Genomic DNA, 115343 nt, shown 5'->3' with positions numbered 1-115343 from the left:
GTTGGTATGGAAAGTCCGATTCAAAACGTAATGGATTTTCTAGCGGGCGAATACTATAGTCTATTGTTTATTATCATTTTAACAATTTTTTGCGTAACAGTTGCGACACATTTAATTGCTCGTCATGTAGATAAAGGAGCAATGGCATACTTGCTAGCAACACCTGTATCTAGAGTGCAAATTGCTATTACACAAGCTACTGTTCTCATATTGGGACTACTAATCATTGTATCTGTTACGTATGTAGCTGGGTTAGTAGGTGCAGAATGGTTTTTACAAGATAATAACTTAAATAAAGAATTATTTTTGAAGATAAATGTAGTCGGAGGGCTCATATTTTTAGTCGTTAGTGCTTATTCATTTTTCTTTTCTTGTATATGTAATGACGAAAGAAAGGCACTAAGTTATTCAGCAAGTTTAACTATTTTATTCTTCGTACTGGATATGGTAGGTAAATTAAGTGATAAGTTAGAGTGGATGAGAAATATATCATTATTTACGCTATTTCGTCCGAAAGAAATTGCTGAAGGAACGTATAATATATGGCCTGTAAGTATAGGTTTAACTGCTGGAGCACTTTGTATTTTCATAGTAGCAATTGTAGTGTTTAAGAAGAGGGATTTACCGTTGTAAAGTAGAAAGTCCACTGAAAAAGTGGGCTTTTTTGATTTGTAAATTTAAACTAGTATGTTTAGCGCATAACACTTATAAAGGATATTTATCTTTTTAATTAAGAAAATATTCAAAAAAATGAACCTTTTTCTAGGTTCATACGTCTAATACATGTAAAGTTAAATTGGAAGTGATGAAGTGAGGATGAAACAGGAGGAGCAATTGTGAAAGTAATCCCTTTATATAAAATGATTATAAAAGAAGAAACGGATGTTTCTTTAGCGAAAAAAGGTAATCATGAAGCCTTTATAGCGCTTATGCATACAGAAAAAGTGAAGATGTATCGAATAGCAAAGGCGATGTTACGTGATGAGACAAATATAGAGGATGCGATACAGACAACAATTTTAAAGGCCTATGAAAATATAAAAAAATTAAAAAAAGAAGAATTTTTTCAAACTTGGTTAATTCGAATACTAATAAATGAGTGTAACAATATTATTAGAGCGTATAAAAATGTAATTGTGACAGAAGAGAATGATTACAATATGAGTGCGTGTGATCAGTATGAAGATATAGATTTGTGTAATGCGATTCAATCGTTACATGAAGAATTAAGAGCTGTTACGGTGCTTTATTATTATGAAGATATGAATCAAGAGAGTATAGCAAAGCTGTTAGAAATACCGAAAGGAACAGTGAAATCAAGATTGTCACGCGCGAGGGAACAACTACAAAAACGATTAAAGATGGAATAGGGGGTGTAAAGGATGGATAATGAAAAATTATTTGATGAGAAATTAAAAAAGAGAATAAAAGATGAAAATGTTATAGTACCTCCAGAGTTAAATGAAAAAATTAATGGCACGCTACATAATCTTAAGGTAAAAAAGAAGAGTTACAAAATTCATATGATGATAATTAGTGCAGCGGTTTGTATACTTTCAGTGGTATCTATGTCTGAGTTTTCTATACAAAGTTTTGCGCAAAATGGTGGAGTATTTGAATATGTAAAGAAAAAAGCGTTTTCTGATTTTGAAAATGAAGAAGAAATAAAATCGAATGTACATTATCCAGATAAAGAAAAGATTCATCAAAAAATGCTAGATTCTATTGATTATTTTAAAAATATTTCAGGACAATTTGAGGAATATTCTAGCTCATCAAGAATTGCTACAACATATAAGTATGCGATTGATACGGAGAAACAAAGAGGTATCTCTTCGAAAGAAGATAAACTAGCCAAAAAACGAACAATTATATATAACGAGGGGAAGAAAAAAGAGTTTGATGATGAGAAGTATACCTATAAAGAGACAAAATGGAACCCGAAAGAAAGAAACAATGAACTATTAAAATTAAATCCTACGGAAAGGTTAGTGAGAAAATCAGATGAGAAAAAGAGATATGATGATGAATATGTAGGGCTAGCTAAATATAGTATTCAATCAGAATTCGCAGATTTATTAATTCGATATAAAGATTGGAATTATAAAGAAACGAAATATCTTGGATTAGATTGTTACAAAATTGAAGGAGTCATCAACATAGAGATGCCTGTTAGCACCTCTGAAGATTTAAGAGGGAAATTCGAAATGGTTGTGGAGAAAAATACAGGGATTATGTTGAAATTTCTTAGTTTTCAAGAAGGCTTGATTCAATATTCAGTTACGACTGAATGGATACAAATAGATAAGGGATTGAAAGAAAGTATGTTTCAAAAGGATAGCGCTAAATATGAAAGAATGAAAAACATATTGGATGAATAGAAACAGGAGGAGAGTAAATGGAGAATCATTCATCTTTAAGAGAAGAGAAAAATAAGCAAAAATATAAAAAGAAAACGATAATAAGTTTACTACTGGCGGTATTACTATTTGGTGGAATTGGCTATGGAGCCTATGTATATATGAAAACTTCTAGTCTCGTACAAAAATCTAATTTGAATTTAGCACGAGGTGAAAAATCCAATTTACGTGAGAAATCTGTAAAGCCAATTGCAAATCATGTTTCACTTTTAATTATGGGAATTGATGAAAATCAAGAACGACAAAAGGAATATAATGGTGCATTTCATACAGATGCATTATTGTTAGCGACTTTTAATAAAGACGATAAAACAGTGAAATTAACGAGCATACCGCGTGATACATATACATATGTTCCAGTTGAAAAGAAAAAAGATAAAATAACCCATGCATATGGAAGTGGTTTCGTTAAAAATGGTACAGATGGAGGACCGCAAGCTTCTGTGGAAGCGGTAGAAAAATTGTTACAGGTGCCCGTTGATTATTTTGTGAAATTTAATTTTGGTTCCTTTACTAAAATTGTTGATGGGTTAGATGGTATTGAAGTGGATGTCCCGGTTGAATTTACGGAGCAAAATAGTAAAGATGAACCTGATGCGATTCATTTGAAAAAAGGATTACAAAAATTAAATGGCGAAGAAGCACTTGCACTAGCAAGAACGCGCCATATTGATAGTGATGCAATGAGAGGACAGCGCCAACAACTTGTTATTGAAGCGATTTTAAGTAAATTAAAAAGTGTAGGATCGATTACGAAGCTAGAAAAAATAGTTGAGGCGGTTGATAGTGATTTTAAAACAAATTTAGTAATGGATGATATTTTATCTTTTTATAAATACGGTTTAAACGGTTCAGTTGAAAAAATACAATTAGCTGGTGATGATTTATACTTACCTAATGGCCCAAACGGGCAACGTGTATATTATTATAATCCTAATAAAAAAGATCTACAGAGTTTGAGTAATACTCTTAGAACACATCTAGGGTTAAGTGAAAAGCAAATTGAGGAGAATTAAAGCAGACGAAATGTCTGCTTTTTTATTTTTGTAGAAAAGAGGTTTGTTACGATATACATTATTTATTAACAATAATTTACAAGTTATTTTATAGTGAAGGGATATAAAGACTATTAAATCAATACATAGAATTCCATGAGGTATAGTGTTTCGAAAGGTTAAGTAATTTTTATGAATATTACTGTAAAAAAATAATTTTTTAAAAATTTTCAATAATAACACTTTACAAAACTCAAAAAATTAGTAGAATAATAGTTAATAAGAATCTTCTGATAAATATATAAAGAAAAACAGAATTATCAGAAAATTCTTAAATGAGAGCGTTAAGAATTAGGGAGGGTACAGAAAGTGAAAAAGAAAAAAATGAAAAAACTAACAGCGGTTGTAGTACCAGTTTTAGCAATGAGTATGGCATTAACAGCATGTTCTACATCAGGTGGAGATAAGAAGACAAGCACAAATTCTAGCTCTGGTGGAGATAGTAAATCAGAAGGAAAATTAGCAGCAAAACAAGTACTAAATCGTACTGAAACAAATGAGATTCCAACAATGGATACTTCTAAAAATACAGATACATTAGGTTCTCAAATTTTAGGGAACACAATGGAAGGTTTATATCGATTAGATAAAGATAACAAACCAATCCCAGCTGCTGCAGAATCAAGCACGAAGAGTGAGGATGGTAAAAAATATACATTTAAACTACGTAAAGATGCAAAATGGTCAAATGGTGATCCTGTAACAGCGAAAGATTTTGCATATGCATGGCAACGCTTATTAGATCCAAAAACAGCTGCTGAGTATGCATTTATCGCATTTCCAATTAAAAATGCGGAAGCGGTGAATAAAGGTGAAAAACCTGTAGCAGAGCTAGGAGTAAAAGCGGTAGATGACTATACGCTTGAAGTTGAGTTAGAACAAGCAGTACCATACTTCTTAAACTTAGTAGCGTTCCCATCGTACTATCCATTAAATGAGAAGTTTGTAAAAGAAAAAGGGGATAAATACGGTTTAGAGTCTGATACAACAGTATATAACGGACCGTTCGTTCTTACTGATTGGAAGCATGAGCAAGGTTGGAAATTAAAGAAAAACGACCAATATTGGGATAAAAAGACTGTAAAACTAGATGAAATTAACTATAGTGTAGTAAAAGAAGTAGCTACAAGAGTAAATTTATATGATACAAATGCAATTGATTTTGCACTTCTATCAGGTGAATTCGTTGATAAGTATAGAAATAATAAAGAAGAGTTTGGCACATATTCACAAGTAAGCACATACTTCTTGCGTCTGAACCAAAAACGTGGTGGACAAGATACACCGTTAAAGAGCCAAAAATTACGTGAAGCAATCGCGCTTTCTATTGATAAGAAAAATCTATCAAATGTAATTTTAAATGATGGATCTAAACCTGCGGACTTCTTAGTACCAAAAGGATTAGCAACCGGACCGGATGGTAAAGATTTCCAAGAAACATTTAAAAATGGTATTAAGCCAGATGCGAAAAAAGCAGCAGCTGCATGGAATGAAGCGAAAAAAGAACTTGGAAAAGACCAAGTTACAATTGAGCTATTAAACTATGATACTGGTAATGCGAAAAAAGTTGGAGAATATGTAAAAGACCAGATCGAGAAAAACTTAAAAGGTGTAACAGTTAACATTAAACTTCAGCCATTCAAACAAAAGTTAAAATTAGAAACAGAGCAAGATTATGATTTATCATTTGCTGGTTGGGGACCTGACTACGCTGACCCAATGACATTCTTAGATATGTTCCAGTCTAATCATTCTCATAACCAAATGAGCTTCGCTGATTCGAAGTATGATGATATGATCAAAAAAGCTGGCGGAGAATTAATGGGTGACGCGAAGAAACGTTGGGAAGAGCTAGGAAAAGCTGAGAAATTACTTCTTGAGCAAGATGTAGCGCTTGTACCTTTATACCAACGTGGTGATGCATATGTTCAAAAACCAAATGCAAAAGGTATCGTTCACCATAACATCAGTCCAGAGTATAGCTTCAAGTGGGCATATATGACTGAAAAAGATGGAAAATAATTTTTAAACAGTAATGTTATCTTTAAGTGGATGTATACAAGTTTCTTAGCTTATTTTGTAGTGAGAAACTCGTACAATAGAAAGATAAATGATAGAGCATTCCAAAAGTAGACTATTTACTTTTGGAATGCTCTTTTTATTATGAGATTACATGTAAATAAATGGATAGATGTAAGGAAGAATTTGTATCATGACAATTGTAAAAAATACGTTTTACTATAATAAAAAAATAATTTTTAGAATATTTTAAAAATAACTTTACAAAAGCGGAAAAATTAGTAGAATATTAATTAATAAGAATTTTCTGATAACTAGTTATTAGAAAGTCTATCAAAAATGGTTTCGTACATATAATTGGGGAGGGTACAAAAATGAAGAAAAAGATGAAAAAGTTCACGGCGGTTGTAGCGCCAGTTTTAGCAATGAGTATGGCGTTGACAGCGTGTTCTGGATCTGGTGGGGAGAAGAAATCAACTACGACGTCTAGTGGTGGTGGGGAAGAGAAAAAAGCTGAAATTAAATATGCAGCGAAACAAGTATTAAATCGTACAGAAAATCAAGAAATTCCGACGATGGATGTTTCAAAATCTACTGATACATTAGGTTCTCAAATTTTAGGGAACACAATGGAAGGTTTATATCGATTAGATAAAGATAATAAGCCAATCCCAGCTGTGGCAGAATCTAGTACGAAAAGCGAGGATGGCAAAAAATATACATTTAAATTACGAAAAGATGCAAAATGGTCAAACGGTGATCCTGTAACAGCGAAAGATTTCGTATACGGATGGCAGCGCTTACTCGATAAAAATACAGCTGCAGAATATGCGTTTATCGCTTTCTATATTAAAAATGCAGAAGCAATTAATAAAGGTGAAAAACCTCTAACAGATTTAGGAGCAAAAGCGGTAGATGATTATACACTAGAAGTAGAATTAGAAAAGCCAGTACCGTATTTCTTGAATTTAATGGCATTCCCATCGTACTATCCTTTAAATGAAAAGTTCGTAAAAGAAAAAGGAGATAAGTTCGGTTTAGAAGCAGATACAACGTTGTATAACGGACCGTTCGTTATGGCGTCATGGAAACATGAACAAGGATGGCAATTAAAGAAAAATGATCAGTATTGGGATAAAAAGACTGTGAAATTAGAAGAAATTAACTATAGTGTAGTAAAAGAAGTTGCGACGAAAGTAAACTTATATGATACAGGATCAATTGATTTTACACTATTATCAGGAGAATTTGTTGATAAATATAAATCGAACAAAGAGGAGTACGGTGAGTATTCAGAAGCAAGTACATTCTTCTTACGTTTAAATCAAAAGCGTAACGGACAAGATACACCGTTAAAGAGCAAAAAACTACGTGAAGCAATTGCATTATCAATTGATAAAAAAGGCCTAGCGAACGTTATTTTAAATAACGGTTCAAAAGCAACAGATCAATTAGTACCAAAAGGGCTTGCGACAGGGCCTGACGGTAAAGATTACCAAGATACATTTAAAAATGGTCTAAAATATGATCCGAAAAAAGGTGCAGCAGCTTGGGAAGCAGCGAAAAAAGAACTTGGAAAAGATCAAGTGACAATTGAACTACTAAGCTATGATGATGGAACTGCGAAAAAAATTGCTGACTATTTTAAAGATCAAATTGAGAAAAACTTAAAAGGTGTAACGGTTAACACGAAAATTCAGCCGTTCAAACAAAAACTGAAATTAGAGTCAGCGCAAGATTATGAAGTTTCATTTGCAGGTTGGAGCCCAGATTATTCGGATCCAATGACGTTTATTGATATGTTTGAATCGAAGAGCCCATATAACCAAATGAGTTATTCGAATCCAAAATACGATGAAATGGTAGCGAAAGCAGGTAATGAATTATTGTCTGATCCGAAGAAGCGTTGGGAAACGTTAGGAAAAGCAGAGAAATTGTTCCTTGAAGAAGATGCAGGATTAATTCCTTTATATCAAACAGGTAGAGCGTATGTAATGAAACCGAATGTTAAAGGAATTGTGAAACATAACATCAGTCCAGAATATAGCTTTAAGTGGGCTTATGTAACGGAAGGGAAATAATAAAAAAGAGCGTTTTAAAGGTAGATAATGAAGTGACCCCTAAAAGTTAGACACGGTTATTTCATTAGGCAGCTTGATAAAAGTGAGTCCGGTATTGTACCGGGCTCATTTTTAATTTTGCCTTAATCCGTTTCGTATTATAATAATCTATATATTTTTCTAATTCTATTTTAAAGTGCTCTACATTTTCAAATTCTTTTATGTAGAGGAACTCCGACTTCATAATCCCAAAGAAATTTTCTATTACTGCGTTGTCGTAACAGTTGCCTTTTCGAGACATACTCTGGACGATAGCTCTTGATTCAAGTGTCCGGACGTACTGTCTCATTTGATAATGCCATCCTTGATCCGAATGCATCAGTAGCTGGTGGGTTTCAGGTAAACGTTCCAATGCTTTCTCTAACATGTCTGAAACAAGCGAATACGTCGGTCTAGAACCAATTGTATAGGTAATAATTTCACCATTATACAAATCTAATACAGGTGATACATACAGTTTTTCTCCAAACAATTTAAACTCTGTGATGTCTGTTACCCACTTTTGATTCGGTGCATCTGTATGAAAATTACGCTCTAAAATATTAGGTGCAATTCTACCGACTTTTCCTTTATAGGATTTATATTTCTTCATACGCACAACACACTTTAACCCAAGCTCTTTCATAATGCGCTGAACCTTCTTGTGGTTCACTTTCTGGCCACGATTCGTTAATTCATCACGAATGCGACGGTAACCATAACGACCTTCATTTTCCTCATAAATCGCTTTAATCTCAACTTTCAAATCGGCATCTACATCTGGACGATTCATTTTCTTTACTAAATCATAATACGTGCTTCGAGGAATAGTAGCTAGCTCCACGAGTGCCTTCACCGAATATTTATGCCTTAATTCATAGACTACTTGCGCTTTGTCTTGTTTTGTGATTTTTCCTTGTTTTGAACTAAGGCATTTAACATTTTTAAGTACTCATTTTCCATCTCAAGCTGTTTAATGCGTGCTTCAAGTGCTTCGACTGACCCTTCAGCTAAAGGTTGTTTTAATTGTTTATTTGAATCTTTTTTCATGGATGGACGCCCCTTTTTCTTAGATTGAAGGGCATCAATTCCTTGTGTTTCGAGCTGTTTTTTCCAAACAGAAATCGTTGAAGGGGCAGGAATATTAAAGATAGCTGCCGTCTCAAATAAGGACATACCGTTTTCAATCATAAAGTTTAGTACGTCTAGTTTAAATTGTTGTGTGTAATTTGTACATCGTTTTAGAAAAGCTTCCAGACCATTCTGTTTATATTGGTTTACCCAATTCAAAATGATTGTGTCATTTATACCGAGCGATCTACCTATTTCTCGATAACTTTCATTTCCGTTCAAATAACGTAGAACGATTTGTATTTTTTCATTAGCTGTAAATTTAGCCATAGAAAAACTGCACCCCCAATTGTTAGACTGTGTCTAACAATTGGGGTGCAGTTCATAAATGACTTTTAGAACGCTCTTTTACTATTAAATTAAATAGAGAAGAATAAGAAAAGTGGTACTTACATATAGTAGATGTGGGAGAATTCGTATAGTAGTAATAGATTGTTATTGAATTAAATAAATTAATTATTATGAATATTTTTAAAAATACTTTACAATCCGAGGAAAATTAGTAGAATAATAATTAGTAATAATTTTCTGATAATTCAAATTAGAAATCTCTCAAAGTTAGTTTCGTACATATAATTGGGGAGGGTACAAAAATGAAGAACAAGATGAAAAAGTTTACGGCGGTTGTAGCGCCAGTATTAGCAATGAGTGTGGCGTTAACAGCATGTTCTGGATCTTCTGGTGGGGAGAAGAAAACGACTACGACGTCTAATAGTGGCGGGGAAGAGAAAAAATCCGATATTAAATATGCGGCACAGCAAGTAATGAATCGTACAGAAACGAATGAAATTCCGACGATGGATACTTCTAAAAATACAGATACGTTAGGTTCTCAAATTTTAGGAAACACGATGGAAGGGTTATATCGTCTAGATAAAGATAACAAGCCAATTCCAGCGGCGGCAGAATCTAGTACGAAAAGCGAGGATGGCAAAAAATATACATTCAAATTACGAAAAGATGCAAAATGGTCAAACGGTGATCCTGTAACAGCGAAAGATTTCGTATTTGCATGGCAACGTCTAGTAGATCCAAAAACAGCTGCTGAGTATGCGTTTATTGCTTACTATCTTAAAAATGCAGAGGCAATAAATCAAGGGAAAGCAGAAGTTTCTACATTAGGTGTAAAAGCGGTAGATGATTATACGCTGGAAGTTGAACTAGAGAGACCAGTACCATATTTCTTAAATTTAATGGCATTCGCGTCATACTATCCATTAAATGAAAAGTTCGTAAAAGAAAAAGGAGATAAATACGGTTTAGAGTCTGATACGACAGTTTATAATGGACCGTTTGTACTTACTGATTGGAAGCATGAACAAGGTTGGAAATTAAAGAAAAATGATCAGTATTGGGATAAAAAGACTGTAAAACTAGAAGAAATCAACTATAGTGTAGTAAAAGAACCAGCTACAAGAGTAAATTTATATGATACAGGTGCGATTGATTTTACACTTTTATCTGGTGAATTTGTTGATAAGTATAGAAATAATAAAGAAGAGTTTGGTGCATATTCAGAAACAAGTACGTTTTACTTGCGTCTAAATCAAAAACGTGGTGGGCAAGATACACCGTTAAAGAGTAAAAAACTACGTGAAGCAATTGCATTATCAATCGATAAGAAAGCTTTAACGAATGTCATTTTAAATGATGGTTCAAAACCAGTGGATTATTTAGTACCAAAAGGTTTAGCAGCTGGACCAGATGGTAAAGATTTCGCAGAAACGTTTAAAAATGGTTTAAAACAAGACTCTAAAAAGGCAGCAGCAGCCTGGGAAGCTGCGAAAAAAGAACTTGGAAAAGATCAAGTGACAATAGAGCTATTAAATTATGATACTGGTAATGCGAAAAAGGTTGGGGAGTATGTAAAAGATCAAATTGAAAAGAATTTAAAGGGTGTAACAGTAAATATTAAACTGCAACCATTTAAGCAAAAACTAAAATTAGAATCAGACCAAGATTATGATTTCTCATATGGCGGCTGGAATCCAGATTATGCGGATCCAATGACATATCTTGATATGTTTGAAACGAAAAATTCACAGAATCAGATGAGCTATTCAAATTCAAAATATGATGACATTATTAATAAAAGTAAGACGGAATGGATGGCTGATGCAAAAAAACGTTGGACAGAGCTAGGGAAAGCAGAAAAACTGTTACTTGAAGAAGATGTAGCGCTCGTACCTTTATATCAAAGTGGTAGATCGTATGTTATGAAACCAAATGTAAAGGGAATTGTAAAACATAATATTAGTCCGGAATATAGTTTCAAATGGGCGTATGTAGAAGAGAAATAGTAAAAGAAAAAAGCGTTTTCAAGTTGCAACATTGCACTTGAAAATGCTTTTTTTCTGTGCACTATTTTTTTGAGGATGAATATATGTATTATAGAAAACTTGAAGGAGAGTCCTATGAAGCGAAACACATACATCGATTTCCTAGCTTATTACGGAATAGGAAGTGCTCATCCTGGTGGTTTTACGTTAACAAAACAATTGTTAGCACAACTGCCTTTTAAATATGGAGCGAATGTCCTTGAAATAGGTTGCGGTACGGGAAAAACAGCGGCATATATGACAAGGGAATTTGGTTATAAAGTAACAACTGTTGAAAAGAATGAAATTATGATTCAAAAGGCAAAAGATAGATGGTTGTTTGAAGGGTTAGATATACAATTAATTGAAGGAAGTGTAGAGCAATTACCTTGTTTGAATAACTCATTTGAGTTCGTACTTGGAGAATCAATCATCGCTTTTACAGAGAAAGAAAGGGTTATCTCGGAGTGTTATCGTGTATTACAGCAGGACGGTAAGCTTGTTGTCATTGAAATGATTATTGATAGGCACATTGATAAGGGTGAGGAAGAAAAAATCGCCCAATTATATGGCATGAAAGAACTATTAACTGAGAATGAGTGGGTACAATTATTTCAGAAAGCAAATTTTAAAAGAATTACAATTGCTGGCGGTGGCACGATTGCAGAAACGATCTCTGGCTATGTAGAAGAGCCAGAGTGGAATGTATCCTCACATATTCCGAATGAGTTATATGAGGCGTGGGTACAGCATGAAAATGTACGGCTTATGTACCAACACATTTTAGGGCATCGTATTTTTATATGTGAAAAATAAAGAAAAAGAGTTGGCTAAAGGTAGCCAACTCTTTACTATGTTAAATGAAAAATAATGCAGCTAATGTAATTCCGAAGATGAAACCAAATCCGAGTTCAACACCCCAGCCGCCGCCACCCCAGCCGCCACCACCACAACTACCGCAACCACGGCCACCACATCCGCAACTGCTGAATCCACCACCGCATCCAAATCCGCAACTATCACATCTGCTAAGGCCGCCGCAAAGGTCACAACCACCGTTTGCATAAGCATCATAGTATCCGAATCCTGAATCAAAAGATGAGCGCTGTTGCACCGGTTCGATCCATACAGAGTTTTGTGTCAAATCGATTATTTTACCTAAATGTATACGGCCATCACGGTCTTCAATCCGAACAACTTTTCCAAAATAACGTCGGCATGTATCATAACATTTTTGTCTATGCATGTTCTTTCCTCCTTCCGCATTACAGTAATACGATATGTAAGGGGGACAAGTGCGGCTTGTACGAATGTCCTATCTATCATAATTGTTATAGGAAAGGGGAAATATAAGAAGAGGATATATAAGGAGGAAAAGGCATGAAATCTACAGATCAGTTTCAGACATACGAAGTACCGTGGGAAGAATTTATTGAAGCGTTGCGAGAGGAAATGAAGAAGCAAGTAGGGGCAGATATTATTGATACAGTAGTTTGCAATTTAGAAGATGGTTTTGAAGTGTATACATATGTGCAGGGGGATTTAGATTTTGAATATAAGGAAGGGCTTGAGAGAAAATATGGAAGTGATGCGAAGATACCTAATGTGTTAACGATAATGTTATTAGCTAGTATTTATAATACAAGTGAAGCGAATATACGCTTGCATGCGGATAATAAAGAGAATCCGATTGTTGAAGTGTATGTAAAGCAATGAAACACGCTGTGAAAAGCGTGTTTTTTATTTGTATGATAAAATGTTAGAAAATTGAGAAATGAGGTGGGGGATTGGGAATTAAACATCTTAATTTAACAGTTACAGATGTAACAGCATCTAGAGCGTTTTTAGAGAGGTATTTTGGTTTGATTTGTAGTGGAACAAGGGGGAATGCTTTTGCAGTTATGCGTGATAATGATGGATTTATACTAACTTTAATGAAAGGAAAAGAAGTTCAGTATCCAAAAACATTTCATGTAGGATTTCCACAAGAAAGTGAAGAACAAGTAGATAAGATAAATCAAAGATTGAAGGAAGATGGATTTTTGGTGGAGCCTCCCAAGCATGTCCATGCGTATACGTTTTACGTTGAAGCACCTGGTGGATTTACAATAGAAGTGATGTGTTAAGTTAAAAATCAAACTTTTTGTTATGTGTTTTTAAAATAAAAAGTAGGAAAAGTCTGTTTTAAGCGTGGAGCTTAAACAGGCTTTTTTACTTATATAATTGGATAGAGAATGCTAGAAGGAATATTACCAAGTGTATAATCTGTTTACATAATAAAGTTATGGTGGGTTAGTTGTCCTAAAATACAAGTCATATATCTTGTTTCCTCTCATAAATTTAAACATAGGAATTTGTCTACAAAGGTGGCGAAGCCTCATCATGAAAATCCGAATTTGTGCCACGTTCATGTTGTTTCTATTTATATGTTTACCTTTATCAGCTTTTGCAAAAGGAGAGGAGGCAAAGGAAAGGGTCGTTTCACTTGTATATGACGATTCGGGCAGCATGAGAAATAACGATCGCTGGAAATATGCCAATTATGCTTTGCAAAGTTTAGTTGCGCTATTAGATGAAAAAGATAAATTTTCTTACGTTCCAATGAGTAAGCCGAATGATCCATTAAACATTTCGTTAACGAAGGATAAAAGGCAAACAGAAATTGAAGGAATTGGAGCGTGGAAAACGTATTTAAATACTCCATTTAGCGCGGTAGAAACGGCGATGCAATCTATAAAAAAGGAAGCAGATATAGATGGAAAACGTGAATTTTGGCTTATTGTATTAACTGACGGGGCATTTAATGATTTAGAGAAAGATAAGGTTGGCGGAAAAGAACAAATTTTGCAGAAATTAGCCCAGTTTAAGAAAGAAATGGATGCAAAAAAGATATCGTTACACCCAGTCTTAATTACGATGGAAGAAGATTTGGGACAACAAGAAAAAGAACAATTAAACACGTTTAAAGAAATATGGAAGAAAGAGATAAATGGTGTTACGATGCCGTCAAGCGGAGAAGATGGCATTGTAAAAAGTGTAAATCAGGTGGCAGCATTAGTTGCAAATCGTGATCCATTCTCCTCTGTTGAATCGATTGTAAAAACGAAAGTAGTGGGGAAAAGAGTAGAGATTACAACACCGTTTCCATTAAAGCGTATGACGCTTGTACGACAATCGCCTTCTCTGCCCGATTATCAGGTCACACAAATTTCTAAACCGTTACAATTACAATCTTCTTTTTCCATACATGCACCAGGAGAAGCAAAATTGTTCGGAAATATAGTTCATATAAGTACGGAAAATCAGGAAGTTATTAAACCAGGAACTTATACGATAGAAGTGGACCAGGACATTGAGAAAGAAGGACTACAAGTACTAGTTGAACCAGCGCTTAATTATACGGTTTCTACTTATGACAAAGATGATAGTAGTCAAAAAAATGTAGAGGAAATGTACGAAGGTGTTACTGCTGTTATTGAAGCAAAGCCTACGGAGTTGCCAGTTCAGTCTTCTTACTTTCAGGCAGAAGTAGAAATAGACGGAAAACAATATCCGATGAAGTGGGACGATAAGAGGCATGTGTTTTATTACGAAACTAAGCTTGGTAAAGGGTTAGTACGCGGGAAAGTTCATATGAATATAAAGGGGTTTTATAGACAGACGAAAGAATTTAAAATTGAAACAGCTGAGAAACCAAAATTATCACTTCAAACTGTTACAAAAGATTATGAAGAAAAAGTGACAAATTTAGAGAATAGTAAACCATTTGTTTTGCAGCCACAGTTAGATGGTAAGCCGATGACAGAAGAAGCTGTAAAAAAACTATTAAAATCTACTGGTATCACATCTAAACAATCAATCAATTATGAAATAAAGCAACATGGAAATCAGATCTATGTTTATCCTCGTCCCTATTACTCCGACACATTTAATTTTACAGATACCGGCACCGTAGAAGCTACCATCGTAATGCAGGATTCAAAATTACAAGAAGTAAAGAAAAACATAACATTCCATATTCAAGATGCTCCGTTTTATGAAAAATATGCGCTTATTTTTAAGTTTGTCATTCCTATCACTTTATTACTACTAGTAGTAGGAATCATTGTTTTAGGATGGATTGTTCGGCCAAGATTTCACCGGAAAGCACTACTGTATTATGAATGGGATCAAGAGGTAGCGAAAGATTGGCTATATCAATCTGAACCAGAATTACTTCGAAATAAATGGTGGAACCATTATTTTGGTATCCCATTTAGAGCAGAAAGAAAAACAGTGCAATCCGTTACGTTTATAGCGAAGAAAGGTTCGAAATCTGTCTTTGTAGCGAAAGAATCACAAGTAGTTGGAATGATTATTGATGGGATGTTTATAACAGAGGATGAAGTAGGAATGGAACATAAGACACTATATCCAAATGAACTTTTACTAATTGATAGAGGATATGGTAAGGAGATTTACAAGTACGAATGTGAATAGTAGATAGGGAAAAGAAGGGGATGGAGTATTGATTCTCTTTCCCTTTTTTCAAACAAGCAAGAATAGGAAGGTGGTTCACATGACATTACAAGTTCCAACAATATTAATTGGTTTAGGTGGAATCGGTAGTACTGTGACGCATCAAATATATGAAAAATTGCCTGAAGAGCGCCGGAAAAAGGTAGCAATGCACGTATTTGATACAGATGTGAATACATTAAGTAAATTTGATCATATTCGAAAGTTTAAGACACAAACAAGTTCTAGTAAAACGCCTAGGGAGTATATTGCGGGAGATCCAACGATCCCAGAGTGGTTTCCGATGGATCCGACTATACTTGATAAGCCATTAACAGAAGGAGCAGGACAGTTACGCGTCATTTCACGTTTAGCGTTACGTGCTGCGATGAAAGAAGATAAATTAACGTCCTTTTGGCAAGAAATTGAGAAAATTTTTCCGGTTACAAGTGATCAAACGGAATATGGTGTGCGTGTCATTATAGTAACATCACTAGCAGGCGGAACAGGTTCGGGGATGTTTCTGCAAATTGCATTATATTTACGTGAAATGCTTCGGAAGAAATTGCAGCATCATAACATTTTAATACGCGGTGCGTTTTTAATGCCGGATGTTTTAGTAAAGACGAGAACAGTTAGTGCGAAAGAGTTTGAAACGGTGCAAGCGAACGGCTATGCATCGTTAAAAGAATTACATGCTATTACACTCGGTTCTACTGGAGAATTATCAAAACGCGGCGGTGTAACAATTGAATTAGAGTATCGCCCTGATCAAGTAGATGAAGACGGAAGAACAAATCATACAATTAAACAACATCATTTACCGTACAATTATTGTTTCTTATACGATTATGAAAACCTACATGGACACCATTTACACAATTTATCAGATTATATGGAACAGATGGCAAATACAATTTATTTACAGTTATTTAGCCCGATGTCCACAAGTCATTTTGCACAAGAAGACAATCAAATTCAGCAATTAGCAGAATCAAGCGGAAAAGGACGATATTGCGGGGCAGGAACGGCAAAACTCATTTATCCGTATGAGCATGTGTTAAAATATTGTGCTTTAAAATGGGCTGTGCAAGGTTTAGATGAATCGTGGCTTCATTTAGATCAACTGTTTCAAGAGAAGAAGCAAAGATATGACCAAGATGTAAAACGTGGGATGCAGCGCGAAAAGCCGGAGAGAGGTAAAAGTTATTTAGAGGACTTGGAACATCTTGCTACCCGTCCAGAGCAAGCTCATATTTTCTATAGACAAATGTACAATGAAACACGTGAAGGAGCAGAGGGTGGTAAGCTCGGAGTTGCGAAATCAAAACTGTTTTTAGAAGCTGTAGAAAGTTATGTACAACGCACGGTGCAAAAAGATGAGGAATTAAATCGTCTGCAACATGAGTGTAAAATTTCAGCTGCGAAACTGAAAATGATGGAACAAATGAAAGGTGAAGTAGCAAGAGTGGATCACGCGGTTCGCTTATATGCATATGCGATTCCGAGCCGTGTACATGAACATGTAACGACACTTTTATATGACATGATTGAATCAGACCGCTTTTCACCAAGTGGTTCTGAAGGGCAGTCCTATCAATTAAATACATGGTTTTTAAAGAAAACAGATCCAGTTCACCCAGTAGCAGCACGTTTTATGTTATATGAAATTCGAAAACAGTTAGTAGAAAAAATGAATCGACTACATGAAAATAATGAACAAAAGCGTAATGTAATTCAAAACTACGATAAAAAATTTAATGTAGGTAATATCGATGGCACGGTAACGGCTGTACGCCGAGTAGAAATTGCTCAACAACAAGGCTGGTTCGGAAAAATGATTAATAATCAGCAACGTTTATTCAAAAGAGAATTTGAAGACATCGTAACGCAATATGTACACAAATTAAATGAATATCGAAAAGAAATGCTATTAGAACTTGTGTATCAATCGCTATATCAGGCAGTTAATAAAATGATTCAATATTGGGAAAGATTTTTTGATAATTTACATGAAACACGTGAAAATTTATTGTTTGAAATCCAAAAGCGCAGTAAGGAATTTGAAGGGAAAACAAACCCGACGAATGTTTATGTATTAGCAGAGGAACAGCTGCAAGAAAAGATATGGCAAGATATGCAGCAACATTTAAATTTAGGTGTACTACCGAAAGATATATCAGCGGAAATTTATATGAGTTTGTATGGGGAATATTGTCGTGATGCGAAAACAGAAGAGATTCAGTCGAAAAAGGTAGAGGATTTCTATCGCGAACATATACTGAGCTATTGTTATGACGAACTGCAAGTACGCTATCGTGATAAATTAGAATTGAATATTATTGAAGCGTTGCGAAAAGAAGCAGATTATAAGAAACGTGATCGCGATGAATACGTGCGTGAAAAAATTGAAGACCTGTTCCATTTAGCAAGTCCATTCATTCCGAAAGTTGCTCATCATAGGGAATTACAATATTGGGGTATACATCCTTCTTTAAAGAAAGAGCTACAAGAGGAATTGATTCAAGAAATGTTTAAAGAAAAAGATACAGTACACGAAGCCTTTTCGCCATTTGAAGTGATCTGTTATCGAGCACATTATGGCTTATCGCTGCAAGATTTTCCTAAATTATCATCAGGACATATTTCAAACGGATTTATGAATGATAAAGGGGACTATTTCCAATCGTATTATCGCCGTGTAAACAAATTAAATAGTAAAAAATCTAGTTTAACGCCGCATTTAGATAAGTATTGGCACTTACCAGCCTTTATGCCAGATTTGAATGCGACTCAAACAAAATTAGATTATGATAAATGTAATCGTGCCTTACTATACGCATATATGTATCGCTGGATTAGTTTAGTTGCTGTTGATGGACAGTTTGTGTATCAATATAACGGTGTGGGACGTAGCTTTTTAATTCAGTCGATGGGGAAAAATATTTCAAGCGAAAGTTATAAATTACACAGAGCATTGCTTCATAATCCGTTTATTTATGAAAACATCTTGTCACGATTTGAAGAAGAGCAAGAAAAGGCGATGATACAAGGTGGACATTTATATACACATCCGTTCGTATTAGGAGCCCAAGATGTAAGATGGCTTAGAAAAGAACATGTCCACAATCTTTTAGACATGATTTTAATGTATGACCGTGAAGCGAAGTATGATCCGACGTTAGAAGAAACATCAGATGAATTATTAAGACTATTCCTTGATGAAATCGAGTTGTATTTCCAGAACTATTACGGTACAGGTGCTGATATGGTTGCAAAGAAAGAGAAAGAAATGTTTATTAAACAATTGTGGGATCGCTCGCATGCGAAAGGATATGTAGATCCAAATAGCGCTCCGTATAAAAAATGGCAAAATTTATTAAGTATTCAAGATGAAGAAGAAACGCCAAAAACGAATGTATAATGAATGAAAAGGGAATCCTTAAAAGTGGCAATACAACTTTAGAAAAGAGGGATTCTGATGCCGTTTTTAGGAAGTGTATATCAAATATTTGGGTTATATCCGGAACTTTATTATGGGATGATTTCAGCAGAGTTGCAAGAGGAAGCTCAGAAGGAGCATCTTGAAAATAGTAGTGCAGAAGCTGAAGTGGAAGAATAAAAAAAGTGCAGATGAAAATCTGCACTTTTTTGTTAGTATTAAAATGGTGAAATAACCTCAAATGAATTATTATTTTTAAATAATAATTCATTTTCATTACATACAATTTTCATTACATTGTATGTAATGAAAATTGTATGTAAATCAATGTAATAAAATACATATGAATATTAAGGTGGAAAACAACAATGTTTTTAAGAAAATAATTATGTATAAAAATAACATTTGATACATAATCAACCGATTATTTTTGAGTGATTTATTATTGACAATATAATTAATTGTATGATAAATTCAATCAGCATTCTTAATGGTTTTTTGGTATGATTAATATTTTGAAAATTCAATACGGTATAAGGAGATTGAATTTTCTGTTTTTATGAGTTGGGTTACTAAGTCTATAGGGGAAGTGAACTATGTATATTTTTATTTTTAAAATAGAACAGTAATAAAGAATGTAACAAGTAAGAGATAAACTTGAAAAAGAGGTTTCAAAGAATGAGTCTTTTCATAAAGAAAGCAATGGATGAAGAAAAGAAAAAAGTATTGAATCAAACTTTAGGAGCGATTGATTTAACTCTTTTAGGTATTGGAGCAATTATTGGTACAGGTATTTTCGTATTAACTGGTATTGTAGCAGCGAAACATGCTGGTCCAGCGATTGTATTATCTTTTGTATTAGCGGCAATTATATGTGCATGTGTAGCTTTCTGTTATGCTGAATTTGCATCTACAGTTCCAGTTTCGGGAAGTGTATATTCATATACATATATGACACTAGGTGAGATTTTTGCATTTATAGTTGGCTGGTGTGTTATGCTGGAGTATTTATTAGCGACTTCTGCGGTTGCAGCAGGCTGGTCAGCATATTTTCAGTCATTGCTACTAGGTTTTAATATTCACATTCCTACGGTTTTTGCTTCGGCACCAGGAATGGGGAAGGGTGGAATCATTGATTTACCAGCAGTTCTTATTATTTTAGTTGTTACATTTTTATTAAGCCGTGGTGCAAAAGAAAGTGCACGAATTAATAATATAATGGTTATTATTAAACTGGCTGTTATTGTAGGATTTATTGTTGTAGGGACACAATATGTAAGACCAGAGAATTGGCAACCATTTCTACCGTTTGGTTTTCACGGTGTGGTAGGGGGCGCTGCTACTGTATTTTTTGCTTTTTTAGGATTTGATGCAGTTGCAACAGCCGCAGAGGAAGTGAAGCGTCCACAACGTAACGTGCCAATTGGGCTACTTGTTTCCTTGTTCATTTGTACCGTTCTATATGTAGGTGTTTCATTCGTGCTAACTGGAATGGTTCCGTTTACGGAATTAAATGTTGCTGATCCGGTTGCATATGCGTTGCGCACTGTAGGAGAAGATAGAATTGCTGGGTTGTTATCGGTGGGAGCGATAGCGGGGCTAACAACAGTTCTGTTAGTAGCTATGTTTGCATTTGTTCGTGTATCTTACTCGATGAGTCGAGATGGACTGTTACCAAAAAGACTTTCAAGTGTCCATAAACGTTTACAAACTCCATTTTTTAATACGTGGATTACAGGTATACTAGCAGCTTTATTAGCGGGATTAGTGGATTTGAATTTATTAGCTAATTTAGTGAATATGGGAACGATAACAGCATTTGTGTTTGTATCTATAGCTGTCATTGTATTAAGAAAGACGCATCCTGATATGAAGAGGCCATTCCGTGCCCCTCTAGTACCTTTTTTACCTATCGTTTCAATAGTAAGTTGTATATATTTGGCTTTGAACCTTTCTAAGCTTACTTTAATTAGTTTTGTGGCATGGATTATAATAGGCGTTTTCATATATTTTGTATATGCTAAAAAACATAGTAATGTTAGAAATGGAAATAGAGTATAGTCCATTGAAATAATACTTGTAATGGAAATGAAAACACGCTACTTATTCATATAAGAACAAGTAGCGTGTTTTTTCTATTTAATAATCCCATTTTCTAAAATTTTAATAGTTGGTGCCACTTTCACATTAGCTTTTGAAAAGGAACTTGGCCAATCATCTTCAACTTGTTTCCATTCTTTATATTGAAACGCTCTCGCATAATCACCAAATCCGAATGGATCAAGCTGCTGTTTTTGAATTTTGTGGATTAAATCGTTTAAATCATTGTTTAGTTGTTTTGTAATAAGAGAAGTTAATTTTTTTCTATCATTTTCTATATCCATGTTGAATGTAAGTTCAGATACGGCAATTTTTAAATCCATTTTAATATTAAATTTGAAGCGGTTATCGCTATAGTCTGTACCGATATCATGATTCATACTAAGAACATTTATTGTTATAAAATCGTCGCCTTTTGTATCTTTTAGATGGCTATTACTTTCAACTAAATTAGAGGGGATTTTCATTGTAAGTGAAACGGGTATATTAGCTTTCTTTTGCACCATAAGAAGAAGGGCACTTTCGTAGCGATTTAAAGACATCTTATAAGTTCCACGAGAGGTTAATAGTGCCGAACCGGTAACAATAACATCTTTCTTCCCTTTTTTTATTTCTGAAATAGCAGGAGTTACGCCTTTATTAAAAGTTTGTCTATGAAATTCATGGAATGTCGTAAACACGGTCCGATTGTATAGTTTGTTCGTATTAATTAAATCTGTTAAATATTCAGGAAGAGCAGGCTTATCTTTGAAATTATTATATATAACAGAAGAAATGGGGCCATCTACTGCAACCATGCGCATATTCCCTGTATTTTTAGGGTCGCGATACCAAACATCCAGATAAGGCATAGCTCCTTCTTGTTTTAAAAAATTCGTGCTAAACAATATAAGCTGTAACTTTTCTGTGGACACTAAACCGCTGCTTGAACTGTTAAACGTATCTTTTGCTTCTCGGGGTGTATGTACTTTCGCTTCATGAATTTCGTACTTTTTCTCTACATCTTCATTGAAAATAGGATTTACGTGATACACAATTAATTTTCCTTTTGCTTTTGCGTCAAAACCGTAAATTAATGAGATGGATTGTTTTTCTAAATCAAGCCGATCTTCACAGCCTGCTAAAAAAATTATGAGAAAACAAAATATAATAAAATGAATAAAGCGTCTCATTTAAACTTTTCTCCTTTTCCAATGCTGATAAAGTGTCATGTATAAGAGAAATACAACTGGGAATAGAAAAACGATAAAATAACTAGCAGTTCCCCAAAATTCCCGCAACGAACTTATCTGATAAGAAGAAGGGATATAAAAGAATAAGATGAAAATACACCCGAATAATAAAAAATAAATAGGTAATGAACTGCCTTTTTTGTTAAGTAATTGATTAATACCATCTGAAGCAGTAAAAATATAAGGAATACAGGAATCAAAAATAATAAAGAGATAAAATGACAAAAAGATAATTTCAAACCGCTCAAGAAATGAGAAATGAAACGGTGTAACAAGAGAAAGAGTTGGCCATAAAAACTTTGTTATACCATCTGGACTAAAATAAATAAAAGAAACGAACGTGATTTGAAGATAAATAAATAACGTAATCAAATTTGCAATAACAATTCCTTTTTTTGCAGATGCTTTGTTAGTTAAATAAGGATAAAGGACAAACGCAAACTCGAATCCGAGAAACGCAATGATAGTTGATTTTACGGTGTTTATAATTGGTAGCCATCCTTCCTTGATGAGAGGAAGAAGATATATAAAATGCCCATCTTTAAGAGGAATAAATAATAATAATGGCATCCAAAGTGTAAAGATGACAGTGAAAACAGCAAAACGACTAATAATAAGTGCTCCTTTACATGCAAGCATAAGCATTGGAATAGATAGCAAAATCATAATTAAAGACATAGGAGATCTAGGTAAAATCCAAATATGAATAACGTATAAGAGGGAAAAAATTAAGGAAACAGCTGCGAGTACAGCATATAAAATCCAAAAAATCATTACTACTCTTCCTAGCCATTTTCCAAGATAGCGTATCAGCACATCAAGTAAAGTATATCCTGGATGTTTTTCCATGATTTTTACAATACATAGACTGACTAAAGTAGTAATGACACATCCGATAATAATAGACATCCAGCCATCTGTATTCGCTCCTTGTGCAACTTCACGCGGAAGTGTAAGTACGCCGAATCCGACTTGAACACCACTAATCGTTAAAATGTATTGAAATAAAGTAATCTCCCTCTTTGCACGTTTTGTCACTAATTCTCCTCCTTTTCTTCAACATCTCTTTGCCGGTTATCTTGTTTTAATTGTAGAGATAGTGGCCGTTTCTTCATAATTTTCCATGGGAAACGTATAAGGGTATCTTTTAAATCCGAAGCATATGACGGAGAAAAAGGACTACCATATGGTACACCAAGTGATTCCATAGAAAGAATATGGATGATAATGATTGCCATTCCAACCATAATTCCAATGACGCCAAATAAAGAGGCGGCTATCATCATTGGGAATCGAAGAAGCCGAATTCCTGCTGACATTTCTAAGTTAGGAATAATGAAGGAGGCAACCGCAGTAATTGATACGACGATAACCATAACGTTACTCACAATCCCAGCTTGAACCGCAGCTTGTCCAATTACAATTCCTCCTACGACGCCGATTGTTTGTCCAACAGGCCCAGGAAGCCGAATCGCTGCTTCTCGGAGCATTTCGAGAACTAATTCCATTAATAAAGCTTCTAATATGGGAGGAAAAGGAATTTTGGCTCGGGATTCTCCAATCGTTAACAACAATTTGAGCGGAATCACTTCATAATGGAAGGAAATCATAGCAATATAAAGAGCAGGAGCAAATATTGCAATAAATAGCCCAGTGAAACGAAGGAGTCGTATAAAAGATGGAATCATAGGTCTGAAGCTGTAATCATCTATCGTCTGAAAGAAGGATGAAAAGGTCATAGGTCCTATTAATACGCCTGGTGAGCGATCTACAACAACAGCAATTCGCCCATTTAAAATATGATGTGCCGTTGTGTCAGGACGTTCAGTGATAGACAATTGTGGGAAGAGAGTATAGGAATTATCTTCAACAAATCCTTCTAATTCACCTGTAGTAAGAATAGCATCTACTTTGATTGATTCAATGCGGCATGCCATATCTTGTACAACATCTTCGTTTGTAACATCTGCAAGATAAAGTAAAAAAACTTTAGAGGTTGCTCGTTCGCCAACAGTGAATTCTTTCACTTTTAATTCGCGATTTGGAATATAGCGACGAATAAGTGCGATACTATCACTTGCCACTTCATTAAATCCTTCGTGTGAGCTTTTTATGGAAGTCTCTGTTGTAGGTTCTTCAATACTCCTTTTTGGCGCCGCTTGCGTATCTAGTTCTAAAGCTGATAATTGCCCGTTTATAAATAAAATACTTTTGCCATGTAAGAGAGATTGCTCAATGTCTATCCACTTCTGAACTTTTTTAATATTCCCTATAGAAACAGAAGATTCCCAAAAATCATCTTCATTCCATTCTTTAAATAAGAGAGGACGAAGAATATCTACATTAATAACAGTTTTATCTACAAGTCCTTCCATATATATAAGAGCAGCTTCTTTTCCGTTTTTTAACGGGAAAGTGCGTGTAATTAATTGTGGAATACCACTAAATAATTTGGATAAGTGTTTAAGATTAAGCGGCATGGAGGAAGAAATTTCTTTATTTAATACAGTTTCAGATTGCTCATGTGTAGAGAAAGATTTTTCGCCCCTTATCCATTTTCGAAAAGATCCCATATATTCACCTTATTCCTCGTTGAACTTTATATGGGTTATTATGGATAGTTACATACAGACATATGCGCAGTTTAAAATTTATATTGTATATTTGTACATTTAACGCTATAATTATAGTGTTAAAGATGGAATCGTGATATGACCTGTTATGAATCTATCGTTTTATTTATGAATAAATGGATTGGTATTTTAGCAAGATGTGCTAATAAACTACTCCACCATGATGATAGCGTGCCCAAAATGTGGTGCGTATATTTTCGTGGTGGAGTTTTTTTTATTCTCAAAAAGGGGGAAAGACCATGAATGACAACATGGTTCATATTACAATTGACGGAAAAAAGTATACAGCGGAGCCTGGTTCAACGATATTGGGTGTTATTAATGAGAACGGGATTGAACATCCGCAAATTTGTTACGTGCCGGAAGTAGATCCTATTCAAACATGTGACACTTGTATTGTAGAAGTTGACGGAAAGTTAATGCGTTCTTGTTCGACGATAGCAACGGAAGGTATGAACGTTGAGCGTGCTTCTGTTCGCGCAAAAGAAGCACAAACAGAGGCGATGGATCGGTTACTAGAAAATCATTTATTATACTGTACAGTATGTGACAACAACAATGGGAACTGTAAACTGCATAATACAGCAGAATTAATGGAAATTGAACATCAAAAATATCCTTATGAACCGAAAGTAGATGTAAGTGAAGTTGATATGACGCATCCGTTTTATCGCTATGACCCTAATCAATGTATTGCATGCGGTCAATGCGTTGAGGTGTGTCAAAACTTACAAGTAAATGAAACGTTATCGATAGACTGGGAAGCGGAACGCCCACGAGTTATTTGGGATGAAGGAGTAAATATTAATGATTCTTCATGCGTTAGCTGTGGTCAATGTGTAACGATTTGCCCTTGTAACGCTTTAATGGAGAAAACGATGCTCGGTGAAGCTGGATTTATGACGGGATTAAAACCAGATATTCTTGAACCGATGGTAGATTTAATTAAAGAAGTTGAGCCTGGATATAGCGGTATTTTTGCGGTATCAGAAGTGGAAGCGGCCATGCGTGATACTCGTACGAAGAAAACGAAAACAGTATGTACATTTTGTGGTGTAGGTTGTTCGTTTGAAGTGTGGACGAAGGGGCGTAAAATCCTTAAAGTACAGCCATCTTCAGATGCACCAGTCAACGCAATTTCCACTTGTGTAAAAGGGAAATTTGGTTGGGATTTCGTAAATTCTAAAGAACGAATTACAAAACCTTTAATTCGTAAAAATGGAACGTTTGTTGAATCTACATGGGAAGAAGCACTGAATGTAGTTGCAAATAAATTAGGTACTATTAAAGAAGAGTATGGTAAAGGTTCTATCGGATTTATTTCTTCCTCTAAAATTACAAATGAAGATAATTATGTAATTCAAAAATTAGCTCGACAAGTATTTGGAACGAATAATATTGATAACTGCTCACGTTATTGCCAATCACCAGCAACGGATGGTTTGTTCCGTACAATTGGTATGGGCGGTGATGCAGGAACGATTAAAGATATTGCGCAATCTGGTCTTGTTATTATTGTAGGATGTAATCCGACAGAAGGTCATCCTGTTTTAGCTACACGTATTAAACGTGCACATAAATTACACGGACAAAAGTTAATTGTAGCTGATCTTCGTAAAACAGAAATGGCAGAGCGATCAGATGTCTTTATTAGTCCAAAACAAGGAACAGATCAAGTTTGGTTAATGGCTGTTACAAAATATATGATTGATCGAGGTTGGCATGATCAGGAATTTATTAATGAGAATGTAAACTTCTTTGAAGATTTCAAAGAAAGTCTAGAAGAATATACACTTGCATATGCAGAAGAAGTAACAGGTATTTCAAAAGAAACACTTATTCAAATGGCTGAAATGATTCGTGATGCAGATGGTACATGTATCCTTTGGGGTATGGGGGTAACGCAAAATACAGGTGGTTCTGATACTTCCGCTGCAATTTCAAACTTACTTCTTGCAACAGGGAACTATCGTCGTCCAGGAGCAGGTGCATACCCACTTCGAGGTCACAATAACGTACAAGGTGCTTGTGATATGGGTACTTTACCAGGATGGCTTCCAGGATATCAGCACGTTACTAACGAAATGGAACGTGCGAAATTTGAAACTGCTTACGGAGTGAAAATTGATAGTGAACCAGGTCTTAATAATATTGAAATGCTTCACGCAATTGACGAAGGAAAAATGAAAGCAATGTATCTTGTCGGAGAAGATATGGCTCTTGTAGATTCTAATGCAAATCATGTACATGAAGTGTTGTCGAGCCTTGATTTCTTCGTTGTGCAAGATGTTTTCCTTTCTAAAACTGCTCAATATGCAGATGTTGTATTACCGGCAGCGCCATCTCTTGAGAAAGAAGGTACTTTCACAAATACAGAGCGCCGTGTCCAAAGATTATATCAAGTTCTTCCTACGCTAGGAGATGCGAAACCAGACTGGTGGATCGTCCAGGAGGTTGCGAATAAACTAGGGGCAAACTGGAATTATAGCCACCCAAGTGAAATCTTTGCTGAAATGGCAAGTTTATCACCATTATTCTCGCAAGCGAACTATGAAGTGCTTGAAGGATGGAACAGTTTCCATTGGGGAAGTTTTGATGGAACAAATACACCACTTCTGTTCCAAGATGGATTTAACTTCCCAGATAAAAAAGCTCGTTTTGCGATTGCTGACTGGGTACGTCCAGCTGAATTTCCAGCGGAGTTCGACCTTCACATTAACAACGGTCGTATGCTTGAGCATTTCCATGAAGGGAATATGACAAATAAATCAACAGGTATTCAAACGAAAGTACCTGGTGTTTTCGTTGAAGTCTCTCCAGACCTTGCAAAAGAACGTGGCGTAAAAACAGGTTCGTTAGTTCGTCTTGTCTCTCCTTTTGGAGCATTAAAATTACGTGCACTCGTTACAGATCGTGTAAAAGCGAATGAGTTATATTTACCGATGAACTCTACAGATAACGAAACGGCAATTAATTTCTTAACAGGTCCTGCTGTGGATGTACGTACGAATACACCTGCGTATAAACAAACGAAAGTGCGTATGGAAGTGTTAGAAGTTGATGGCGAAAATCCGATGCCAAAAGCGAACCCACGCAATAAAAAACGTCACCCTCAAGCTGGAATTGAGGTACATCGTAAGTGGGCACGTCCAGGGTATGTGCATTTAACGGATAAGTAGGAGGAGAAAACTATGGCTGCACCTATAAAAATGATTCAAAAACAAGAATTAACTGAAGAAGAAATAAAACAGCAAAAATTAGATGATTTAAAGGAGCTTTTAACAAATAATGAAGAAGCTCTAAATCAGATGTTTAATATAGTAGGGGAATTAAATGACATTGGAATGCTAGAAGCTGCAAATTCTATGCTGAAAGCGAAAGAACCAATTGCAAAGATTGTTCTAGGTCAAGTAACTCGTGAGCCTGTTACAAATTTAATTAATAATATGATGGGTGCTGCAGGTGCGTTAACTGAACTTGACCCAGAACTTACGAAAAAGCTTATAGGTAGTTTATTAGTCGGGCTAGAAGAAGGTAATGAACATCTAGAAAGTAATAAAAAAGTAGGGGTATTCGATCTTATGAAAGTATTGAAAGACCCAGATATTAACCGCGCTATCGGGTTTGGGCTTCATTTCTTAAAAGGAATGGGGAAAGGGTTAAAAGACGAATAAACTTCATGAAGTGAACCTTTCCGCCCAAATATTTGTAGGAAATAGTTTGGGCGGAAGGCTCATTTTGGTAAAATATATAATAAAGTAAAATGAGGCTTTTGGGAGGTATAATTGTATGTCAAAAAAAGTACATGAATTTAATGATATGATCCGAAAACTTCGAAAGGAACTTTTCGGAAAAGGACCAGAACGAATTCATACTGTTTTTGCGGAAAATATGGCTATAGCGACTCTTTATGGAAACTTAACACCTACTGAAAAATTTATTTCAAGTACGATGGACGGTGCGGAAATGGTTCATATGGCTAGAACGAAAATGATTCAAGAAGTGTATGCTGCGAATTCCCGTGAACATTTGGAGGAACTTGTTGGAGCGAAATTAGTGAATTTGTTTTCAGATATGAAAGTAGAAGAAGATATTGCAGTTTCTGTATTTGTTTTTGATAAAAATATAACGTGAGAGAAGGATACTGATCGTGAAACCGATACAGGTAGAAAGAGAAATCTTTCGTTATGAACAAGGAGCGTTTAAGCATATAGAGGACAGCATTGTAACAGAGTTTCCTGTCACCATTAAAATGAACGGGCAGGAGTTTGTTACAATGGTTAGTACTCCAGAATATATAGAAGATATGGTAATAGGCTTCTTAGCGTCTGAAGGAATCATTCGGAAGTATGAAGATATTGATAGCATATGGATGCAGGAGAAAGAAGGCTTTGTGCATGTAACAACGACAAAAGTAAATCCGTATTATGAACAAATGCAAAATAAACGCTATATTACGTCTTGTTGTGGTATGAGTAGGCAAGGGTTTGTTTTTGCAAATGATGCACTAAGTGCAAAAAAAATGAAGGGTGTCCATGTACAGGTTACGGCAGAGGATTGTTTTCGGTTAATGAAAGAAATGCAGCAATCTGCGGATACGTTTCATCATACTGGTGGGGTTCATAATGCAGCTTTATGTGATGTGAATGGTATTATTTTAAGCCGAATGGATATTGGTAGGCATAATGCACTAGACAAAATTTACGGTTATTGTTTAAGAAACAATATTTCTATAAAAGATAAAATCATTGTTTTTAGTGGTCGTATTTCTTCGGAAATATTATTGAAAGTTGCAAAAATCGGTTGTGAAATTATACTATCAAAATCAGCTCCAACTGAGTTAGCTTTGCAACTAGCGGAAGATTTAGGTATTACGACAATAGGATTTATTCGTAATCACTCCTTAAATGTATATACCCATCCAGAACGAGTTTTAAATATAAAATAAAAGTGAGGCAATGAAGATGAAATCAGTTACATTAGACAAGTTGCAACGTCCGTTAAAGGATTTACGTATTTCAGTTACTGATCGCTGTAATTTTCGCTGCCGATATTGTATGCCAGAAGAAATATTTGGTCCTGATTACTCGTTTTTGTCTAATGAGAAAATTTTATCTTTTGATGAAATTGAAAGGATAACACGTATTTTCGTTTCTTTAGGTGTGAGAAAATTACGGATTACAGGCGGAGAACCGTTACTTCGAAGAGGGCTTCCAAAGCTTATTGAGCGCCTTAATAAAATTGATGGTGTAGAAGATATCGGTTTAACAACCAATGGATCGTTACTTAAAAAGTTTGCTCCTAATTTATATAAGGCGGGACTATCACGTGTAACAGTTAGCTTAGATTCCTTAGAAGAAGAGCGGTTTTTCTATTTAAATGGTAATAGGAGCAAAGTGCAAAGGGTTCTGGAAGGAATACAGGCTGCAGCTGAAGTTGGAATGAAAATTAAAATAAACATGGTCGTTCAAAAGGGAAAAAACGAACAGGACATTTTGCAGATGGCGCAATATTTTAAGGAAAATAAGCATATTCTTCGTTTTATTGAGTATATGGATGTTGGAAATTATAATGGTTGGGATTTAAAAGAGGTCGTCTCTAAACAAGAAATAGTAGATACGATTCATCAAGTTATGCCGTTAGAACGGATAGAAGCAAATTATTCTGGTGAAGTGGCTACTAGGTATCGTTATATAGGAAGCGATGAGGAAATAGGTATTATTTCATCAGTAACAGATTCTTTTTGCTCATCATGTACGAGAGCTCGTATTTCTGCAGAAGGAAAATTATATACTTGCTTATTTGCTTCTAAAGGAAATGATTTAAGAGAATTGCTTCGTTCTGAACATACAGATGAGGACATTACAGATGTAGTACGCGATATATGGAATAATAGGGAAGATCGTTATTCAGATGAACGCTTAAATCATACAAATAAGAAAACAATACCTAAAATTGAAATGTCACATATCGGTGGTTAATATATAAAGCTAGCTTCATAGTGAAAAATGGAAAATTTACAAGAGTTGTGGATTTTCTATTTTATAGTAAAAGTGATGATTGATATCTCTGTAAAAGATGTGCAGAGAAATTAAGCAGCATTCAAAAACCTTTATTTGAGGAGGTTTTTTGAAGCTGCTTTTTTATTTGGAGAAAATGGAGGAATGGGTAATGGCATTTCATAAGCCGGAACAAATTGCTGAACTTGTCATTGAGGCCGGTGTTCAAAAAGTAAGACAGACATTGCCAGCGATGCTTATTCTCGGTTTTTTAGGAGGAGCGTTTATTGCGATAGGTTTTTTACTTAACATTCGAGTTTTAGGGAATTTACCTGAGCGCTGGGGAAGTCTAGTGAATGTTTTAGGAGGAGCAGTATTTCCTGTTGGACTCATGCTCGTAGTATTAGCAGGAGGAGAATTAATTACGGGAAATATGATGTCACTGTCTATGGCGCTTTATGCAAAGAAAATTACATTGATAAGTGTACTGAATAACTGGGTTTGGATTACTCTCATGAATTTTATTGGGGCAATTTTCGTTGCGTATTGCTTTGGGCATCTTGGCGGATTAACAGAGGGAGAGTATTTAAATAAAACGGTAGCGATAGCGGAAGGGAAGTTACATGAATCATTTGGGAGAACTTTAATTTTAGCAATTGGTTGTAATTGGCTCGTTTGTCTTGCTCTTTGGCTCGCTTACGGGACGAGTGATTTTGTCGGAAAAATCATCGGAATTTGGATTCCAATTATGGCATTTGTAGTGATTGGATTTCAGCAAGTAGTAGCAAATATGTTTGTCATTTCCGCTGTTATTTTTGCTGGTCATCTAACGTGGATGGATTTGGCTAAAAATTTTGTTCCTGTTTTTATCGGAAATGTAATTGGAGGAGCTGGGTTTGTTGGTTTTGCTTACTTTGCTTGTTATCAGAAACAACATTCTAATATGAAATAGAGTTCTTGAGAGGAAGGGTATGTAATGGCTGATCGGTATTCACGACAACAGTTGTTCAAACCAATTGGGAGTAAAGGACAAGAAAAAATTCGAAATAAACATGTGTTAATTGTAGGGGCAGGCGCATTAGGAAGTGCAAGTGCCGAAAGTTTCGTACGTGCAGGTGTTGGCAAGTTGACGATTATTGATCGTGACTACGTTGAATGGAGTAATTTACAAAGGCAACAATTGTACTCTGAACAAGATGCGAGAGAGAAAATGCCGAAAGCAATTGCTGCAAAAAATCGGTTAGAACAAATTAATTCGGAAGTACAAATACATGCTTTCGTAATGGATGCAACTTCAGAAAATATGGAAGGTCTATTAAAAAATGTAGATGTAATCATTGATGCAACAGATAATTTTGATATTCGATTTGTAATAAATGATTTATCACAAAAACATAATATTCCTTGGGTATATGGTTCTTGCGTTGGATCGTATGGTATGAGTTATACAATTATTCCGCAAGAGACACCGTGTTTACATTGTATGCTGAAAAATATTCCTGTTACAGGTGTGACATGTGATACCGCTGGAATTATTAGCCCGACTGTTCAAATCGTCGCAGCATATCAAGTGGCAGAAGCACTCAAAATTTTAGTGGAAGATTTCTCAGCAATTAGAAAAACATTTTTCATGTTTGATATATGGAGTAATCAAAATCATTTTATAAAATTAGGGAAAATAAAAACAGACACTTGTCTCTCATGCGGTTTGAATCGAACTTATCCTTATTTATCATACGAAAATCAAACGAAAGCAGCTGTTTTATGCGGAAGAAATACAGTTCAAATTAGAACAGTAGACAATAGGAAATACAATTTTGATGATATAGAAAAAGTATTACAAAAACTGGGGAAAGTAGATCGGAATCCGTATTTACTATCTTGCCAATTCGATGATTACCGCGTGGTTGTTTTTCGAGATGGTCGTGTTTTTATTCATGGTACAAATGATATTTCGAAAGCGAAACAACTATATTATCGCGTATTCGGTTAATAGAGAGGGTGTCAACAATGGAAAGAAGAGTGCCAATTACGTTTGAAGAAGCTGTTCGTAAAGTGATGGGATTTGCTGATAAAGGCTTAAAGGAGCTATTACCAATTGAATTAGCTTATGGACGTATATTAGCAGAGGATTTAGTAGCTGACCATGATGTACCGTCATTTAATCGTTCGCCGTATGACGGATTTGCTATTCGAGCAGAAGATACTAATTTAGCAAGTTATGAAACGCCAATTGTATTTGAAGTAGTGGGTGAAATTGGTGCAGGATCGCTATTCCATGAGAAAGTAGGTCCGTTTCAAGCAGTTCGAATTATGACGGGAGCACAAATTCCGAATGAGTGTGATGCGGTTGTTATGTTAGAGCTGACTCGTCAATATGAGAAGAATGGCAACAATTATATGGAAGTGAAGCGATCATTCAAAACGGGCGACAATATTTCTTTTCAAGGTGAAGATGCTCGTAAAGGAACGGTTCTTGCAAAGAAAGGATCGTACATTAATCCAGGTATTTCAGCTCTTCTTGCTACATTCGGTTATAGTGAAGTACCAGTTGCGAGAAAGCCTGTAATTGGACTGTTAGCGACTGGGAGTGAATTACTGGATGTCGATGATTCATTACAGCCAGGGAAAATCCGAAACAGTAATACGTACATGATATTGTCTCAAATTCGAAGAGCGGGTGGCAGAGTAAAATATTTTGGGAAGTTTAGTGATGATTTTAATACGTGTTTTACAGCTGTGAAAGAAGCGCTTGGCCAAGTAGATATGTTAATTACAACCGGCGGTGTATCTGTAGGAGATTATGATTATTTACCAGCTATTTACGAAAAGTTAGGTGCATCTGTTCTTTTTAATAAAGTTGCAATGCGACCAGGAAGTGTTACGACCGTAGCACAATTAAATGGCAAGTTATTATTTGGTTTATCAGGAAATCCATCCGCTTGTTACGTAGGGTTTGAATTATTCGTAAGACCGTGTATTCGGACGTATATGTTTAGTGAAAAAGTACATTTAAAAAGAGAAAAAGCGTTATTAGGAGAAGATTTTCTAAAACCGAATCCATTTACAAGATTTGTACGAGCAAAATTGCAATATGATGAGGGGAAATTAATCGCTTATCCATCAGGGTTTGATAAATCTAGCTCAGTTTCTTCATTGGCAGAATCAAATGCGTTTATCGTATTGCCGGGCGGGACAAGAGGATATAAAAAAGATATGTTTGTTGATGTTCTTTTATTAGAAGATAACGAAGGTAGTGAATGGCCTTGGACATTTCATAAAGTGAGAGGTGGTTCTAATGAGACAAGCGCTATTTGAAATTGTAGATAATCCGATTTTAGTTGAAGAAGTAACGAATAAAGTCGCAAGAAGGGAAGCAGGTGCGATTACAACATTTATTGGTACGGTGAGAGAATTAACAAAAGGAAAACGAACGCTACATTTAGAGTATGAAGCATATAAACCGATGGCAGTAAAACAACTTATGAGAATTGGTGAAGAGATTAGTGAAAGATGGCCGGATGCAAAAGTAGCAATTACGCACCGTGTAGGGCGGCTAGAAATAATGGATATTGCGGTAGTCATAGCAGTTTCATCACCGCATCGTAAAGTAGCTTATGAAGCGAATGAGTACGCGATTGAACGTATAAAACAAATTGTTCCAATTTGGAAAAAAGAATTTTGGGAAGATGGAACGATGTGGATTGGAGATCAACTTGAAAACACACCATATCCAGAAGGAAAACCAAAGGAGGAAGAATGAGAAAATGATTACAATTTTATTATTTGCAAATTTGCGTGAGGAAGTTGGATCGGATCGATTAGTAATTTCAGAAAAGCAAGAAATGACAGTGCAGCAATTAAAAGAATGGCTCAAAGTCAGCTATTGTTTACAATCGCTGGATAAAGTGATGGTGGCTGTTAATGAGGAGTTTGTAATGAATGAAGAGATGATAAAGGCTGGAGATATAGTCGCATTAATCCCGCCCGTTAGCGGCGGGTAATAAGCTTTTTCACCAGATGAAGCGCCAAGAAGATGTTGTATATAAATTAGAATAAGAGAAGGGATGAGTTCCATGCTTACTCAAGAACAAATAATGAATGCATTAAAACATGTAGAGGATCCAGAGTTACACAAAAGTGTTGTAGAATTAAATATGGTTAGAAATATACAAATGAACGGAACAGAGGTTAAACTTGAAGTAGTACTAACAATCCAAGGTTGTCCGTTAAAAGCAAAAATTCAACAAGATATTGAAGAATCACTTTACGCAATTGGTGCTTCTAAAGTGGAGATAACATTTGGTTCTATGACACAAGAAGAACGTGCAGCTTTAACAGAGAAGTTAAAGAAAAATACTAGAACAGAAACTGGTATGCCGAGTATGCTTCGCCCGGAGTCAGGAGTACGTTTTATTACTGTAACGAGCGGAAAAGGCGGAGTTGGAAAATCAACGGTGACAATTAATCTTGCAACTGCACTAGCTCGTATGGGGAAAAAAGTGGGGATATTAGATGCGGATATATATGGTTTTAGTATTCCAGCTATGATGGAAACGAATACGAAACCAACGATGATTGATCAAACGGCAATTCCAGTCATTAGTCACGGTGTTAAAATCATGTCGATGGGATTTTTTACAGAAGGAAATAACCCAGTTATGTGGCGCGGTCCGATGCTAAATAAATGGATTCAAAATTTCCTTGCGAATACGCACTGGGGAGAATTAGATTATTTATTACTTGATTTACCACCAGGTACAGGAGATGTTGCGATTGATGTTGCAGCGATGATTCCGCAAGCGAAAGAAATAATTGTTACAACTCCGCACAATGTAGCTTCATTCGTTGCTTCAAGAGTCGGTGTAATGGCAAAACATACGAAACACGAGATTTTAGGTATTGTGGAAAACATGGCTTATTATGAAGAACAAGATGGATCGAAAAATTATCTGTTCGGAAAAGGCGGCGGCGAAATGTTAGCAGAACAATTGCAAACAGAAGTGATTGCGCAAATACCTTTTGCAAAACGAGAAGAAAATAACGGTTCATCTGTATATGATGAAGACTCTCTTGTAGGAGAAGTGTTTACATCGTTAGCGGAGGATATTATTTATAAAGGATAGAGGGGGAAGTTTAGTATGGCGTGTAATATAGATCATTCTATTGAAGATGTAATGAATAAGCTCGAAAGTCAAAAGAATTCTTTACCTGAAGGGATCTTTAAAGAGTTAAAGAGTTTTTTACAAGGTAATCATTCGCAGAAATTATTAAATGATATTTTTCACCTTCTAAAAAAGTATGATTTAGTCAGTGAGGAAGAACGAGAGACGAGAAACGCACAATTATTGCACATTTTGAATTAAGTACTTTTTGGCTTTAGAATTTTTTCAGAAGGGGTGAATGTGATGGATATGAAAAAGATGATTGAAACGATAGAAGTAACTAGAGTGACTGACGAGGAATTATCGATTTCGAATTTACATCCAAAGCTTGTGAAGTTGTATAGTCAAAAAGATAGTACAGAGTATACGAAGCTATTAAAATATATTTTATCATTATCCGTGCAGTTGAAGCTGAATCTCGTATTGAAATATTTTGGTGTGCGTCCGATTGTTGCTGCAGACGAGCGTATGCAATTTCAAGAGATATTTAAATGCTTAGCTAAGAAAGATGAGAATGGGGAATGGTTTCTAAATTTGGTTTCTTTATATGTAGGGCTAATTGTAGTTCTTCATTTTGAGGAGAAAGTGATTGAGAGCAGTTTTTTTGATGATATGGTAGTGGGTGAATGTAATGAAATATAAGATTCTGCTCATAACATTTTTCTATTTAAATGCTTTAATTGCGATTTTAGTTGGTTTTGTAAATATGAAGGTAACTAATTAAGAAAAAGGAATGAAACTAGTTTGATAAAAAGAGTTCTTCAGTTGTTTCCGGCGTTTTTTCGTGTTACCATTAAGCGAATTTTTCATAAGGAGAGAAAGCGATGAAATGGATTTATTTTCTTATTATTAACGTTATAGCTTTTAGCCTTATGGGGCTTGATAAACGAAAAGCAAAGAAGAAACAGTGGAGAACGCCAGAAAGTACGCTGTTTTTATCAGCGGCAGCTGGGGGAGCAGTTGGAGCTTGGATTGGTATGTATATGTTTCATCATAAAACTCATAAAAAGAAATTTGTTTTCGGCATACCGTTACTTGTTGTAATAACGGTATGTTTATTATTCGTTGTATGAGAAATGTCGAAAGAAATGCAGATTGATTATTGGTAAAGTGAGCATGTGAGACCGTATAATGGAGAAAAAATGAGAAGAGGAGAAAAAGGAAGATGGGGAGTCAATCAGCAGAGCAAAAAAAAGGGATACTATATGCGGCTGGTGCTTATACGATGTGGGGAATTCTACCGATTTATTGGAAATGGGTTGAGGAAGTTCCAGCAGATGAAATATTAGCACACCGCATCGTTTGGGCGTTTGTTTTTATGTTACTTGTATTAGGTGTTACGAAGAGGTTTCGCCAGTTTATTGGGGAATTTGTGAATCTTTTTAAACGACCTAAATTATTAATGTCATTAACAATAGCTTCAGTCTTGATTAGCGGAAACTGGTTTGTTTACATATGGGCCGTTAATCATAATCATGTTATTGAAGCGAGTCTTGGCTATTATATTAATCCGCTTATTAGTATTTTACTTGGTACAGTCGTTTTAAAGGAAAAGTTAAACTTTTGGCAATATGTTGCAGTTGGTTTAGCAGGAGTAGGGGTTGTCATTTTAACAGTACGTTTCGGATCTATTCCGTGGGTTTCTCTTTCACTTGCTTTTTCATTTGGATTATACGGATTAACGAAAAAACTATTAAATTATGATGCTACAATTGGACTTACGATGGAAACGATGTTAGTGACACCGTTTGCAATCATTTATCTTGTTATGACAGGCGCCCATGGTTTCGGCTCATTTGGATCTATTTCAATGTTATCAACGTTACTTTTAATAGGAGCAGGTATTGTAACGGCATTACCACTATTTTATTTTGCAAAAGGAGCACAACTTATTCCGCTTTATATGGTGGGATTTTTACAATATATTGCGCCAACAATTAGCTTAATTTTAGGTGTATTTGTATTTGGTGAACATTTCACATCCACACATATGATTGCATTTTTCTGTATATGGGTTGCTTTATTTGTATTCTCGGTAGCGAAGACAAAGTTCTTAGTGCAGAAACAACCGAAATTTATAAAAAATAAATCAGCAAAAGTATCATAATGCGTAGTATTTTCTACGCATTTTTCTTTATACTGATACTATATAGGATTTCCATCATAGCTAGTAGGGAGCTGAGAACGTGGAAACAATTTTACATAATGATCCGCTTATGGCCGCTGTAATTTCATGGTTTTTAGCACAATTAACGAAAGTAGTCTTTAAATTAATCAAAACGGGTGAATTTGATTTTGCAAAGTTTTTTGCTTCAGGTGGGATGCCAAGTTCTCATGCTTCAACAGTGACAGCGCTTGCTACAGGAGTTGGGGTAGTAGAAGGTGTGGAAAGCTCGATGTTTGCGGTTGCTACTATTTTTGCCATTATTGTTATGTATGATGCTTCAGGAGTAAGGCTTGCAGTAAGTAAACAAGCAAAAATATTGAATGAGTTTTTTCACGGTAGACAAACAGAATATAAGAAGTTAAATGAACTTGTTGGGCATACACCGTATGAAGTAGTAGTTGGTGCTTTATTAGGGATTATTGTCGGAGTAGGATATTGTTTATGAGCGGAACATTTTATATGTTCTGCTTTTCTTTGTTTTTATACATATTCAGCTACCTTTTTGAATATCGTTATACGGATTTCGAAAGGGTGGGTGAGTAACTTGTTATTATATGAAAAAGTGCATGAAGAAATAGCGAGAAGAACAACTGCACTTCAAACAATGCAACGGCAAGATGGTACGTGGCAGTTTTGTTTTGAAGGAGCGCCACTAACAGATTGTCATATGATTTTTTTATTAAAATTATTAGGTAGAGATAAAGAGATAGAACCTTTTGTAAAAAGATTAGCATCACTTCAAACAAATGAAGGAACATGGAAATTGTATGAAGATGAAATGGGTGGTAATTTATCTGCTACAATTCAATCTTATGCTGCCTTACTTGCATCGGAAAAATATACAAAAGAAGATGCGAATATGAAGCGAGCGGAAAATTTTATTAAGGAACGCGGAGGCGTGGCGCGTGCTCATTTTATGACGAAGTTTTTATTAGCGATTCATGGAGAATATGAATATCCTTCACTCTTCCATTTACCAACACCAATCATGTTTCTACAGAATGATTCCCCCCTCAGTATATTTGAATTGAGTAGCTCAGCACGTATTCATTTAATTCCGATGATGTTGTGCTTAAATAAAAGGTTTCGAGTAGGGAAAAAGTTATTGCCAAATTTAAATCACATTGCAGGCGGGGGCGGAGAATGGTTTCGAGAGGATCGGTCTCCAGTTTTTCAAACGTTAGCAAGTGACGTGAAGAAAATTATAACGTATCCACTTTCTTTGCATCATAAAGGATATGAGGAAGTAGAACGTTTTATGAAAGAGCGTATTGATGAAAATGGAACATTATATAGTTACGCAACTGCTTCGTTTTATATGATTTATGCTTTACTTGCATTAGGACATTCTATTCAATCACCAATTATTGAGAAGGCTATAATGGGAATTACATCTTATATATGGAAGATGGAAAGAGGGAGCCATTTGCAAAACTCTCCGTCAACTATATGGGATACAGCTTTACTCAGTTATGCTTTGCAAGAAGCTCAAGTTCCGAAAGCAAGTAAAGTGATTCAAAATGCATCAGCGTACTTACTAAGAAAACAGCAAACAAAGAAAGTAGATTGGAGTGTACATGCACCGGATCTCTTCCCAGGTGGTTGGGGCTTTTCGGATGTGAATACGACGATTCCAGATATTGATGATACAACTGCTGTGTTAAGAGCATTGGCGCGAAGTAGAGGGAACGAAAATGTAGACAATGCTTGGAAGCGAGCGGTTAATTGGGTTAAAGGATTGCAAAATAATGATGGTGGTTGGGGAGCTTTTGAAAAAGGGGTAACGAGCCGTATATTAGCAAATTTACCAATCGAAAATGCGAGTGATATGATTACAGATCCTTCTACACCAGATATTACAGGAAGAGTGCTAGAGTTTTTCGGGACGTATGGACAAAACGAATTGCCTGAGAAACAAAAACAAAGTGCGATAAATTGGTTAACGAATGCACAAGAGGAAAATGGATCATGGTATGGGAAATGGGGGATTTGTTATATATATGGTACGTGGGCAGTGTTGACGGGTTTACGGTCACTCGGAATACCATCTAGCGATCCATCATTGAAACGAGCAGCTTTATGGCTTGAACATATACAGCATGAAGATGGTGGCTGGGGAGAATCTTGCCACAGTAGTGTGGAGAAAAGGTTCGTTACTTTACCATTTAGTACACCATCCCAAACAGCATGGGCGTTAGATGCCCTCATTTCTTACTATGATAAAGAAACGCCAGTCATTCGAAAAGGTATTTCATATTTGCTCTCCAACCCTTATATAAATGAAAAATATCCTACTGGAACAGGTTTACCAGGTGGGTTTTATATTTGTTATCATAGTTATGCTCATATATATCCGTTGCTTACTTTGGCTCATTATGCAAAAAAATATAGAAAATAAACCGAGAGATGTCTCTCGGTTTATTTTGTTGGGTAGTAGGTCCCTTTTGAAAAGAATAAGGTTGTGATGTACCTTATTTTTCGGTTGATTGGCGTTTTTGACGTGCATCAGCGGCATTTGCACGTGCGTTTGCTTCTAAGTCATTGTGGTCAGCGAGTTCGCGAGAGAACTCAACATCAATGCCATCAGTTGCTTTGCTTTGTTTGAAATTCTTTTTGTTCATTCGACATAATCTCCTTGCACTTTATGCGACGTTGCAAAGTTAGTTTGACACAAATAGACTTTTTTATACAAAGAGGAATTGGAAAGTAAAAAGCCGAAATATACAGTATAAGTAATAGAAATGGGGGATAGGAATGGAGTTTTTATATGGGAAAACAGCTGTTGTAACAGGAGCTGCACAGGGAATTGGAAAAGAGATTGCAAGGGTTTATGCAAAGCTGGGGGCGAAAGTATTAATTAGCGATGTAAATGAAGAGAAGCTACAAAAAACGACACGTGAATTATCGGACGAAGGATATGAAGTATGCTCATATCGATGTGATGTGAGTAATCAAAATGAAGCGAAGTCGTTAATTGAATATGCGGTTCAAAAATTCGGTACATTACATATTTTGGTGAATAACGCCGGGATTACAAGAGATGCAATGTTACATAAAATGGAGAAGTCTGCTTGGGAACAAGTATTACAAGTGAACTTAACTGGTGTTTTTTATTGTATGCAACCAGCGCTTCTTTACATGAGACAACAAGGGTATGGACGCATTATTAATATATCTTCAATTAGTAGAGAAGGAAACATAGGTCAAGCAAATTATGCGGCTACGAAGGCAGGCGTTGTAGGTTTAACGAAAACGGCAGCGAAAGAAGTTGGAAGTTTCGGTATTACGTGTAATGCGATTTGTCCAGGGTTTATGGATACAGATATGACAAAAACGATACCAGATAAAGTGAAAGAAAAGATGGTTGGCGCGATTCCAGTTGGTAGAATTGGAACGCCAGAAGATATTGCAAACGCAGCAGCTTTTTTAGCATCAGAATACGCATCCTATATTACAGGAGAAGTATTAAATGTGAGCGGAGGACTGCAAGTTTAAAGGAATACATAATGAGAAAGAACCTGACCGGATAGGTCAGGTTCTTTCTCATTAATTTAAGTTAAGCCAAACGCTCTTCACTTCTGTATAGTTATTTAATGCATAAGATCCCATTTCACGACCAAGACCGGATTGTTTAAATCCTCCAAATGGAGATGCTGCATCAAAGACGTTATAACAGTTTACCCATACTGTACCAGCACGTACTTTACTTGCAACATAGTGTGCTGTTTTAACACTTTCTGTCCACACACCAGCTGCTAAGCCGAATTGTGATTTATTTGCACGTTCAATTACTTCATCAATATCGTTAAATGGTATTGCAGAAATAACTGGACCGAAAATTTCTTCTTTTGCGATCGTCATTTCATCATTTACGTCAGCGAATACTGTAGGAGAAACGAAGTAGCCTTGATCGAATGGATTACTACCTCCGCAAAGTACTTCAGCGCCTTCTTCAATCCCTTTTTCGATGTAGCCCATTACACGTTTTTGTTGTTCTTCAGAAACGAGAGGACCAATTGTTGTTTCAGGGTTAAGACCGACACCTTGATTTAGTTTTTTAGAATAGAGGACGAGATCAGCCATGACATTATCATACATTTTCTTCGGAACAAATAAGCGTGACCCAGCAGAGCATACTTGTCCTTGGTTAAACATAACACCAGAAAGTGCACCAGGAATCGCGCGAGATAAATCAGCATCTGGCAAGATGATATTTGGTGATTTACCGCCTAATTCAAGTGTAACGCGTTTTAATGATTCGGATGCTTGTCGCATAATTTGTTTACCGACAGGAGTAGAACCGGTAAATGCAATTTTATCAACGAGTGGATGATTAACGAGAGCTTGTCCAGCTGATTCACCGAATCCAGGTACGATATTAATAACACCTTTCGGGAATCCAGCTTCTTCAATTAATTCAGCTAAGTATAGAGCAGATAGTGGAGTTTGTTCTGCAGGTTTTAAAACGATTGTACATCCTGTAGCAAGCGCTGCTCCCATTTTCCACATTGCCATAAGAAGCGGGAAGTTCCAAGGGATAATTTGACCAACGACACCAACAGCTTCATGGCGTGTATAGTTAAAGTAATCACCGGAAACAGGAATTGTTTGACCAACGATTTTCGTAGCCCATCCAGCGTAATAGCGCATATGCTCAATTGCAAGTGGTATGTCTGCTGCCATTGTTTCACGGATTGGTTTTCCGTTATCTAATGTTTCGAGCTGTGCAAGCTCTTCTTTATGTTCTTCCATTAGATCAGCTAACTTGTACATGAGACGGCTTCGCTCAGCAGTGCTCATACGAGACCAAGGACCTTCGTCAAAAGCCATACGAGCTGCGACTACAGCTTTATGAATATCTTCGCGACCAGCTTCAGAAACGACGGCAAGTGTTTCACCAGTTGCTGGGTTAGGTGTTTTAAATGTTTTGCCGGAAGCGCTTTCAATGAAAGATCCATTCACATATAACTTTTTTGTACCTTGAAGAAACTTTTCTACCTTTTCATGAAGATTTACAGCTAGTTGACTCATTGTATAACCCCCTTGAAAATATAATGTAAACGCAGTACGAGACGGCGCTTATTCCGAAATCAAGGATGTGGAAACTAGATGGAAAGCCTCTAATTAAAATCATAATTAATAAATACTGAAAATTCAAATTTCATTTGTGTTACAATTGTAAAAAATATGTAATGTAAGAGAAGCTTCTATATGATTATAAAAAATCCTGCTTGTTTTTGCTTTCTAGTAGGAAAAACTAGAAGAACAATGGTACAATAATACATCGTGAGAGGAGGGGGAAAAATGAAAGATTATCATGATGATCCACGCTTTCGAATAGCCCATAGAGAAGCGTTAATTGGTCTTGGACTTGCTATTATTAATTTTATAATATGGTACGGATTTGCTTATGGGCTTGGTAGTAAAGATCCGAGTGAATATACATATGTATTAGGTTTTCCCGCATGGTTTTTTTATAGCTGTATCGTTGGATTTATCGTTATGGTTATTTTACTTAGTTTAGTTGTTCGTTTTGTATTTCAAGATATTTCACTCGATGAGGAAGAAAAAAGTGAGGAATAATAGATGAATTGGTATGTAATCATTCCAATGATAATTTCGTTTATCGTTGTATTTTTAATTGGTGTATATGCTTCAAGACGCGTGCAAGCAACAGCACATAATAAATTTTTACAAGAATATTTTCTTGGTGGGCGTGAGTTAGGCGGTTTATTATTAGCGATGACAATGATTGCTACGTACGGTAGTGCAAGTAGCTTTATTGGTGGTCCCGGTATTGCTTACAATATGGGGCTTGGATGGGTACTATTATCTGCGATTCAAGTTGTAACAGGATATATCGTTTTAACGGTTATCGGTAAAAAGTTTGCAATTATTGCTAGGAAGATGGAAGCAATTACTCTTATCGATTATTTAAAAGGGAGATACAATAATAAAGCAGTTGTTATACTCTCTGCGTTATGTATTATTATCTTTTTATTTTCAGCGACAGTAGCCCAGTGGGTCGGCGGTGGACGATTAATCGAGTCACTAACGGGTCTATCGTATACAACAGCACTATTTTTATTTACTTTTTCTGTACTTGTGTACGTATTAATTGGTGGATTTCGTGCAGTCGCGCTATCAGATACATTATTAGGAATCATTATGTTAGTTGGAACGACAATCATTTTAATTGCTACTGTCATTGCTGGTGGTGGAATTGAAAAGATTATGCAGGAACTTGTTCAAATTAATCCAAATTTAATTACACCATTCGGAGCAGATGGCAGTTTAACGAAATCATATGTTACATCATTTTGGATTTTAATTGGAATTGGCGTTGTAGGTTTACCGCAAATTAGTGTGCGTGCCATGTCTTATAAAAATTCAAAAGCTATGCACCAAGCTTTAATAATTGGAACAGTTGTCGTTGGTACAATTATGATTGGTATGCATTTAACAGGTGTATTTGCAAGAGTAGTACTTCCAGGTATAACGGTACCAGATAAAGTAATGCCGCTACTCGCGATGGAAGTGTTGCCACCTTGGTTAGCTGGAGTTTTCTTAGCTGCACCAATGGCGGCGATTATGTCTACAGTAAACTCTTTATTATTACTTGTAAGCTCGTCAATTATTAAAGATATATACGTAAATTACATAAATAAAGATGCAGCAGACAGTACGATAAAAAAAGGAAGTTTGTGGATTACTGGTATTGTAGGGCTACTCGTTTATGCAGCGGCGATTAAACCACCAGATTTTTTAATATGGCTAAATTTATTTTCTTTCGGTGGATTAGAAGCAGCATTCATTTGGCCAATCGTATTAGGGTTATATTGGAGAAAAGGAAATGCTACAGGAGCGCTTGCTTCCATTTTCGTTGGAGTAGGTTCATATATGTGTATTCATCTTTTCTATCCAAATCCGTTCGGTATACATACAGTTGTCTTCCCAATTTGTTTTGCGTTTATCGCTTATGTTATTGGAAGTATGAGTGCTGTAAAAAAAACAGTATAGGTTAGCTGAAGAACGTAGTCCTTATAAGACTGCGTTTTTTCGTATGAATTTGTTCTTTTTTATTCTGTATATCCACGTTTATTCATAAATTAATAACAACTGAGGGGATGGAGTTGAGGTCGATGAAAAAAGTGTTATTTTTAGGAGACCCAGGCATAGATGACTCTTTAGCAATTATGTATGGATTGTTGCATCCTGATATTGATATTGTTGGAGTAGTAACGGGATATGGAAATGTAACACAAGAAAAGGCGACAAGTAATGCCGCATATTTATTGCAAATGGCAGGACGGGAAGATATACCTGTTATTAATGGTGCGAAAATTCCTTTATCCGGAGATGTTACAACGTATTATCCAGAAATTCATGGGGCAGACGGTTTAGGGCCAATTAAACCTCCAAAAACTTTTTCGCCAAATATAAAGCCTTTTTGTGCATTTTTTGATCTTCTTGAAAAATATAAAGGGGAATTAATAATAGTCGATGCTGGTAGATCAACAACACTAGCGACGGCATTTATTTTAGAAAAGCCGATGATGAAGTATGTGAAAGAATATTATATAATGGGCGGTGCTTTCTTAATGCCTGGCAATGTAACACCAGTCGCAGAGGCGAATTTTCATGGTGATCCGATTGCGTCGCAATTAGTTATGCAAAATGCTAAAAATGTGACATTAGTACCACTTAACGTTACATCTGAAGCAATTATTACGCCGGAAATGGTAAAATATATTACGAAACACTCTAAAACGAGTTTTAATAAGTTAATCGAGCCGATATTTACGTATTATTATAAAGCTTATAGAAAGTTAAATCCGAAAATAAAAGGAAGCCCAGTACATGACGTCGTTACAATGATGGTTGCGGCAAATCCATCTCTTTTAGACTATGTATATCGTCGTGTCGATGTAGATACAGCTGGAATTGCAAAAGGAGAGAGTATTGCTGATTTTCGGCCTCAACCTGATGCAAAAGCATTAAAAAATTGGGTGCGAATTGGTTGGTCGTTACATTATAAAAAGTTTCTTGAGGATTTTGTGAAATTTATGACGTAGACATAATAGGAGCATACAAGTTAAAATAATGGAGATGGTTATTTAAATGACCATCTCCATTATTTTGTTTTTTAAATGATAAATAGAGAAGAGTTACACAATAGGAGAGGAATTTTACTTGAAAAAAACTATAGTATGCGCAGTAATTGTGGGTATTTTTGTTTTGCTAATATCGGGTAACTTTTTAGTGAAAAAAGTGTGGAGTTCAAATAATGATGATGCACAGTATATTGCATCTTTTATTGAAGAACATAAAGATGAAAAAAATAGTGCGCTTCTAGTAAAGAGAAATGATAAAGTTGTTTATTCTGTAAACCCAAATGTTGTATTGCCAGTTGCAAGTACGATGAAATTAATTGTGGCGCTTGAATATACGAAACAAGTTACTGAAGGGAAAATTGATTCGTCTAGTTTTGTGTCGATTAACGATGTGAATCGCTATTATGTGCCGAATACAGATGGTGGTGCACAAGATAGATGGCAAAAGTATTTGGAGAAGACGGGCAAGATAACTGAAGGAGCGGTTTCTTTAGAAGAAGTGGCAAAAGGAATGGTTAAGTTTAGTTCGAATGCAAATGCTGAATACTTAATGGAATTGTTAGGATTAGACAACATCAATCGAAATTTACAAAGTTTATCACTTCCTGCACATCAACCACTATTTCCAATCGTTTCATCTTTGTATATCCCGGGATATTTGCATAAAGAATTACATGTTCCAAAATATAAAATAGAGAAAAAGTTAAAAGAAATGTCTCAAGAGCAATATCGTGAATATTCGATGATTATTCATGAACGCTTAAAGAAGAAGGGACCATTATTACAGAAGGAAATTCCGCTTTATTTAGAGGAACGTTACGACAAAATTTGGTCAGATAGATTACCAGCAGCTTCTGCAAATGATTATATGGTATTACTTCAAAAGGCAAACCATAAAGGTGGCTTGACAGAAGCTGAAGAAAAAGTGTGGGCAAATATCGTTGAAACAGACATGAGTGCTAAGAAATACCGTAAAACATTTAGACATGCTGGACAAAAGAATGGTTACACACCATGGACGGTTACAAAAGCGGTTTACGCTATGGATAAACGTGGAAACTGTACAGAAATTGTGTTTTTGGCGAACAATTTAAATGAAGACGATAGTGCAGAAATACGGAAACATTTAGCAAACTTACATTTCCAAGTGTTGCAAAGTGATAAGTATGATGCGACTTTTATTAAATAAACTCGGTGCAGAGAGCACCGAGTTTATTTTTATGTACAGGCACTTTTTTTCTATCAATGGGTATGATGGGTAGTAATACTTAGGTGAGAGGGGAAAAGGTGATGAAACAGAGTAAGGAAGAGTTTATAAAGAGTGAAGGCGCTGATTTCCCTGGAAAAACATATGTGGATTGTGTATTACAACATGTATTTGATTTTCAACGAAATTACTTATTGAAAGATATGTTTCAAGTGCATAAAGCACATATTACGATGCTGACTGAAGAAAGTTTAATGAAAATAGAAGAAGCTAAAGTTATATTAAACGCACTTAGAAAAGTAGAGCGAATACCAAAAGATAAATTGGTATATACAGAGCAGCATGAAGACCTCTTTTTTTTAATCGAACATTTAATTTCTCAAGAAGCGAAATGCGATTTTGTAAGTAATATGCATATTGGTAGAAGTAGAAATGATATGGGTGTAACGATGTATCGCATGAGCTTAAGGTGGTATATATTACGATTAATGGAACATTATTTGCTATTGCAAGAAAGTGTACTGCAACTTGCTGATGATCATAAGGAAACGATCATGCCAGCTTATACACATACACAACCGGCACAGCCAACAACATTTGGTCATTATACTTTAGCAATTTATGATACGATGCAAAGAGATTTAGAACGAATGAAAAAAACGTACCAGCTTTTAAATCAGTCTCCAATGGGGGCGGCTGCACTCTCTACAACAAGTTTCCCGATTAAACGAGAACGAGTTGCTCATCTACTTGGATTTACAACTGTAATTGAGAACTCATATGATGCTGTTGCCGGAGCGGATTATTTATTAGAAGTTAGCTCGCTACTTATGGTAATGATGACGAATACGAGTAGATGGATTCATGACTTTTTGTTGTTAGCAACGAAAGAATATGACGGTATTACTGTTGCAAAGCCATATGTACAAATTAGTAGTATTATGCCGCAAAAACGAAATCCGGTTTCAATTGAACACGCTCGTGCAATTACGAGTAGTGCTTTAGGAGAAGCATTTACAGTATTTCAAATGATTCATAATACACCATTTGGTGATATTGTCGATACGGAAGATGACTTGCAGCCATATTTATATAAAGGGATTGAAAAGGCGATTCGTGTTTTTTGTATGATGAATGCAGTGATCCTAACGATGAAAGTAGAAGAAGAAACGTTAAAAAGTCGTTCCTATAAACATGCAATAACGATAACGGATTTCGCTGATGTTTTAACGAAAAATTATGAAATTCCATTTCGGCATGCTCATCATGCAGCAAGTGCTATTGCAAATATGTCATTGGAGCAGAAAAAAGAACTACATGAATTACACTTCAAAGATGTAAATATGTATTTGCAAGAACATTTTAAAATAAATTTATTAGAAAAAGAGTGGAAAGAAATTATATCGCCAGAAGCTTTTATTCAAAAAAGAAATGTATACGGTGGACCGAGTAAAAAAGAAATGAAGCGTATGATTAAAAATCGAAAAGAGTCCTTTCGAAAAGAAGAAGATGTATTTGAAAAGGAAAAACAGAGAATTTTACAAGCTGAAAATGCCTTGAATACATTAGCTTTGAATATTATTGAATCGTAAAAGAGGGATTTAATGAATTAATCGCCAATACTTAATTAAAATATAAATAGAGAGAAGAGATTGTCGATGATTCAATTACATGTATATGAAGAGATTTTTCATTTTAAAGAAGATGTTACACCATTTCTAGAAAAGAATGAGCAGGAAAACAATCTCATATTAGGTGTATTACAAATGGTTCAAGAACCGATATTTATGGGGATAGCGAAACAAGGAGAAGACATTGCGGTTGTATTTCTGCAAACAGAAGAGAAGAAACAAATCATTGTTGCAACTTCTGAAATTTCGGGAGTAGCTATTGAGGAACTTGCAAAAGAGTTAACGAAAGTATATCCAGATATTCCTGGATTGATCGGTAATAAGAAAATTGTACAGAAATTAGCGGAAGAGATTGCGGTATTAGAAAATAAGAAAATGAATGTTGCAATGGAGCAAGGTGTGTATGAGCTGAACAGAGTAAAGAAGAAGTGTAATGCGAATGGACTTTTCCGGGCGGTAAATAATGATGAATTACCATTAATAGAACAGTGGATATATCAATTTTGTGAAGACGTAAAGCTTCCTACTACGAAAGAAGAAGCAAAACAAACTGCGCATACATTAATAACTACAAATCGACTGTTTGGTTTGGAAGTAGATAGGAAACTTGTTTCTGTAGCTGCAAAAACGAGACCAACTAAAAATAATATAACAGTTAATTTCGTATACACGCCGAAAGAAGCAAGGAAAAAGGGATACGCATCTAATTGTGTAGCGGCACTTAGTCAACGTATGTTAGATGAAGGATACAAGACGACTACGTTATATACTGATTTAGCGAATCCGATATCGAATAAAATTTATCAAGAAATTGGTTATGAGCAAATTGCGGAGTCTGTGCTTATATTTTTAGAGAAGTAAAACAAAAAGGTGTGCAATTTTAGCACACCTTTTTGTTATTCATCAATTCTAATAATCTCGCCTTGAGGGAAGTCCTCAGTTTCTAGTAAGTTACGAATAGCTTTCGCAACATATTCAGGTGATAATAGTTTTCCTTCTTCTTTTAATGCAATGAAGCGGTCCAAATTTATGAAATCTTCTTTATTTGTTTCACGAATTTGTGATTGCATATTAGTATCAACAACACCAGGTGCAAAAGCGACGATTTTTACTGGATATTCTTTTTCTACTTCTTCAGTTGCTACGCACTGTGTAAACATATTTACACCAGCTTTCGTTGTACAATAAGCGCCCCAGCCAAAGTAAGGGTTTTTTCCTGCACCAGATGAAATGTTAATAACGCGTTTATCTACTTTCCAGTCTTTCGTATGTTTCATAAATGTAGATGTAAGAATCATAGGTGCAAGTAAATTAATGTGAACGTTCGTAATGAATTGTTCACTTTCAGCTTTTTCAATTGGCTTCATAGGTGCAACTGTACCCGCATTATTAATTAAATGAATAGAGGATACATTGTCTTTTTTAATAGATGAAATGATCTCTTTAAAGTTAGTTTCTAAGTTATGTACATCTTGAAGATCTAGGGAAAGAAAAATGAAATTGCTGTTATATTGCTCTGCAAGTTTTGTAAGCTCTTTATTTTCTCTTCTAGAAATAGAGATGACAGTTGTATTTTTTTCTAATAATTGCGTAGCGATTGCCTCACCTAAACCTTGTGAAGTTCCTGTTATGATAACGTAGCGCATAGTTTTATAAACCCCTCCCATATGTGCGGAATTTTGTTGGACAACGTACATTGTATAGTTTGTCTACATTTTATAGTATAGAGCACTTTTTACTATAATTGAAATGAGATGATTGTGTGCCTTTTATAAATAGGTTTACGACAACAGTACCTGGTGCCGTCACGTTTACTGGGAATACGCTGGGACTTAGCCCTACATCACCTGCACCAGGTAATATTTTTGGTACACTTGCTGTGTTTACGACAGTAAATACAGCATTGCAAGTACCAGGGTTCCCAGCAGGGACAACAGATGAATGGCAATTGAATTCTTCAAGTGCAATTTTAAATCTTCCAGCGGGAAGCAGTGTATTATATGCAGAATTAGTTTGGGCTGGTACTTTCCGGACTGATACGGAAGATGTGTTACCATTTTTAAATGATAACATTACATTTACAACGCCAGCAGGGACGTTTTCTGTTACGCCAGATCCTGCTACCGCGCAGCAAGGTTCAGTAGGAAATCAGTTTTATTATGCTCGCTCTGCCAATGTAACAAATCTTGTTAGTGCAGGTGGAGCAGGCACATATACAACGGGTGCTGTGCCAGCTGCAAGAACTTCAGCCGACCCAACAATCAGTCGTTCAGCTGGATGGACGCTTGAGGTTGTGTATCAAAATGCAAGTTTACCACTTCGAAATTTGTCAGTATATGCAGGTCAAGAAATTATCGATGCTTCATCCCCGCCAGTTGATGCTACAATTTCAGGTTTTGCTACGCCGGCAACAGGAGCTGTTACAGGAAGAGTGCTCGTAACTGCTCAAGAAGGTGATTCTAACATTGTTGGAGATCAACTTCGCTTTGGGCCGAATGCAAATGCTACAGTTGCATTATTCGGACCGAGAAATCCTGCGAATAATTTCTTTCAGTCACAAATTTGTAATGATAGTGGAAATTTAGATACGAGCGGCACGTTTGGAGATTTGAATCAGCCGTTAGGGGTAGCTTTGGCCGTCCGAAGACAAGGGTGGGATATTACGAATGTAGATGCCTCCTCATCTTTAGTAAACAGTCAAACATCAGCAACGGTTCGATTTGTTACAAATGGAGATGGATACGCAGCAGCTGGTTTTGGTGTTCAAATTGATGCAACAGGTCCAATTATTAATCCTGTTAAATCAGTTAATAGAACAGTCGCGGGGGTAGGGGATACTCTCACTTATACAATTACGGTCCCAAATACAGGAACAGGAAGTGCAGAAAACGTTGTATTACGTGATAGTATTCCGAACGGAACGACGTTTGTTGCAGGTAGTGTTACGGTAGGGGGAGTAACACAGCCGAATGCAAACCCTGCTAATGGAATTAATTTAGGTACAATCCCAAATAACACGCAAAGAATTGTTACATTTCAAGTTCGAATAACATCATTCCCGAATCCCAATCCTATTTTAAATCGTGCAATGGTGTCATATCAATTCCGTCCCTTCGTTGGTAGTCCTCCTATTACAAGTACGTCTTCTTCAAACACAGTACAAACGACAGTGAACCAAGCAACTATTAGTATGCAAAAATCTGTAGATTTACAGACGGCAACACTTAATGATGTATTAACGTACACAGTTAATGTCACAAATAATGGAAACGTCACTGCGAACAATGTTATTTTTGTTGATAGTATCCCTGCTGGAACAACATTTGTCGCAAATAGCGTTACGGTAAATGGAGTAGCGCGTCCAGGAGCGAATCCAGCAAGTAGTATTAATCTTGGAAGTATTAATGCATCGCAAACGACTGTAGTGCGCTTTCAAGTTCGAGTAACATCGAACCCTCTTGTCAATCCAATTCCAAACCGTGCGAGTGTAACATTTAACTTTACTCCAGTGCCTGGTCAACAACCAGTTTCAGGGCAAGCGACAAGTAATACTGTAGTTACAACAATTAATATAGCTGATATAACAACGAGAAAAACAGTGGATAAAGCTTTTGCAACGGTTAACGACGTTCTTACGTACACGGTAACAATTCAAAATACAGGAAATGTACTTGCAACGAACGTTATTTTTCAAGATCCGATCCCAATTGGAACGACATTTATCGCAAATAGTGTGACTGTGGATGGGGTTTCACAACCTGGGGTAAATCCAGCGACTGGGTTTACAGTAGCTAATATATCTCCTGGCGGAAGTAGGACTGTTACATTTCAAGTACGAGTAACATCTACACCATCGGGAGGTACGATTGCGAATCGCGGAAATGTATCTGCTAATTTCGTCGTTATTCCGAATCAGCCACCGATAACAATTAATAGACAAACGAATACAGTTGTGACACAAGTTAATACAGGCGGTTTAAATGTAATAAAAGAAGTAAATACAACGCAAGCGGCGGTAGGGGATACTTTAACGTACACAATTGCCGTCCAAAATACAGGGAATGTTCCGTTAACAAATGTATTTTTCCAAGACCCTATTTCTTCTGCTGTTTCATTTGTTGCAAATTCTGTAACAATTAATGGAGTACAGCAAAGTGGACTAAATCCGAATACAGGATTCTCTCTTCCGAATATTCCTGCGGCTCAAACGGTTGTAGTCACATTTGACGTAGTAATTGTACAGAATCCAGAAAATGAAGATATTTTAAATCAAGCAAATGTAACAGCAAGCTTTCAAGTGAATCCGAATGAACCACCAGTAACAATCAATGTACCGAGTAATGTTGTGAATACGACAGTACAATCAGGAAACTTTGAAGTTGTGAAAGCAGTCAATACGGATGTTGCAACAGTAGGGGATATTTTAGTATATACAATAGAAGTCATAAATGCAGGTAGTGTACCAGCTACGAATGTATTTTTCCAAGATTCAATTCCCCAAGGGACATTATTTATTGAAAATAGTGTAGTTGTGAATGGTGTTTTACAAGAAGGGGCAGATCCAGAACTTGGATTCCCATTAAATAATTTGCCTACTGGCGCCAGTGTTATTGTTACATTTGAAGTATTAATTGATGAAATTCCCCAAGGAAATAATGTTGTAAATAATGCGAATGTAACTGGAGATTTCCTTGTAAATCCAACAGAGCCGCCGATTACTGTAACAGTACCAAGTAATACTGTTATGACGATCGTGAATTCTTCAGGGTTAAATGTAATGAAAAGTGTAAGTGCTACTGAAGCCGGTGTAGGAGATACGTTAACGTATACAGTTCGTATACAAAATAGTGGAACGGTGACAGCGACAAATGTATCATTCCTTGATCCGATTCCAGTTGGAACCACTTTTGTAGCGAATAGTGTAACAATAAACGGGACACCTCAACCAGGTTTAAACCCGACAACTGGATTTCCACTTGCTAATATTCCAGTAGGAGGGATGGTAACAGTTACTTTCCAAGTGACAATCACGAGTGTACCACCAAATAGAGTTCTTCCGAATAATGCGAATGTCACTGCTGATTTCCAAGTAAGTCCTCTTCAGCCACCAATTACAATTGTAACGATTAGTAATATTGTTGTGACGCGAGTGAATGTAGGATCACTTAATGTAATGAAGAGTGTAAATACACCACAAGCCGGTGTAGGAGATACGTTAACGTATACGATTCTTATTCAAAATACAGGAACTGTTCCTGCAACGAATATTGTTTTTCAAGATCCAATTCCGTCTGGTACTGCCTTTGTAGCAAATAGTGTGACGATAAATGGAGTCGTACAGCAAGGCGCGGATCCTATGCTAGGTTTCCCAGTACCAAATATTCCGGTCGGGCAAACGGCTACGATTACGTTTCAAGTTACAGTGACGAGTGTTCCGAGCGGTGGAAATATAAGAAACCAATCGAACGTTACTGCAAGTTTTCTTATAAATCCAGCAAACCCTCCAATAACGACTGTTACAAATAGTAATTTTGTAGTGACGCAAGTAAACACAGCACAGTTAAATATACAAAAATCTTCATCTGTACAACAAGCAGCACTTGGAGAAACTTACACGTATTCTGTTGTCATTCGAAATAACGGTACAGTAACAGCAACGAATGTCTCTTTCCTTGATCCAATTGCTTTAGAAACAACTTTTGTAGCAAATAGTGTAACGATAAATGGAACGCCACAACCTGGATTTGACCCAAATGTTGGTTTCCCGCTTCCTAATATTGCAGCTGGAACATCATTGACAGTAACGTTCCAAGTTACGGTAGTTGCACCGTCTACACGTGGAGCAGTATTAAATACAGCATCTGCTACAGCCACTTTCTTATTAAATCCTTTACAGCCACCTGTAACAACAACGAATTCAAGTAATACAACGGTAGTTACAATACCGTTACCTCCTCCTGGTGAAGTAACTGCAACAAAAACAGTTGATGTTGCAACTGGGGCCGTTGGGGATGTATTAACGTATACTGTGCTCATTTCAAACGTAGGAATTATCCCTGTTACAGATGTGTTCTTCCAAGATGTCATACCAGAAGGAACGACGTTTGTTGACAATAGTGTAACGATAGGTGGAGTGCAGCAACTTGGTTTAAATCCAGAAATAGGATTTACAGTTACTCCATTATTAATCGCTGGTGGAAGTATTGAGGTCACATTCCAAGTGACGATTACAGAAATTCCAGATAATGAAGTCATATTAAATGATGCAGATGTTACATTTACTTCACAACCAAATCCGCAGGAACCACCGATTACGGAAACGATATTAACAAATTTAGTCGTTACGACAATTAATATAGCGTTTATTTTTCCATTGAAACTAGTAGATAAAGAAGTAGCGACGGTAGGAGAAATATTAACGTATGATGTATTGATTTTTAATTTCGGAACAGTGCCAGCGACGAATGTTCAATTTATCGATACTACTTCCGCGGGTGTAGCATTTGTACCAGGAAGTGTGAGCATAAACGGGGTACCAGCACCAGGATTAGATCCTTTCATTGGTTTTACAGTTCCAGATATACCTGTCGATGATTTTGTACTTGTCACATATCAGGAAGTGGTTACAAGCATACCAGAAGGTGGAACGATTGTTAATTTTGTAGACGTTACAGCTACATTTGCTGTAAGTGAAACAGAACCGCCTATTACGGAAACAACGACAAGTAATACGACATTAACAGAAATCAATGAGCCTGGTTTGAATGTTTTAAAATCAGTAAGTCAGCCGGTTGTTGCAGTAGGCGATACAATCACATATACAACAGTAATTCAAAATACAGGGACAGTGCCAGCGACGAATGTTCAATATAGTGATGTATTACCTTCCTCTATAGCATTCGTGCCGAACAGTGTAACGATAGATGGTGTGTTACAACCTGGATTCAATCCGAATAACGGATTCCCGCTTCCAGATATAAATCCAGGTGAAAGTGTAGAAGTCATCTTCCAAGTAACCGTTGTTAGTGCGCCATCAAACGGAACAATTGCCAATACGGCAAATGTAACTGGAAGTTTTGTATTAGTACCAGGAGAACCACCAGTTATAGTAACAGAGCCGAGCAATACAACACTTACAACTGTAAATAGAGGGCAATTTAATGTTATTAAACAAGTAAATAGGGTTGCTACTCTCGTTGGAGATATATTAACGTATACGGTTCAAATAACAAATACAGGAACAGTAACAGCTAATGCTGTTCAGTTTGTTGATACCATTTCAGCAGGAGCGTCATTTGTACCAAATAGTGTAACGATAAATGGAGCCCCGCAACCAAACTTAAATCCGATTACTGGATTTGGAGTTGGAGATATCCCAGTTGGTGAAATAGTTATAGTGACGTTTCAAGCGACAGTTACAAACATCCCGTCATCAGGAACAATTACGAACGTTGCAAATATAACAGGAAGCTTTACTTTAGTGCCAGGAGAACCACCAGTTGTAGTAACAGAGCCGAGTAATACGACGATAACTAGAGTGAATAGAGGACGATTCAGCGTTATAAAATCTGTAAATAAAGAAGCGACACGATTAGGAGATACGTTAACGTATAGTGTGCAAGTTACAAATACGGGAACGGTAACAGCAACGAATGTTCAGTTTATCGATGTTCCATCACCTAGTTTAGAATTCGTTCCTGGAAGTGTACAAATAAATGGGATTCCGCAAGTAGGTTTAGATCCATTTGTAGGCTTTGCATTGCCTGATCTTGCAGTAGGGGATAGTGTATTAATTACATTTGAAGTAAATGTAATCGCAGTTCCGCCTTCTAGTAGCATTATGAATACAGCAAGAGTAACGGGTGATTTCGAATTGATTCCAGGAGAACCTCCGTCTACAATTACAAATTCAAGTAATACGACGGTTACGCCGGTAAATAGAGGCAGCTTAGATATGCTAAAAGAAGTAGACCATTCAGTTGTTGGTGTAGGAGAAACGGTAACGTATACTGTTCGTATATTAAATACTGGTACTGCTGATGCAATGAATGTTCAATTTATCGATGTGCTATCTCAGGAAGCTGATTTCGTTCCAAATAGTGTAACGATAAATGGGGTTCCGCAACCGGGGTTAAATCCGCAGATTGGATTTACGATACCTGATATACCAGTTGGTGAGACGGCACTTGTAACATATGAAGCTACGATTACAAGTTTTCCGGATGGTGGTACAGTAGTGAACGTTGCTGGGGCGTTAGCAGAATATATTTTAGTACCAGGGGAGCCGCCAGTTACAGTGATGGATACAAGCAATACAGTTATAGTGACGGTAAATACTGCAATCTTATTTGTTGCAAAAGGAGCAAACTTTGAAGTAGCAATGATAGGGGATGTTGTCACTTACGGAATCGCTGTTATAAATGATAGTACAGTTCCTGTGACCAATATTGTGTTAACAGATATCATTGATCCGAATACGCTATTTATAAATGGTACGGTAACGGTAAATGATGTACCTCTTCCATTTGCTAATCCGAATACTGGTATTCCGTTAGGTGATTTTCAGCCAAATGATGCAGCAATTATTAATTTCCAAGTTGTAATAATAGGTGGGCAAGTAAATAATTTAGTTACAAATACTGCTACAGCGAATGGGCTTGCAATTGTAAATCCGAATGAGCCGCCAGTAGTAGTTGAAGGTGATAGTAATACAGTTGTTATCCCGTTTATTCCTCAAAATGTCTCAACGACAGTCGTAAAAACGGCAGATTTACAGGTAGCAACAATTGGGGATGTCATTACGTTTACGACAGTCATCACAAATACGGGTGATACTGTAATGCAAAATATTCGTTTTCAAGATATGTTAGATAGTAGTGTTCGATTTGTTCCTGGAAGTGTAACGGTTGATAATACGCCAGTGCCGAATGTAAGCCCGGCAGTAGGGTTTCTTATCGGAAGTTTAAATCCTGGTGAAGCAAGGACAGTTTCGTTCCAAGTAGCAGTACAGAGCGCACCAAATGGTTCAGGAAATTATATAAATCAAGCGAGTATTCGTTTTGAACATCAAGTAGGCACAGTATTGCCACCTGTTACACAAATAGTAGAAAGTAACATAGTTGTCATTCCATTTGTTCCAACGATTGAACAAATTTGCGAAACAAACTTTAATTGCTTAGATAAGATTCCATTTCAATGTTCTCCGTGTAATCATTTGCATGGACATAAAAAATAAAAACAGAAAGAGCATCCTGAAAAATAATTGGATGCTCTTTTTGTTTTAATCATATAGATTCATTTTCGGGCGAGGTAAAAAACTCGTTGGTGTTGTTGGAAAGCAGAAATGGAATGGCTCCTTTTATAACAGAAATGTCCCAGTCCCACCATGCGAGATTCTCTAGTTTGTCAATCGTTTCTTGCGGGAAACGATATCGAACAAATTTTGCAGGATTACCAGCTACAATTGCATACGGGGGTACGTCTTTTGTAACAACGCTCCTGGCGCCGATAATGGCCCCGTTACCAATTGTAACGCCAGATAAAATACAGGATTGATAACCAATCCATACATCATTGCCGACTACGATATCACCTTTTGAAGAAGGGTGACCAGTAATATGTGCTCCTTCATCAAAAAGTGCATTAAATGGATAAGTCGTTATCCAGTCTGCGCGATGTTCACCGCCAAGTATGAAAACGACTTCTTCTGCTAATGAACAAAACTTACCTATTTTTAATTTTGTTTCATCGTTCCAAGAAAAAATGGTTGGCCCTACTTTACTATAAGTATAATCACCAATATCATATTTATTATATTCAGGTTTTTGATTTAAATATAACATGCTTCTTCAGCCTCCTTTCTCAATTAAGCGATACGTATGGAATATTATATGCAAGATGTAGTAATGTGAACTGTATTAATAGGTGAAATGAACAAAAGGGAGTGGGATGTATGCGATACGAAATGGGTTTATATAATAAACCGTTTCAGTCAATTCAATCAGGAAAAAAAGTATATGAAGTACGCCTATACGATAAAAAACGTCAACTAATAAACAAAGGTGATGAAATCGTATTTACGAATCTTACGACAACAGAAATGATGACGGTAAAAGTAACGGAAATAAAGCGATACGAGAGCTTTAAATCTATGTATGAACAAATTGATAAAAAATTATTGGATTGTGAAAATGATAGTTTAGAGGAAATGTTAGAAAGTACATACAAAATATATACGAAAGAACAAGAAAAAGAGTGGGGAACAGTCGCGATTCGTATTGAGGAAATAAAATGATAAGAAATCGCGGGGCGGCTATTATTGTACAGGAAGGGAAAATCGCTCTTATAAAACGTATTCGAGAAGAGGAAATATATTATGTTTTTCCTGGCGGAGGGATTGAGGAAGGTGAAACGCCTGAAGAGGCAACGAAAAGAGAGGTATACGAAGAATTAGGGCTACATATAAAAGTGAAGCACCTTATTGCAAAGGTAAAATATAAAGGAAATGAATATTATTATGGTGCCTATATTACAGGTGGAGTGTTCGGAAGTGGAACAGCTGAGGAATTTCAGCGGGAAGGTAAAGGAAGTTATATTCCGTTATGGCTACCGATAAACGAGTTGGAAAAAGTGAATATAAAACCTTATGAAGTGGTCGGAAATATATTTAATCATTATAAAATATAACGTCTGACAACATACAAAAAAAACCATTGACATAGGCTTCTGATTTAAGTATTGTATTCGAGTATGTTTATAATCAGGAGGTTTATATGAGCAATCAAACTACTACACATCATGTGAAAATGACAACAGCGGATCCATCTGGAATTGGTCTATTTGGATTAGCGATGGTAACACTTGTAGCATCATCTCAAAAGTTAGGCTTAACAGATGGCGTTTCACTTGTATTACCATGGGCAATCTTTTTAGGAGGATTTGCACAAATCTTTGCTTGCATTCACGATGCAAAGCATAACAATACATTCGGTACGACAGCATTTGGTGCGTACGGCCTATTTTGGTTAGGTGTTGGAATGACTTGGTTAATTCAACTTGGAGTATTTGGCGAAAAATTAGCACAAGCTGCAGATTCAAAACAGCTTGGTGTAGCCTTTATCGGATATTTGATTTTCACAATCTTTATGACGATTGGTGCAATGGAAACACATAAAGTATTATTTATGATCTTCGTCCTTATTGATTTCTTATTTATTGGTCTTTCATTAAGTACTTTAGGTGTTATGCCGCACGCAATGCATAATTTAGCAGCATATTCTGAACTTCTTATTTCATTATTATCTTTCTATGGTTCAGCAGCAGCAGTGTTAAACACACACTTCGGAAAAGTTGTTTTACCAGTAGGGAAGCCTTTTGGTATTTTTAAAAAGTAATAAAAAAGCACAGATGATTGTATAGTCATCTGTGCTTTTTTTTATTCCTCTATTTGTGGGCTGTCTGAAAAATCCTGATTGGTGAGGACTCATTAAAGTTTCACTTTATTTGAAATAAGTAATGTGAAATGTAAATAAAAGTAGAAAAAAATCAATTGAAATTGATTCTCATTATTAATATAATGAGAATGAGAATCATTTATTGTTAGAGGGGGATGCCAAAGTGGCAAAAATTTTAATAGCTTATGCAAGTATGTCAGGAAATACAGAGAGTATTGCTGATTTAATTAAAGTTAGTTTAGATGCTTTTGATCATGAAGTAGTATTGCAAGAGATGGAAGGCATGGATGCTGAAGAATTATTAGCTTATGATGGAATCATTTTAGGATCTTATACGTGGGGCGATGGTGAATTACCATTTGAAGCGGAAGATTTTCATGAGGACTTAGAAAATATAGATTTAGCTGGGAAAAAGGTAGCGGTATTCGGATCAGGTGATACGGCGTATGAACTGTTTTGTGAAGCGGTAACGATATTTGAAGAACGCCTTGTAGAACGAGGTGCAGAGCTTGTACAAGAAGGGCTGAAAATTGAATTAGCTCCAGAAGATCAAGAGGATGTTGAAAAATGCAGTAATTTTGCAATTGCATTTGCTGAGAAGTTCTAAGAATGGGAGTGTCAACGTGGAGACGATGTTAAGTGCAACTGCTATTACAAAGTTAAGAGATGGAAAACTGTTGTTAGCTACTACATATAATGGCTTATTTGTTGAACAAGACGGAGAATGGAAACGAATTTTAAATGGTTTTCAAAAACGAATTAGGGATTTACATAGCGAAGATAATGTAGTTTATGGTGTAGGTGACGAAGGGATTTTTATTCGTAGTATGAATGGTGGAGAGAACTGGACAATTCAGCGTTTTCCAACAAAAGCAACAAGTTGGAATGTATGTAGCAATGTACAAGGAACTGTTGTTGCTCATGGAGAAAAAACGCTGTATCTTTCTAATAATTTCGGTTCGACATGGGAGACTATTCATCCGTTTCTTGAGTATGGCAGTGCGGCGCCGTCTATTCGATCATTATTTTTATATAAACATTACTTATTTATTGGTACGAAAATACATGCTAAGTATGGTGGTGTTTGGCTCTTTGATTTGAAGACACGTAAATTAAAGAGGATTAAAATTACGATGAATCAAATGATTTCTGCGTTGACTTTACACAATTCTTATTTAGTAGCGGCAAGTGGATCGTGCAAGGGAGTTAGCGGGAATATTTCTTATTGTAAAATAGATGACAGTATTGCGAGTGAAAAAATATATTGGCATACATGTCAAAGTGAGCAGAAAGCAAGTAGTTATTTAGACTTAAGTGTAGACCAACATGTCTTATATACAACTTCAACACAAAATAAGGCGGGTATTAGTAGTGTGTGCCGTGTACTTCTTGACGAAGGTATTGTTACAGTATGTGATTCAGTTAAAGGGCACGGATGGCGCATTGTTAATCAAAAAGATGGTTATGTAGTAGCTGGATCAGGTGAATTAAAAGCAATGCAGTGGGAACAAAAAATAATTTAAGAAAAAACTTTACTTTTATTATATTGATATGATATAGTATGTTTAAACCATTTTACTTTTAATAATATAGAGATTTAAATGAGCTGTAACTTCCGAGGAGGATAGCAATGTTAAATCTCCTCAGGGGTTGCAGTTTTTTAATATCTGGCTTATTATTGTAAGGTGGTTGAAAATGAATATGTACATATAGGTACATTGTAGGAGGATTTTTTTCATGCAAAACGGTAAAGTAAAATGGTTTAACTCAGAAAAAGGTTTCGGTTTCATCGAAGTTGAAGGCGGAGAAGACGTATTCGTTCATTTCTCAGCTATCCAAGGCGAAGGCTTCAAAACTTTAGAAGAAGGTCAAGAAGTTACTTTCGAAGTAGAACAAGGTAACCGTGGACCTCAAGCTACTAACGTAAACAAGAAGTAATTTTTGAAAAAAGAAGGGCTCGCCCTTCTTTTTTTTTGCATTTTTATAGATATCCTCCTACTTACATATCATAACAAGACTGAATTTTCATTTATTTATTCGTAGTATTTTTGTATAAAGTACATGAATAAATAAATACTGAAAATAAAGTGTTTGTGTGAAAAGGAATTTAGAAAGAGGTAAATAAATTGAAAAACGCTACACATTTCATTGTGTTTGATATTGAGAGGAATTTCAGACCGTATAAATCAGAAGATCCGTCAGAAATAGTTGATATCGGAGCTGTAAAAATAGAAATAGGTACAATGAAGATAATTGAAGAATTTTCGGAGTTAGTAAAACCAAGTGCACGATTAACTCGTCATACAACAAAATTAACCGGTATTACGAAGAAAGATTTAATGGATGTAGAAAAATTCCCTCAAATTATAGAGAAATTTATTCAGTTCATCGGAGAAGATTCTATATTTGTTTCATGGGGAAAAGAAGATTATCGCTTTCTATCTCATGATTGTACATTACATGGTGTTGAATGCCCCATTATAGAAAAAGAAAGTAGAATTGATTTGCAAAAATTTGTTTTCCAAGCATATGAGGAATTGTTTGAACATACGCCAAGTTTACAATTTGCGGTAGAACAGCTCGCTTTAACGTGGGAAGGGAAACAGCACCGTGCTTTAGCAGATGCCGAAAATACAGCAAATATACTTCTTAAAGTGTATAGCGAGAGAGATATTAATAAGCGATACAAAAGACATGGTGAACTTGAACTTGTAAAGAACGGGAAACTAACGGAAAAAGCGAAAAAAAAGATGCGAAAATGGGTGTTTAAAGAACTAAAGAAAAATACAGAACGCCCTTTTGAATGGAGTACATTTGAAAGTAGTGACACGTGGGAAAGTATAACGGAAAGATATTATATAAGTGAAAATACAGTAGAACTCCTGAAAAAACATTTTCGTACGGCAGTGAGAAAAGCGGAACGACAGATTAGGTATTTGGCTGAGATGGAGGAGAATGTAGAGGTTAAATGATATTCTCCTCTATTTCTAGCTACATAAATTAAAATTCATCGTATTAAATAGCGATTAATTTGTTGCTGTAATTGAGCAGTCATTATTGCTTTGAAATTTAGGGCGTTAGTTAGAATGTTAATCTGTTGAGGAGTAGTTAATTTTTCAAATCCTTTTGCATGTGCAAAGAAATGTTGTAGGAATTTTTTCTTCTCTTCAGTTAACCTTTTATGATTTCCTATTGGAAGACCTGCGCATTTATATAAAAATTGTTTAGTATTACTTTTTAACTTTAAATCACTAATCCAATTCATAGTTTTTTCAGTGGTATGGCTGTTTATGTAGTTTTTTGGAACGGTTACTTTATAATTGTAATCCCGTAAATCATTTTTAGTAAAACCTGTCTGCTTTAAAATTTGTAATAGAGGGAAATGATTTTCCTCAAGTTTATTTAAAATAAATTGTCTATTGGTTTTATTAGAATCGCCTTTGTTATGAAGTCTACGAAGTATTTTGAGGTATTGTGAAGGTTTTTCTGTAAAATCTTCAATAATACAGGGGATTTGTTTTATATGTGGATTATTAGTTATGAAATTGTAACAATCGTATTTTCCAACTAAAATGTATTCATCTTTTAGAGGATGCTTTTCGACTGGTAAGAGTAAATCAAATATATCAAGATATTCAATAGTACTGTTCATTTTTTTAGAATAAGACTTTGTAATGTGTGGATTATACAATAGATTTATTTTTTCAATAGGAATCATGCTAATTTCAGTTAAAGAATGAGGACTATGGTAAATGATCATATGTATTTACCTCCTTAAATCAAATATATAGCGTTAGAAAGTTGTCTTATGATAGCAATAGGAAAATACGTGATTAATGTGAAAGATCCTACCTCTTTTATAGAGGTAGGATCTTTTGCAGTTGTTCTATTCAATTCCTTCTGGACTATAGCTATACTGCTGCTTATTCTCAATCCGCTCAATCACATCCTGCAGCTCATCTGGCTTCAGAAACTCAATCGGAGAGAAGCCCTTCTCAAATGTAAGTGTATCAGCCTCAATCATTAATACGTATCGATCATTTACCTTTGCAATATGTATTTGATCCCCGAAATCAGCAAGTAACGCCTTCACAGAGATATGATCTGCTTTTAGTTTTAATTCCACTTCAGGAGCGTGCTCGACGATTTGGGCAGTTGCTTCCATTACTTCTTCGGTTGAAAATTGTTCCATAATTTCGCGTTTCGGACTGGCAGCCCATACTTCCATCGCTTGGTCGAATTGTTCGCGTTCTTCCGTACCTTCTTCAAATACATCTTCAATTTGGTCGTATACCATGTCCATTACTTGTGTTTTCATAATTTCAGGCATAGAGCGTTCATATTCGACGAATTTTAAGAAGTCTTCAAAGTAGCGGGCATGTGATGCTTGGTGTATTTTTAGTTCGCCTACTTCAACCATACCTTCTTCAGGCATGTATGGATACTGGATAGATTTCATATTCTTTGTTGTGATGGCCATTTCAACGTTACGAATCAGTGTGGATTCATCAGAAATAGAAGCAACCTTTGGTTCGAAGTCGCATTTCATTACGAATACGAATGGGTCATCAAAGTATTTGCGTAGTTTTGCCTGAGCAATTAAAAATACACCACCGCGTACAGCGCTTGTGTCAAGATATGTATAAACGAGAGGTTCGCTCATATCTTTAAAGTTGTCCTTTGTTTCTGCAAAGCGAATACGATTAAAAAGGTTGTAATGAGGGTTTGAATCAAGTTCGTGCCCCTCCTCTACAATAAAGCGACCAATTTTTGTTGGGGCTTGTTCTGTTTTTGCATGACGTTCTACTTTTCGCTTCGATATTTTTAATAACTCACCATTCAAAAATTCTTTTAAGGAGCTATCTTCATATTCTTCAGCGTCTAAAGTTTGAAAATGTTTGTAGCGTTTATCAACTGCTTCACCTTTTCCTTCTACTTGTACAACATAAAAGGAAAGATAATTTATTTCAAAATCCATATTTATCACCTTGTTTCATTTCATTAACTCTTATCAGTATAGAGATGGAAAAAACTTTCGTCAATTTATATAAGGAAGGGGGAGCCCCTTCCTTATATAATTTTTATTTTCTCGATTAAAATCCGTCTTCTAATGCTGCGAATGGAATGTTTAGTCTGTTTTCTACTGTACGTAAACGTTGGTTTAAGCGGTTTAGTCTACGTGTATGGCGCTCAACTGTATTTTCTAGTTGACGTACTCTTTGTTCAAGCTCATTTACGCGTCTTTCTAATTGACGATTTCCAGTGCCAGGAAAAGAGATTGGAAGTTGGAATTGTCTATTTTGGTCATATGGATTCGTTTGCTCTGCTTGATCTATATAAGATTGATATTGTGCTTGTAAGTCATACTGTGGTTGTTGGTACGCATATTGATTATATGGATCATATGGATTGTAGGGATACATAATAACATCCTCCATTTCTTTAAAATAGGTTGAATTCACCATAATGTATGTGCAAAAGCGGAGCGGTGGCACGGCAAATACCTATTTATGTTGACGAGATTTCTCTTTATTCCGCATTAACGGGCAGTAAGACCCCACTGATTAAAGTTTCACTTTATAAAAAATAGCTTGAGGGTTTTTGATTTGTATTTCTTTTGCCTGATGGTATATACTGGATAAAAGAGAGAGTTTACATAAAAGTTACAATTCTATCAAACTCAAACTTTTATGTAAATATGTATAGACATTTATAAAAGAAAAGAGTAATTTATATAGAGTGAAAAATAACTTGTAACATTTTATAAACATATTGTAAAATGATTGTAACAAAACATACATAAAAATGAAATAAATACATAATAGTGATGTTGGGGAAAGGGAGAGAGTATATTGTTCCGTAAAGTAAAGGGTATATTAGTTGGGGTGTTATGTGTAGCTGTAGTGAGTGGCTGTGGTGCAAAAGTAAGTGATGTTGCATTGGTAAGTGATATTGGTGGGCACACTGTAGAGGCTAAAGCAGAAGTGCAAGATACTATTAGTTTAGTTGATGGTCGAACTGGTACTGAAGTGAAAAAATTAGATTTATCTGGTTTAGGCTATTTTGAAGATGAAGCGAAATTTAAAAAGTCTGTAACAAAGGTTGTTGGTGAGGTTGGAAAAAGCGTCGACAAAAAAATGGTTCCTTCACGTATAGCACCTGATGGAAGTTGGCAAGAAGGAAAACCTTCTTATGAATTAATGGAAAAAGAATTAGTAGATAAATTGTTAAACGTTGGTATGTGGGATGCTACGTATCAGTTGCCGATTGTGGAGAAAAAACCAGTCGCAACATTAAGTGATGCGCAAGGAAATGGTACGGTAATTGGTAGATATGAAACGAACTTAGGTGGTTCAACAGGTGGCCGTATTGAGAATATTCGTTTGTCAGCAGCGAGCATAAATGGAGTTGTGTTAGCAAAAGGAGACCGTTTCTCTTTTAATTCATTAATCGGTGATACGACACCAGATAAAGGATATCAATTAGGGAAAGAAATAGTTGATGGTAAATTAGTAGATGGATATGGCGGTGGTGTTTGTCAAACATCTTCAACTTTATACAATGCAGCAGATCAAGCTGGCCTGAAAATGGTGGAGAGAACTACACATTCTAAAACGGTAGGTTATGTTCCACAAGGAAGAGATGCTACAATTGCATATCCATATTTAGATTTAGTATTTGAAAATACGAATGATGCACCTGTGAAGCTTTATATGGGCATTCAGGGTGGAAAGCTAGTTGCTGAAGTACATAAAATGAGATAAGAGTTATAAAGCCACCTTTTCTAAAAGTTAGAAAAGGTGGCTTTTTTATTATGAAAATAAAAATGTATGTAAATTCTGACTTTTCTTATTTACATAGGATGATTTTAGTTGTATCCTTCATAGTAACGGTTATATGTAATGGGAAAATATAGGGATAAGGAGATGAAGTTATTCATGGTACAAATTCATCCGAAAACACGTATTGGTCATGTTGAATTTAAAGTGAAAGATTTAGAGCGTCAAATTGCTTTTTATGAGAATGTTGTAGGATTAGAGGTAATTAAGCAAGAGGGGAATAAAGCATATTTATCTGGAAAAGGTGGAAAGAACGCGTTACTTGTTCTTGAAAAGTTAGAGGACGGGGTACTGCAAGAACCGCGTACGACTGGTATATATCATGTAGCCTTTTTAGTTCCGACTCGTGAAGCTTTTGCTTCTGCGCTATTTGGGGTTCTTCGTAATAAGAATGTAATTGACAGCCCGGCTGAGCAAGAAGGGCGTTATACATATTCAAATGAAATTTTACCAATTTCAAGGTTTAATAGTGCAAGTGATCATACATATAGCGAAGCTTTTTATTTGCAAGATTTAGAGGGGAATGGTATTGAAATTTATGCAGACCGTCCGCGCGATCGATGGGGAGAAGGGCCAGGAGGAAGTACACCACTTGATTTAAAAGAATTGGCAACATTCGTTGATTATGAGTTTGATGGTTTGCCTGCTAATACTGTCGTTGGGCACGTACATTTAAGAATAGCTGATGTAGAGAAATCACATGAATTTTATGTGAAAACAGTAGGTTTTGAAGTACAACAGCGTGAAGAGGATTGCTTATTTATTTCAGCAGGGGAATATCATCACCATATTGGTGCAAATACGTGGAACGGAGTAAACAATCCACACCCGCCAGTACATGCAACTGGACTAAAGGTGTATACGATTGTACTACCGCATAAAGAAGCATTAGATGAAGTGAAAGAAAGATTAATAGAAAAACAACATGAAATAAATGAAACTACAAATGGGTTTGCGGTAGTAGATCCAAGTGGTATTACAGTGCAGTTTGAAATAGAAGCAGTGTAAAATAAGCGAGAAAGTGTATAATCACTTTCTCGCTTATTTTTGATCATTCATAGCTCAATCCAATATCTTCTTACTATATTCCCATCTTCCTCAGTGAAATCATCATCACGAATCCCGCCGTTATGTAAAATCGTTTTTTCAGAAGCGGTATTTACTGCGTCGCAAACGACAAGTACTTTCGTGATGTCTAATTCCTTCGTTTTTTCTAATGATAATGCTAGTAACTTCGTAGCATAACCTTTTCTTCTTTCAGAAGGGCGAATGCCATAACCGATATGACCGCCAGCGTTAAATAGATGTTCAGTTAAACTATGACGTATATTAACAGCTCCCACAATTTTATTTTCATCTGTAACAAGCCAATATGTAGAGTCTGGTACCCAAGTTTCAGGGATATTTATTCCGTTATGCGCATCGAGAAGTTCTTGAACCATAGCTGGGAAGTTGGCAGGATTTTTTGTGATAACCCACGGGATCATTGTTTCACCGCTATCTTTCCATTCGTTATAGAAATCTAAGTATTCTTCTTGTAAATCAGTAGTAGGTGTAAGTAACGAGACGTTCATTGTTAGTAAGCTCCTTTAGTTATGTAGTTTTTATAAAAAATTATGACACAAAGTGAAAGCGTTTTCTAAACTTTCTCAACCTAATTTCATGTAATTCACCTTTGTTTTTTTAGAAAATTAGTGGAGGTTTAAAATTAGAAGTTATTTATTTTATGTTAATATTTAAAATATTAACATAAAACGGTCGGAGTATTAAGTTTATTTTAGTGGTATTCTTTCGTATCGATAAATGGATGTTTGTGATAATTTTTGTTTTATCTATCTATAATGAATGAAAGGGGGAAGTGCCCGTGAGTGTAGATTTTGATTTTATTATACGAATCGGTGTTGCTGGCTTGTTAGGAGCAATGATTGGTATTGAAAGAGAAATTCGATCGAAAGAAGCTGGATTAAAGACTCATTTCCTCGTAGCGGTAGGAAGTGCGTTAATAATGGTTGTTTCGAAATATGCCTTTTCAGATATTGTGTATGAAGAGCATATGTCTCTAGACCCAAGTCGGATTGCAGCACAAGTCGTTAGTGGAGTTGGCTTTTTAGGTGCAGGCACAATTATTATTCAAAAACAGGCGGTGAAAGGATTAACGACCGCGGCTGGTTTATGGGCTACTGCCGGCATAGGATTAGCAATTGGAGCGGGAATGTATGTAGTAGGCATTGGAGCGACGATTCTCGTTTTAATTGGTTTAGAAATTGTAAGTCGTATTTTTAAGGTGCAATTTTTATTTCCACAAAATATAACAGTGCAAATGTTTGTAAATAAACATGAAGCGATACAACAAATATTAGAAACACTACAAGTGAAAGGCATCCCAATACTCTCATATGAGGTGGAAGCTTCACAGCAAGGTACAGAAACTGTTTATAAGGTAGGGATGCAACTGAAAAATATATCGTCAGAAGAAAAGAATGAGTTTATTCAGCATATGCAAACATTACCGGAAGTTACGTTTATAAAGTTAAAATCATAGTGTTGAAAACGAGGATAGATGTAGCAGGAATTTTGCTATTATCTATCTTTTTTGATATAAAATGCACGGAAAGTCAAGCGTTAACTTTACATGAAATGAATATATGTGTGAACGTTACCTTATTTTTTCTCAATACAGGACAAAAAGTAAAAATAGTAAAATAATGGAGCGGGACACTAAAAATGTAAGGTAGGGGAGAGTATGAAAGGCTATTCAAAGAAAATGTTAGTAGGGGTAAGTTTTGCTAGTTTAATGTTAGGGAGTTTTCAAGGGGGCAGTTTGGCAGAAGATACTAAGGGAGAGCAAGTTTCTTATCGAAATGTGCTCAAAATGGAGCCAGTCGGTGTACAACTACCAGTACAAGAATTAGCTCATTCATCGAAAGTGCTCGAAAGCAAGTCTTTTGAGAAAAGGCTACAATTTGCCGATTTATCACAAAGACCACCTGAGGTGAAAAAAGAAAGTAAGCAATTAGCTGTAGCGAAAACTTATACAATTGCTGAATTAAATCAATTAAGCAATCAGCAGTTAGTAGATTTACTTGTAACAATTGATTGGGAGCAAATTACGGGGCTATTTCAGTTTAATACAGACAGTCTAGCATTCTATCAAAATGATAGTAGGATGCAGGCGATTATTGATAAATTGAAGCAGCAAGGACAAGCCTATACGAAGGATGATTCAAAAGGGATTGAGACATTAGTGGAGGTATTACGTTCAGGATTTTATTTAGGATTTTATAATTCGGAACTTAGTAAATTAAATGAACGGAGTTATCATGATAAATGCTTACCTGCATTAAAAGCGATAGCTAACAATTCAAATTTCAAGCTGGGTACATTAGAGCAAAATAGAGTGGTATCATCATACGGAAAGTTAATAGGAAACGCTTCGAGTGATGTGGAAACGATAACATCAGCTGCAAAAATTTTTAAACAATATAATGATAATTTTTCTACATTAGTAGATAATCTTTCAGCTGGAAATGCTATTTACGATATTATGCAAGGTGTTGATTACGACATTCAATCGTATTTGTACGATACGAGGAAAGCACCGAAAGATACAGTATGGTATCAGAAAATAGATAGTTATATTAATGAACTAAGTCGTTTTGCATTAATGGGAACGATTACAGCAAAAAACGGTTGGCTTATTAATAATGGCATTTATTATACAGGTAGACTCGGTACGTTCCATAGTACAGGAACGAAAGGGTTACAAGTTGTAACAGATGCGATGAAAATTTATCCGTATTTAGGGGAGCAATATTTCGTAGCTGCTGAGCAAATCGCAACGAATTATGGCGGAAAAGATGCAAATGGTAAAGTGGTGAATTTAGATCAAATAAGAGAAGATGGAAAGAAAAAATATTTGCCAAAAACATATACGTTTGATGATGGGGCAATTGTTTTAAAAGCTGGAGATAAAGTGACAGAAGAAAAAGTAAAACGTTTATATTGGGCGGCAAAAGAAGTGAAGGCACAATTCCATCGTACGGTTGAAAGTGATCAACCTTTAGAAAAAGGAAATCCTGATGATGTACTAACGATGGTTATTTATAATAGCCCAGCAGAATATCAATTTAATCGTCAATTGTACGGTTATGAAACGAATAACGGTGGTCTTTATATAGAAGGAACAGGTACGTTCTTTACTTATGAGCGTACGCCAGAAGAAAGTATTTATAGTTTAGAAGAATTATTCAGACACGAGTTCACGCATTATTTACAAGGTAGATATGAAGTACCAGGGTTATGGGGACAAGGGAAAATATATGAAAATGAAAGATTATCTTGGTTTGAAGAAGGGAATGCTGAATTTTTTGCAGGGGCAACGAGAACGGATAATGTTGTACCGAGAAAGAGTATTATAGGAGGATTATCTTCAAACCCAGCGGAGCGTTATACGGCAGAGCGAACGTTAAATGCAAAGTATGGAACGTGGGATTTCTATAATTATTCCTTTGCTTTACAATCTTATATGTACAATAAGAGATATGATATGTTCGATAAAATACATGATCTTATTAGGAAAAATGATGTAACAGCATATGATGCATATCGCTCTACATTAAGTAAAGATGTGAATTTAAATAAAGAATATCAAGACTATATGCAAATGCTAGTTGATAATCGTGAGAAATATAATGTGCCATTAGTATCAGACGATTATTTAGCGAATCATGCATCAAAGCCAGTTTCAGATATTGCGGCAGAAATAACGGCGGAAGCAAAATTGAAAAATGTATCAGTGAAGAAAAATAAATCACAGTTCTTTAATACATTCACACTACAAGGTACATATACAGGAACCGCAGCAAAAGGAGAATATGAAGATTGGAAAACAATTACACAAAACGTTAATGATACGTTAAAACGTTTAAGTGCAAAGGAATGGACAGGCTATAAAACAGTAACAGCATACTTCGTAAATTATCGCGTGAATGCATCAGGACAATTTGAATATGATGTTGTGTTCCACGGTATTAATACAGAAGAAGGTGCAGAGAATAAAGCACCAGTTGCAGTTATAAACGGTCCGTATAGTGGAAATGTAAATGAAGCAATTTCATTTAAAAGCGACGGATCAAAAGATGAAGACGGGAAAATTACTTCGTATAAATGGGAGTTTGGTGATGGAGCAGTAAGTAATGAGCAAAATCCAACTCACGTATATACAAAAGAAGGAACGTATACAACGAAATTAACGGTAACAGACGATAAAGGAGCAACTAATACTGCTACAGCGACTGTAACTGTTCAAAAGAAAGAAGATAACAGTGTAGAAAAAGAACCGAATAACTCATTCCAAACAGCAAACAAACTGCAGTTAAATCAAGTCTTACGTGCTAGTTTAGGAAATGGCGATACAAGTGATTTCTTTGAAATTAATGTGGAGACTGCTAAAAACCTTCAAATTAACGTAACGAATGAAAATAATATCGGAATGAACTGGGTACTTTATTCTGAAGCAGATTTAAATAATTATGTTACGTATGCTCAGCAGCAAGGGAATAAACTAGTAGGTAGTTACTACACGTATCCAGGGAAGTATTATTTACATGTGTATCAGTATGGCGGGGGGACAGGGAATTATACGGTGGAAGTGAAGTAGTAAAAAGGGAGTTGTCTTTTTCAATGAATGGCACAAGGTCTGTACTTTAATGGAAAAACAACTGTAGGAAATGTCTATAATGATAATAACAAATTAAGTGTCGAGAGATGTTATATTTACATTAAACCAATCTAATCAGTAGATGAGATAAAGTCGATGAACTAGTATTTCATCACGATGTAAGAAAAGTTATAAATATTAAGTGTTTTTAATTGAATTAAACTAAAGGATCAGAGTATATCTGTAACAATAGATAAGCTCTGATCCTTATTATTTTTAATTAATACACATGAATTTAAGATAATTAATAAGTAAGCTAGCGCTAGCGGGATTCTTAAAATTCATTTATGTAATTAACTAAACAGAAAATTTTTATCGCATTAGTAAGGGATACTAATAGAAAAGCGTGTCCCTTTACCTAAGTTACTCTCTATCTCTATATCTCCGTTTAATTCTTTAATAATACTATAAGCAATCATAGTACCAAGCCCAGTTCCTTTTTCTGTTGTTGAATAGAATGGCAAAGCAATTCGTTTTATTTGTTGAGATGACATCCCAATTCCTGAATCAATAATATCAATTATGATATTTCCTTTTACTTTTTGTATATTTATTTGTAATAATCCACCATTTTTCATAGCCTCAATTCCGTTTTGGATGATGTTGTTTAGACAGAGTTTGAATTTTTCGGGGTCCCCATTTATATAAAAGGAATCTGTACTATTTTGTTTGATTTCAACTTTGTATGATAGAGCGAGTGGTGAAATAGTATCTTTCACCTGATTTAAAATGTGATTAATATCTATTTTCTCTTTTAGGGTGTTCTGTGGTTTGGTTAAAGATAAATAGTTATTAATAGTAGATTGTATTTGCTGCATTTCAATTAACATGATTTCTAAGTATTGATCCTGAGATAGCTTAGAGGCATGTTTTTCATTTAATAATTGAGTGAATCCATGTACCGTGGTTAGTGGATTGTGGATTTCGTGTGCAATTGACGCTGCTAGTTCGCTAGCTATATAAAATTTTTCAGCCCGTTGTAGCTTTTCTTTCATTTTATATTTCTCGATCATTCCCTCTATTAAATAAACTGATAATAATACTGTGAAAATATTAATGATTATGTAATTTAATAAAAATTCTATGAGAGTAGAGTCTATTTTCCCTCCTGTATGTATTTGAGTTACAATACCGCAAATAGAAAGTGAAGTTGTACATACTAAAATAAGGAGTAAGCTTAATAATACTTTTTTTTCTTTAACATACATAGGTAATAAGTAACGAAAGAGCATTGTTATACCAAAAATAATAGTGAAGATAATAAATGATGGAAGAACGCCATTTCCGCCTAAGTAAAACCGATAAGAAAGATATAAAATTCCTATAAAAACAATGTTTTTTGTATTTCCATATAGAAAAACTAATATTATAGGAATAAAACGTAAATCATAAATAAATCCCACATGTAAATGAAAAGGAAAAGTCATACAAAAAATAATAGCAATGGAGGAAAGGATAGAAAATAATATATTATTACATGTTGTTTTTTCTTTAAACTCTAGCCAAAATACGTGATAGCTAAGGATACAAATTATTATAATAAAGGTATTTAATAAAAGAGTAGAAATTCCCATAGTTTTGCATCTCCGATAGTTTGTAAGTAGAATTATGTATGAGTTGGACATAGATGTTTAGTATTAGTAGACTTTTTATCTAAAAAAGGAAGGGTACTTGAAAAACATGCTGTTATATTACTCGTATTAAAATTGATAAGGAAAATAGAAAAAATCTATTTAAATTTATGTACATATGAAATTATAAACTAACTTTTGTATAGGTGAAATTTGGATTGAGTTACTGATAAAATAAGGTTTTTAAGTATGAATATTCTGTGAAAATGATATGCGTGGTGACTCCTGTTTGTAGCCTTCGTTATATTAACATGGAATATATCAAATTACAAAGTGAAATTTTAGAAAAATTTTATTAGTACATTTTATCTGAAATAGAAATGCTATTTATGTGAGTATTTTAGTACTTACTCGTATAAAACTTTGTTAGAAAAAGAATTTAAAATTTACATGTTTTTTATGAAGCGTAATATTGTAACTTTATCTATGTGGGTTTCTCAATAACTATTAAGGTGAAGAGTTAAGATATATAGGTTTATAGATATGAATTATTACATAAAAACGCACTTGGAAAAGGATGTATGATGGTAATAGAATACAAACATCAAGGGGGAACTTAAAATGAAGTTAAATAAACTAGTGCTTAGTTGTGGAGTATTTTCAGCATTAACACTTGGTGTGTTAGGGAATAATACTTATGCTGAAGAAGTACACAAAACGAATGATCCAATTCATGTAGTTGAACATGTTTCTGCAGACTTATTATTAACTCAAACAATGGATTATAGTGGCGAGGCTGAAACTTCTTTCGTATATGATGGGAGTACTGACTTAAGCTTCTCTATGAAAAATAATGGTCAAAATACAATGGGATATAGTGTAAAAGGTCCAAATACAGAGCTAATTGTTGGTGGTTATATAAAACCTGGAGAACAACAAATTAATGTTACAAATGTACGGAATGCTTTATCTCCATTACCGAATGGAACATATAAAATTTACGTTTCAAATGATGATGGTTCTAAGGGGCAATTCCAAGTTTCAGTAAGATCTATGAATTAAATTTAAAACGCTTTGCTTTTAAGTTAATTTAATCTTTACTTATTGGAAAGAAGCTAAATTGAATTGAGAATTACCGATAAAAATGAAAACGAGCACCTTATCTAATTGTGAGAGGGGGTTCGTTTTTTGCTATTAAACAGAAAACAATTATAAATACATTTTGATATTTCCATTGCTAACCTACTAGATTGTGTCAACGAGAGAATGTCTACTATAAAAGATATCAAAATAAAGATGATGTAACATTCCGCTAAATTATATGGGGAAATAGAAAAACCACTCTTATATGAGTGGTTTTTAGTAATTATTTTTAGGTTATACATTTAAAATTAGGCTAAGTTATAGAAATAATAAACATTTAATCCGTTGTTATTATTTTGGTTCTGGATAATGATTGTAGTATGAGATTCTAATAAATTCTTGGTAGACATTTGTTAATTTGGCATCTCTAAGAGCATCGTTGAATTTTTGCATACGTACACTCCCTTGAGCGTAGCCTCCACCTGGAGTATAAGGGTTTCTTGCTTCAAAGTCATCCAAAAATACTTTTAATTTTTTATAGTCTTGAGATTGATAGAAAGCCACGGCCTCTTCAGGAGTGACATCAAAGTAAGAGGATGACGTTGAGTTATAAGAAGCTGCTTGAGCAGTAGGTGCCTCTAGCATAGTTGCAGCTCCACCGAACATAGTAAGCGCCATAGAAGATACAATAATTTTTTTAAACATAATAAAACCTCCATGTAGAATATTGGATTAACAGTAACCCTGTAATCATTGTAGTTACATTGAAAATGATTATCAAATGCAATGTTGCATAATGTATCCCGCTATTTGTGGGCAGTAAGACTCACGCCCAAAAATTCAATGAAAGTAAAGAAGTTAGATGGGGATCGAGCTGAATAAAGTTTTACTTTATTCTTTAAATGAGGAGTCACCCTTATATCTCAATGAAGGAGCGTAATAGAGAATTAATAGATTAAAAGAGGTGTATAAATTATTCGGATTAACCAGAAAATAAAAAGGCTATTTTTAATAGGGGGAAAGCTTAATAACTGAAGTGAAGGAATTGCTATTTATATATTTAACATACATATTTGTCTTTTAACTTGTAGGCGTGTTTTAGAATTTGTATATAGTAAATTCGTTAAAAAACTTGATAAATAATAAAATGTGTAAATTTTTTGACTATTTCATTAAAATTATTTAATATTTGTAATTTATTGTTTTATAATGATAAATGGGTCGATCGTGAATGTTTTAGATATTGCGATATATACTCGGATTAATTTATTCTAGGGAGGTTACAAAATTGAGTAAGAGAGTCATTATAAGAGTTTTTACATTATTATCAGTACTGGCATTATTCCTTAATGTATTTTTACCTAGGGCTAGTGCAGAGGTTATGACGCATGAGAAATATTCAATGGACTGGAGTTATAGTAATAGTCTAGGTAAGTACATTCGCACTGAAATGATTAAAAATTCAAGTGGTCAAATTGCTTATTGCTTAACCCTTGGATTAAAATCACCAAATGGTGAAGATCTTCCTGAAATGGGGAAAACAGATAATGTAGTATATAGAGTCTTATTAAATGGTTTCCCGCAAAAAAGTGCTGAACAGCTGGGAGTAGCTAATAAAAATGAAGCGCATTATGCAACGCAACTTGCGGTTTGGAATGCATTAGGTCAACTCGATGTAAATGAATTAAAACATGAGAATAAAAATGTTGAAAAAGCAGCTAAGGCTATTATTAGTAATGCTAATAATAGTGAAGAGACTCAAGATATTTTTATGAATGTGATTCCTGCTGAAAAGCAAAAAGCAGAATTAAAGGGTGAATTCTTCGAAACAAATCTATATTCAGTACAAACAAATGCTAAGAGTGGTTCTTATAAGGTAGTAGCGAAAAATGCACCTAATGGAGTTAGAATTGTAAGTGAAAATGGAGAAGTGAAAGATCAGCTTTCAGTTGGAGAAAAATTTCGTATCCAAATTCCTAAGAATACAAAAACGGGTGAATTTAATTTAAGTGTTGCTGCTAATTTAACTAAAGTTCAAGCAATTGCTTACCGTGGTACGGATACTGTTCAGAATGCTACAGTACTATTAGAAAGAAATGAAGAAAAGCTTAGTAGTGATCTTGCAGTAAATTGGGAAGCAGCTGGTTCTTTAAAAATTAAAAAGGTTGGAGAAAATGGAGAAGTTTTAGCTGGTGCAGTATTTGAGGTCTTTAATGCAAATAATGAATCAGTTGGAAAAATCACGACTGGTGCTGATGGTATGGCAGAATTAAACAACTTACCAATTGGTACTTACACATTAAAAGAAATTAAAGCACCAACAGGCTATGTTTCAGATGATAAACCACAAACTATTGAAGTTAAGACAGGAGAAACAGGAGCTGTCCAAATAGTAAATAACAAAGTAAAAGGTAACATCGAAATTAAAAAGCTCAGTGATTCAGGAAAGGTTTTACCAAATGTTGAATTCACAGTCTTTACTGAAGATGGAAAAGAAGTGCAAAAAGTAGTAACAAAAGAAAATGGAATTGCAAACGTTGAAGGTCTTACGTATGGTAAGTATTATTTCTTAGAGACAAAAACACCTAATGGATATATTGGAAATAAAACAAAGTATCCTTTTGAAATTAAAGAGCACAATAAAACACTTACTTTTACAGTGGAAAATACCGAAGTGAAAGGTAGTGTAAAATTACTAAAAGTAGATAATGAAGATATTAGCAAAAAATTAGAAGGTGCAGTATTTGAATTGAAAGATGAAAGTGGAAAAGTAGTTGGGGAATATAAGACAGATAAAAATGGCGAGATTAACGTCAAAGATTTAGCGTATGGTAAATATTCATTTGTAGAAAAGGCTTCTCCACATGGTTACGTTCTTGTTAAAGAACCGATTATGTTCGAAATAAAGGAACATGGGAAGATTATTGAGTTATTGGCAGTTAATCATCTTATCAAAGGTGATCTAGAAATTACAAAGGTAGATGTAGCTGATGGAAATAACAAGCTTCCAAATGCAGAATTTACGATTTATAACGAAGCAGGAAAAGAAGTAGTAAAAGGAAAAACAGACGATAAAGGAATCGCTAAATTTGAAAAATTACCATTTGGAAAATACACATATAAAGAAACTGTTGCGCCAAAAGGTTATGTATTAAATGAAGAAACGTTCTCTTTTGAAATTAAAGAGAATGGTCAAATCATTAAACACATTGTCAAAGATGAAAAGATTCCTTCAATAAAAACAACAGCTACTGATAAAACAGATGGTACAAAAGAAATGCACACGTCTAAGTCTGTAACAATCCAAGATAAAGTGGAATACAAAGACCTACAAGTAGGTAAAGAATACACTTTAAAAGGTAAATTAATGAATAAAGAGACTAATAAACCATTAGTTGTAAATGGTAAAGAAGTAACAGCTGAAACGAAGTTTACACCAAAAGAAGCAAATGGCTCTATTACATTAGACTTCACATTTGATGCAACTGGTTTAGAAGAAAAAGAGGTAGTAGTATTCGAAGAGTTATTGAAAGAAGGAAAAACTGTTACAACACATGCTGATATCAATGATAAAGGTCAAACAGTTAAGTTCGTTAAGCCATCAGTAAAAACGACAGCAACAAACAAAGCTGATGGTGGAAAAGAGATTCATTCAAAGGATTCTATCACTATCCAAGACAAAGTGGAGTATACTAACTTAGTTGTAGGTAAAGAGTACACTGTAAAAGGTAAACTAATGAACAAAGCTATTAACAAACCATTATTAATTGATGGAAAAGAAGTAACAGCTGAAACGAAGTTTACTGCAAAAGAAAAGAACGGTTTTGTAACATTAGACTTTACTTTTGTTGGTGCTGAACAGCAAGGAAGAGAAGTAGTCGTGTTTGAAGACTTATTACATGAAGGGCAAGTAATTACAACGCATGCTGACATTAATGATGTAGGTCAAACAGTTCGATTTGTAGAACCTTCTATTAAAACGACAGCAACAAACAAAGTTGATGGTTCTAAAGAGTTAGACGCTTCTAAATCTGTAACAATCCAAGATAAAGTGGAATACAAAGACTTAATCGTGGGTAAAGAGTACGTTGTAAAAGGTAAACTAATGGATAAAGCAACAAACAAGCCATTATTAGTTGATGGTAAAGAAGTAACAGTAGAATCTAAGTTTACTGCTAAAGAGAAGAATGGTTCTATCACACTAGATTTCACATTTAATGCTTCTGCATTACAAGGTAAAGAAGTAGTAGTATTTGAAGAACTGTATCAAGATAATATATTAGTAGCTATTCACGCTGAAATTGAAGATAAGGGACAAACAGTGAAATTTAAAGAGGTAAAGCCGGAACAACCTAAACCAGAACAGCCAAATTCAGATAAAAATACTCCAACACCAGAGCAGCCTAACGAGCAAGTAAAAGAACAACCACAACCTAAGCAAGAAATTCAATCTAAAATTGGATGGTTACCGCAAACAGGTACTAATCTTACAAGTTGGATCTCTATGGCTGCAGGCGCATTACTGTTAATTGTTGGTGGAGTGATTTTCTTAAAACGTAAAAATGCATAGAAATTAAAAAATAAGCACATCTGTTTTTTAACAGGATTGAAGTGACCCCTAAAAGTTAGACACGGTTATTTCATTAGGCAGCTTGATAAAAGTGAGTCCGGTATTGTACCGGGCTCATTTTTAATTTTGCCTTAATCCGTTTCGTATTATAATAATCTATATATTTTTCTAATTCTATTTTAAAGTGCTCTACATTTTCAAATTCTTTTATGTAGAGGAACTCCGACTTCATAATCCCAAAGAAATTTTCTATTACTGCGTTGTCGTAACAGTTGCCTTTTCGAGACATACTCTGGACGATAGCTCTTGATTCAAGTGTCCGGACGTACTGTCTCATTTGATAATGCCATCCTTGATCCGAATGCATCAGTAGCTGGTGGGTTTCAGGTAAACGTTCCAATGCTTTCTCTAACATGTCTGAAACAAGCGAATACGTCGGTCTAGAACCAATTGTATAGGTAATAATTTCACCATTATACAAATCTAATACAGGTGATACATACAGTTTTTCTCCAAACAATTTAAACTCTGTGATGTCTGTTACCCACTTTTGATTCGGTGCATCTGTATGAAAATTACGCTCTAAAATATTAGGTGCAATTCTACCGACTTTTCCTTTATAGGATTTATATTTCTTCATACGCACAACACACTTTAACCCAAGCTCTTTCATAATGCGCTGAACCTTCTTGTGGTTCACTTTCTGGCCACGATTCGTTAATTCATCACGAATGCGACGGTAACCATAACGACCTTCATTTTCCTCATAAATCGCTTTAATCTCAACTTTCAAATCGGCATCTACATCTGGACGATTCATTTTCTTTACTAAATCATAATACGTGCTTCGAGGAATAGTAGCTAGCTCCACGAGTGCCTTCACCGAATATTTATGCCTTAATTCATAGACTACTTGCGCTTTGTCTTGTTTTGTGATTTTTCCTTGTTTTGAACTAAGGCATTTAACATTTTTAAGTACTCATTTTCCATCTCAAGCTGTTTAATGCGTGCTTCAAGTGCTTCGACTGACCCTTCAGCTAAAGGTTGTTTTAATTGTTTATTTGAATCTTTTTTCATGGATGGACGCCCCTTTTTCTTAGATTGAAGGGCATCAATTCCTTGTGTTTCGAGCTGTTTTTTCCAAACAGAAATCGTTGAAGGGGCAGGAATATTAAAGATAGCTGCCGTCTCAAATAAGGACATACCGTTTTCAATCATAAAGTTTAGTACGTCTAGTTTAAATTGTTGTGTGTAATTTGTACATCGTTTTAGAAAAGCTTCCAGACCATTCTGTTTATATTGGTTTACCCAATTCAAAATGATTGTGTCATTTATACCGAGCGATCTACCTATTTCTCGATAACTTTCATTTCCGTTCAAATAACGTAGAACGATTTGTATTTTTTCATTAGCTGTAAATTTAGCCATAGAAAAACTGCACCCCCAATTGTTAGACTGTGTCTAACAATTGGGGTGCAGTTCAGATGTGCTTATTTTTATCATTTTAGCCAAGAAGACTCCTATATTCAAGCGTGAATGGCATTTAAAATAGCAAATTTATTTGTAGTAAATAATACATAATTTTGTTTTACTGTTTTAATTAAAATAAGGTCTGTTGTCCCATAAGCTGTTCCAATACGTATGACATCTACTTCTTCAACACCAGCATAGGTAGCATCTTCGGTAATCTCAATCACATCACGTAATGGAATTGTAATCTCCGCCAATTGCCATGAAATAATTAACTCTTCATTTGTTTTTTTTACATTAATGCCTAGCATTATACCAAGACCCTTCAATAATAATACGCTACACTTCTAATCTTATTATATAAATTTTTAGATTTTTTATCTATATGTAGGAATAGAATTTATTTATATTTGTGAGCATCTTAATGATGTCAAACAAATAGAAGGATATACAGTCTTTCTATTAAGAAATATGGTAAGAACAAAAGTTCACTTCAAATTAATATGAATTTGATATGGTTGAGATATTATGAACGAGAAATAGTAAGAGTTGCAGGAAGGAAATGAATAATGAGACTTAAATTAGTAGGAATTTTCATTTGTGTAATTATGATGTTAGGTATCTTTATAATTTACACCAATCAATCTATTGGTAAAGAACCAGATAAGACGAACTATGAATCTCGTGAAAACTCCATAAATAAAGAGAAAGATAGTAGAGGAAAAGGGCAATCAAAATACAATGAAAGTTCTTTTGCTAGTATACAGGCTGTAGTTAATAAGGAATATGGATTACCCGAAGACTATAAACCAGAGGATTTAGTTGTACCAAATGTACCATTCTCATTTAGTGGAACGGTAGAAAAGAGCCACCTCCGTAAAGAGGCGGCAGAAGCACTGGAAAAGTTATTTGATTTAGCAAAGCAGGAGGGGATTCAGTTAAATGCTGTTTCGGGATTTCGTTCCTATGACTATCAACAACGATTGTATACAAACAATGTGAAAAGAAAAGGACAAGAGCATACGGATCGCTTCTCGGCAAAACCAGGACATAGCGAACATCAAACAGGATTAACAATGGACGTTTCTTCTAAAAGTGCGAACAATGAACTAGAGTTATCCTTTGCTAATACGAAGGAAGGAAAATGGCTGAAAGAAAACGCGCATCGCGCAGGGTTTATCATTCGTTATCCTAAGGGAAAGGAAAGTATTACAGGTTATGCATATGAACCTTGGCATATTCGCTATGTAGGAGATATTGCTGAAAATATATATAAACAAAAGCAGACTTTAGAAGAATACATGAATCTATGAAAATAGAATTGAAGAATTAAACTGGCTATCAATAGACGTGAGATTGTAAAAGGCAGGGGATATAAATTAAGGTGTTTTTTAATTTTTTTGGTGAAGAGGGAAGGTATCCCTCTTCTTTTTTCAGTCCTTGTAAAATTTGAGGATGTCTTAAGGGAGTGAAAAGATGGATTGTGTGAGTGTATTAATAAAGGCTACTTTAGGTGGCTTCTAGAGATGTTTTTTGAGGAAATACTAGTATTCATTGCAGCAATCGCCTATATTATAGGAGCATTCACGTTGGGATATAACAGAGAATTATAGAGTAAAGTAGGATTCAAAAGCATTGCGGTGGTTATAAGTTATTTTCCTATTAAAATAATTAGTCTTTGTTCAAAATTTAAGATTGTTATTTTATTATATCTAGTAACTATTTATAATATTTAATAATTACATGGTTTACTATTAAGGTGGTTATCTTACAAAATTGTAAGGTTATTTTAATTGACACTCGTATGTATAAGTAACTATACTGGTTACACGATGTTGGTGAGTATATTTAATAATCTCTATCTATAAGTGTATATCCGAGGATTATTTTTAGAGTAATAGTTCGATTTTAAATTCATTATCCGTTATATAGTAATATAAACGAATTAATCTATTCTTTATTCAAGGTCCTATTATTTAAAGATTAATTATAAATGATATATTTACCAAATTGTAATAACTTGATAGAGGTGTTCATTTTGAAATACAAATTAATTGCTACAGGAATTCTTGCTGGAAGTTTATTATCCTACTCATCTAATACATTTGCAAATACTCATAAGTTCCCAGATGTTCCTGCATGGGCGGACAAATCCGTTAATTATTTAGTTGATAAACAGGTATTGAATGGCTATCCAGACGGAACTTTCGGTTCAAATGACTCATTAGACAGAGCTTCAGCTACAAAAATTATGACAAAAGTTTTAGGTATACAAATTGACTCTAATGCAAAACCATCATTTACAGATTCACAAAACCACTGGGCTACTCCGTATATTGCTGCTGCTGAAAAAGCTGGTATTGTTAAAGGTGAGGGTAATGGAATCTTCAATCCATCCGGAAAAGTAACTCGCGCTGCTATGGCTACGATGCTAGTAAATGCATATAAACTACAAAGCACACCAAATCATAACGAGCAGGTTAAATTTGAAGATTTAAAAGGCCATTGGGGAGAAAAATATGCCAATATTTTAATCGGTTTGAAAATTTCTAATGGTACTGAGAACGGTTGGCAACCAAATAGATTTATAACACGTGCTGAAGCTGCTCAACTTACTGCAAAAACAGATATGATGCAACATCGTCCAAAAAACCCATTAGAAAGCAAAATAATCATTATTGATCCTGGACATGGTGGCGAAGATCCTGGGAAATCCACAAAGGGATTACCTGAAAGTAAGATTGTACTAGACACTTCTTTACGTCTACAACAATTACTTGAAAAGCATACACCATTTACAGTTTTATTAACTCGTCAATCTGATAATAGACCAGGACATGATCAAAAAAGTTCTTTACAGGAACGTGTTAAATTTGCTAAGAAAAATCAGGGTGATATCTTTATAAGCGTACATGCAAATGCTTTTAATGGTAATGCAAAAGGGACAGAAACATATTACTATAAATCTTCTAAATCCGAAAAAACAAATCCTCATGTGGAAGAAAGTCGTGTTTTAGCAGGAAAAATTCAAACACGTTTAGTAGAGGCACTTCAAACACGAGACAGAGGAGTTAAACATGGAGACCTTCATGTTATAAGAGAAAATGACATGCCAGCTATATTGACGGAACTGGCGTTTATAGATAATGGTATTGATTACAGTAAATTATCTACGGAAAATGGCAGACAAATTGCAGCAGAAGCCATTTATGAAGGAATTTTAGATTATTATGAATGGAAAGGAAATAATGTATCTGAATATAGGCTGTAATAAGTAATTAAAAATATAGTAATTCTCGAAATGAAGAATTCTATAATTTTTTTTGTGCTTTTTAAACAACAATTTTAAATTTGTATTTAAAATTGTTGTTTAAATCGTTACTTTATGTTTTAATAATATTGATAATAGTTATCAATAATAGTGAGAGGAAGATTAGTGAAACATGTGTTTTTAGTTAGTGTCATAAAGTTAATGAATTTCTATATTGTATGGCTATGAATCTATCTCTATTTTTGTGAACTAGAAATAATATCTTTTAAATGTTTAAGAAGGAGTGGCTGTCTGTATGAAAAAAGCAAAAGAAATAGCTAAATGCGTTGCGGTAGCGTCCGTTATTATGTCTGGATCATTTGGTTTACAAGCAACATCTGCATTTGCAGATTCTAAAGGAACTGTAGAAAATCTTCAAAATGGTGGGAAGGTCTATAATAGTTTTAAAACTACTTATGACATGAAGCAGAATATCAAAAATTCAATAAAGGTTTCTTTTATTGAGGATCCTTACGCAGATAAAAAGATTGCAATTGTTACCACTGATGGTAGTAATATAGATGCTAAATATACAATTAATAGCGGATACTATAACGCAGGTTTAAAATGGCCATCAGCCTATCATACTGAAGCAGAAATAACAAGTGGTGATAGTGCTCAATTCCATAAAGCTGCCCCAGTTAATACAATGACTTCAGCAAAGGTCACTTCTGAGGTAGGGTATACACTTGGTGGAAGTGTTAAAGTAGGAGTAAATGATAAAGGGCCAAATGCCGATGCAAGTATCACAGGTAGCTTTGCTTGGAAAGAAAGTGTATCTTATGATCAAGTAGATTATAAAACGGTATTAGAGACTCACACAGATAAAAAATTAAATTGGAAAGTAGGATTCCAATCATTTAATTTCCCAGAGTGGGGAATTTATAATCGTGATTCATTCAATACTTTCTATGGTAATCAACTATTTATGAAATCACGTAGTTATAATGAAGGAACGAATAATTTTGTTTCAAAAGATACAGTACCAGCTTTAACAGGATATGGTTTTTCTCCAAACGTAGTAGCGGTTATTACTGCTGATAAAACAGAAACTACATCAGATTTAAAAATAACAAATCGTAGAATTTCAGATCAGTACAATATCGAATGGGTAAGTTCAAAATGGTGGGGAACAAATAATAAAGATACATATAATGAATTCTTTACGAACCACTATAAATTAGACTGGAAAAACCATCAAGTTACTCTTGATAACCAAAAAGCCCTTGAAGAACAAATGAATAGTATTAACAGCGTGAATGATAAACTTAACAAAGGAAAAGGGAAATTATCTCTTTCAATGAATGGAAATCAACTCAAAGCTACGTCTAGCAATGCTGGTTATGGTATCAGTTACGAAGATAAAAATTGGGGTATCTTTGTAAATGGTGAAAAGGTCTATACTTTTAATGAAAAATCAACTGTAGGCAATATATCTAATGATATTAACAAATTAAACATTAAAGGACCTTATATCGAGATTAAACAGATTTAGTCAGAAAATGATGGACGATTGATGGATAATTATTTCATCAAGATACGAGTGCGCTAGTTTATTTTAAATTTGTATAATGTAACGAAAGGACCAGATCTTATTTATTTTATAGATAAGATCTGGTCCTTATTATTTTTTTGTTTGCACACGAAGTTAAGATAACAATAGATGTTTTTTGTCCAGACTTTCACTTGATTAGAAAAGAGCGTAAAGTATTTGGAAGCTATTGATGCTACGCAAGGGGATATTGTTTAAAGTAATCAGAACTTCATCGGTTGTTAAGTTACCACTTTAAATATATAATTAAATTTCATTAAAAAGATACTCTATTCAAAGTCCTTATTGGGTTTTTGAAGTGAAATATATACTATTTGAGGTGTGTGAAATGGGGAAATCTCGAGAGCAGACGATGGAAAATATCTTAAAGGCTGCTAAGAAAAAATTTGGAGAGCGTGGCTACGAAGGTACGAGCATACAAGAAATTGCAAAAGAAGCGAAAGTGAATGTTGCTATGGCCTCTTACTATTTTAATGGGAAAGAAAACCTATATTATGAGGTGTTTAAGAAATATGGTCTTGCTAATGAGCTACCCAATTTTCTTGAGAAGAATCAATTTGATCCTATCAATGCCCTTAGAGAATATTTAACGGTTTTTACTACACATATAAAAGAGAACCCTGAAATTGGATCATTGGCATATGAGGAGATTATTAAGGAAAGTGCACGATTAGAAAAGATTAAACCGTATTTCATAGGTAATTTTGAACAGTTAAAAGAAATATTACAGGAGGGTGAAAAGCAAGGAGTTTTTCATTTCTTCTCCATAAATCATACGATACATTGGATCACTTCTATTGTTTTATTTCCAAAGTTTAAAAAGTTTATTGATTCTTTAGGGCCAAATGAAACGAATGATACAAATCATGAATGGATGCCAGAAGACTTAGTGGACAGGATTGTTACTGCATTAACAGATAAACCTAACGTGTAAATTATTCAGTGTATATGAATTCTATTATTATTATTTAAAGCCTAATTTCTCAATGTATTGTAGAGAAATTAGGCTTTTTTCAACACGTCATTAAAGTTTTTATAATTCAATGACTCAATTTGCTGATTATATTTTCAAGTATTCGTTTTGAGCTACATAGATATAGTTTTTGTTGCAACTGTTTGTTGAAATGCTTTATCATGCTCAACAATAACCATTGTGGGATTAAATTGTTGAATAAGCTCTTCGATCTGCATACGGGAATAGATATCTATAAAATTTAGTGGTTCGTCCCATATATATATATGAGCTTTTTCACATAAGCTTTTAGCGATAAGTAGTTTTTTCTTTTGGCCACCAGAATAATGAGATATATCTTTCTCAAATTGAATTCGGTCAAAGTCCATCTTACGTAGGATGGATTTAAATAAGGTCTCATCAATCTTGTGCTGTTCAATAAAGTCTGATAGTGATCCCTTCAAATGAGAAGTATCTTGTTGGACATAGGAAATGATGAGTCCTGTACCTAAAATAACTAAGCCTGTATGCTGTATCGGATGTCCTAGAATTAGTTTTAGGATACTACTTTTTCCGCTCCCATTCGTTCCATCAAGTACAATTCGGTCACCTTGCTCGACTATGAAGCTAATCGACTCATTCACAATTTGGTCATCGTACTTAACGGACACATCAACCAAAGTAATCAATTCATTTGATTTAAATTGTAATTGTTCCAATTTTAATGACTCAGTTTTCTCCACATTTTTTAGTAATTTTGACTTTTCTTCAATAGCTTTTTGTTGCCTTGATTCAAGGTTTTTTGCTCTTTTCATCATCTTGGCTGCTTTATGTCCTACAAACCCCTTATCCAACTTAGAGCCTGAATTCCTCGTTCCATTTTTTGAAGCTTCCACATCATGAGACCAACTTGCTGAACGCTTGGAAGACTGTTTTAATCTCCCTATGTCTTTTTGTAGACGCTCATTTGTAGTCTCTTCGTGCTCTTGCTGTCTATCAAAATTTAACTTCCAAGAAGAATAGTTACCACTTTGAACTTCAATATTTGCTCTATTTATAGATAGGATATGGTCAACGCATCCATCTAAAAAGATTCTGTCATGTGAAATTAAAATAAATCCTTTTTTCTTCCTTAGATAATCAGAGACTATCTTTCGTGCATCAGTATCTAAGTGATTTGTTGGTTCATCAATTAATAGGAATTGGCCCTCATTTAAAAACAGTGCAGCAAGCAACACCTTTGTTTGTTCCCCATTTGATAATGTTTTAAATGGTCTGTACATGACCTCAGCATCAACATTTAAATAGGATATCTCACGCAGAAATTCCCAATCTTCTGCTTGGGGACAAATTTCTTCAAGGATTTCATGAGTGAATTTGTTCCTATCTGCAACAGAGTAGGGGAAGTAATTGAATTCTACCGAAGCAAGGATTTTCCCACCATACTCATAATTCCCTAACAATAAATTAAAGAATGTCGTTTTACCTCGTCCGTTTCTACCGATAAATCCTAGCTTCCAATCCGTATCTATTTGGAAGTTTACACTTTCAAAAATATTATCAAAGCTACCTGGGTATGAAAAAGTTAAATCTTGGACTTTTATCATTGACATATTAATTCCTCCTTTATATATCGAAACGTTTCATATAAAGTCGGAACATCCATCCAGTTTTTAATTGCTCTATATAAGTTTGATGGATATTAACGACTTATATAGAGCATTACATGTGTAACAATAGTGTCTGAAGTACTCATTTTTCTCGCTCCTTTATTTGTTAGGTACATTTAACAATTAATAAGTTCCAACTAACATAAATGGGAATAAAAAAATCCCCCAATTGTAATCGGAAGGATTAGTCTTTCGTCTATACTTAATAAGTACTTATTAATCATTTGAATGATGACAAATAAAGTATGAACTGAATTTTAAAAATGGATAGACTAACCCTATATTTTGTAGTTTGAAGTTATGAAATTCAACTTAAAATATAAATTAGTTAATCATTGTTCATCCATCATTCCTTTCATAATTCTGCTTTTAGAGTAACATTCTTTTTAGGGAGATGCAATATCAGCTTCAGCTGCACCTAATCCTAAATTATTTATAATTCTTTGAGTAAGGAGGGAATATGAAATTGACATCAACTTAAGTTGTAACTATAATTGTTACAGTTGGTTTCGAAAACTAATTCGAATTTCTATGTTAAAGATAGTATATTTTCATTCCTTTTTAACGGATCCCTTTTGGAATCCTCAGTATTGATAATTGTAAACATCTACAAAAAGTTAACAAGAATGTTGTATGTAGAAAGAAATCTTTTAAAAAGGTCATAATATACATAATAGGTTGCACACATTTTAATTAGTAGGAGTTGTGCCACTATCAAGACCTTTTTAATAAAAGTATAGAAAAAACTCAAGAAGGTGAGTCCATTGCGTAAACATGCATATGTGCAATTTTATGTATTGCTATTGGCTTTAATAGCTTATATAAGCTTTTGCTGTATATTTTTATTTGTTTTTCCGAATCTTTATTTTGTATCAGATTTTAATATCCGGCTATCATCTTTAGTTGTTGAAACTACTGTATTTATCTCATTACTGTATTCTATATTATCCAGAAGAATTAAGTTAGGAGTATTCTGGGTTTGTATTACTATTGCGATAGGGTGTTTCTTGATAGGGAATTTCATATCTGCTTTTCAAGTACTTAATGTAGAATTACCAATACAAAATTTTAATATCTCTGATGTATTTTTGTTATTTTTCTTGTTCTTCTTTCTCTTTGCGTTCTTTTATAAAATTATGATGGAATGTAATAAATGGGAGAAAGCATATTTAATTTGTGATTTATGCATTGTTGTTACTGCCATTTTTACATTAGAGTGGTACCTATTTAATAAACCATCTGCAAATATCTTATTCTTATCAATTGGAGATGTTTTTCTCTCATTTATTTTTCCAATTATAGATTTATTACTTCTATTACTTGGAGTTACACTAATCTTTCGACCTGCTATTTTCAATGCAAAAATTAAATTGTTTATTTTTATTCTAGTATTAACTGGATTGGCTATTACGGACTACTTGTATTTCTACTTACAGGATGATTTGTCAGAGCGTTCAGTTATATTATTAAGGTGTTTGTATAGAGTTTTACTATTATTTATCGCTATTGCTGCTACAATTCCAAAGGATGCTTCTTCTAAAAGAAATTATTTTATTATTAATCCGACATTTGGAGAGAAACTTCTTGGTATATTCCCTTATCTTGCAGTTGCAGTCTTAATTGGCTTTACTTTGAAAGAGCAAACTTCTTCAGCTACATTGATTACGGGAAATTGTATTGCTTTTGTATTTGTACTGATTCGTCATACAATCGTACGAATGCAAAACAAAGAGTTAACTAAAACATTAAAAGTGTTTAATAATCAATTAGAACAAACAGTATCTCAGAGAACAAGGGATTTAATAAATAAATCTAATGATTTGGTAAAAAATCAAGAGAGATTTAAGTCATTATATGAGTATCATCCGGATCCTATTTTAACGATTGATTCAAACGGTATCGTATTAAATATAAACCAGGCTGGAAGTATGTTATTAGGAAAAGAAAGTACTGCATTAATAGGGAAAGAGTGCTTCTCTATTTTTTTAGATGAAGATAAATCTGAATTGGAAGCAGCTATAAAGAAAGGGAAACGATGTAGTTCATCTTCGTTACAGTTACGTGTGAAAAATAACAATGAGAAGGACATGCTCTTTTGGTATGTCACTATAGTTCCTATTATGATAGAAGGTCAAATTTTTGGGAGTTATGTAATGGTAAAAGACATAACGAGGATGAAACAACAACAGGAAGAGATAAATTACCTTGCATTCCATGATACGGTGACGGAGATTGGAAATCGTATCTTGTTCCAACAAGAATTAGATAGATCCATTAAGCGTGCCAAAAAAACACAGGATAAATTTGGGCTCCTGTATATTGATTTAAATCGCTTTAAGACCATTAATGATACATTGGGTCATTCGATTGGTGACAGAGTTTTAAAAGAAGTTGCCAAACGTTTTAGGACATATCTGTCACCGACTATTCCTCTAGCAAGAATAGGTGGAGATGAGTTTGCAATCATTGTCCATAACCAAACAGAGCAACAGCTATTGGATTTGTGTAAAACTTTATTTCGTATAACTGAAGAACCATTTGTAGTAAATCAGCATAGTTTTTACTTATCTCTTAGTATAGGAATAGCAGTGTATCCATTTGGAGGAATAAATACTACTACACTTTTACAACACGCTGATATCGCTATGTATAGCGCAAAAGAAAAAGGTAACAATGCTGTTTGTATGTATGACGAGACATTATCTCAAAAAGTAACTCGTCGATTACGATTAGAACAGGATTTACCAAATGCAATTGAAAATAATGAGTTGTTTTTATTGTATCAACCACAAATTGATAGTAAGGCAGGTAAAGTTATTGGTGCAGAGGCTTTAATACGCTGGCAACATCCAGAGCTTGGGCTGATTTCTCCTTTTGAGTTTATACCTATCGCAGAAGAAACGGCGCAGATTATTTCAATTGGGAAGTGGACGTTACAGAAAGCGTGTCGACAACTGAAAGAATGGCATTCTATGGGCTTTTCAAATCTAAAGATCGGGATAAATTTATCAGCTATAGAGTTTGAACAGAAAGATTTTGTTCAAACAATGATATCTACTATAGAAGAGATAGGAGTACCTGCTAATTCGATTGATTTGGAATTAACAGAGCGAATAGCAATGGTAGATGAAAAAGAAACCTTATCAAAGTTAAAAGTATTAAAATCATATGGTGTACATTTATCAATTGACGATTTTGGTACAGGTTATTCTTCACTAGCGTATCTGCCTCTTTATCCAATTGATACTTTAAAAATTCCAAGAGAATTTGTTAATAGAATCGGAACTTCTACTGATGGAGATGAAATTATACAAACCATTATTTCACTTGCTCATACTTTAAACATGAAAGTGATAGCAGAAGGGGTAGAAACGAAGGAACAATTAACAGTGTTACAACGTAATGCGTGTTATCTAATTCAGGGCTATTACTACAGTAAACCTGTAAATGAAGATGAATTTATGGATTTTTTAAGTACAATGCAAAATGAATAAGTGAAAAATCAGTATATGTATAAAGTAAAGTGAAAAGACGTTCTATCTATATAGATTTGAACGTCTTTCTTATGTTTATTTTCAATAGTTATGCAGCAAGGTTTCAGCCTTTGAAAGTAAAATAAATATCTATATTCCTTGTATTTTGGGCTAATGGGGTATGAGGTGAAAGTTGCTTCTTGTGAAAATACATTAGGGACAGCTTGTATATTCTTAAAGCAATTTGAAAAAGGATTAGCAGTTTGTATGGAATTAGGAAATGAAGAGTATGTATATCATTTCAATATTTTACGTTCTCTTAATGAAGATGAAGCAATTAAACTCTTAGAAGAAGTGAAAAAAGTATTTCTTACTTCGAAAAGCAAGGTTTATGGGATTTCGTAGAAGAATATGCAGATCTAAAAAGGGGAAATTATACAATAATCACATACTATCATTTTTAATAGCTAATTAACAAAGGGACTCCAATTATGGAGTCTCTTTGTTAATGGGGTAATGATTTGGTTTATCTAACTATGACAATATTTGTAAAAAAAGTGTAAAAGGGTCCTAGTTTGGAGGGGGAATTATTTAATCTTTTTTATTTAATAAAAGGGATAATATTTAGTTATCTGCGCTTCTTAATTATGTTTTCTATCACAGTTTGAAGTAAATTTCAGTTAATCTTATTTATTTTATAGGAATTATAAGGTATACTAAAAGTAGGTGCAAAATGTACCATTTGAAAAAGAGTGCATTGCAAAAAGGAATCCGTAAAGGATTCCTTTTTTGTTTCTTTGAAAATGAAGCAACGTTCTAATTATCTCTTTTTTTATGAATGAACTACCACTGTATAAATTTAAAAGGAATTTTTGGGGAATTGCCATATTCCTGTAACAAAACAAAGGTATGTTATGTGTGTAAAATATAAAGAGAAAGAAGGAAAAGTTGTGAAAAAAATTTTGCCAATTGTTGCGTTACTAGGCATGATGAGTTTTGGAGTACAGGAAATGAATGTAAGAGCTGATACCTATTATAAGAGCGATTCAAAAATTAGTTTTTGGGATTCGAAAAGAAAGGGTACTAACTTCATGAATAGTACGTCATTACCTGAAAACTATAAAAGTGCAAAAGAAGCTAATATTGAATATGTTCGTTTAGCACCTGATAAATGGGCGAAAGATAAAGATTTTCTATTTGAAGATAAACCAGATACTTCTGGAAAGGATTTTCTGATAGGTAATGCAGATAACTATCAGGGATTAGTAAAGGAAGATCTAGAAAAATTAAAGGCGGATTTAGATGCCGCACAATCACAAGGAATGAAAGTCGTTCTTACAATGTTATCCTTACCTGGTGATCGATGGCGCCAATTTAATAATAATAAGAATGACGACAGAATATGGGAAGAAGAGAAGTATCAAGATCAAGCAAGTCAATTTTGGAAGGATCTTGCTTTGGAATTAAAAGATTACCCTGCGGTGGTTGGTTATAATATTATAAATGAACCACATCCAGAAACAGCTAAAAATAATAGATATAATGATTTTTGGACGGAAGATTACGAGAAATGGTATGCAAAAGTGAAGGGAACGACAGCGGATTTAAACAGATTTTATCAAAAAGTAATCAATTCCATTCGTGAAGTAGACCAAGAAACACCGATTATTGTAGATTCAGGTTTATATGCTACTCCATGGGCCTTTAAATATTTAAAACCAGTAAATGATAAAAAAACCCTATATGCATTTCATATGTATGAACCATATGAATTAACGAGTCAAGGTGAAAAGAAAAATAAAGAATATCAATATCCAGGATTAGTAAAAGTAGGAGACTTAGAGAAACCTGTAATGTGGAATAAGCAGGGATTAGAGAAGTTTTTGAAGCCAATCCAACAATGGTCTAAGAAAAATCATGTACCATCTAATCGAATTATTGCAGAAGAGTTTGGAATTAACCGTACTGTTCCAGGTGCTACCCAATACATGCAAGATCTTATTTCTATCTTTAACCAAAAAGGATGGCATAAATCATTCTATGCATTCCGTGAAGACACATGGACAGGGATGAATTATGAATTGGGAACAGGAAAAATAAAATGGGATGAAGAGGGTAAACCGATGCGTCAAGATAATTCACTCTGGGATGTAATAAAAAAAGATTTACAAACGCGTAAATAGTTTAGAATATTAGGCCTAAGGACTAAATGTAAGCATCTAACTCAAATAGAATTAGATGCTTTTTATTTCGAAAAAAGGTGGAGTTGAATTAAAGATTCCATCTTTTCTTTTGCATAAAGAGTACCAATCAGGTTTATTTACAACGAAAAATAAGATTTTTAGAGAATAGCTTAGAAAAAAATAGTGGAGGTTCAAACAAATGTGGTCACAATTGTTTAAACCTTTAAAGTAAATAAGTTTTATGAATTTTTTGTGAGATTCCAACCCTTAAATGTTGAAAATTATTTACTGATTTCTCCAATTGGGTGTATTTCTCCAATTAGATGGAAGTTTAGAATACAGAATCAAAACATAATAGGCTGTTATCGATGAGTTTATCGTAAAGTTGTTATTTAATGTGTCATCAAATAACATTTATATACAATAATAAATAAAGAAAAGGAGATATTTATGAAAAAATATAGAGTAATAGACACAACTTAAATAGTATGAATAGTTTAGATTGTAAAAACATGAAGAAGAAAACAAAAAATCCTTAAGAGTACTAAGGAAAAATGAGGGAGATAATATGGGGAATAATTCAAAACATAAAACTAGAAAAATACTTGCAGCTACTGCTACAGTAACTATGCTTGCGACTGGAATGATGTCTTCATCAGATGTCTTTGCGGAGCAAAAGGAGCAGCAAAAAAATTTATCGACATCACTGCAAAGTGAAAAGTCAGTTAAATCAGAAAATATAACATTTACAGTCCCAGGAAAAGGAGATGTTGAGGTACTAAAACAACAGGAAAGAAAAAGTATGGCATTTAGTCCATATGAACCAACTGGTTTATATGCAAAACCAAATGAACAAATAACGATTAATGTAGAAGGTAATCAAGATATTCAGGTATATATTGGAACGTATTCGTATGATGCTTCTTGGAGAGAAGATTCTAAGATAAAATCATTTACATTAAAACCTGGTATAAACACAATCCAATCTCCAAATGGGGGGCTGATTTATTTTTATAATAAACAGCAAGGTGGTACCATTCGAACAACAATCACAACAGGTGGAACGACTACGCCTTTCTTTGAACTAGGAAAGCATACGAAACAAGATTTAATAAACATGCTGGACCAATATCCTAATGCACATGCAGTGGAGTTAAAAGGCGAACGTGTATTAATTACGGCCAGCCCTGCACGTGTGAAGAAATATTTGTTGGGTTCTAATACAGATCCTGTACAACTCTTAAAAAAGATGGATGAAGCTACTCGAATTCAAGACAAAGTAGCTGGATTATCTGAAGAACAAGTAGATAAACATTATGTTCATTACGTAGAAGAAAATCATTCTCCTGATTATTATATGTATGCAACTTCTTATCGAACAGCATATGTAGGAGATGCAATCCAATACGTGTTAGATATTAATAAATTTGTAAAAGATGGATGGGGTCCTTGGCATGAGGCAGGACATTTAAGACAACAATCACCCTGGAAGTTTTATAATATGACAGAAGTACAAAATAATATATACAGCCTTTCTGTAGAAAAAGCATTTAATCAAACATCCAACTTAGAGAAAAATGGAATTTATCCAAAAGCGTTTCAATATCTAGAACAAGTGAATAAAAATTATGATGAAATTAGCGATGTTTTTGTAAAGCTTGTTATGCTTTGGCAACTACAGTTAGCGTATGGAGAGGATTTTTATCCTAAATTGCATCAATTGTATAGAGACATGCCTTCAAGTGAACTTCCACAAACTGATGAAAATAAAAAACAATTATTTATGATTTCAGCATCAAAAGTAGCCAAACAAAATTTGATTCCTTTCTTTGAGAAGTGGGGATTACGTCCAAATAACGATACCATTCAAAAGGTAGCTGCATTAGGATATCCAATTTTAACAGCAGAGATTTGGAAGGGTACGGATTCTAATCCAATTAAACCAGATATGCCTGATGTAAATAATATTTTAGAAGGAAACCAGTTTGCATGGTCGCTGAAAGGGATTGGAGATTTTGAATTCGCAAAAGTAAATTTAAATAAATCAACAGAAGAAATGCAAATTGATCTAAAAGCAGGTGTACCACATAACTACTTTGATAGTACATATGCAAGTATTAAAGTGCAAAACACATCAGGTAAAGTAGTATATAACAAGGAGTTTTATGGGAATAAACAGCAAAATGCTGGAACACAAAAAGTTTCAGTAAAGACCGGTGATCTTATTGAGCTTACACATTTAGAAGGCAGAGAGAGGGCAACATTAATAAATTTAGATAACAATAAACGTGAAAACCTTGATAAAAAAGTAATGTATGAAGTTACAAAGGATGGCCTGAAAAAAGTAAATCAAATTGTTAATCCGAAACCAGATACAGAAGCGCCCACACAGCCACAAGGATTATATGCAAGTAACCTTACTTCTAACAGTGTAGAGCTAAAATGGAATCCTTCTACAGATAATATAGGTGTAAAAGAATATCAGGTATTACGTGATGGACAATTGATTCAAACCGTACAAGGAACGACATTTATTGATCAAAACTTAACAGCTAATAAGGAATATAAATATGCAGTGAAGGCTGTAGATGCAGCTGGAAATACATCAATTCAAAGTGAAATTCTTCCGGTAAAAACCAAAGATCAAAATGTATCTTATGAAAAATGGGATCCAAAGAAGGCATATACAAAGGGCGATAAAGTAGAACATCAAGGGACGGTGTATGAAGCGGTTCAAAATCATCAAGGAAATGGTGACCCGAATTGGATATTTGCGTTATCTTTATGGAAACCACTTACAATCAAATAACATGTAAGAATCAGATGTGAAGATAGAACAACATAAAATTGGGGCAGTATTTTAAAGATTTACTGGATGTTGTTTGAATTTTGATAGATTTCTCTACTAAGTTATTATTCAATAATAAAAATTAGAAAAGGATGTAGATTAGTGATTAGTCAGAAAACGAAGAAAAGATTTAATAAAGTTATTATAATGACCGCAGCATGTAGCATGTTTTCTATGTTTGGAACGTCTATTTCGCACACTAAAGCTGCAACACATTCAGCTGCTCCAGCAGTTTATGTGAGTCCCCAAAATATACCTGCCTCAGATATTATTAGTATAGACTGGTCACCAGTTCAGACTCCACCTTATACGTACTGGGCTGTACACAACTGGAATGCAGGTGGTGAAGCTGGAGGATATGCTGGTTTTCAACAACAAAGTGGGTTTGATGAAAATGGAAAACGCACTTTACATTTTGCCTTATGGGATCCAATTTCCTCTAAAGAAGCAATAAAGGCCGAATACTTATCTCCGAATTCGCAAGTTGGACCCTTTGGAGGAGAAGGAACAGGAATGAAGGTTCAAACAACTTATGGTTGGAAAGACTACAATTGGTACACAATGACAATGCGTTCATGGCAAGAAAATGGTCATACTAAATTTGGACAATGGATGAAAGATGTAACAAAGAATAAATGGCATCAAATTGCAATTATGGACTTTCCGGTTGCTAATGTTGCATTTAATCATGGATTAGGAATGTTTCAAGAAGACTGGGCTGATAGTGGACAGAATGTTCGAGAAGCGCGCCTAAAAAATGGTTATAGCCGAAAATTAGTTGATAAACAATGGAGTTCTTGGAATAATCAAAGTATTTCTGGAACGCATGATAATACTTATCAATATGATGGAGGCTCTACTTCAGAATATGTATGGGTCAAAGCAGGAGGTAATACGCAGTCTACTATTGGGGCAGGAAAAATATTCACGCTAAATCAACCTACTCAACCTGAAATAGGAAAACTAGATTTTGATATCCAATCTATATATTATGAAAATGAAAAATTAAATGTATCTTGGAAACTAAAAGAAAATAGTACACCGCAATTTAAGGGAAAAATTGAAATTTATAACAATGAAAATATGACGGGCCAACCTATTAACGTAATTAATGATATTAAATCCTATCAAAATGGAATCAGTCAATCTATATCATTACCAACAAATGCTTATGCAAAGATTGTATTAACGGATATATTTGATCAAACTGTTGAGAAAAAGGTACAAATCAAAAATGAATCTCCAAACATTTTTGAAGGTAATGAATTTGCATGGTCGCTGAAAGGGATTGGAGATTTCGAATTTGCGAAAGTAAATTTAAATAAATCAACAGAAGAAATGCAAATTAATCTAAAAGCAGGTGTACCACATGACTACTTTGATAGTACATATGCAAGTATTAAAGTGCAAAACACATCAGGTAAAGTGGTCTATAACAAAGAGATTTATGGAAACAAACAGCAAAATGCTGAATCGCAAAAAGTTCCAGTCAAAGTAGGCGATTATATAGAGTTAACACATCTAGAAGGTGTACATAGAGCTACTCTTACAAATGTAGATAATAGTAAACAAGAGAGCTTTGGAAAAAAAGCCATATACGAAGTTACAAAGGAAGGTCTGAAGAAAGTAGAAAAAATGCCAGAAGCAACAATTTTAGAAGGAAACAAGTTTGCATGGTCATTAAAAGGATATAGTGATAGAGAAATTGCAAAAGTAGATTATGATAAAACGGTAGAAGAGATGAAGGTAAAACTAGAAGCAGGTGTACCACATTCCTATTTTGCTAGTACGTATGCGAGTATTAAGGTCCAGAATTCTTCTGGTAACGTTCTGTACAATAAGGAAATCGTGGGAAATAAACAACAAAATGCTGAAAGCCAAACTGTGCCCGTCAAGGTAGGGGATTACATTGAATTTACCCATATAGAAGGAGAAGCAACAAAGGAAAAAACGCGAGCAACTTTAATTAACCTTGAAAATAACAAAAATGAAACCATTGGAAAAACAGCAAGATATCAAGTTACAAAAGAAGGCTTGAAGAAAGTAGAAAAAATGCCAGAAACAACGGTTTTAGATGGAAATCATTTTGGGTGGTCATTCAAAGGATATAGTGATAGAGAAATCGCAAAGGTAGATTATAATAAGACAACAGAGAAAATGCAGGTGAATTTAGAAGCGGGCGTACCACATTCTTACTTTAATAATACGTATGCAAGTATTACAGTAAAGAATTCAACCGGTAGTATTTTGTACAATAAGGGAATCGTGGGAAATAGACAGCAAACTGCTGAAAGCCAAACCGTGCCCGTAAAAGTGGGAGATTACATTGAGTTTACCCATATAGAAGGGGAAGCAGTAAAAGAAAAAACACGCGCTATACTTATTAATCTTGAGAATAATAAACAAGAATATATGGGCAAAAAAAGAACCTATCAAGTTACTTCAACGGGATTAAACAAAATAGAGTAACATGAAAAACATTCTAATTATTAGTTAGATGCAAATAGTCGTTCATTATGAACGGCTATTTGGCTTTTATTTAAAGAGAAGTGAAATGAAAATATTCTCTCTTTTGTATATACTCTCGTTGCTATCAACTGCTACATTCTTTTATCAGGAGAAAATAATTTAAAAAATGTGCTTGAGAATGGATACATGTTTAAGTGCTATAGATTTGAGAAAAAAGAAACAGAATAGTAAGGTATTTGTTGATAAATCAACTTTTATATTACAATATTTTACATATTCAGTATGATGTATATGAGTTCTGTATATTAAGGGAGGAATGGGAATGAAAAGGTTCATAACACGTGCAAGTGGTAATGCAATCTCAAAAAAGTTAGTTTTAATGGTGTTGTCGATGGTTTTAATGATATTGATGATTACCCCATCGAATGATGTATCGGCAGCCAACCTATCAAAAGCAGGTTCACTAAAAGGCGTGAATTTATTTAATGGAAGTTGGACAGTTGCTATTCAGGCAGCAAATTTACAATATGTTTCCGCTGAGCCTTTTGGAAATGTAATAGCAAATCGTAATGCAGTTAATGAATGGGAGAAATTCGAATTAATTCCGACTGGCGAATTATATACGTACGCTTTAAAAGCTAAAAGTAATGGGAAGTATGTTTCGTTTGAGCCGAATGGTAGAGTAGTAGCAGATCGTACATCAATTGGGGCATGGGAAAAGTTTATCTTATATAATGGTGGAGACAATAGGATATATGTATTACAAGCACTGAGTAATGGTAGATATATATCAGCAAATGGTGGTAGAGAATTAACAGCTACTAGTTATGTAGCTGGAAGCTGGGAAAGATTTGTTATTGTATACTTCTAAACTTTGAAGTGTTATATATTTAAATGATAATGGCATGTTTAGTTTGTATAAACGCTTAATACAATAAAGTGTTAAGTATTTAATACAAGCGTATATTAACGTGTAAAAGGGCTGCAAGTAATTAGCAGTCCTTTTTACATGTTAAATAAGGACTTACTGAGGTTATAATGAAAAGAACAAGAACCCTATAGGGTTCTTGTTCAAGGCATATTAACAGTAAGGAGAATCATGAAATGCTACTTCAAATCTTTATTAGGGGAAAGATTTTGAATAAGCTTAACATACATCTATTTTGACATAAATGTAATATATAGTAAATTGATAATGTTTATACTTACTATTACTAATATTCAATTAAGATAATTAACACTATTTCTATAGTGTTAATTAAGTGCATATTTAGAAAACTAATAATATCCCTAATTTCGTTATATATTTATAATATAATATTTTATTATATGTACTAAAAAGCTTATAGATATATCATTTCAAAAATTAATTAACATTTAAACAATTTTAACTGAAATTGGGTGTGTATTATCTAAAAGCAAATAAAATAAACAAAGACCCTGTAATTATTGTAGTAAGGTACATAGAACTAAAACCAAGATATTCTTGCGAACTCAAAAAGCCTAAATTCCTTAATTTAGGAATTTAGGCTTTGACGCTATGTCATGAATTACAATCGGAATGGAATCGGGCATATCTACTACAACAGAGTTATAATTTCTTCAGCTCATTAAATTAGAAACTGGTATTTGATTACCGTAGTTGAATTATTTCTCTTTTAAAAGAACGGAAAGATTTTTTTACGTTAGCATTTTTTACATAATAATTATTTAAGAGAAAAAATACTACTGAGTAATGCTATTAAATCCCAGTCTAATTTCTAATGGTCCCAGTATCTTTTATTTTGACGTGTGTCTTTACATTTATTTTAGCCTCTGCTAACGCTTGCAACCAATCTCCCTTTACTTTTTTCCACTCTTTATATTGAAATGCTCTAGCATATAGGGATAATCCGATTGGATCAATTTTATTCTGCTGTATTTCATACAAAATATTTTGTAAATTATTATTAATTTCTTTTTGAATAGCACTTTTTAAATTATTTATATTTTTTTTATTATCATAGTGTCCCTTAATTGAATTCGCATTGGTTTTTTCTATTAAAGCTACATTAGCATATATATCGAGATTAAATACAAACTTTCCGTTTTGAAAATTAACAACTACCTTCCTTGTCGCGTTCTGTACGAAGATAGAAGTGTTTGTTTTTTTGTTGGACTTTTTAGGAGGAAGCGCAAGGTGTAGTATCATTCGCCCGCTACTTTTTTGCTTATTTATAAGATTGAAAAATTTAACATCTTTTTTAGGGATATGAGTTAAATATTTCCCTTTTTGATTTAAAAATGCAATTCCAACTGTGTCGATTTCATTCTTTGTTTTTTTGATAATTGGAACAGTTTGCGTCATTCCTTCTTCATTTTGTTCTCTCATTAATTGTTGAATTGTAGAAGAGACGGATTGGTTATTTTGAATTGACGATTCGATTACACCATTTATATAAGATGAAAGTGATGGTTTACTAGGCTTATGAATTTTAAAAACTTCTTCTGCAGGTCCATCTACAAGTACTACTTTAGCATTAATGGTAGCGTAAGGATCACGGTAAGAAGAATCAAGCTCCTGCAACCAATTTGCTTCTTGCGCTAATTTTTTCCCAATTAAAATGATTTCAGCTTTGGAAGCTGTCATAAAGCCTGTTAACTTCGTATCTATCTTACTGAATCCAGTATATACAGTTGATGCTTGTGTCCAATGTTCTATAGTACTTTTTGGTTGTTTATGATGAAAGAGTGGTATGCTTGTTCCAACTTTTATGTCTCCATTAGGGGTTCTATCCAAGCCAATTAACAGGATTAATGAAACCTTCTCAAGAGGAATTCTCTGACTACAACCAATTATATATACACAACAAATTACAATCCATATCCATTTTCGAATCAAAGTTGTTTCCTCCTAGTAATCCAAGTAAAAAGAATACTGTAAGCGAAAAATAAGATTGGTAATAGAATAAAGAAAACGACATTTAAGATATCCATAAGAGAATATATAAACAAATATTGATCCACATCGGGATTTAGGAAAATAAATAGGCCAACTATAAGTAACATAAAAGCAAGTAGCGCCCAATTGCGGGCGTTTTTTTGAAGTGAAATGGTCACAGATTCAAAACTGAAAAATAAATACGGATATATTGTAGTGGAAAATACAATTAAATAGTAAGCGATATATATAATTTCTAATCGTTCCATGAAAGAAAAACGAACCCCTTTTAACAGATGAAATACTGGCCAGATTACATCTTTTATCCCTTCTGGACTAAAGTATATATAAGAAAGGATAGTAACATATAGATAGAAAAACATGGTTCCAGTATTCGCTATTAGTAGTCCTTTTATGGCTTTTTGTTTTTTTTGTAAGAATGGGTATATATAATATGCAATTTCTAGGCCAGCATAAGGAGTAATGGTTTCTTTTGTTGCCTTTACAATAGGGTATAATCCTTCTTTAAATATAGGTAGTAGGTGTAAAGGATTGTAGTTAGTCTTTAGTGAAAAAAGAAGAAATAGCGGCATCCAAGTAGTGAAGAAGAAAACAAGCATAGAATAACTAGTAAGAGCCCTTAACCCACTCAGGGCTAAAATAATAAAAGGTAATAGTAATAATATGGTGATTTGATAAGCAGGAGTGGAAGGGAATATCCACACTTTTACAATATCAGTTGCCTTTAATAAAGTATTAAATCCAGCAAAAAATAGATAAAAGGCATATGCAAGAAAAAGAATTGTCCCTATCCATTTACCAAAGTATGTTTTTAAGATTTGTGAGAAATTTTTGTTAGGATTTTTTTGTAACATTAATATAATAAATACACCGATTATAGAAGTAACTATCCATCCGAGAATGATCGAAATCCAGCCATCTGTACCAGCAGTAGTAGCAAGTGGGCTTGGCATAATTAACATACCAGATGCGAGTTGCAGCGAATGAATGAAAATAATAAATTCGAATAAAGTTACTTTTTGGAACTTAAGATTCCCCATGTTAACCACCTTCTTTTTTCTTTCTTTGTTTCGGCTGTCCTGTACTCGAGCGGGTAGTAATCATCGAAATAGGAAATCTTACAAAAGAATCTTTTAACTCTTGGAGACGAAATGGTGCGATTGGCATTCCGTATGGTGAACCATAGGAAGTTAGTGAAACAAAATGAGCAAATAAGAGCATTAATCCACTAACAATACCTACAATCCCATAAAAGTAAGCCAATAACATCATTGGAAAACGGATAAGGCGTATAGAACTTGATAAATCATAATTAGAAACAATAAATGAAGCAATGGCTGTAATAGATACAATAATAACCATAACGTTACTAACAAGACCAGCTTGAACAGCCGCCTGTCCAATTACAATCCCTCCAACGATTCCAATAGTTTGTCCAATTGGTTGTGGTAAGCGAATGCCAGCTTCACGTAGCATTTCTAGTGTAATTTCCATTATAAAAGCTTCCAATAAGGGGGAGAAAGGGACTTTGACTCTTGATGTTGCAATAGAAGTGTATAAGTCTATAGGAATAATTTCAAAGTGAAAAGAGACTATAGCAATATAAAATGCGGGTAAAAAAATAGCTATAATAAATCCTGCAAATCGTAATAAGCGAAAAAATGATGCGATGAGCCAATGAATATTATAGTCATCTGGGGTTTGAAAAAATCCAATCAAATTCATAGGAACAACCATTGCACCAGGGGATCTATCCATTAATACTGCTACTTTCCCATCAAGTATATGATTTGAAATGGCGTCTGGGCGCTCGCTTAAATACGCCTGTGGAAAAGGAGTCCAATTTTGATCTTTTGTATAATTAGATAGCTCTCCAATACTTAATACCGCATCTGTTTTGATTTTACAGATTCTAGTTTCAATTTCTTGGACTACATCTGCGTTTGCTACATCACCTAAGTAAATTAAATAGACTAAAGAAGTGGCTCTTTCTCCAATCGTCAGCTTTTTGATTTTTAACTCTGTAGAAGGAATATATCGACGGATAAGACCTATATTTTTTGTGGCATTTTCAATAAATCCATCATGGGATCCTTTTATAGTAACTTCTGAAATTGGCTCTTGAATTGCTCTCTCTGCCCAGCCTTTTGTATTTATTAGAAGTGAACGCTTTTCTCCCTCCATAAACAGTACACATTGCCCCTCAAGTAATCCTTCTTTAATTTCATTCCATGTATATACTATTTTGGTATGAGTAGCAATAATATTAGAATTAAATATTTGACTGTCTTCATTTACTTCTTGTAATAATGGTGTAACAACATTGGTTTTTAATGCAACACCATCTGTAAGGCCTTCAAAATAATATAGTAAAATATTCGTGTTTGTTTTTAATTGCAAAGGATGTTCAATTAAATCTGCACTAATATCAAAGATATTATCTAGTGTATTTTTAAATTGTTTTAAGTTACTTGTTTGGATCCTTTCAATGGTTTTATCTGTCTTAGTTACTAAGGTCTCTTCATTTAAGGACAAAATTGACACCTCTTTAATATATAACGATTAGTTGTATTTATTATTTTTATATGATTGAATTTTATTCACTAATTTAAACTAATTGGAGATAAGAATTAATAAATTTGATGTGCTATATTATTAATTCAATAATTGAGAGCAAAAAGCAGATGTAATTTGTGTGGAAATTTCAGTATTAAGATAGAATTGAAATTTGAATGATTATAATAAAAAGAGCTCTTGATAGGTTCTTTTTTTAGTTGGTAAATATGATGTCAACAATAGATGGCGATAAAGGTAGTAATTTAGATGTCTTTATGTTAATCAGCTAAATTTTGTAGGAAGAATTCTTTTTTCATACCTTAATACTCAATGAAAAAGGATATTTCATTTATTTGGGTGTTCTAGTGTATTTGAATTTTGCGCACCAACAAATTTTGTTTAGGGACAAAATGTATTTTCTTAATTATCAGAAAAAACAACGCAACAAAATTCCTATTCACTATTTTGGTAGGTATCAAATATTTCTTTGTCCTTATTTTCTTGATATTACCGCACGTTTATATGTTTCTAAGGGAAAGAAATACTTTCATTTTTATTACCATCTATTGTTTGATTAAGATGGTAACATGAAAGTGAAACGTTTACAACCAGAAAATAAAGAAAAAATAGTAAAATACGACTTTTTTCGACAATCATTCTATATTTATATTTCATTTTATTATAGGAAAAGGCGGGGGAAAGCGGACCTTTTCCTATAAAATGTTTTGTTGGAATTAGAAATAACTAAAAAAGTAATATTATCTTAAAATTAAAATGAAATTCAATGATAAGGTTATAATTGAATTTTTAAACCTCATGTGTATTGAAAGTATGGTCAAATCTTAATCCACGTTGCGTTTCTTCCTTTTGTAACTAGCTTAATATGGCCAAACACTTGCAAGGAATTTAAAGCCTTACTGATTGTACTTTCTGCAATGTCTGGATAAGTGTTACGAATACTTTCCTTAGTAAAGGGTTGTTTTTGTTTAAGTATAAAATCCTGAATTCTCTCAACTTTAGTATGTTTACATATAGAATCTAGAACTGTGTTATGTAGATCTTTGTAAGCCTCTAATATAATGGTTAAAAACGTTTTTAACCAAAAGCTATTATTATGTTCCTCGCAGTACCAATTCACCGAAGATTTATAAATCGAATTGTAATAATCAGATTCGTTTTTCTTAATATATTTATCCAAACATACATATTTTACAAATGTATGTCCACTCTTAATTAACAGCAATTGCATTAACATAAATGCCAGCCTGTTATTACCTTGATTGAAAGGGACTATGCAATAAAAATTTAATATAAAACGAGCTATTAATAAAAGTGAATGTAGCCCCTTACTAGTATTTAATGAGTTGTATTGATCACATAATTGCTCCATAAACCGTGGGATAAGTTCATGCGGAAGAATGCGGTAACTATTCAAGTGCATTCCATGTTCTGGAACTCCTGGAATAATAAAAGGTTTTTCACGCCATTTGGCACTGTCAGAGGTAATATAATGTATTAGTTGAAAATGTAATTCCTGTATAGTTGCTGGATTAATTAATAAAGTACAGGAGTTTTTATGTACAAAAGAAAGTGTTTGATAATAGCAGAAAATAGCATCTTCAGAAATATTTTGAGGCACTATATCATCTAAAATAAGTTCTTTTAATCTTTTATTAGGAACTTTTATATCCTCATAAATAGTTGTGAAATTTTTTATGTAATGTAGTGGTATAGTTTTTTCTAAACTATTAAATATGTCAGGGTTTTGTTCCTGATAAGCAGCTAATTTTCCTTTGAATTCGCTAATTTCACTTATTAAATTGATTAACCTCCTTTTTAATTCAATATTTTTGTACTTATCATCAAAAAAGTCTCTCATTTTTGTTCCTCCTGTAACCCCTTAACACGTTGTTGCATATATCTTTCCATTCTAAAGGTATGCCACGAAATCATTGTAAAATAAAGATATTGTAGGTCTGATTTTGAATATATATATCAGAATCTATATTTTTATTTAACAATTAAAATATGGAAATTATAAAGAAGAATCGTTACGATTCAATTTTAATAGGCATAATCCTAACATCAAATGCAAAAATGTACAATATAAAATATAAAATATAAAATATAAAACTATCAAATCTTTTGAAAGATTATCTAAAAGAGTTTTAAGAAATTGTAGGTATAGATGTGCTTTGGTTTAGGAGTAAATAATAAAGCGGTAATAAAGTTTTCATAGGTAATTAAAAAGTAGATAGACTATTAATTTGTGACAATTACGTGCCTAATCTATCATATGCTTTTATGAGAATTCTAAAATTAAATCCTAACGAGCTGAATTTTCTATATTTAGCATAAATATTAGGGGGGCGTGCTGATGAAATGTATCATTTTATATAGAAATATGTAACGTTTAACACTCGTATTGTAAAATATTTTGACATACGTTAATTTAAATATTAGGTACAGGAACATTTAATAAAAACTCAGTACTAGAATACCCTTTAAACGTTTCACCCTAAGAACCTTTTCTCAAGCACACTGAAGTTCATCCTTTGTTTCTGTGCCTTATTAGATAAAAATAACACAATAAATTATTAGAATGTGATAGTTAAAATTGGATTTTAAATCTTTTCTCTTTTCTTAAACATTAACAATTTCTTGATAATCTGTTTAAAGTAAGGGGATACAGGATAGAAAATAGCTATTAATAAAGAAAATAAAGTTAAGCTAGATACCTTAAGTTATTTTATAAGTAATTAAGCGTTAGTTTGAATTAGTAGGGGTATTATATGTGTTTTAACCTCAAGTGTATATGTTTAAGGTTAAAAGATTTGTGAGTGGTATAAAAGTAGCGGAAGTCTGGAAGAAACGGATATAATCGGTTTCTTCCAGACTTTTTTGCTTTTTGTAATATAAAAAATTTATTTTTCCTACATGAGGAATTTTTTTGTTTTAATATTTGAATTTTTTGTGAAATTAAATGGAGTTTTTATTCTTCTTTTAATACATAATGTTACAAAATTGCTTAATTGTATTTACTTTATTTTTATAGGAGATTAAAAATAATAATAAATGTACCAATTTATGAGAGATATTAATATATTAATTGACGATTTGTTCGTTTATTCCTATATTGCTATTATATTAGCGAAAGCAATATATTGGGGGGAAAAAAATGAAATTGAAATTAACATCTAAATTGGAAAGATTAAGAACAAGTAAAAAGGGGATTGGTGCTTGTGTTTTGGCTGCAGGCATGACAGCAATCACAATGACTCCTCAAAGTGCGTATGCACACGGGTTTGTTGAAAAGCCGAGTAGTCGTGCTGCTTTATGTAGTCAGAATTATGGGGCATTAAATTTAAATTGTGGAAATGTAATGTACGAACCTCAAAGTCTAGAAGCACCTAAAGGATTTCCAGATAGTGGACCGATTGATGGGAAAATTGCTTCGGCAGGAGGATTGTTTGGAGGTATTCTTGACCAACAAACATCAAATCGTTGGTTCAAAAACACAATTAAAGGTGGAGTAAATACATTTACATGGAAATATACAGCGCCACATTCTACAAGTAAATGGCATTATTACATTACAAAAAAGGGATGGGACCCTAACAAACCATTAACAAGTGCTGAATTAGAACCAATCGGAACTGTGAAACATGACGGTTCGGCTGCATCAAATAATTTAACACATACAATTAATGTACCAACTGATCGTAATGGTTATCATGTTATTTTAGCTGTATGGGATGTAGCAGATACGTCAAATGCGTTTTATAATGTAATTGATGTAAATTTAGTAAATAATGAAACTCCTGATACAGTAGCTCCAAGTCAACCAACTGAATTAAATGCCTCTAAAGTTTCTGCCAATAGTGTTGAAATAACATGGAAGGCTTCTACTGATAATATAGGTGTAAAAGAATATCAAGTGTTACGTAATGGAGAAGTAATTGATACGGTACCAGGTACAACTTTTATTGATAAAAAACTAAAAGCAGATACGGAATATACCTATACAATAAAGGCATTAGACTCTGCTGGAAATATATCAAAAGAAAGCGAAAAACTAAAGGTTAAGACAACACATGCAATCCCAGATATAGAGGCTCCAAGTCAACCAAAAGGATTACATAGTATGGGTACAACAGCGACAACTGTTGATTTGATGTGGAGTCCGTCAGAAGATAATGTAGGTGTTGACCATTATATTGTATATAGAGAAAGCGCTGGGGTTATGAATAAAATTGGGACCTCGGCTAATACATCCTTTATGGATAAAGATTTGAAGGCTAATACATCGTATAAATATGTAGTGACGGCGGTTGATTTAGCTGGAAATGAATCTAGTAGAAGTGATGTTTTGAATGTAACAACAAAGTCAGAGGATTCCGTATATGAAAAATGGGATGCAAGAAAAGCATATACTAAAGGTGATAGAGTAGTACATGAGGGGAAAGTGTATGAAGCAGTTCAAAATCATCAAGGAAATGGCGACTCAAATTGGATTTTTGCTTTATCGCTTTGGAAGCCAGTTTTGAATAAATGATAAGCTGAAAAAGGTAGTTAACAATTTTGGATTGCTCTTTAAAAATTAAGGGCGGTTTCAAATATAATTATCTAATGGATTAAATGATATGTTAATAAAGTGAAACTTTAATCAGTGAAGGTTTTGTTCATCCCCCACTGATTATCATCCCTCACCAATCGGGCTTTTACGGGCGCCCGTTAATGCGGGATAAAATTTAAACGCCATCCTAATGTTTACGAAATGAAATTAAAAAAGAATCCCAATGGAATTCCATTGGGATTCTTTTTTTCTAATTTGTAATAGCGTATATTTTCACTGTGAATTTGCTAGTGGCACCAATTGGACTTGCAATATAATATTTAGTATTTGTGTAAGCTTCAGTCCTAGATTCATGTGAAATATTTTTCCAACGAGTGGAATCTATTCCTAGGGAAACATCAATCATTACATTGAAAGAAATAGTAGAAGGATAATCTTTTTCTGAAGGCACAATAACCCATTTTAATTCTTTGGTACCTACAGGTAAACTATCAATTTTAAAGTTTTGGCTGGATCGATTTTGTTGCCCTGATAAAGGACTAGATTCAGATGATATTTGTGAAATTAATATTTCCTTTTCATTTGAATGTATACCATTTAATTTAATGATACTATCAATTAAACCTGGACCGGGAAAATCAGCTGCGATGATACCAGAATGTTTAATTGCGCCTTGTTGTAAGAGTTCGGTCCCAAGTGTATTCATCCCCCCATAGTATACTTGTCCGTTTCTATCGCGAGGGAAATCACTCCACGCATTAGTGGAATTCGTTTGAATCAATTTAGGACTACTGTCAGTATTTCTGCTCTCTTTTCCGCTTGCAACAAACCAAGGATATACATTATTTAAAAATGCGGCTGCGCCCCCCGTACCACTAAAATGGTTGAGATAAATTTTTCCATTATTAAAATTAGTATTTGTATTTTGTAGATGGTTTTTTATCGCAATCCATTTTGTATATATTTCGTCTGGTCCGCTTCCAATTTCAAATTTATCTTGTATATTCAAACCTTCGTAATCAATCCCGTACAATTGAGTGGATGTAAAGTTTTGTAAGATTACAATTTTCCCGCGGGTATCTCCTAAAGTAGGGTTATTTCTATCTGAAGTTGGTACGGAATTAGGATCCCAAAAATATGAAGCATTAACGTTTTTATATTTTAAAAATATCTCCTCAAATGATAGAGATCCACTTTCAGGAGTAGTTTCTTCTTTTAAGCGCATTAATATTGTTTCTGTTGGGTGATCTTTTAAAAATTGAATGGTCTCTTTTAATACATCTTCAAACACAGCTTTTTGATTTACAACGCCATGATACATTGCAAAAGAATCTTTTACACGTTTAACACGCATATCTACATATCGAATTCCGGAATTTAATTGTTGGGATAAACTCATAGTTTGATTTCTTGTCAAATTTTCATCAAGAAAACTCGCTCCATGTAAAGCCATCGTACCGTGAGTCCCTGGAATAGATATTTCACTTATTTTTGTTGAATCTTCTATTTTCGACATCCACGATGGATTTTGATACCCTATATTGGATTCGTAGGAGTAACCTGGATGACTATCAGCTAAAATAGTAGATGGTGTACTTAAACTTGCTAGTGTAATACAAGTAAGGATGCTAGTTTTAAAGAAATTTCTCATTTTTATTTTGTTCATTTTTTCTCTCCTGACCTTTAAACAATTGTTAGATGATTTTTTACTATATTTATTGTTTTTCATTCTTAAGATAATAAATTTTTGTATTTAAAAATAATTAACAATAGGGGGAGTAAGTTATTTGAGACTTTAATAATTTTTTATTATAAATTGTCCCTAATAGCTAAACAGCTTCTTGAAAACTCGAAGTATAGCCTCCAAAAAACAACTGTTTATCGTATTGAATACAAACAAAACAGAAGTCCTAAAAAAGACTTCTATTTTGTGACATATAATGAATGATAAGGTGGTAAACAAGTCAAGATAATGTGATTGAGTGGTAAAAATTTATTAATAGCTGTTTTAGAATCTCTTATAACAAGGCTGATTACAAAAAGCGGATCTCTACACTGCTAATAAAAATTGAAAAATTCTACTCATTAAAACTGAGACTAACTACAGTTGCAATTGATTGGGCTGCATGTTCCCAGCTTCCATCTATAACTTTACCAATCTGCTGACCAAGTGCATTTAAATCATTTGGATTAACTGGAATTCCATTATACGCAGCAAGAATTGATAAAAGTGGAGCAGCAAATGGTGTCCAACCACCTCTATCAATATTAAATACAGGTTTATCTAGTACCTTTCCATCTTGTACTGTAAACTCATAATAAAATTGATCATCTGGACGAAAACTTAAATGATGAGAGATTTGTCCCTTAACATATTTTTTTCCTGCACCTAGATTTACTACTTCTATTTCTTTTACATTAAATTCATGTTCAAATACTTTAATTTTTTTGACTTCTGGACCATTTAAGGCAGCTTGAACGGCTGTTTCCAAATTGTTTTGTGCAAAAGGTTGAATACTCAATTGTGCCTCTTTTTGTTGAATAGGAGCCTCCTTTTCTGCAGCAAACACCGAGGTAGTAGGTAGTGCACCTGTAGCTAACGTAGCTGCAAGTGCTGTTGTCATAATGATTTTTCTTTTCATCTTCATAGTTTTCCTTCCTCTCTTAAAGTTATGATATATAATTTTTTAAGATTGACACGGTACAATTTTTTTCATAATGCACGCAAAAAACTGGTTTAAGAACTATGTGAAAAACGTGTCGGAAAATTAAAATTAATTATATATGTATTTTAAATGATATCTATCTACACATATTTTTTCAATTTTTAGATAAATTAAACAGTAATTACTGCATAAGAGTCAATTTAGCACTTTATTTATCTATACACTTCCTATAAACACATTTAGTTCATAGTAAAAGTAATATATTTGATATTAAATGTCTTGCATAATGCGATAAAATTTCACAATTTTATCGCATTATATACAAAAAATGAAGAATTTAAATAAGTATGGTCCCAAAATTCGCAAGAAAAGAAAGAGAACTGCTATTAATACAGTAGAAGAATTTCAAGAAATTTTGAGCAGCGTTCACCAAATAGTTGATATAAGAGATGTATCGAGTTTTGCTGCAGGTCATATTGAGAAGTCAATAAACATACCTTATAAAAATTCTTTCCCAACTTGATGTGGATGGTTATTAGATTATAAAACAGAAACTTTAATAATTTTAGATGAGGAAAAGGTTAAAGTGGAGGCAGTTATTAGAGAATTTGAATCTATTGGGTTAGATAATATTATTGCTTTTGCACCCTAAAAAGTAATACAGAAACTTAATAGATTTGAAAGTTACAAAGAAAAAACATCGATTGAATTATATCCGCATATAAAAAGTGGAAGTGTTAAGGTTATCGATGTGCGTAGTACAACAGAGTGGGAGGAAGGAAACCTTCATGATGCAATATATCACTTTAGGCAATCTATTTGAACAATTAGATTATATCCCGAAAAATTGTCCAATAGTTTTGCAATGTCGAACCGGATTGCGTTCCCCTATAGCAGCTAGTATTTTACAAAGAGCTAGTATAAAGGAAGTAGTGAATTTAAAGGGAGGATTTCTTGTATGGAAAGAAGAAGGTCGCCATTCAAGGCGACCTTCTTTACTATGCGTTATACCCAAATAATTTTAAATCTTCTCCTGAATCTGAAATGATTTTCTCAAATCGTAATCCTACTTTTTCTAAAAGCTTTCCTGAGGCAATGTTATCTATAGAAGTAATTGCTACAATTCGTTTCATGCTGAGCTTTTGTACACCGTATTCGATTATCGCAGAAGCTGACTCGTAGCCATATCCTTTTGAACGGAATGTTTCTAAAAAGGCAAATCCGATATCAACGTCTTCTAATGAATCTCTTTTAATAAGGCCACACATACCAAGTGGAGTGAGATCTTCTTTTCGTTCTACTAAGTAAAGGCCAAATCCGAGTTTGTTATACATATCGATGGGACCGTTTACAATATAATTTTTTGCATCTTCTAAGTTTCTAACCCCTTTGTCACCGATAAACTGAATCCATTCAGGATCGTTTACTAACTCAAGAATAAAAGAAGCGTCTTTTATATCAAACCAACGAAGATTTAGACGTTCGGTTTCAAGAACTATCAATTATTACACCACCTTTAAAAAGTTATAACAATTAGTATGGATTGTGTAAAACAAATGTGCAACATATTTTAATGGGGGTGTTTGTTCACATAAAGTTCGTTTGTTTTGTATAGAGAGATATTTTATAATTAGGATTGATTGTAAAGAGTGAGATGCTTATACAATGACTCCTAGGTGACTAGGAGTTTTTACTATATAACTATCATTATTACTAAATATGACACACTACACATTCTACTCAAGGAGGTACATAATGAAGAAATTATATAATGCATCGTTTACGTATTTGATTATCGGTTTATTATCAGGGATTTTCGCCAGGGAGTATGGTAAGTATAAAGGGATTTTAGGATCTACTTTGTTAAATCTTTTGCATACACATACACTTGTACTTGGATTTTTCTTCTTTTTAATTGCTTTAGGATTAGCAAAAGTATTCGCGTTTCATGAAGTCCAAGGGTTTAATAAGTGGTTTGTTTTACATAACATTGCATTAACATTAATGTTAGGTTCGCTAGCAGCGAGAGGGCTTCTTCAGTTAAATGGAGCTGACTTTAAAGGGTTAACTTATATTGTAGGGTTTTCTCATTCGTTGATGGCAGTTACTTTAATTTGGTTTATGTTGTTAATAAAGAAATCGTTTAAAATGTAGTAAAAAAAGAACTTGTAGCGTGTGCTGCAGGTTCTTTTTTGTATGTTCAGATTTCAATA

Annotated in this window: 89 protein-coding genes and 1 pseudogene (1 of these 90 only partly in view); 65 read left to right on the top strand and 25 right to left on the bottom strand. The window is 34.3% G+C overall.

The features are described from left to right. From QCI81_RS04900 to QCI81_RS04875, 6 genes are all read left to right on the top strand, one after another. Positions 1-633 carry the 3' portion of an ABC transporter permease subunit gene (locus tag QCI81_RS04900; protein WP_071731624.1) on the top strand. It extends 174 nt beyond the left edge of the window, so 633 of the gene's 807 nt are visible here — the last part of the coding sequence; its start codon lies beyond the left edge, outside the window; its stop codon occupies positions 631-633. A 203-nt stretch (positions 634-836) separates the two neighbouring features. Further along, a complete protein-coding gene (locus tag QCI81_RS04895) occupies positions 837-1370 on the top strand; it encodes an RNA polymerase sigma factor (RefSeq protein WP_023522718.1) in 534 nt (177 codons plus the stop codon). Between the two features lie 12 nt (positions 1371-1382). Beyond that, on the top strand, positions 1383-2381 hold the full coding sequence (locus QCI81_RS04890) for an anti-sigma factor (RefSeq protein WP_071731623.1): 999 nt from the start codon (positions 1383-1385) through the stop codon (positions 2379-2381). A 17-nt stretch (positions 2382-2398) separates the two neighbouring features. Next, positions 2399-3436: an LCP family protein gene (locus QCI81_RS04885; RefSeq protein WP_000427599.1), complete on the top strand. Its 1038-nt coding sequence runs from the start codon at positions 2399-2401 to the stop codon at positions 3434-3436. A gap of 348 nt (positions 3437-3784) precedes the next feature. Next, positions 3785-5497 (top strand): peptide ABC transporter substrate-binding protein, encoded by a 1713-nt coding sequence (locus QCI81_RS04880; protein WP_000727535.1) that lies wholly within the window; start codon positions 3785-3787, stop codon positions 5495-5497. A gap of 371 nt (positions 5498-5868) precedes the next feature. Further along, positions 5869-7575: a peptide ABC transporter substrate-binding protein gene (locus QCI81_RS04875; protein ID WP_000728442.1), complete on the top strand. Its 1707-nt coding sequence runs from the start codon at positions 5869-5871 to the stop codon at positions 7573-7575. A gap of 64 nt (positions 7576-7639) precedes the next feature. Here QCI81_RS04875 and QCI81_RS04870 read toward each other — a convergent pair. Next, positions 7640-8994 (bottom strand): IS3 family transposase gene (locus QCI81_RS04870; RefSeq protein WP_353810624.1). Its coding sequence is split into 2 segments (ribosomal slippage): positions 7640-8535 and positions 8535-8994, totalling 1356 coding nucleotides; the frame shifts between segments, so codons are not numbered across the junction. A gap of 323 nt (positions 8995-9317) precedes the next feature. Between QCI81_RS04870 and QCI81_RS04865 the strand changes: the two genes are divergently transcribed. Both QCI81_RS04865 and QCI81_RS04860 read left to right on the top strand, forming a co-directional pair. After that, a complete protein-coding gene (locus QCI81_RS04865; RefSeq protein ID WP_071731889.1) occupies positions 9318-11024 on the top strand; it encodes a peptide ABC transporter substrate-binding protein in 1707 nt (568 codons plus the stop codon). Between the two features lie 114 nt (positions 11025-11138). Next, a complete protein-coding gene (locus QCI81_RS04860; protein ID WP_000828255.1) occupies positions 11139-11858 on the top strand; it encodes a class I SAM-dependent methyltransferase in 720 nt (239 codons plus the stop codon). A 40-nt stretch (positions 11859-11898) separates the two neighbouring features. Here QCI81_RS04860 and QCI81_RS04855 read toward each other — a convergent pair whose 3' ends face one another. Beyond that, positions 11899-12288: a hypothetical protein gene (locus tag QCI81_RS04855; protein ID WP_353810626.1), complete on the bottom strand. Its 390-nt coding sequence runs from the start codon at positions 12286-12288 to the stop codon at positions 11899-11901. 134 nt (positions 12289-12422) lie between these two features. On the opposite strand from QCI81_RS04855, the gene QCI81_RS04850 reads away from it, so the two are divergent. The 6 genes from QCI81_RS04850 (at position 12423) to QCI81_RS04825 (ending at position 21042) form a co-directional block, all read left to right on the top strand. Further along, on the top strand, positions 12423-12758 hold the full coding sequence (locus tag QCI81_RS04850; protein ID WP_000842905.1) for a hypothetical protein: 336 nt from the start codon (positions 12423-12425) through the stop codon (positions 12756-12758). A 71-nt stretch (positions 12759-12829) separates the two neighbouring features. Beyond that, positions 12830-13168 (top strand): VOC family protein, encoded by a 339-nt coding sequence (locus QCI81_RS04845; protein ID WP_071731384.1) that lies wholly within the window; start codon positions 12830-12832, stop codon positions 13166-13168. A gap of 256 nt (positions 13169-13424) precedes the next feature. Next, the gene (locus QCI81_RS04840) at positions 13425-15521 is read left to right on the top strand and encodes a vWA domain-containing protein (protein ID WP_071731383.1); all 2097 of its coding nucleotides are present in this window, start codon (positions 13425-13427) and stop codon (positions 15519-15521) included. 79 nt (positions 15522-15600) lie between these two features. After that, entirely contained in the window at positions 15601-18963 is a 3363-nt protein-coding gene (locus QCI81_RS04835; RefSeq protein WP_000175110.1) for a tubulin-like doman-containing protein, read from the top strand. Positions 18964-19020: 57 nt separating this feature from the next. Beyond that, positions 19021-19161, top strand: coding sequence for a hypothetical protein (locus QCI81_RS04830; RefSeq protein ID WP_001116193.1), 141 nt, complete (start codon positions 19021-19023; stop codon positions 19159-19161). A gap of 498 nt (positions 19162-19659) precedes the next feature. Continuing rightward, entirely contained in the window at positions 19660-21042 is a 1383-nt protein-coding gene (locus QCI81_RS04825; RefSeq protein ID WP_000051662.1) for an APC family permease, read from the top strand. Between the two features lie 74 nt (positions 21043-21116). Here the strand turns inward: QCI81_RS04825 and QCI81_RS04820 are convergent, their stop codons facing one another. Genes QCI81_RS04820 through QCI81_RS04810 form a run of 3 tightly spaced genes read right to left on the bottom strand, consistent with a single transcriptional unit; the run spans position 21117 to position 24886 of the window. After that, complete coding sequence (locus tag QCI81_RS04820; RefSeq protein WP_001252184.1) at positions 21117-22253, bottom strand: Ger(x)C family spore germination protein; 1137 nt, start codon at positions 22251-22253, stop codon at positions 21117-21119. Further along, positions 22254-23351, bottom strand: a complete 1098-nt coding sequence (locus tag QCI81_RS04815) for an endospore germination permease (protein ID WP_000166524.1) — start codon at positions 23349-23351, stop codon at positions 22254-22256. Next, entirely contained in the window at positions 23351-24886 is a 1536-nt protein-coding gene (locus QCI81_RS04810; protein ID WP_071731382.1) for a spore germination protein, read from the bottom strand. Before QCI81_RS04810 ends, QCI81_RS04815 begins: the two co-directional genes overlap by 1 nt. A gap of 299 nt (positions 24887-25185) precedes the next feature. Between QCI81_RS04810 and fdhF the strand changes: the two genes are divergently transcribed. From fdhF to QCI81_RS04725, 17 genes are all read left to right on the top strand, one after another. Then, a complete protein-coding gene (gene fdhF, locus QCI81_RS04805; RefSeq protein WP_071731381.1) occupies positions 25186-28125 on the top strand; it encodes a formate dehydrogenase subunit alpha in 2940 nt (979 codons plus the stop codon). A 12-nt stretch (positions 28126-28137) separates the two neighbouring features. Next, positions 28138-28620 carry a helical membrane plugin domain-containing protein gene (locus tag QCI81_RS04800; RefSeq protein ID WP_000729897.1) on the top strand — a complete coding sequence of 161 codons (483 nt, stop codon included), beginning with the start codon at positions 28138-28140 and terminating at the stop codon, positions 28618-28620. Positions 28621-28735: 115 nt separating this feature from the next. Then, positions 28736-29080, top strand: a complete 345-nt coding sequence (locus tag QCI81_RS04795) for a Na-translocating system protein MpsC family protein (protein WP_000039582.1) — start codon at positions 28736-28738, stop codon at positions 29078-29080. 16 nt (positions 29081-29096) lie between these two features. Next, a complete protein-coding gene (gene fdhD, locus QCI81_RS04790) occupies positions 29097-29894 on the top strand; it encodes a formate dehydrogenase accessory sulfurtransferase FdhD (RefSeq protein WP_071731380.1) in 798 nt (265 codons plus the stop codon). Between the two features lie 16 nt (positions 29895-29910). Then, a complete protein-coding gene (moaA, locus tag QCI81_RS04785) occupies positions 29911-30927 on the top strand; it encodes a GTP 3',8-cyclase MoaA (protein ID WP_071731379.1) in 1017 nt (338 codons plus the stop codon). Positions 30928-31117: 190 nt separating this feature from the next. Further along, positions 31118-31897: a formate channel gene (locus QCI81_RS04780; protein WP_000863998.1), complete on the top strand. Its 780-nt coding sequence runs from the start codon at positions 31118-31120 to the stop codon at positions 31895-31897. Positions 31898-31921: 24 nt separating this feature from the next. Then, complete coding sequence (locus QCI81_RS04775) at positions 31922-32938, top strand: molybdopterin-synthase adenylyltransferase MoeB (RefSeq protein WP_000785264.1); 1017 nt, start codon at positions 31922-31924, stop codon at positions 32936-32938. Positions 32939-32955: 17 nt separating this feature from the next. Beyond that, complete coding sequence (locus tag QCI81_RS04770) at positions 32956-34263, top strand: molybdopterin molybdotransferase MoeA (protein ID WP_071731378.1); 1308 nt, start codon at positions 32956-32958, stop codon at positions 34261-34263. Then, a complete protein-coding gene (locus tag QCI81_RS04765) occupies positions 34244-34708 on the top strand; it encodes a molybdenum cofactor biosynthesis protein MoaE (RefSeq protein WP_001248110.1) in 465 nt (154 codons plus the stop codon). Before QCI81_RS04770 ends, QCI81_RS04765 begins: the two co-directional genes overlap by 20 nt. Before the next feature lie 4 nt (positions 34709-34712). Next, positions 34713-34949 carry a molybdopterin converting factor subunit 1 gene (moaD, locus tag QCI81_RS04760; RefSeq protein WP_000628502.1) on the top strand — a complete coding sequence of 79 codons (237 nt, stop codon included), beginning with the start codon at positions 34713-34715 and terminating at the stop codon, positions 34947-34949. A gap of 72 nt (positions 34950-35021) precedes the next feature. Continuing rightward, the gene (locus QCI81_RS04755) at positions 35022-36071 is read left to right on the top strand and encodes a P-loop NTPase (protein WP_000957515.1); all 1050 of its coding nucleotides are present in this window, start codon (positions 35022-35024) and stop codon (positions 36069-36071) included. Between the two features lie 15 nt (positions 36072-36086). Further along, positions 36087-36311: a hypothetical protein gene (locus QCI81_RS04750; protein ID WP_000752378.1), complete on the top strand. Its 225-nt coding sequence runs from the start codon at positions 36087-36089 to the stop codon at positions 36309-36311. 42 nt (positions 36312-36353) lie between these two features. Then, the gene (locus QCI81_RS04745) at positions 36354-36752 is read left to right on the top strand and encodes a hypothetical protein (protein ID WP_000367304.1); all 399 of its coding nucleotides are present in this window, start codon (positions 36354-36356) and stop codon (positions 36750-36752) included. A 182-nt stretch (positions 36753-36934) separates the two neighbouring features. Continuing rightward, positions 36935-37183 carry a DUF1294 domain-containing protein gene (locus QCI81_RS04740; protein ID WP_000871349.1) on the top strand — a complete coding sequence of 83 codons (249 nt, stop codon included), beginning with the start codon at positions 36935-36937 and terminating at the stop codon, positions 37181-37183. A 92-nt stretch (positions 37184-37275) separates the two neighbouring features. Further along, complete coding sequence (gene rarD / locus QCI81_RS04735; RefSeq protein ID WP_000535541.1) at positions 37276-38217, top strand: EamA family transporter RarD; 942 nt, start codon at positions 37276-37278, stop codon at positions 38215-38217. A 79-nt stretch (positions 38218-38296) separates the two neighbouring features. Next, positions 38297-38722 carry a divergent PAP2 family protein gene (locus QCI81_RS04730; protein WP_000447817.1) on the top strand — a complete coding sequence of 142 codons (426 nt, stop codon included), beginning with the start codon at positions 38297-38299 and terminating at the stop codon, positions 38720-38722. A 99-nt stretch (positions 38723-38821) separates the two neighbouring features. Continuing rightward, positions 38822-40675 carry a terpene cyclase/mutase family protein gene (locus tag QCI81_RS04725; protein WP_000928139.1) on the top strand — a complete coding sequence of 618 codons (1854 nt, stop codon included), beginning with the start codon at positions 38822-38824 and terminating at the stop codon, positions 40673-40675. Positions 40676-40748: 73 nt separating this feature from the next. Here QCI81_RS04725 and QCI81_RS04720 read toward each other — a convergent pair whose 3' ends face one another. Then, a complete protein-coding gene (locus tag QCI81_RS04720; RefSeq protein ID WP_001035815.1) occupies positions 40749-40898 on the bottom strand; it encodes a YfhD family protein in 150 nt (49 codons plus the stop codon). A 133-nt stretch (positions 40899-41031) separates the two neighbouring features. On the opposite strand from QCI81_RS04720, the gene fabG reads away from it, so the two are divergent. Beyond that, positions 41032-41772 (top strand): 3-oxoacyl-ACP reductase FabG, encoded by a 741-nt coding sequence (gene fabG, locus QCI81_RS04715; RefSeq protein WP_000395352.1) that lies wholly within the window; start codon positions 41032-41034, stop codon positions 41770-41772. A gap of 51 nt (positions 41773-41823) precedes the next feature. Here the strand turns inward: fabG and dhaS are convergent, their stop codons facing one another. Continuing rightward, positions 41824-43308 carry an aldehyde dehydrogenase DhaS gene (dhaS, locus tag QCI81_RS04710; RefSeq protein ID WP_000080280.1) on the bottom strand — a complete coding sequence of 495 codons (1485 nt, stop codon included), beginning with the start codon at positions 43306-43308 and terminating at the stop codon, positions 41824-41826. A 273-nt stretch (positions 43309-43581) separates the two neighbouring features. On the opposite strand from dhaS, the gene QCI81_RS04705 reads away from it, so the two are divergent. The 6 genes from QCI81_RS04705 (at position 43582) to QCI81_RS04680 (ending at position 50090) form a co-directional block, all read left to right on the top strand. After that, complete coding sequence (locus QCI81_RS04705) at positions 43582-43860, top strand: YhdT family protein (protein WP_000656237.1); 279 nt, start codon at positions 43582-43584, stop codon at positions 43858-43860. A 3-nt stretch (positions 43861-43863) separates the two neighbouring features. After that, on the top strand, positions 43864-45297 hold the full coding sequence (gene panF / locus QCI81_RS04700) for a sodium/pantothenate symporter (RefSeq protein WP_001104824.1): 1434 nt from the start codon (positions 43864-43866) through the stop codon (positions 45295-45297). 122 nt (positions 45298-45419) lie between these two features. After that, the gene (locus tag QCI81_RS04695) at positions 45420-46352 is read left to right on the top strand and encodes a nucleoside hydrolase (RefSeq protein WP_000756465.1); all 933 of its coding nucleotides are present in this window, start codon (positions 45420-45422) and stop codon (positions 46350-46352) included. Positions 46353-46470: 118 nt separating this feature from the next. After that, a complete protein-coding gene (locus QCI81_RS04690; RefSeq protein WP_000751368.1) occupies positions 46471-47580 on the top strand; it encodes a serine hydrolase in 1110 nt (369 codons plus the stop codon). Between the two features lie 101 nt (positions 47581-47681). After that, positions 47682-49190, top strand: a complete 1509-nt coding sequence (argH, locus tag QCI81_RS04685) for an argininosuccinate lyase (RefSeq protein WP_353810625.1) — start codon at positions 47682-47684, stop codon at positions 49188-49190. A gap of 66 nt (positions 49191-49256) precedes the next feature. Then, complete coding sequence (locus QCI81_RS04680; RefSeq protein ID WP_000615371.1) at positions 49257-50090, top strand: GNAT family N-acetyltransferase; 834 nt, start codon at positions 49257-49259, stop codon at positions 50088-50090. A 35-nt stretch (positions 50091-50125) separates the two neighbouring features. On the opposite strand, the gene QCI81_RS04675 is transcribed toward QCI81_RS04680, so the two are convergent. Then, positions 50126-50875 carry a (S)-benzoin forming benzil reductase gene (locus tag QCI81_RS04675; protein WP_001271067.1) on the bottom strand — a complete coding sequence of 250 codons (750 nt, stop codon included), beginning with the start codon at positions 50873-50875 and terminating at the stop codon, positions 50126-50128. 116 nt (positions 50876-50991) lie between these two features. Here QCI81_RS04675 and QCI81_RS04670 point away from each other — a divergent pair, with 116 nt between their 5' ends. Continuing rightward, complete coding sequence (locus QCI81_RS04670; protein WP_071731375.1) at positions 50992-58464, top strand: DUF11 domain-containing protein; 7473 nt, start codon at positions 50992-50994, stop codon at positions 58462-58464. Between the two features lie 49 nt (positions 58465-58513). Here the strand turns inward: QCI81_RS04670 and QCI81_RS04665 are convergent, their stop codons facing one another. Beyond that, positions 58514-59071, bottom strand: a complete 558-nt coding sequence (locus QCI81_RS04665; RefSeq protein ID WP_071731374.1) for a CatB-related O-acetyltransferase — start codon at positions 59069-59071, stop codon at positions 58514-58516. Positions 59072-59181: 110 nt separating this feature from the next. On the opposite strand from QCI81_RS04665, the gene QCI81_RS04660 reads away from it, so the two are divergent. From QCI81_RS04660 to QCI81_RS04630, 7 genes are all read left to right on the top strand, one after another. Beyond that, the gene (locus QCI81_RS04660) at positions 59182-59523 is read left to right on the top strand and encodes an ASCH domain-containing protein (RefSeq protein WP_001268365.1); all 342 of its coding nucleotides are present in this window, start codon (positions 59182-59184) and stop codon (positions 59521-59523) included. Next, the gene (locus QCI81_RS04655; RefSeq protein WP_000620821.1) at positions 59520-59915 is read left to right on the top strand and encodes an NUDIX hydrolase; all 396 of its coding nucleotides are present in this window, start codon (positions 59520-59522) and stop codon (positions 59913-59915) included. Before QCI81_RS04660 ends, QCI81_RS04655 begins: the two co-directional genes overlap by 4 nt. Positions 59916-60001: 86 nt before the next feature. Then, complete coding sequence (locus QCI81_RS04650) at positions 60002-60622, top strand: acetate uptake transporter (RefSeq protein ID WP_000070938.1); 621 nt, start codon at positions 60002-60004, stop codon at positions 60620-60622. 223 nt (positions 60623-60845) lie between these two features. Then, on the top strand, positions 60846-61289 hold the full coding sequence (locus QCI81_RS04645; RefSeq protein ID WP_001062759.1) for a flavodoxin: 444 nt from the start codon (positions 60846-60848) through the stop codon (positions 61287-61289). A gap of 16 nt (positions 61290-61305) precedes the next feature. After that, the gene (locus QCI81_RS04640) at positions 61306-62205 is read left to right on the top strand and encodes a WD40/YVTN/BNR-like repeat-containing protein (RefSeq protein ID WP_000449497.1); all 900 of its coding nucleotides are present in this window, start codon (positions 61306-61308) and stop codon (positions 62203-62205) included. Positions 62206-62419: 214 nt separating this feature from the next. Then, positions 62420-62620 (top strand): cold shock-like protein CspB, encoded by a 201-nt coding sequence (cspB, locus tag QCI81_RS04635; RefSeq protein WP_001179150.1) that lies wholly within the window; start codon positions 62420-62422, stop codon positions 62618-62620. Positions 62621-62808: 188 nt separating this feature from the next. After that, positions 62809-63654 (top strand): exonuclease, encoded by an 846-nt coding sequence (locus QCI81_RS04630; protein WP_053563856.1) that lies wholly within the window; start codon positions 62809-62811, stop codon positions 63652-63654. Between the two features lie 35 nt (positions 63655-63689). Here the strand turns inward: QCI81_RS04630 and QCI81_RS04625 are convergent, their stop codons facing one another. From QCI81_RS04625 to QCI81_RS04615, 3 genes are all read right to left on the bottom strand, one after another. Beyond that, positions 63690-64442 carry a hypothetical protein gene (locus QCI81_RS04625; RefSeq protein ID WP_000587909.1) on the bottom strand — a complete coding sequence of 251 codons (753 nt, stop codon included), beginning with the start codon at positions 64440-64442 and terminating at the stop codon, positions 63690-63692. 126 nt (positions 64443-64568) lie between these two features. Continuing rightward, positions 64569-65660: a DUF3900 domain-containing protein gene (locus QCI81_RS04620; RefSeq protein ID WP_000345036.1), complete on the bottom strand. Its 1092-nt coding sequence runs from the start codon at positions 65658-65660 to the stop codon at positions 64569-64571. A gap of 115 nt (positions 65661-65775) precedes the next feature. Further along, positions 65776-66105 carry a hypothetical protein gene (locus QCI81_RS04615; RefSeq protein ID WP_000283711.1) on the bottom strand — a complete coding sequence of 110 codons (330 nt, stop codon included), beginning with the start codon at positions 66103-66105 and terminating at the stop codon, positions 65776-65778. Positions 66106-66534: 429 nt separating this feature from the next. Between QCI81_RS04615 and QCI81_RS04610 the strand changes: the two genes are divergently transcribed. Further along, positions 66535-67446 carry a VanW family protein gene (locus tag QCI81_RS04610; protein WP_000488980.1) on the top strand — a complete coding sequence of 304 codons (912 nt, stop codon included), beginning with the start codon at positions 66535-66537 and terminating at the stop codon, positions 67444-67446. A 174-nt stretch (positions 67447-67620) separates the two neighbouring features. Then, positions 67621-68529, top strand: a complete 909-nt coding sequence (locus QCI81_RS04605) for a VOC family protein (protein WP_071731373.1) — start codon at positions 67621-67623, stop codon at positions 68527-68529. 47 nt (positions 68530-68576) lie between these two features. Here QCI81_RS04605 and QCI81_RS04600 read toward each other — a convergent pair whose 3' ends face one another. Next, positions 68577-69095 carry a GNAT family N-acetyltransferase gene (locus QCI81_RS04600; protein ID WP_063548278.1) on the bottom strand — a complete coding sequence of 173 codons (519 nt, stop codon included), beginning with the start codon at positions 69093-69095 and terminating at the stop codon, positions 68577-68579. A gap of 290 nt (positions 69096-69385) precedes the next feature. On the opposite strand from QCI81_RS04600, the gene QCI81_RS04595 reads away from it, so the two are divergent. Together QCI81_RS04595 and colA are read left to right on the top strand one after the other, a co-directional pair. After that, positions 69386-70063, top strand: a complete 678-nt coding sequence (locus QCI81_RS04595; RefSeq protein WP_000109724.1) for an MgtC/SapB family protein — start codon at positions 69386-69388, stop codon at positions 70061-70063. 201 nt (positions 70064-70264) lie between these two features. Beyond that, entirely contained in the window at positions 70265-73180 is a 2916-nt protein-coding gene (colA, locus tag QCI81_RS04590; RefSeq protein ID WP_071731372.1) for a collagenase ColA, read from the top strand. A 380-nt stretch (positions 73181-73560) separates the two neighbouring features. Here colA and QCI81_RS04585 read toward each other — a convergent pair whose 3' ends face one another. Continuing rightward, on the bottom strand, positions 73561-74814 hold the full coding sequence (locus QCI81_RS04585; protein WP_063548274.1) for a sensor histidine kinase: 1254 nt from the start codon (positions 74812-74814) through the stop codon (positions 73561-73563). 618 nt (positions 74815-75432) lie between these two features. On the opposite strand from QCI81_RS04585, the gene QCI81_RS04580 reads away from it, so the two are divergent. Then, entirely contained in the window at positions 75433-75873 is a 441-nt protein-coding gene (locus QCI81_RS04580; protein ID WP_071731371.1) for a hypothetical protein, read from the top strand. A 372-nt stretch (positions 75874-76245) separates the two neighbouring features. On the opposite strand, the gene QCI81_RS04575 is transcribed toward QCI81_RS04580, so the two are convergent. Then, positions 76246-76599, bottom strand: coding sequence for a hypothetical protein (locus QCI81_RS04575; protein WP_000473483.1), 354 nt, complete (start codon positions 76597-76599; stop codon positions 76246-76248). Positions 76600-77182: 583 nt separating this feature from the next. Between QCI81_RS04575 and QCI81_RS04570 the strand changes: the two genes are divergently transcribed. Then, complete coding sequence (locus tag QCI81_RS04570) at positions 77183-80464, top strand: VaFE repeat-containing surface-anchored protein (RefSeq protein WP_071731370.1); 3282 nt, start codon at positions 77183-77185, stop codon at positions 80462-80464. A 73-nt stretch (positions 80465-80537) separates the two neighbouring features. On the opposite strand, the gene QCI81_RS04565 is transcribed toward QCI81_RS04570, so the two are convergent. Together QCI81_RS04565 and QCI81_RS04560 are read right to left on the bottom strand one after the other, a co-directional pair. Beyond that, a protein-coding gene (locus QCI81_RS04565; RefSeq protein ID WP_353810624.1) for an IS3 family transposase occupies positions 80538-81892 on the bottom strand; the annotation gives its coding sequence in 2 pieces (ribosomal slippage) (positions 80538-81433 and positions 81433-81892; 1356 coding nt in all). 98 nt (positions 81893-81990) lie between these two features. After that, the gene (locus tag QCI81_RS04560; RefSeq protein WP_071731275.1) at positions 81991-82245 is read right to left on the bottom strand and encodes a SunI/YnzG family protein; all 255 of its coding nucleotides are present in this window, start codon (positions 82243-82245) and stop codon (positions 81991-81993) included. Positions 82246-82503: 258 nt separating this feature from the next. Here QCI81_RS04560 and QCI81_RS04555 point away from each other — a divergent pair, with 258 nt between their 5' ends. From QCI81_RS04555 to hlyIIR, 4 genes are all read left to right on the top strand, one after another. Continuing rightward, positions 82504-83247, top strand: a complete 744-nt coding sequence (locus tag QCI81_RS04555) for a M15 family metallopeptidase (protein ID WP_001237442.1) — start codon at positions 82504-82506, stop codon at positions 83245-83247. Between the two features lie 725 nt (positions 83248-83972). Continuing rightward, complete coding sequence (locus tag QCI81_RS04550) at positions 83973-85205, top strand: N-acetylmuramoyl-L-alanine amidase (RefSeq protein WP_071731274.1); 1233 nt, start codon at positions 83973-83975, stop codon at positions 85203-85205. Between the two features lie 295 nt (positions 85206-85500). Beyond that, positions 85501-86739: a hemolysin II HlyII gene (gene hlyII / locus QCI81_RS04545; RefSeq protein ID WP_000709367.1), complete on the top strand. Its 1239-nt coding sequence runs from the start codon at positions 85501-85503 to the stop codon at positions 86737-86739. Positions 86740-87124: 385 nt separating this feature from the next. Beyond that, positions 87125-87730 (top strand): hemolysin II regulator HlyIIR, encoded by a 606-nt coding sequence (gene hlyIIR / locus QCI81_RS04540; protein ID WP_053563864.1) that lies wholly within the window; start codon positions 87125-87127, stop codon positions 87728-87730. A 152-nt stretch (positions 87731-87882) separates the two neighbouring features. Here the strand turns inward: hlyIIR and QCI81_RS04535 are convergent, their stop codons facing one another. Next, positions 87883-89361, bottom strand: a complete 1479-nt coding sequence (locus tag QCI81_RS04535) for an Lsa family ABC-F type ribosomal protection protein (RefSeq protein ID WP_071731273.1) — start codon at positions 89359-89361, stop codon at positions 87883-87885. Between the two features lie 821 nt (positions 89362-90182). Here QCI81_RS04535 and QCI81_RS04530 point away from each other — a divergent pair. The 6 genes from QCI81_RS04530 to QCI81_RS04505 all read left to right on the top strand — a co-directional run bounded on the left by QCI81_RS04530 (position 90183) and on the right by QCI81_RS04505 (position 101262). After that, a complete protein-coding gene (locus QCI81_RS04530; protein WP_071731272.1) occupies positions 90183-92912 on the top strand; it encodes a GGDEF domain-containing phosphodiesterase in 2730 nt (909 codons plus the stop codon). A 153-nt stretch (positions 92913-93065) separates the two neighbouring features. Continuing rightward, positions 93066-93296 (top strand): hypothetical protein, encoded by a 231-nt coding sequence (locus tag QCI81_RS04525; RefSeq protein ID WP_063548262.1) that lies wholly within the window; start codon positions 93066-93068, stop codon positions 93294-93296. Positions 93297-93805: 509 nt separating this feature from the next. After that, positions 93806-95074 (top strand): glycoside hydrolase family 5 protein, encoded by a 1269-nt coding sequence (locus QCI81_RS04520; protein ID WP_098851913.1) that lies wholly within the window; start codon positions 93806-93808, stop codon positions 95072-95074. A gap of 568 nt (positions 95075-95642) precedes the next feature. After that, positions 95643-97883, top strand: a complete 2241-nt coding sequence (locus tag QCI81_RS04515) for a M60 family metallopeptidase (protein WP_071731271.1) — start codon at positions 95643-95645, stop codon at positions 97881-97883. A 141-nt stretch (positions 97884-98024) separates the two neighbouring features. Beyond that, on the top strand, positions 98025-100391 hold the full coding sequence (locus QCI81_RS04510; protein ID WP_071731270.1) for a putative mucin/carbohydrate-binding domain-containing protein: 2367 nt from the start codon (positions 98025-98027) through the stop codon (positions 100389-100391). Between the two features lie 322 nt (positions 100392-100713). Beyond that, the gene (locus QCI81_RS04505) at positions 100714-101262 is read left to right on the top strand and encodes a fascin domain-containing protein (protein ID WP_048564510.1); all 549 of its coding nucleotides are present in this window, start codon (positions 100714-100716) and stop codon (positions 101260-101262) included. Between the two features lie 882 nt (positions 101263-102144). Here the strand turns inward: QCI81_RS04505 and QCI81_RS04500 are convergent. From QCI81_RS04500 to QCI81_RS04485, 4 genes are all read right to left on the bottom strand, one after another. After that, positions 102145-103272, bottom strand: a complete 1128-nt coding sequence (locus QCI81_RS04500) for a Ger(x)C family spore germination protein (protein ID WP_071731268.1) — start codon at positions 103270-103272, stop codon at positions 102145-102147. Next, the gene (locus QCI81_RS04495; RefSeq protein WP_000527368.1) at positions 103269-104372 is read right to left on the bottom strand and encodes a GerAB/ArcD/ProY family transporter; all 1104 of its coding nucleotides are present in this window, start codon (positions 104370-104372) and stop codon (positions 103269-103271) included. Before QCI81_RS04495 ends, QCI81_RS04500 begins: the two co-directional genes overlap by 4 nt. 1 nt (position 104373) lies before the next feature. Beyond that, complete coding sequence (locus QCI81_RS04490; protein ID WP_071731267.1) at positions 104374-105867, bottom strand: spore germination protein; 1494 nt, start codon at positions 105865-105867, stop codon at positions 104374-104376. Between the two features lie 856 nt (positions 105868-106723). After that, on the bottom strand, positions 106724-107767 hold the full coding sequence (locus QCI81_RS04485) for a Fic family protein (protein WP_001204217.1): 1044 nt from the start codon (positions 107765-107767) through the stop codon (positions 106724-106726). 1299 nt (positions 107768-109066) lie between these two features. On the opposite strand from QCI81_RS04485, the gene QCI81_RS04480 reads away from it, so the two are divergent. Then, positions 109067-110443 carry a lytic polysaccharide monooxygenase gene (locus QCI81_RS04480; protein ID WP_071731266.1) on the top strand — a complete coding sequence of 459 codons (1377 nt, stop codon included), beginning with the start codon at positions 109067-109069 and terminating at the stop codon, positions 110441-110443. 271 nt (positions 110444-110714) lie between these two features. Here QCI81_RS04480 and QCI81_RS04475 read toward each other — a convergent pair whose 3' ends face one another. Together QCI81_RS04475 and QCI81_RS04470 are read right to left on the bottom strand one after the other, a co-directional pair. Continuing rightward, positions 110715-112130, bottom strand: a complete 1416-nt coding sequence (locus QCI81_RS04475) for a phosphatidylinositol-specific phospholipase C (protein WP_071731265.1) — start codon at positions 112128-112130, stop codon at positions 110715-110717. Between the two features lie 412 nt (positions 112131-112542). Then, a complete protein-coding gene (locus QCI81_RS04470) occupies positions 112543-113112 on the bottom strand; it encodes a hypothetical protein (RefSeq protein WP_063548236.1) in 570 nt (189 codons plus the stop codon). Positions 113113-113446: 334 nt separating this feature from the next. On the opposite strand from QCI81_RS04470, the pseudogene QCI81_RS04465 reads away from it, so the two are divergent. Beyond that, positions 113447-114149, top strand: a pseudogene (locus tag QCI81_RS04465) (rhodanese-like domain-containing protein); the annotation flags it as partial. Here QCI81_RS04465 and QCI81_RS04460 read toward each other — a convergent pair. Further along, positions 114129-114632: a GNAT family N-acetyltransferase gene (locus tag QCI81_RS04460; protein WP_071731262.1), complete on the bottom strand. Its 504-nt coding sequence runs from the start codon at positions 114630-114632 to the stop codon at positions 114129-114131. The pseudogene QCI81_RS04465 and the gene QCI81_RS04460 sit on opposite strands and share 21 nt — an antisense overlap. A gap of 253 nt (positions 114633-114885) precedes the next feature. On the opposite strand from QCI81_RS04460, the gene QCI81_RS04455 reads away from it, so the two are divergent. After that, a complete protein-coding gene (locus QCI81_RS04455; RefSeq protein WP_000737896.1) occupies positions 114886-115284 on the top strand; it encodes a DUF2871 family protein in 399 nt (132 codons plus the stop codon). Positions 115285-115343 lie beyond the last annotated feature (59 nt).

Origin of the sequence: Bacillus cereus group sp. MG20, from assembly GCF_040459885.1 — a bacterium.
Lineage (GTDB): Bacteria > Bacillota > Bacilli > Bacillales > Bacillaceae_G > Bacillus_A > Bacillus_A cereus.
This window is presented reverse-complemented; position numbering and strand designations above follow the sequence as displayed.

Bases quoted from the DNA above. Each gene is read 5' to 3' on its own strand.
- QCI81_RS04695 (WP_000756465.1), top strand. From the start codon at position 45,420: ATGAAAAAAGTGTTATTTTTAGGAGACCCAGGCATAGATGACTCTTTA.
- moaA (WP_071731379.1), top strand. From the start codon at position 29,911: ATGAAATCAGTTACATTAGACAAGTTGCAACGTCCGTTAAAGGATTTA.
- QCI81_RS04655 (WP_000620821.1), top strand. From the start codon at position 59,520: ATGATAAGAAATCGCGGGGCGGCTATTATTGTACAGGAAGGGAAAATC.
- QCI81_RS04620 (WP_000345036.1), bottom strand. From the start codon at position 65,660: ATGGATTTTGAAATAAATTATCTTTCCTTTTATGTTGTACAAGTAGAA.
- QCI81_RS04795 (WP_000039582.1), top strand. From the start codon at position 28,736: ATGTCAAAAAAAGTACATGAATTTAATGATATGATCCGAAAACTTCGA.
- QCI81_RS04585 (WP_063548274.1), bottom strand. From the start codon at position 74,814: ATGGGAATTTCTACTCTTTTATTAAATACCTTTATTATAATAATTTGT.
- QCI81_RS04520 (WP_098851913.1), top strand. From the start codon at position 93,806: ATGTGTGTAAAATATAAAGAGAAAGAAGGAAAAGTTGTGAAAAAAATT.
- hlyIIR (WP_053563864.1), top strand. From the start codon at position 87,125: ATGGGGAAATCTCGAGAGCAGACGATGGAAAATATCTTAAAGGCTGCT.
- QCI81_RS04810 (WP_071731382.1), bottom strand. From the start codon at position 24,886: ATGGGATCTTTTCGAAAATGGATAAGGGGCGAAAAATCTTTCTCTACA.
- QCI81_RS04485 (WP_001204217.1), bottom strand. From the start codon at position 107,767: ATGAGAGACTTTTTTGATGATAAGTACAAAAATATTGAATTAAAAAGG.
- QCI81_RS04575 (WP_000473483.1), bottom strand. From the start codon at position 76,599: ATGTTTAAAAAAATTATTGTATCTTCTATGGCGCTTACTATGTTCGGT.
- QCI81_RS04840 (WP_071731383.1), top strand. From the start codon at position 13,425: ATGAAAATCCGAATTTGTGCCACGTTCATGTTGTTTCTATTTATATGT.
- fdhF (WP_071731381.1), top strand. From the start codon at position 25,186: ATGAATGACAACATGGTTCATATTACAATTGACGGAAAAAAGTATACA.
- rarD (WP_000535541.1), top strand. From the start codon at position 37,276: ATGGGGAGTCAATCAGCAGAGCAAAAAAAAGGGATACTATATGCGGCT.
- hlyII (WP_000709367.1), top strand. From the start codon at position 85,501: ATGAAAAAAGCAAAAGAAATAGCTAAATGCGTTGCGGTAGCGTCCGTT.
- argH (WP_353810625.1), top strand. From the start codon at position 47,682: ATGAAACAGAGTAAGGAAGAGTTTATAAAGAGTGAAGGCGCTGATTTC.
- QCI81_RS04885 (WP_000427599.1), top strand. From the start codon at position 2,399: ATGGAGAATCATTCATCTTTAAGAGAAGAGAAAAATAAGCAAAAATAT.
- cspB (WP_001179150.1), top strand. From the start codon at position 62,420: ATGCAAAACGGTAAAGTAAAATGGTTTAACTCAGAAAAAGGTTTCGGT.
- dhaS (WP_000080280.1), bottom strand. From the start codon at position 43,308: ATGAGTCAACTAGCTGTAAATCTTCATGAAAAGGTAGAAAAGTTTCTT.
- QCI81_RS04820 (WP_001252184.1), bottom strand. From the start codon at position 22,253: ATGAGACGCTTTATTCATTTTATTATATTTTGTTTTCTCATAATTTTT.
- panF (WP_001104824.1), top strand. From the start codon at position 43,864: ATGAATTGGTATGTAATCATTCCAATGATAATTTCGTTTATCGTTGTA.
- QCI81_RS04750 (WP_000752378.1), top strand. From the start codon at position 36,087: ATGGCGTGTAATATAGATCATTCTATTGAAGATGTAATGAATAAGCTC.
- QCI81_RS04525 (WP_063548262.1), top strand. From the start codon at position 93,066: ATGGGGTATGAGGTGAAAGTTGCTTCTTGTGAAAATACATTAGGGACA.
- QCI81_RS04605 (WP_071731373.1), top strand. From the start codon at position 67,621: ATGGTACAAATTCATCCGAAAACACGTATTGGTCATGTTGAATTTAAA.
- QCI81_RS04770 (WP_071731378.1), top strand. From the start codon at position 32,956: ATGGAAAGAAGAGTGCCAATTACGTTTGAAGAAGCTGTTCGTAAAGTG.
- QCI81_RS04825 (WP_000051662.1), top strand. From the start codon at position 19,660: ATGAGTCTTTTCATAAAGAAAGCAATGGATGAAGAAAAGAAAAAAGTA.
- QCI81_RS04705 (WP_000656237.1), top strand. From the start codon at position 43,582: ATGAAAGATTATCATGATGATCCACGCTTTCGAATAGCCCATAGAGAA.
- QCI81_RS04665 (WP_071731374.1), bottom strand. From the start codon at position 59,071: ATGTTATATTTAAATCAAAAACCTGAATATAATAAATATGATATTGGT.
- QCI81_RS04865 (WP_071731889.1), top strand. From the start codon at position 9,318: ATGAAGAACAAGATGAAAAAGTTTACGGCGGTTGTAGCGCCAGTATTA.
- QCI81_RS04650 (WP_000070938.1), top strand. From the start codon at position 60,002: ATGAGCAATCAAACTACTACACATCATGTGAAAATGACAACAGCGGAT.
- QCI81_RS04720 (WP_001035815.1), bottom strand. From the start codon at position 40,898: ATGAACAAAAAGAATTTCAAACAAAGCAAAGCAACTGATGGCATTGAT.
- QCI81_RS04580 (WP_071731371.1), top strand. From the start codon at position 75,433: ATGAAGTTAAATAAACTAGTGCTTAGTTGTGGAGTATTTTCAGCATTA.
- QCI81_RS04475 (WP_071731265.1), bottom strand. From the start codon at position 112,130: ATGAACAAAATAAAAATGAGAAATTTCTTTAAAACTAGCATCCTTACT.
- QCI81_RS04860 (WP_000828255.1), top strand. From the start codon at position 11,139: ATGAAGCGAAACACATACATCGATTTCCTAGCTTATTACGGAATAGGA.
- QCI81_RS04780 (WP_000863998.1), top strand. From the start codon at position 31,118: ATGGCATTTCATAAGCCGGAACAAATTGCTGAACTTGTCATTGAGGCC.
- QCI81_RS04660 (WP_001268365.1), top strand. From the start codon at position 59,182: ATGCGATACGAAATGGGTTTATATAATAAACCGTTTCAGTCAATTCAA.
- QCI81_RS04555 (WP_001237442.1), top strand. From the start codon at position 82,504: ATGAGACTTAAATTAGTAGGAATTTTCATTTGTGTAATTATGATGTTA.
- moaD (WP_000628502.1), top strand. From the start codon at position 34,713: ATGATTACAATTTTATTATTTGCAAATTTGCGTGAGGAAGTTGGATCG.
- QCI81_RS04480 (WP_071731266.1), top strand. From the start codon at position 109,067: ATGAAATTGAAATTAACATCTAAATTGGAAAGATTAAGAACAAGTAAA.
- QCI81_RS04615 (WP_000283711.1), bottom strand. From the start codon at position 66,105: ATGTATCCCTACAATCCATATGATCCATATAATCAATATGCGTACCAA.
- QCI81_RS04625 (WP_000587909.1), bottom strand. From the start codon at position 64,442: ATGATCATTTACCATAGTCCTCATTCTTTAACTGAAATTAGCATGATT.
- QCI81_RS04755 (WP_000957515.1), top strand. From the start codon at position 35,022: ATGCTTACTCAAGAACAAATAATGAATGCATTAAAACATGTAGAGGAT.
- QCI81_RS04800 (WP_000729897.1), top strand. From the start codon at position 28,138: ATGGCTGCACCTATAAAAATGATTCAAAAACAAGAATTAACTGAAGAA.
- QCI81_RS04850 (WP_000842905.1), top strand. From the start codon at position 12,423: ATGAAATCTACAGATCAGTTTCAGACATACGAAGTACCGTGGGAAGAA.
- QCI81_RS04745 (WP_000367304.1), top strand. From the start codon at position 36,354: ATGGATATGAAAAAGATGATTGAAACGATAGAAGTAACTAGAGTGACT.
- QCI81_RS04680 (WP_000615371.1), top strand. From the start codon at position 49,257: ATGATTCAATTACATGTATATGAAGAGATTTTTCATTTTAAAGAAGAT.
- QCI81_RS04835 (WP_000175110.1), top strand. From the start codon at position 15,601: ATGACATTACAAGTTCCAACAATATTAATTGGTTTAGGTGGAATCGGT.
- QCI81_RS04600 (WP_063548278.1), bottom strand. From the start codon at position 69,095: ATGAACGTCTCGTTACTTACACCTACTACTGATTTACAAGAAGAATAC.
- QCI81_RS04560 (WP_071731275.1), bottom strand. From the start codon at position 82,245: ATGCTAGGCATTAATGTAAAAAAAACAAATGAAGAGTTAATTATTTCA.
- QCI81_RS04890 (WP_071731623.1), top strand. From the start codon at position 1,383: ATGGATAATGAAAAATTATTTGATGAGAAATTAAAAAAGAGAATAAAA.
- QCI81_RS04675 (WP_001271067.1), bottom strand. From the start codon at position 50,875: ATGCGCTACGTTATCATAACAGGAACTTCACAAGGTTTAGGTGAGGCA.
- QCI81_RS04765 (WP_001248110.1), top strand. From the start codon at position 34,244: ATGAGACAAGCGCTATTTGAAATTGTAGATAATCCGATTTTAGTTGAA.
- QCI81_RS04535 (WP_071731273.1), bottom strand. From the start codon at position 89,361: ATGTCAATGATAAAAGTCCAAGATTTAACTTTTTCATACCCAGGTAGC.
- QCI81_RS04495 (WP_000527368.1), bottom strand. From the start codon at position 104,372: ATGGGGAATCTTAAGTTCCAAAAAGTAACTTTATTCGAATTTATTATT.
- fabG (WP_000395352.1), top strand. From the start codon at position 41,032: ATGGAGTTTTTATATGGGAAAACAGCTGTTGTAACAGGAGCTGCACAG.
- QCI81_RS04455 (WP_000737896.1), top strand. From the start codon at position 114,886: ATGAAGAAATTATATAATGCATCGTTTACGTATTTGATTATCGGTTTA.
- QCI81_RS04740 (WP_000871349.1), top strand. From the start codon at position 36,935: ATGAAATGGATTTATTTTCTTATTATTAACGTTATAGCTTTTAGCCTT.
- QCI81_RS04505 (WP_048564510.1), top strand. From the start codon at position 100,714: ATGAAAAGGTTCATAACACGTGCAAGTGGTAATGCAATCTCAAAAAAG.
- colA (WP_071731372.1), top strand. From the start codon at position 70,265: ATGAAAGGCTATTCAAAGAAAATGTTAGTAGGGGTAAGTTTTGCTAGT.
- QCI81_RS04875 (WP_000728442.1), top strand. From the start codon at position 5,869: ATGAAGAAAAAGATGAAAAAGTTCACGGCGGTTGTAGCGCCAGTTTTA.
- QCI81_RS04515 (WP_071731271.1), top strand. From the start codon at position 95,643: ATGGGGAATAATTCAAAACATAAAACTAGAAAAATACTTGCAGCTACT.
- QCI81_RS04470 (WP_063548236.1), bottom strand. From the start codon at position 113,112: ATGAAGATGAAAAGAAAAATCATTATGACAACAGCACTTGCAGCTACG.
- QCI81_RS04830 (WP_001116193.1), top strand. From the start codon at position 19,021: ATGCCGTTTTTAGGAAGTGTATATCAAATATTTGGGTTATATCCGGAA.
- QCI81_RS04775 (WP_000785264.1), top strand. From the start codon at position 31,922: ATGGCTGATCGGTATTCACGACAACAGTTGTTCAAACCAATTGGGAGT.
- QCI81_RS04855 (WP_353810626.1), bottom strand. From the start codon at position 12,288: ATGCATAGACAAAAATGTTATGATACATGCCGACGTTATTTTGGAAAA.